101 protein-coding genes and 2 pseudogenes (1 of these 103 running past the window's edge) are annotated in these 115,343 nt (G+C 63.2%); 49 read left to right on the top strand and 54 right to left on the bottom strand.

What is annotated here, in order from left to right; all coding sequences use genetic code 11:
• Positions 1-110, top strand: a pseudogene (locus ACH196_RS12545) (transposase); the annotation flags it as partial.
• Between the two features lie 90 nt (positions 111-200).
• On the opposite strand, the gene ACH196_RS12550 reads toward ACH196_RS12545, so the two are convergent.
• The 4 genes from ACH196_RS12550 to ACH196_RS12565 are packed head-to-tail and all read right to left on the bottom strand — an operon-like array spanning position 201 to position 5,211.
• Positions 201-2,315, bottom strand: a complete 2,115-nt coding sequence (locus ACH196_RS12550; RefSeq protein WP_396647237.1) for an acetate--CoA ligase family protein — start codon at positions 2,313-2,315, stop codon at positions 201-203.
• Between the two features lie 10 nt (positions 2,316-2,325).
• On the bottom strand, positions 2,326-3,138 hold the full coding sequence (locus tag ACH196_RS12555) for an enoyl-CoA hydratase/isomerase family protein (protein WP_396647238.1): 813 nt from the start codon (positions 3,136-3,138) through the stop codon (positions 2,326-2,328).
• Between the two features lie 29 nt (positions 3,139-3,167).
• Positions 3,168-4,094: a pseudouridine-5'-phosphate glycosidase gene (locus ACH196_RS12560; RefSeq protein ID WP_396647239.1), complete on the bottom strand. Its 927-nt coding sequence runs from the start codon at positions 4,092-4,094 to the stop codon at positions 3,168-3,170.
• A gap of 7 nt (positions 4,095-4,101) precedes the next feature.
• Positions 4,102-5,211, bottom strand: coding sequence for a carbohydrate kinase (locus ACH196_RS12565; RefSeq protein WP_396647240.1), 1,110 nt, complete (start codon positions 5,209-5,211; stop codon positions 4,102-4,104).
• A gap of 280 nt (positions 5,212-5,491) precedes the next feature.
• On the opposite strand from ACH196_RS12565, the gene ACH196_RS12570 reads away from it, so the two are divergent.
• The 5 genes from ACH196_RS12570 (at position 5,492) to ACH196_RS12590 (ending at position 10,375) form a co-directional block, all read left to right on the top strand.
• Positions 5,492-6,460, top strand: a complete 969-nt coding sequence (locus ACH196_RS12570; protein WP_396647241.1) for an isopenicillin N synthase family dioxygenase — start codon at positions 5,492-5,494, stop codon at positions 6,458-6,460.
• 57 nt (positions 6,461-6,517) lie between these two features.
• Positions 6,518-7,558, top strand: coding sequence for a PotD/PotF family extracellular solute-binding protein (locus tag ACH196_RS12575; protein WP_396647242.1), 1,041 nt, complete (start codon positions 6,518-6,520; stop codon positions 7,556-7,558).
• 113 nt (positions 7,559-7,671) lie between these two features.
• Positions 7,672-8,730 (top strand): ABC transporter ATP-binding protein, encoded by a 1,059-nt coding sequence (locus tag ACH196_RS12580; RefSeq protein WP_396647243.1) that lies wholly within the window; start codon positions 7,672-7,674, stop codon positions 8,728-8,730.
• The gene (locus ACH196_RS12585) at positions 8,727-9,596 is read left to right on the top strand and encodes an ABC transporter permease (RefSeq protein WP_396647244.1); all 870 of its coding nucleotides are present in this window, start codon (positions 8,727-8,729) and stop codon (positions 9,594-9,596) included. The genes ACH196_RS12580 and ACH196_RS12585 overlap by 4 nt, the downstream gene beginning before the upstream one ends.
• Positions 9,593-10,375 (top strand): ABC transporter permease, encoded by a 783-nt coding sequence (locus tag ACH196_RS12590; protein ID WP_396647245.1) that lies wholly within the window; start codon positions 9,593-9,595, stop codon positions 10,373-10,375. The genes ACH196_RS12585 and ACH196_RS12590 overlap by 4 nt, the downstream gene beginning before the upstream one ends.
• Positions 10,376-10,439: 64 nt before the next feature.
• Here ACH196_RS12590 and ACH196_RS12595 read toward each other — a convergent pair whose 3' ends face one another.
• Both ACH196_RS12595 and ACH196_RS12600 read right to left on the bottom strand, forming a co-directional pair.
• Positions 10,440-11,435, bottom strand: coding sequence for an MDR family oxidoreductase (locus ACH196_RS12595; protein ID WP_396647246.1), 996 nt, complete (start codon positions 11,433-11,435; stop codon positions 10,440-10,442).
• Positions 11,436-11,464: 29 nt separating this feature from the next.
• Positions 11,465-12,223: a FadR/GntR family transcriptional regulator gene (locus tag ACH196_RS12600; RefSeq protein WP_396647247.1), complete on the bottom strand. Its 759-nt coding sequence runs from the start codon at positions 12,221-12,223 to the stop codon at positions 11,465-11,467.
• Positions 12,224-12,343: 120 nt separating this feature from the next.
• Between ACH196_RS12600 and ACH196_RS12605 the strand changes: the two genes are divergently transcribed.
• From ACH196_RS12605 to ACH196_RS12615, 3 genes are read left to right on the top strand one after another with little or no spacing between them, the layout of a single operon-like run.
• The gene (locus tag ACH196_RS12605) at positions 12,344-13,795 is read left to right on the top strand and encodes an FAD-binding oxidoreductase (RefSeq protein ID WP_396647248.1); all 1,452 of its coding nucleotides are present in this window, start codon (positions 12,344-12,346) and stop codon (positions 13,793-13,795) included.
• Positions 13,792-17,220, top strand: coding sequence for an indolepyruvate ferredoxin oxidoreductase family protein (locus ACH196_RS12610; RefSeq protein WP_396647249.1), 3,429 nt, complete (start codon positions 13,792-13,794; stop codon positions 17,218-17,220). Before ACH196_RS12605 ends, ACH196_RS12610 begins: the two co-directional genes overlap by 4 nt.
• Before the next feature lie 11 nt (positions 17,221-17,231).
• Positions 17,232-18,167, top strand: a complete 936-nt coding sequence (locus ACH196_RS12615; protein ID WP_396647250.1) for a nucleoside hydrolase — start codon at positions 17,232-17,234, stop codon at positions 18,165-18,167.
• Positions 18,168-19,386: 1,219 nt separating this feature from the next.
• On the opposite strand, the gene ACH196_RS12620 is transcribed toward ACH196_RS12615, so the two are convergent.
• The 6 genes from ACH196_RS12620 to ACH196_RS12645 form a co-directional block, all read right to left on the bottom strand.
• Positions 19,387-19,578: a hypothetical protein gene (locus ACH196_RS12620; RefSeq protein WP_396647251.1), complete on the bottom strand. Its 192-nt coding sequence runs from the start codon at positions 19,576-19,578 to the stop codon at positions 19,387-19,389.
• Positions 19,579-19,998: 420 nt separating this feature from the next.
• Entirely contained in the window at positions 19,999-20,562 is a 564-nt protein-coding gene (locus ACH196_RS12625; protein WP_396647252.1) for an SIS domain-containing protein, read from the bottom strand.
• 88 nt (positions 20,563-20,650) lie between these two features.
• A complete protein-coding gene (locus tag ACH196_RS12630; protein WP_396647253.1) occupies positions 20,651-21,688 on the bottom strand; it encodes a Gfo/Idh/MocA family protein in 1,038 nt (345 codons plus the stop codon).
• 120 nt (positions 21,689-21,808) lie between these two features.
• Positions 21,809-23,143, bottom strand: a complete 1,335-nt coding sequence (locus ACH196_RS12635) for a hypothetical protein (protein WP_396647254.1) — start codon at positions 23,141-23,143, stop codon at positions 21,809-21,811.
• Between the two features lie 154 nt (positions 23,144-23,297).
• Positions 23,298-23,921, bottom strand: a complete 624-nt coding sequence (locus ACH196_RS12640) for a cytidylyltransferase domain-containing protein (RefSeq protein WP_396647255.1) — start codon at positions 23,919-23,921, stop codon at positions 23,298-23,300.
• The gene (locus ACH196_RS12645; protein ID WP_396647256.1) at positions 23,851-24,816 is read right to left on the bottom strand and encodes an inositol monophosphatase family protein; all 966 of its coding nucleotides are present in this window, start codon (positions 24,814-24,816) and stop codon (positions 23,851-23,853) included. The genes ACH196_RS12640 and ACH196_RS12645 overlap by 71 nt, the downstream gene beginning before the upstream one ends.
• Positions 24,817-25,883: 1,067 nt before the next feature.
• On the opposite strand from ACH196_RS12645, the gene ACH196_RS12650 reads away from it, so the two are divergent.
• Both ACH196_RS12650 and ACH196_RS12655 read left to right on the top strand, forming a co-directional pair.
• Positions 25,884-27,422: a hypothetical protein gene (locus ACH196_RS12650; RefSeq protein WP_396647257.1), complete on the top strand. Its 1,539-nt coding sequence runs from the start codon at positions 25,884-25,886 to the stop codon at positions 27,420-27,422.
• Positions 27,423-27,469: 47 nt separating this feature from the next.
• Positions 27,470-28,237: a hypothetical protein gene (locus ACH196_RS12655; protein ID WP_396647258.1), complete on the top strand. Its 768-nt coding sequence runs from the start codon at positions 27,470-27,472 to the stop codon at positions 28,235-28,237.
• 51 nt (positions 28,238-28,288) lie between these two features.
• Here the strand turns inward: ACH196_RS12655 and ACH196_RS12660 are convergent, their stop codons facing one another.
• On the bottom strand, positions 28,289-29,497 hold the full coding sequence (locus ACH196_RS12660; protein ID WP_396647259.1) for a hypothetical protein: 1,209 nt from the start codon (positions 29,495-29,497) through the stop codon (positions 28,289-28,291).
• Between the two features lie 3 nt (positions 29,498-29,500).
• Positions 29,501-30,853: a hypothetical protein gene (locus tag ACH196_RS12665; protein WP_396647260.1), complete on the bottom strand. Its 1,353-nt coding sequence runs from the start codon at positions 30,851-30,853 to the stop codon at positions 29,501-29,503.
• A 322-nt stretch (positions 30,854-31,175) separates the two neighbouring features.
• Here ACH196_RS12665 and ACH196_RS12670 point away from each other — a divergent pair, with 322 nt between their 5' ends.
• The 8 genes from ACH196_RS12670 (at position 31,176) to ACH196_RS12705 (ending at position 45,628) form a co-directional block, all read left to right on the top strand.
• Positions 31,176-33,344, top strand: coding sequence for a calcium-binding protein (locus ACH196_RS12670; protein WP_396647261.1), 2,169 nt, complete (start codon positions 31,176-31,178; stop codon positions 33,342-33,344).
• 115 nt (positions 33,345-33,459) lie between these two features.
• Positions 33,460-35,247 (top strand): calcium-binding protein, encoded by a 1,788-nt coding sequence (locus tag ACH196_RS12675; RefSeq protein WP_396647262.1) that lies wholly within the window; start codon positions 33,460-33,462, stop codon positions 35,245-35,247.
• 209 nt (positions 35,248-35,456) lie between these two features.
• Complete coding sequence (locus ACH196_RS12680; RefSeq protein ID WP_396647263.1) at positions 35,457-35,657, top strand: hypothetical protein; 201 nt, start codon at positions 35,457-35,459, stop codon at positions 35,655-35,657.
• A gap of 372 nt (positions 35,658-36,029) precedes the next feature.
• The gene (locus ACH196_RS12685; RefSeq protein WP_396647264.1) at positions 36,030-37,388 is read left to right on the top strand and encodes a hypothetical protein; all 1,359 of its coding nucleotides are present in this window, start codon (positions 36,030-36,032) and stop codon (positions 37,386-37,388) included.
• Positions 37,389-37,773: 385 nt separating this feature from the next.
• On the top strand, positions 37,774-42,165 hold the full coding sequence (locus tag ACH196_RS12690) for a hypothetical protein (RefSeq protein WP_396647265.1): 4,392 nt from the start codon (positions 37,774-37,776) through the stop codon (positions 42,163-42,165).
• Positions 42,166-42,192: 27 nt separating this feature from the next.
• Positions 42,193-44,271 carry a methyltransferase domain-containing protein gene (locus ACH196_RS12695; protein ID WP_396647266.1) on the top strand — a complete coding sequence of 693 codons (2,079 nt, stop codon included), beginning with the start codon at positions 42,193-42,195 and terminating at the stop codon, positions 44,269-44,271.
• 244 nt (positions 44,272-44,515) lie between these two features.
• Positions 44,516-45,145, top strand: coding sequence for a 3'-5' exoribonuclease domain-containing protein (locus tag ACH196_RS12700; RefSeq protein ID WP_396647267.1), 630 nt, complete (start codon positions 44,516-44,518; stop codon positions 45,143-45,145).
• A gap of 270 nt (positions 45,146-45,415) precedes the next feature.
• Positions 45,416-45,628, top strand: a complete 213-nt coding sequence (locus tag ACH196_RS12705; RefSeq protein ID WP_396647268.1) for a hypothetical protein — start codon at positions 45,416-45,418, stop codon at positions 45,626-45,628.
• A 145-nt stretch (positions 45,629-45,773) separates the two neighbouring features.
• On the opposite strand, the gene ACH196_RS12710 is transcribed toward ACH196_RS12705, so the two are convergent.
• On the bottom strand, positions 45,774-46,685 hold the full coding sequence (locus tag ACH196_RS12710; RefSeq protein WP_396647269.1) for an FkbM family methyltransferase: 912 nt from the start codon (positions 46,683-46,685) through the stop codon (positions 45,774-45,776).
• A 159-nt stretch (positions 46,686-46,844) separates the two neighbouring features.
• Here ACH196_RS12710 and ACH196_RS12715 point away from each other — a divergent pair.
• The 6 genes and pseudogenes from ACH196_RS12715 to ACH196_RS12740 all read left to right on the top strand — a co-directional run.
• Positions 46,845-46,940: pseudogene (locus ACH196_RS12715) on the top strand (IS5/IS1182 family transposase); the annotation flags it as partial.
• Between the two features lie 265 nt (positions 46,941-47,205).
• Positions 47,206-48,195 (top strand): GlxA family transcriptional regulator, encoded by a 990-nt coding sequence (locus tag ACH196_RS12720; RefSeq protein WP_396647270.1) that lies wholly within the window; start codon positions 47,206-47,208, stop codon positions 48,193-48,195.
• Between the two features lie 99 nt (positions 48,196-48,294).
• Positions 48,295-49,599, top strand: a complete 1,305-nt coding sequence (locus ACH196_RS12725) for a M24 family metallopeptidase (RefSeq protein WP_396647271.1) — start codon at positions 48,295-48,297, stop codon at positions 49,597-49,599.
• The gene (locus ACH196_RS12730) at positions 49,600-50,283 is read left to right on the top strand and encodes an isochorismatase family protein (protein WP_396647272.1); all 684 of its coding nucleotides are present in this window, start codon (positions 49,600-49,602) and stop codon (positions 50,281-50,283) included.
• A 38-nt stretch (positions 50,284-50,321) separates the two neighbouring features.
• Positions 50,322-51,260, top strand: coding sequence for an alpha/beta hydrolase (locus ACH196_RS12735; protein ID WP_396647273.1), 939 nt, complete (start codon positions 50,322-50,324; stop codon positions 51,258-51,260).
• 145 nt (positions 51,261-51,405) lie between these two features.
• The gene (locus ACH196_RS12740) at positions 51,406-53,049 is read left to right on the top strand and encodes an ABC transporter substrate-binding protein (protein ID WP_396647274.1); all 1,644 of its coding nucleotides are present in this window, start codon (positions 51,406-51,408) and stop codon (positions 53,047-53,049) included.
• 86 nt (positions 53,050-53,135) lie between these two features.
• Here ACH196_RS12740 and dhaK read toward each other — a convergent pair whose 3' ends face one another.
• The 12 genes from dhaK to ACH196_RS12800 all read right to left on the bottom strand — a co-directional run bounded on the left by dhaK (position 53,136) and on the right by ACH196_RS12800 (position 63,399).
• Positions 53,136-54,122: a dihydroxyacetone kinase subunit DhaK gene (dhaK, locus tag ACH196_RS12745; protein WP_396647275.1), complete on the bottom strand. Its 987-nt coding sequence runs from the start codon at positions 54,120-54,122 to the stop codon at positions 53,136-53,138.
• 49 nt (positions 54,123-54,171) lie between these two features.
• Positions 54,172-54,600, bottom strand: coding sequence for a hypothetical protein (locus ACH196_RS12750; protein ID WP_396647276.1), 429 nt, complete (start codon positions 54,598-54,600; stop codon positions 54,172-54,174).
• A 2-nt stretch (positions 54,601-54,602) separates the two neighbouring features.
• Complete coding sequence (gene ptsP / locus ACH196_RS12755; RefSeq protein ID WP_396647277.1) at positions 54,603-56,195, bottom strand: phosphoenolpyruvate--protein phosphotransferase; 1,593 nt, start codon at positions 56,193-56,195, stop codon at positions 54,603-54,605.
• Positions 56,179-56,481, bottom strand: coding sequence for an HPr family phosphocarrier protein (locus ACH196_RS12760; RefSeq protein ID WP_396647278.1), 303 nt, complete (start codon positions 56,479-56,481; stop codon positions 56,179-56,181). The genes ptsP and ACH196_RS12760 overlap by 17 nt, the downstream gene beginning before the upstream one ends.
• A gap of 17 nt (positions 56,482-56,498) precedes the next feature.
• Complete coding sequence (gene dhaM, locus ACH196_RS12765; RefSeq protein ID WP_396647279.1) at positions 56,499-56,888, bottom strand: dihydroxyacetone kinase phosphoryl donor subunit DhaM; 390 nt, start codon at positions 56,886-56,888, stop codon at positions 56,499-56,501.
• Entirely contained in the window at positions 56,885-57,505 is a 621-nt protein-coding gene (gene dhaL / locus ACH196_RS12770; RefSeq protein WP_396647280.1) for a dihydroxyacetone kinase subunit DhaL, read from the bottom strand. Before dhaL ends, dhaM begins: the two co-directional genes overlap by 4 nt.
• Positions 57,502-58,515 carry an ABC transporter ATP-binding protein gene (locus tag ACH196_RS12775; protein ID WP_396647281.1) on the bottom strand — a complete coding sequence of 338 codons (1,014 nt, stop codon included), beginning with the start codon at positions 58,513-58,515 and terminating at the stop codon, positions 57,502-57,504. Before ACH196_RS12775 ends, dhaL begins: the two co-directional genes overlap by 4 nt.
• Entirely contained in the window at positions 58,508-59,605 is a 1,098-nt protein-coding gene (locus ACH196_RS12780; protein ID WP_396647282.1) for an ABC transporter ATP-binding protein, read from the bottom strand. Before ACH196_RS12780 ends, ACH196_RS12775 begins: the two co-directional genes overlap by 8 nt.
• 4 nt (positions 59,606-59,609) lie before the next feature.
• On the bottom strand, positions 59,610-59,813 hold the full coding sequence (locus ACH196_RS12785; RefSeq protein WP_396647283.1) for a hypothetical protein: 204 nt from the start codon (positions 59,811-59,813) through the stop codon (positions 59,610-59,612).
• Between the two features lie 247 nt (positions 59,814-60,060).
• Entirely contained in the window at positions 60,061-61,008 is a 948-nt protein-coding gene (locus ACH196_RS12790) for a carbohydrate ABC transporter permease (RefSeq protein WP_396647284.1), read from the bottom strand.
• Positions 61,005-61,937, bottom strand: coding sequence for a carbohydrate ABC transporter permease (locus ACH196_RS12795; protein ID WP_396647360.1), 933 nt, complete (start codon positions 61,935-61,937; stop codon positions 61,005-61,007). Before ACH196_RS12795 ends, ACH196_RS12790 begins: the two co-directional genes overlap by 4 nt.
• A gap of 130 nt (positions 61,938-62,067) precedes the next feature.
• The gene (locus tag ACH196_RS12800; RefSeq protein ID WP_396647285.1) at positions 62,068-63,399 is read right to left on the bottom strand and encodes an ABC transporter substrate-binding protein; all 1,332 of its coding nucleotides are present in this window, start codon (positions 63,397-63,399) and stop codon (positions 62,068-62,070) included.
• A 295-nt stretch (positions 63,400-63,694) separates the two neighbouring features.
• Between ACH196_RS12800 and ACH196_RS12805 the strand changes: the two genes are divergently transcribed.
• From ACH196_RS12805 to ACH196_RS12845, 9 genes are all read left to right on the top strand, one after another.
• Positions 63,695-64,519 carry a helix-turn-helix domain-containing protein gene (locus ACH196_RS12805; protein ID WP_396647286.1) on the top strand — a complete coding sequence of 275 codons (825 nt, stop codon included), beginning with the start codon at positions 63,695-63,697 and terminating at the stop codon, positions 64,517-64,519.
• 101 nt (positions 64,520-64,620) lie between these two features.
• Positions 64,621-65,076, top strand: coding sequence for an SRPBCC family protein (locus tag ACH196_RS12810; RefSeq protein ID WP_396647287.1), 456 nt, complete (start codon positions 64,621-64,623; stop codon positions 65,074-65,076).
• 28 nt (positions 65,077-65,104) lie between these two features.
• Positions 65,105-65,902 carry an FAD binding domain-containing protein gene (locus ACH196_RS12815; protein ID WP_396647288.1) on the top strand — a complete coding sequence of 266 codons (798 nt, stop codon included), beginning with the start codon at positions 65,105-65,107 and terminating at the stop codon, positions 65,900-65,902.
• Positions 65,903-66,090: 188 nt separating this feature from the next.
• A complete protein-coding gene (locus ACH196_RS12820; protein ID WP_396647289.1) occupies positions 66,091-66,573 on the top strand; it encodes a (2Fe-2S)-binding protein in 483 nt (160 codons plus the stop codon).
• A 13-nt stretch (positions 66,574-66,586) separates the two neighbouring features.
• A complete protein-coding gene (locus tag ACH196_RS12825; RefSeq protein WP_396647290.1) occupies positions 66,587-67,954 on the top strand; it encodes a xanthine dehydrogenase family protein molybdopterin-binding subunit in 1,368 nt (455 codons plus the stop codon).
• A 1-nt stretch (position 67,955) separates the two neighbouring features.
• On the top strand, positions 67,956-68,960 hold the full coding sequence (locus tag ACH196_RS12830) for a xanthine dehydrogenase family protein molybdopterin-binding subunit (RefSeq protein ID WP_396647291.1): 1,005 nt from the start codon (positions 67,956-67,958) through the stop codon (positions 68,958-68,960).
• Between the two features lie 16 nt (positions 68,961-68,976).
• Positions 68,977-69,855, top strand: coding sequence for an AAA family ATPase (locus ACH196_RS12835; protein WP_396647292.1), 879 nt, complete (start codon positions 68,977-68,979; stop codon positions 69,853-69,855).
• The gene (locus tag ACH196_RS12840; RefSeq protein WP_396647293.1) at positions 69,852-71,036 is read left to right on the top strand and encodes a VWA domain-containing protein; all 1,185 of its coding nucleotides are present in this window, start codon (positions 69,852-69,854) and stop codon (positions 71,034-71,036) included. The genes ACH196_RS12835 and ACH196_RS12840 overlap by 4 nt, the downstream gene beginning before the upstream one ends.
• Positions 71,036-71,923: an amidohydrolase family protein gene (locus ACH196_RS12845; protein ID WP_396647361.1), complete on the top strand. Its 888-nt coding sequence runs from the start codon at positions 71,036-71,038 to the stop codon at positions 71,921-71,923. Before ACH196_RS12840 ends, ACH196_RS12845 begins: the two co-directional genes overlap by 1 nt.
• Before the next feature lie 30 nt (positions 71,924-71,953).
• On the opposite strand, the gene ACH196_RS12850 is transcribed toward ACH196_RS12845, so the two are convergent.
• From ACH196_RS12850 to pcaD, 11 genes are all read right to left on the bottom strand, one after another.
• Complete coding sequence (locus ACH196_RS12850; protein WP_396647294.1) at positions 71,954-72,670, bottom strand: ABC transporter ATP-binding protein; 717 nt, start codon at positions 72,668-72,670, stop codon at positions 71,954-71,956.
• Positions 72,651-73,415, bottom strand: coding sequence for an ABC transporter ATP-binding protein (locus ACH196_RS12855; protein WP_396647295.1), 765 nt, complete (start codon positions 73,413-73,415; stop codon positions 72,651-72,653). The genes ACH196_RS12850 and ACH196_RS12855 overlap by 20 nt, the downstream gene beginning before the upstream one ends.
• Positions 73,412-74,419 carry a branched-chain amino acid ABC transporter permease gene (locus ACH196_RS12860; protein WP_396647296.1) on the bottom strand — a complete coding sequence of 336 codons (1,008 nt, stop codon included), beginning with the start codon at positions 74,417-74,419 and terminating at the stop codon, positions 73,412-73,414. Before ACH196_RS12860 ends, ACH196_RS12855 begins: the two co-directional genes overlap by 4 nt.
• Positions 74,420-75,283 (bottom strand): branched-chain amino acid ABC transporter permease, encoded by an 864-nt coding sequence (locus ACH196_RS12865; RefSeq protein WP_396647297.1) that lies wholly within the window; start codon positions 75,281-75,283, stop codon positions 74,420-74,422.
• A gap of 144 nt (positions 75,284-75,427) precedes the next feature.
• A complete protein-coding gene (locus tag ACH196_RS12870; protein WP_396647298.1) occupies positions 75,428-76,600 on the bottom strand; it encodes an ABC transporter substrate-binding protein in 1,173 nt (390 codons plus the stop codon).
• 171 nt (positions 76,601-76,771) lie between these two features.
• Positions 76,772-77,944: a 4-hydroxybenzoate 3-monooxygenase gene (gene pobA, locus ACH196_RS12875; protein WP_396647362.1), complete on the bottom strand. Its 1,173-nt coding sequence runs from the start codon at positions 77,942-77,944 to the stop codon at positions 76,772-76,774.
• Positions 77,945-77,966: 22 nt separating this feature from the next.
• Positions 77,967-79,040 carry a 3-carboxy-cis,cis-muconate cycloisomerase gene (locus ACH196_RS12880; protein WP_396647299.1) on the bottom strand — a complete coding sequence of 358 codons (1,074 nt, stop codon included), beginning with the start codon at positions 79,038-79,040 and terminating at the stop codon, positions 77,967-77,969.
• Between the two features lie 6 nt (positions 79,041-79,046).
• Positions 79,047-79,652: a protocatechuate 3,4-dioxygenase subunit alpha gene (gene pcaG, locus ACH196_RS12885; protein WP_396647300.1), complete on the bottom strand. Its 606-nt coding sequence runs from the start codon at positions 79,650-79,652 to the stop codon at positions 79,047-79,049.
• Positions 79,652-80,407, bottom strand: coding sequence for a protocatechuate 3,4-dioxygenase subunit beta (gene pcaH, locus ACH196_RS12890; protein WP_396647301.1), 756 nt, complete (start codon positions 80,405-80,407; stop codon positions 79,652-79,654). Before pcaH ends, pcaG begins: the two co-directional genes overlap by 1 nt.
• Complete coding sequence (pcaC, locus tag ACH196_RS12895; RefSeq protein ID WP_396647302.1) at positions 80,397-80,810, bottom strand: 4-carboxymuconolactone decarboxylase; 414 nt, start codon at positions 80,808-80,810, stop codon at positions 80,397-80,399. Before pcaC ends, pcaH begins: the two co-directional genes overlap by 11 nt.
• Before the next feature lies 1 nt (position 80,811).
• A complete protein-coding gene (gene pcaD, locus ACH196_RS12900; RefSeq protein WP_396647303.1) occupies positions 80,812-81,603 on the bottom strand; it encodes a 3-oxoadipate enol-lactonase in 792 nt (263 codons plus the stop codon).
• 109 nt (positions 81,604-81,712) lie between these two features.
• Here pcaD and pcaQ point away from each other — a divergent pair, with 109 nt between their 5' ends.
• Entirely contained in the window at positions 81,713-82,630 is a 918-nt protein-coding gene (gene pcaQ / locus ACH196_RS12905; protein ID WP_396647304.1) for a pca operon transcription factor PcaQ, read from the top strand.
• 44 nt (positions 82,631-82,674) lie between these two features.
• On the opposite strand, the gene ACH196_RS12910 is transcribed toward pcaQ, so the two are convergent.
• From ACH196_RS12910 to ACH196_RS12930, 5 genes are all read right to left on the bottom strand, one after another.
• On the bottom strand, positions 82,675-82,839 hold the full coding sequence (locus ACH196_RS12910) for a hypothetical protein (protein ID WP_396647305.1): 165 nt from the start codon (positions 82,837-82,839) through the stop codon (positions 82,675-82,677).
• Entirely contained in the window at positions 82,836-83,891 is a 1,056-nt protein-coding gene (locus ACH196_RS12915; protein ID WP_396647306.1) for an ABC transporter ATP-binding protein, read from the bottom strand. The genes ACH196_RS12910 and ACH196_RS12915 overlap by 4 nt, the downstream gene beginning before the upstream one ends.
• Positions 83,892-83,897: 6 nt before the next feature.
• On the bottom strand, positions 83,898-84,728 hold the full coding sequence (locus ACH196_RS12920; RefSeq protein ID WP_396647307.1) for a carbohydrate ABC transporter permease: 831 nt from the start codon (positions 84,726-84,728) through the stop codon (positions 83,898-83,900).
• On the bottom strand, positions 84,728-85,666 hold the full coding sequence (locus ACH196_RS12925) for a carbohydrate ABC transporter permease (protein ID WP_396647308.1): 939 nt from the start codon (positions 85,664-85,666) through the stop codon (positions 84,728-84,730). The genes ACH196_RS12920 and ACH196_RS12925 overlap by 1 nt, the downstream gene beginning before the upstream one ends.
• 78 nt (positions 85,667-85,744) lie before the next feature.
• On the bottom strand, positions 85,745-87,115 hold the full coding sequence (locus ACH196_RS12930) for an ABC transporter substrate-binding protein (protein ID WP_396647309.1): 1,371 nt from the start codon (positions 87,113-87,115) through the stop codon (positions 85,745-85,747).
• A 164-nt stretch (positions 87,116-87,279) separates the two neighbouring features.
• Here ACH196_RS12930 and ACH196_RS12935 point away from each other — a divergent pair, with 164 nt between their 5' ends.
• From ACH196_RS12935 to ACH196_RS12950, 4 genes are read left to right on the top strand one after another with little or no spacing between them, the layout of a single operon-like run.
• Entirely contained in the window at positions 87,280-87,960 is a 681-nt protein-coding gene (locus ACH196_RS12935) for a 4-hydroxythreonine-4-phosphate dehydrogenase (RefSeq protein WP_396647310.1), read from the top strand.
• A 2-nt stretch (positions 87,961-87,962) separates the two neighbouring features.
• Positions 87,963-89,426 carry an FGGY-family carbohydrate kinase gene (locus ACH196_RS12940; protein ID WP_396647311.1) on the top strand — a complete coding sequence of 488 codons (1,464 nt, stop codon included), beginning with the start codon at positions 87,963-87,965 and terminating at the stop codon, positions 89,424-89,426.
• Positions 89,423-89,629 (top strand): hypothetical protein, encoded by a 207-nt coding sequence (locus ACH196_RS12945; RefSeq protein ID WP_396647312.1) that lies wholly within the window; start codon positions 89,423-89,425, stop codon positions 89,627-89,629. The genes ACH196_RS12940 and ACH196_RS12945 overlap by 4 nt, the downstream gene beginning before the upstream one ends.
• Positions 89,611-90,393 (top strand): DeoR/GlpR family DNA-binding transcription regulator, encoded by a 783-nt coding sequence (locus tag ACH196_RS12950; protein ID WP_396647313.1) that lies wholly within the window; start codon positions 89,611-89,613, stop codon positions 90,391-90,393. The genes ACH196_RS12945 and ACH196_RS12950 overlap by 19 nt, the downstream gene beginning before the upstream one ends.
• Positions 90,394-90,682: 289 nt before the next feature.
• Here ACH196_RS12950 and ACH196_RS12955 read toward each other — a convergent pair whose 3' ends face one another.
• The 7 genes from ACH196_RS12955 to ACH196_RS12985 all read right to left on the bottom strand — a co-directional run bounded on the left by ACH196_RS12955 (position 90,683) and on the right by ACH196_RS12985 (position 99,342).
• A complete protein-coding gene (locus ACH196_RS12955; RefSeq protein ID WP_396647314.1) occupies positions 90,683-91,555 on the bottom strand; it encodes a hypothetical protein in 873 nt (290 codons plus the stop codon).
• Positions 91,556-92,084: 529 nt separating this feature from the next.
• Entirely contained in the window at positions 92,085-93,194 is a 1,110-nt protein-coding gene (locus tag ACH196_RS12960) for an ABC transporter ATP-binding protein (protein ID WP_396647315.1), read from the bottom strand.
• On the bottom strand, positions 93,191-94,210 hold the full coding sequence (locus ACH196_RS12965) for an ABC transporter ATP-binding protein (RefSeq protein ID WP_396647316.1): 1,020 nt from the start codon (positions 94,208-94,210) through the stop codon (positions 93,191-93,193). Before ACH196_RS12965 ends, ACH196_RS12960 begins: the two co-directional genes overlap by 4 nt.
• Positions 94,210-95,349 (bottom strand): ABC transporter permease, encoded by a 1,140-nt coding sequence (locus ACH196_RS12970; protein ID WP_396647317.1) that lies wholly within the window; start codon positions 95,347-95,349, stop codon positions 94,210-94,212. The genes ACH196_RS12965 and ACH196_RS12970 overlap by 1 nt, the downstream gene beginning before the upstream one ends.
• A 5-nt stretch (positions 95,350-95,354) precedes the next feature.
• Positions 95,355-96,338 carry an ABC transporter permease gene (locus ACH196_RS12975; RefSeq protein WP_396647318.1) on the bottom strand — a complete coding sequence of 328 codons (984 nt, stop codon included), beginning with the start codon at positions 96,336-96,338 and terminating at the stop codon, positions 95,355-95,357.
• A 75-nt stretch (positions 96,339-96,413) separates the two neighbouring features.
• Complete coding sequence (locus ACH196_RS12980) at positions 96,414-98,411, bottom strand: ABC transporter substrate-binding protein (protein WP_396647319.1); 1,998 nt, start codon at positions 98,409-98,411, stop codon at positions 96,414-96,416.
• A 157-nt stretch (positions 98,412-98,568) separates the two neighbouring features.
• Positions 98,569-99,342: a DeoR/GlpR family DNA-binding transcription regulator gene (locus ACH196_RS12985; RefSeq protein ID WP_396647320.1), complete on the bottom strand. Its 774-nt coding sequence runs from the start codon at positions 99,340-99,342 to the stop codon at positions 98,569-98,571.
• A gap of 77 nt (positions 99,343-99,419) precedes the next feature.
• Here ACH196_RS12985 and ACH196_RS12990 point away from each other — a divergent pair, with 77 nt between their 5' ends.
• From ACH196_RS12990 to ACH196_RS13035, 10 genes are all read left to right on the top strand, one after another.
• The gene (locus ACH196_RS12990) at positions 99,420-100,853 is read left to right on the top strand and encodes an NAD(P)/FAD-dependent oxidoreductase (RefSeq protein WP_396647321.1); all 1,434 of its coding nucleotides are present in this window, start codon (positions 99,420-99,422) and stop codon (positions 100,851-100,853) included.
• A complete protein-coding gene (locus tag ACH196_RS12995) occupies positions 100,850-102,091 on the top strand; it encodes an FAD-dependent oxidoreductase (RefSeq protein WP_396647322.1) in 1,242 nt (413 codons plus the stop codon). The genes ACH196_RS12990 and ACH196_RS12995 overlap by 4 nt, the downstream gene beginning before the upstream one ends.
• Positions 102,088-103,533, top strand: a complete 1,446-nt coding sequence (locus ACH196_RS13000) for an FGGY family carbohydrate kinase (RefSeq protein ID WP_396647323.1) — start codon at positions 102,088-102,090, stop codon at positions 103,531-103,533. The genes ACH196_RS12995 and ACH196_RS13000 overlap by 4 nt, the downstream gene beginning before the upstream one ends.
• 247 nt (positions 103,534-103,780) lie before the next feature.
• Positions 103,781-104,452 carry a class II aldolase/adducin family protein gene (locus tag ACH196_RS13005; RefSeq protein WP_396647324.1) on the top strand — a complete coding sequence of 224 codons (672 nt, stop codon included), beginning with the start codon at positions 103,781-103,783 and terminating at the stop codon, positions 104,450-104,452.
• A 15-nt stretch (positions 104,453-104,467) separates the two neighbouring features.
• Positions 104,468-105,769 carry an iron-containing alcohol dehydrogenase gene (locus tag ACH196_RS13010; protein WP_396647325.1) on the top strand — a complete coding sequence of 434 codons (1,302 nt, stop codon included), beginning with the start codon at positions 104,468-104,470 and terminating at the stop codon, positions 105,767-105,769.
• Between the two features lie 107 nt (positions 105,770-105,876).
• Positions 105,877-107,427 (top strand): alkaline phosphatase family protein, encoded by a 1,551-nt coding sequence (locus ACH196_RS13015; RefSeq protein WP_396647326.1) that lies wholly within the window; start codon positions 105,877-105,879, stop codon positions 107,425-107,427.
• A 326-nt stretch (positions 107,428-107,753) separates the two neighbouring features.
• Positions 107,754-108,791: an ABC transporter ATP-binding protein gene (locus ACH196_RS13020; RefSeq protein ID WP_396647327.1), complete on the top strand. Its 1,038-nt coding sequence runs from the start codon at positions 107,754-107,756 to the stop codon at positions 108,789-108,791.
• A gap of 5 nt (positions 108,792-108,796) precedes the next feature.
• A complete protein-coding gene (locus ACH196_RS13025) occupies positions 108,797-109,645 on the top strand; it encodes an ABC transporter permease (RefSeq protein ID WP_396647363.1) in 849 nt (282 codons plus the stop codon).
• Complete coding sequence (locus ACH196_RS13030; protein ID WP_396647328.1) at positions 109,642-110,505, top strand: ABC transporter permease; 864 nt, start codon at positions 109,642-109,644, stop codon at positions 110,503-110,505. Before ACH196_RS13025 ends, ACH196_RS13030 begins: the two co-directional genes overlap by 4 nt.
• A gap of 47 nt (positions 110,506-110,552) precedes the next feature.
• Positions 110,553-111,698 (top strand): extracellular solute-binding protein, encoded by a 1,146-nt coding sequence (locus ACH196_RS13035; RefSeq protein ID WP_396647329.1) that lies wholly within the window; start codon positions 110,553-110,555, stop codon positions 111,696-111,698.
• A 356-nt stretch (positions 111,699-112,054) separates the two neighbouring features.
• On the opposite strand, the gene ACH196_RS13040 is transcribed toward ACH196_RS13035, so the two are convergent.
• From ACH196_RS13040 to ACH196_RS13055, 4 genes are all read right to left on the bottom strand, one after another.
• The gene (locus ACH196_RS13040; protein WP_396647330.1) at positions 112,055-112,936 is read right to left on the bottom strand and encodes an SMP-30/gluconolactonase/LRE family protein; all 882 of its coding nucleotides are present in this window, start codon (positions 112,934-112,936) and stop codon (positions 112,055-112,057) included.
• An 11-nt stretch (positions 112,937-112,947) separates the two neighbouring features.
• Positions 112,948-113,922 carry an ABC transporter permease gene (locus ACH196_RS13045; RefSeq protein WP_396647331.1) on the bottom strand — a complete coding sequence of 325 codons (975 nt, stop codon included), beginning with the start codon at positions 113,920-113,922 and terminating at the stop codon, positions 112,948-112,950.
• Positions 113,919-114,929 carry an ABC transporter permease gene (locus ACH196_RS13050; protein ID WP_396647332.1) on the bottom strand — a complete coding sequence of 337 codons (1,011 nt, stop codon included), beginning with the start codon at positions 114,927-114,929 and terminating at the stop codon, positions 113,919-113,921. Before ACH196_RS13050 ends, ACH196_RS13045 begins: the two co-directional genes overlap by 4 nt.
• Before the next feature lie 385 nt (positions 114,930-115,314).
• A protein-coding gene (locus tag ACH196_RS13055; RefSeq protein ID WP_396647333.1) for a sugar ABC transporter ATP-binding protein crosses the window boundary here: on the bottom strand, positions 115,315-115,343 show its 3' portion. Its footprint extends 1,471 nt past the window's final position; only the last 29 of its 1,500 coding nucleotides appear in the window; the start codon falls outside the window, past its right edge — the gene reads right to left on this strand; its stop codon occupies positions 115,315-115,317.

The following is a 115,343-nucleotide window of genomic DNA, read 5'->3' on the forward strand; positions in this document are numbered from 1 at the left end:
TCTTCTGCAAGCTCAAGGAGTTCAAGCGCATCGCCATGCGCGCTGACAAAACCGACATCTCCTTCGCCGCAATCATCCATCTCGCCGCCGCAGTCTTAAACTCGCGATGAATCTCAACAGGCCTTAGTGGGTCTTTCATCACAAGGATGGATATCCGGTGAATTTCTGCGACTAAGAACAGGATTGATGGTCGGCCGGTTTCAGGCGCGCGGGATGACGAGAGCGTCGAGGATGCGCACGCCCTTGCCCAAAGGCAGCACGGCGACAGGATTCAGGTCGATCGCCTCTATCCGGTCGCCATAGGCGGACGCGAGATCGGACAGCGCCACCATCGTCGCGGCAAGCGCTTCGACGTCGGCGGGCGGAGCGCCGCGAAAGCCTGAGAGCAGCGGCCCGAGCTTCGTGCGGGCGATCATGTCCAGCGCCAGCGCCCGGTCGATCGGGAGCAGCTCGAAAGCGGCGTCGGCGACAAGTTCCACCAGCACGCCGCCGACCCCGACGACCATGCCGAGGCCGAACGGCTCGTGCCGGGCAAGACCGAGCAGCGCTTCCACGCCGCCGCTCACCATCTCCTGCACCACCACGCCGTGAAGCCTAGCTTCCGGCGCGAAGGCCCGCGCGTTGCGCATGATTTCCTCGAAGGCCGCGCGGGCGCCCTCCTCCGAGCCGATGCCGAGGCGGACGCCGCCGGCCTCTGTCTTGTGCGGCAGGTCGGGCGATTCGATTTTCATCACCACGGGAAAGCCGATGGAGCGCGCCGCTTCGGCAGCGGCCTCGGCCGAGGTCGCCAGCGCTTCGCGCGTCACCGCCATGCCGTTTGCCGCCAAAAATGCCTTGGCGTCGCGCTCGGTCAGCCCCTGGCCGCCGCCCAGCATCGTTGTCCAGCGCGGATCCGCGGCGTGGCTGCGGGCCTGTCGCAGGCCGCAGCGCGCCGGCGGTTCGAGCAGTGCGCGGACGGCGCTGAGGCTGGCGCAGGTTCCGTTGAGCACGACGGCGCCTTCGGCCGCCGCCCGCACCGCCGGATGATGGCCGGCGGAAAGATTGCTCATCAGCACGGTCGGCAGGCTGGTGGTGCCGGCAAACCCCGCGACCGCGCCGGCGATGCCGACATATTCAGCCGCCGTTACCTCATCGAGGCCGGGCGGAGCGTCCTGCGCCGCGACGATCACGCCGACCGACGGGTCGGCCGCCACCGTTTCGAGCACGCGGCGGTAGATCGAGGCGTCGGCGAAGACCACGCCGGTCGTATCCAGCGGGTTCTGCGGCGAGGCGAAGGGCGGCAGCAGCGTCTTCAGCGTCGCCACGGTTTCCGGCGCAAAGGTTGGGAGTTCGATGCCCGCCTCGTCGGCCATGTCGGCGACATGCGCCACCCCACCGCCGCTGACGCCGATCACCGCCACGCCCTTGCGCGACGGGCGCGCCTTGACGCCGCAGAACAGCGTTGCCGTCTCGACGAACCCGTCCATGACGTCCACCTCGACCACGCCTGTGCGCCGGAAGAAGGATGCGTACGCCTCGTTGCTGCCCGCGAGCGCGCCCGTATGCGCGGCGGTGGCGCGCTGGCCTCCGGCCGAGCGCCCGGCCCGCAGCGCGATCACCGTCTTGCCTGCTGCATGCACTGCCTCCATCGCGACCGTGAACGGCTGTGGATCGCGGATGGCCTCGACGACGATGCCGATCACCTTGGTGGCGTCGTCCTGGGCCAGCCAGCCGATGTAGTCGGGCAGGTCGGTCGCCGCGCTGTTACCGGAGGAGACGATGTGGGAAAGGCCGATGCGGCCGGTATTGCCGAGCGCGATGGCGCTGGCGCCCGAATGCGAGACCAGCGCGAGAGGACCCCGTTTCATGGTCCTGGGCAGGGTCGAGGAATAGAGCGCCGCGCCGCGGTGAAGATTGAACAGGCCAAGGCAGTTCGGGCCGCAGACGGCCATTCCGTATTGCGTGGCTGTCGCAACACGATTGGCTTGCCGCTGGCGGCCTTCTTCGTCGAGTTCGGCAAAGCCGGAGGCAAGCACGACGGCGGCCTTGACGCCCGCCTCGGCGGCTTCCCGCAGCGCCGCGTTGACGCGGTCGGCGGCAATGCCGATCACGGCGACATCGGGAACCTCTCCGAGGAAGGCCAGCGAGGTTGCCGCAGGATAGCCGAAGACCGTGCCGCCTTTTGGATTGACCGGCAGGATGCTGCCTGCAAAACCCTGCGCCATCAGGTTGCGCATGACGAAGCTGGACGACGCGTCGGCGCGTTCGGTGGCGCCGACGATGGCCACCGAGCGCGGCGCCATCAGCGCCGTCATGGCGGCAAGCGAGGCGGCCATCGCCGCCGCCCTAGATGTCGAGCCCCTTGAACGGGCTGTCGCGAAAATCGAGATATTCCTTGAGGCCCATCTTGGCGAGATTGGCCATCCATTCGCGCCCCTGCCTGGTCACGTGCAGGGCAGCAATCGCCTCGATGTTGTACTGGAACGACGGCAGCAGGCCGGCGACCACCTGCTGATTGTTGATCGACGCCTTCGTGTATTTCAGCGCCGGCACTGGCATGCGCGCGAGCTTGCGGGCGAGCTTGTCGGTCGCGCCCTTCAACTCGGCGGCGGGCACCACCTTGTTGATCAGGTGCATGCGCAGGGCCTCCTGCGCGTCGACGAGATCGCCGGTGTACATCAGCCAGCGTGCGTCGCGCGTGGCCAGAAGCCACGGCATCATCAGCGCCGGCGGGCCGGAATTGTGCCGCACTTCCGGCTCGCCGAACTTCGCCGTGTCAGCGGAGATGGCGAGGTCGCAGCACATCATGAGTTCCAGCGCGCCGGCCAGCGCGTAGCCGTTCACCGAGGCGATGACAGGGATCGGCGCCTTCCAGATGTTGAGCAGCGCCGTCGCGTTCTCGCCCATATCCTCGCGCCAGAAGTCGATGTCGACGTCGAAATCGCCGCCCTGCAGATCGTAACCCGAGGAGAAGGCGCGGCCAGCACCGGTGATCACCAGCGCGTTGACGTCGGGATCGGCGACCGCGGCCGCGAGCGCCGCGTCGATCTCGCGGATCACCGTCTTGTTCATCGCGTTGAGCTTGTCCGGACGGTTGATCGTGATCGTCGCGAATTTGTCCTGCCCGTCCTTCCCGTAGAGGATGGTCTCGTAGCTCATGCGATACTCCTAGGTCCGGGGCTGGTGTGTCAGACGGATTTCTTCAGCCGCGCATGCGCGACGGCCGTTTTTGCCGCCAGCGCGGCATTGTTCTTCACCAGCGCGATGTTGGCCGTCAGGCTCCTGCCGCCGGAAAGCTCGTTGATGCGGGCGAGCAGGAATGGCGTCACCGCCTTGCGCTGGATGCCGAGGCGTTCGGCTTCGGCGACCGCATCCGCGATGGTTCCGTCGATGAAATCCGGCGAAAGCGCATCCGCCTCGGGGATCGGGTTGGCGATCAGGATGCCGGTGCCCGAGCCCAGCGCCTCATGCGCGATCATCGCCGCGGCAATCTCTTCCGGCGTGTCGAGGCGATGGTCGGCCTTCTCGCCGCTCCGCCGCGTGAAGAAGGCGGGAAAATCGTCGCTGCCATAGGCGATGATCGGCACGCGCTGGGTTTCGAGGAATTCCAGCGTCTTCGGGATGTCGAGGATCGACTTCACGCCGGCGCAGACGACGGTCGTTCCCGTAGCACCGAGCTCGGTGAGATCGGCCGAGATGTCGAAACTCTGTTCAGCGCCGCGATGCACGCCGCCGACGCCGCCCGTGGCGAAGATCTTTATGCCGGCCAGTTCGGCGATGCGCATGGTGGCAGACACGGTCGTGCCGGCCGAACCCTTGCGCACCATCACGGCAGCGAGGTCGCGGCCCGATGCCTTGACGACGTCCTTCGCCCGCGCGAGCGCCTCGAGTTGCGCGTCCGTCAGGCCGACATGGATCACGCCGTCGATCACGGTGATGGTCGCGGGCGTCGCGCCATTGTCGCGCACCACCTGCTCGACCGCCCGCGCGGTCTCCAGATTGGCCGGATAGGGCATGCCATGCGTGATGATGGTCGATTCCAGCGCGACGACGGCATCGCCGGCTGCAAGTGCTACTGCGACCTCATCGGCAAGTTTCAGATCGGGTTTTGTCATCGGAACCTCAGGCGGGAATGCGGACCATGCCGGCGGACAGGAAGCGCGGCGACAGATCGGGATGGACGCTGGCTTCGCTTTCGGTGGTGAGCGTCGCAAGCAGGGCGCCGGTCTGCGTGGCCTGAACGGTGTCGGCGCCCTCGAGCACACGGTACATCGTCCCGGCGATCATGGCGTCGCCGGCGCCGGTGATGTCGACCGGATGGGCGGGAACCGAACGCATTGTCGCGACGCCCTTGTCGTTGGCGACGGCATAGCCGCTGGAACCCATCGTCACGACGACCTCCGCCGCCCCCCGCGCCCGCAGCGCCTCGGCGGCCTCCTTCGGCCGCAGACGCTTCTCGGCGCTCATGATGCCGAGCATAGCGTTCGCCTCGTCATGATTGGTGAACAGCAGGTCGATGCCCGACAGGTCCTTCGGCAGGCGCATGGCCTTCGGCGACGACACTGTATCGATCGCCAGCTTGAAGCGTGCGCCCGCCTTGCGCGAGATCAGCGCCTCGATCACCCCCGCCGGCATGTTGCAATCGCAGAACACCCAGGTGGCTGAGGCGAGATGCGGCCAGAACCGGTCGAGATAGGACGGCTGGAAAAGATCGAATATCTCCATGTCGGCGATGCCGAGCACGAGGTCGTTCTGCGGCCCGAGGATGGCCGCGTATTCGGCGGTCGGACGTTCGGTGGTGGTGATCACCTGGCTCACATCCGCGCCGAGGTCGCGCAGGTGCCTGGTCAGCGAACGGCCGACCTCGTCGTCGCCGACGATCGAAACGAAGCTGACATCCACGCCCAGCCGGACCAGGTTTTCCGCAACATTGCGGGCGACGCCGCCAAAACTGCGGTGCCCGTTGACCGGGTTGGAGGTCTCGAAGATCAGCTCCCTTTTGGCGTGGTACTTGCGGTCGAGCACCGCGCCGCCGATGCAGATCATGCGCTGCTTGGCCGGCAGGACATAGCCACGGCCGAGGATGTAGCCCTTGTTGACCAGTTGCACGACATGCGCGGCGACGGTCGACCGGGCGAGCCCGAGCGCCGTGGCGATGTCCTGCTGCCCGGCGAACGGATTGGCGGTGATCAGGTCGAGTACTGCCTGTTCCTGCGCTCCGAGGTCGTCCATGGAACCCCCAGCATGGTGCGAATGCGCGCACCTTCTGCAATCGATATGGGCAACAACAGATGCTCTTGTCAACATCTGTTTGTCAGCCTATCGTGAGGTCATCGCGGCGCCTCCAGGGACGCCGCTTCGGCGACCATGCCGATCGTGACGGTGGCAGGAAAGCGATGCAGACAGGCATGCGTACCCAGCAGTCCCCGCTCCCCGCCGGCAGGCGCCTGCCGGCTTCGGCTGCTCACCCGTTCTCCCATCTTCCATTCCAGTCAGCGGAGTGAGTTCGCCCATGCCGGCCGCCACCCAGGAACGCGAAACCGAACAGCTAATCCCCGTGATCGATGTCGGACCGTTCATCAGAGGTGAAGCCGGCGCACAGCAGGTTGTACGGGCGATTGAGACGGCGGCACGGGATACCGGCTTCTTCCTGGTCACCGGCCATGGCGTTTCGCCCGAAGTGACCGCCAGGCTGTACGGGACCGCCCGCGCCTATTTCGACCTGCCGGAGGCCTACAAGCGCGCCCATGGCCGGGGCACAGGGCTCATGGGCGGCGTTGCCTTCTCGCCGATCGCCGACGAGGCGCTGGCAGCCACCAAGGGGATTCAGACACCCGGCGACTACAAGGAGAGCCTGAATTTCGGCATGCGGTTGCCCGGCGACGTGTGGCCCGACACGCCGGCAGGACTGGAGCAGGCGTTCCACGACTATTTCGCCGAGATGGAGACGCTGGCCCGCCACCTGCGCCGCATCTTCGCCTCGGCGATCGGCCTCGAGCCGGATTATTTCGAGCCATTCTTCGAGAAGCATCTGTCGGCGCTCAGGGTCATCAACTACCCAGAGCAGGAGGAATCCCCACTGCCGGGCCAGATGCGTGCCGGCGTCCACACCGACTACGGTTTCATGACGATCCTGCGTTCTGAGGCGTCGTCCGGCGGGCTTCAGGTGCAGAGCCGCGACGGACGCTGGATCGACGCGCCCTCGATCGACGGCGCCTATGTCATCAACATAGCCGACGCTTTCATGCGCTGGACCAATGACGAGTGGGTCTCGACGCCGCACCGCGTCGCCAATCCGCCGCGCGAGAAGAAGGGATCGTCCCGCCGCCAGTCGATCCCCTTCTTCGTCAATCCGGGCAAGGACACCGTGATCTCCTGCCTGGAGCCGTTCTGCTCGGACGGCACGCGGGCGAAATACGAGCCGATCACCTACGGAGACTACATCGACCTCAAGACCAGCCAGGCTTTCGGCAGGAAGTAGCGGCAGCGGACCGGCTGTCGGGACGACGCAACAGACAACGCAAAAAGGGGAAAAGCAGTGCTCAATCTCAACAGACGACAGGCTCTCGCCGGCTTCGCCGGTCTCGGCGCGGCATCCATCTTCGGCCTCCAGGGCGTGCGTGCCCAGGGCAAGACGCTGATCGTTCCGACGCTCGGCGGCGTGTGGGAGCAGTTCTGGCGTTCCACCATCGCTCCGGCCTTCGAGAAGGCAAGCGGCGCCACGGTGACGCTCGACGTCGGCAACGGCCGCGTCTTCGGCGCCAATCTGCGCGCCGCCGGCATCGACAATCCGCCCTACTCGGTGATCATGACCAACGAGGTCTTTGCATCGAGCTTGCGCAAGGAGGGCTATTTCGAGAAACTCGACATGTCGAAGGTGCCGAACTATGCCGATCTCTACCCGATCGCCAAGGTCGCCGACGGCTCCGCCGCCACCGGCGCCTTGTCGCCGATCGGCATCGGCTACCGCACCGACCTCGTGAAGACCCCGCCAAAATCCTGGAAGGATCTCTGGGACAATCCCGAATTCCAGGGAAAGATCGGGCTCTACAACTACGCCAACAGCGCCGGCAAGATGGAACTGCTGCTGGCGTCAAAACTGTTCGGCAAGGACCAGTATGACGCCGATGCCGGCTTCGCCGCGCTGGCCAAGCTCGGCCGCGTCATCCAGGTCGACTTCAATCTGTCGACGGCGCTGTCGGCCGGCGAGATCGTCGTGGCCCCGTTCGATTTCGGCGAGATCACCCGCCTGCGCAAGCAGGGCCTGCCGGTCGACTGTGTGATCCCGGAGGAAGGCATGATGATGTTCGACCAGAACCTCGTCATCCTGGCCCACGGTCCCGAGAAGGAACTCGGCTACCAGTACCTGAACTTCATGATCTCGCCGGAGATCCAGGACCTGATGATGCGCCAGTTCTACACCTCGCCGACCAACTCCAAGGTCGTCGTGCCCGACGATCTCAAGGCGGACGTGCCAGTATCGGGCGAGGCGATGAAGAATATCCTCACTTGGGACTGGAACTTCGTCAACGAGAAGCAGGGTGAGTTCGCCGACCGCTGGGCAAAGACCATCCAGTAGGTCCTTCACAATGCGGGCGCGTCCCGGCGACGGGGCGCGCTTTCTTTTGTCGCGGAAAACAACGAGCCGGAACCGGCCGCGCACGCTTGGCGCCAAGCAGGGAACAGAAGATCATGACCGAAGTGAGCATTGAACGGCTGACGAAGGTGTTCGGCTCCTCGCGCGCGGTCGACGGCATCTCGCTGCGGATCGCCGACGGCGAATTCATCTCGCTGCTTGGGCCTTCGGGTTGCGGCAAGACCACCACGCTCAAGATGATCGCCGGCTTCGAGGCAGTCAGCGACGGCGCCATCCGTTTCGACGGCTCGGACGTCGTCCATGTCCCGGCGGAGAAGCGCGACATCGGCATGGTGTTCCAGAACTACGCGCTGTTCCCGCACATGACCGTGGCGCAGAACCTGGCTTTCGGGCTGGAGATGCGCAAGGTCGCCAAGCCGGAGATGAGGGCGCGCATCGCCGCCGTGCTCGACATGGTGCAACTCGGCAGCTACGCCGGGCGCTATCCCAACCAGCTCTCCGGGGGCCAGCAGCAGCGCGTCGCGCTCGCCCGCGCCCTGGTGATCGAACCCAAGATTCTGCTGCTCGACGAGCCGCTCGCCAATCTCGACGCGAAGCTGCGCGAGGAGATGCGGGTCTTCATCCGCGACCTGCAGCGCCGCGTCGGCATCACCACAGTCTACGTCACCCACGACCAGGCCGAGGCGATGACCATGTCCGACCGCGTTGTGGTGATGTTCGGCGGGCGCATCGCGCAATTCGGCGCGCCGGCTGATATCTACCAGAAGCCCGAGACGCTGGAAGTCGCGCAGTTCGTCGGACAGGTCAACCTTATCCAGGGGCAAGTGACCGGCGTCGAGGCCGGAACGGCGACCATCTCTACCGTGTTTGGCGCTGTCAGGGTGCCCGACCGCGGCATCGCCAGGCCGGGCCTGGACGCCAGGCTTGCGCTGCGCCCCGAGGCGCTCGATTTCGCCGGCGCGGGAGAGCCCGGCGCTCCCGGCCGCATCACGGCGCGCTATTATTCGGGAAGCCTCGTCGACTATCGCGTCACGCTTTCCTCCGGCGAAGTGCTGCATGTGCAGACCTTCCCCAATGTGCGCCATGCCGAGGGCGACGACGTCACCGTCCGGGCGCCTGCCGATGCGTTCTGGCTGATCGGGGCGGCGCAATGAGCTCCGGTCGCCGCTCGAGCTTCGCGCAGCCCTGGCTGCTGCTGCTCCCCGCCGCCCTGCTGCTCGGGGTTTTCCTCGTCATCCCCTATCTCAACATCGTCCTGATGAGTTTTCGCACGCCGGGAGAGGGCACGCCCTACGGAGCGGGCTTCACGATCGCCAACTATGTCCGTTTCTTCTCCGACGGCTTCTACCTGTTCCAGGTGTTCAACACGCTGTGGATCGGCCTGCTTACCACCGCGCTCTGCCTCGTCATCGGCTTCCCCGTCGCCTGGCAGCTCACGCGGGCCGACATACGCTTTCGCGGCCTCGCCTACGGCCTCGTGCTGTCGCCGCTGCTCGTCGGCATCGTCATCCGCTCCTACGGCTGGACCATCCTTCTCGGCAATGCCGGCCTGATCAACCGCACGCTGCAGGCACTCGGCATCATCGACGCTCCGCTGCCGCTGATGTACAACGCGCTTGGCATCACCATCGCGCTGGTCCACGTCTTCCTGCCCTTCATGATCCTGCCGATCATGGCGGCGATCCAGGGCGTCGACCCGTCGCTGGAATCGGCGGCGCGGTCGCTCGGCGCGTCGCGTTTCACCGCCTTCCGGCGCATCATCCTGCCGCTGTCTATGCCCGGCATCCAGGCCGGCTGCATCCTCGTTTTCGTGCTGTCGCTGTCGGCCTATGTCACGCCGTCGCTGATCGGCGGCATGCGCGTCAAGACGATGGCGGTGACGGTCGTCGATGCGTTGATCGATACCTTCCAATGGCCGTGGGGTTCCGCGCTGGCGCTGATGCTCTCCGTGACCGGCGCGATCTGCGTCGTTATCTTCGCCCGGCTGACCCGCATGAAATGGAAGGTGGCACAGTCATGAAGCGCCCGGTCCTCACGCTCTACTGCCTGCTGGTCTATGCCTTCCTGCTGGCGCCGATCCTGGTCGTCGTCGGTGCCTCGTTCAACGCCGGCAACTTCCTGACCTTCCCGCCGCAGGGCCTGTCGCTGCGCTGGTACGTCACCTTCTTCAACAACGAAGTCTTCATGCGCGCCATCCGCACCTCGCTCGGGCTGGCCGCCGTAGCGACGGTCATCTCCACGATCATCGGCACGATGGCCGCGATCTACTACGTCCAGCATGCCGGCCGCTGGAAGGAAGCGATGCGCATCGCCATGCTGTCGCCGCTGCTGCTGCCCGAGGTGCTGACGGCGATCTCGCTGCTGTTCTTCGTCTACACGATCGGCATCGGCACCAGGACCATGTTCGGCCTGGTCGTCGGACATGTGCTGATCACGCTTCCCTTCGTCTTCATCAACGTGTCGGCGTCGCTCGAGAGCTTCGACACGTCATGGGACATGGCGGCGCGCAGCCTCGGCGCAGGCCGCTGGACCCGCTTCCGCCGCATCATGCTGCCGCTCATCAAGCCCGGCGTCATCGGCGGCGCGCTGTTCGCTTTCATCATCTCGTTCGACGTCTTCACCATCTCCTTCATGCTGAAGGGCATCGGCATGTCGACGCTGCCGATCCAGTTGTTCGATTATCTCCGCACCAACTTCACGCCGGAGGCGGCGGCCGTGTCGACCCTGTCGATCACGCTGACGCTCGGCGTCGTCATCGTCTCGGAGAAGGTGCTCGGCCTGCGCATCCACCGCTTCTGACCGGGCAGGCGGGCAACAAAAAAGGCCGCAGCCGAGCTGAGGCCCTTTTCCGGAAGAGCAATCTTCAGGCGTTGACGTCGATTACCACACGGCCACGGATGCGGCCCGCCACGATGTCTTCCGCGAGACCGGGCAGCGCCGACATCGGTTCGACACGGGCGATGGAACGGATGTGATCCCTGTCGAGATGCGCCGCCAGCGTCCGCCAGGCCCGTTCTCGCTTGGCCCGCGGCGCCATGACCGAATCGATGCCGATTAGCGTCACGCCGCGCAGGATATGGGGCGCCACGCTTGCCGGCAGGTCCATGCCGCCCGCGAGTCCGCAGGCCGCCACCGCGCCGCCATAGAAAGTCTGCGCCAAAACGTTGGCGAGCGTCGTCGAGCCGACCGAATCCACGGCGCCGGCCCAGCGTTCCTTCTGCAGCGGCCCGCCCTTCTCGGAGAGGCTGGCGCGGTCGACGAAGCGTCCCGCGCCGAGGCCGGCGAGATAGTCGTGCGTGTCCGGCCGGCCGGTCGAGGCGGTGACCGCATAGCCCTTGCCGGCGAGCAGGCTGATCGCGGTCGAGCCGACACCCCCGGCCGCGCCAGTGACCAGCACTTCCTTGCCGCCTGGCGCGATCGAACCCCAGTCCTCCAGCGCGTCGACGCAAAGCGCCGCCGTGTAGCCGGCCGTGCCGATCGCCATCGCCTCCTGCAGCGAGAACGCATCGGGCAGCCGCACCAGCCATTCGGGCTTCACGCGCTGGTATTTCGTGTATCCGCCCCATTCGGTCTCGGACATGCCCCAGCCATTGGCGACGACCTTGTCGCCGGGCTTCCAGTCGGACGAGCGCGATTCCACAACAGTGCCGGCAAGGTCGATTCCGGCCACCATCGGCAGGCGGCGGGCGATGCGGCCCTTGCCCGCCACTGCCAGGCCGTCCTTGTAGTTCAGGGTGGAGAAGGCGACTTCCACCAGGACGTCATGGTCGGGCAGTTCGGCAAGCGTCAGTTCGCGGAATTCCGCCTTCGGTTTGCCGTCCCGGTCGACGATCATCATCGCCTTGAAAGCTTCGCTCACCACACTCTCCTTGCTTTTTGAACAGGAATTCAGGTCGCGGGATTGCCGATGTCGCTTTTCTCGGCGCGCCGTTCGAGCGCCTGCACAAGCACCACGCGCATGCCGGTCAAGTGGTCGCGCAGCCGCTCGACCGCGCGGTCTGCATCCTGTTCGCGGATGGCGGCGAGGATGGATTCGTGCGAGTCCGCCGCGCCGCGGCGTTCGTACAGGCCATAGGTCAGCATGTTGGTGATCGGGATGAAACTCTCGATCACCGTGTACATCATCAGCCGCAGCGGCCCGTTCTGCGTCGCGTCGACCAGTGCCCGGTGGAAACGCACGTCGGACGCGCAGAATTCCTCGCCGCTCATCGACCGCCTGCGCTGCAGCTCGATTTCGGCCGCCATTGCGGCAACATCTGCTTCGGTCCGGTTGCCGGCGGCTAGCCTGGCGCAGACGCTCTCTGTTTCCATGCGCGCCGTCACCAGTTCCTCGACGTCGAAGGCGCCAACGCCCACCAGAAGCGTGGCTGCACCGGTGATTGCATTGGAAAGACCTTCCGGATCGGGCTTCGACACGAAATTGCCGCCGCTCGGCCCGCGCCGCGAACGGATCAGGTTCTGCGCGGCCAGCCGCTTCAGCGCCTCTCGCACTGTCGGGCGCGAGATGCCGAAGCGCTTGGCCAGTTCCTCCTCGCTAGGCAGGCGTTCCTCGATCTTGAGACGCCCGTCGAGAATGGCGGCGCGAATCTCGTCCGCCACCTGCTTGGCGAGACCGGTCCGCACCACATCGTCATAGTTCAGCGACATGCCTCTTTCCTCGCAGCGCCATGACGGTTTGTCCAGCGTTGCGTGGAAAAATATATAGGTTTGACAAATAGCACAATTCGGATAGCGTCAACTATCGGTCTGCGGCCAGGGAACCGCCGAATGACGTTCGACATTGCTCCGCGTTTCGTCGCCAGCGACGCATCGGTTTCGGTCGCGCCGGCGCTGGAACGTCTCATGCGGCAACTGCCCGGTGACTGCTTGCTGGCCGGAGACGGGATCGACGCGCGTTTCCGCGAGACGCTCAGCGACTTTCCCGCTGCCATGCCGGCCTTCGTCATGCGGCCGCGCAACGCCGCCGAGGTATCGTTATGCCTTGCCGCCTGCGACGCCGTCGGCCAACCCGTCGCCATCCAGGGCGGACGCACCGGCTTTCATGGCAGCGAGCGCGCCTGTGCGGGCGAGGCCGTGCTATCGCTGGAGCGCATGACCGGCCTGTCGGCCGTGGACTCTATGGGCGGCGCCATCGTCGCCGAAGCCGGCGTTCCGCTGCAATCCGTGCAGGAGGCGGCCGATCGCGCCGGCATGTTGTTCGGTGTCGACATCGGATCGCGCGGCAGCGCCACCATCGGCGGCAATGTCGCCAGCAATGCCGGCGGCATCCGTGTCCTGCGCTACGGCATGTTCCGCGCCCAGGTGCTCGGCCTTGAGGCGGTGCTCGCCGACGGGACGATCCTCACCTCGCTGAAAGGCCTGGCAAAGGACAATTCCGGCCTTGACCTCAATCAACTTTTCATCGGCAGCGAGGGCACGCTCGGCGTGGTCACGCGCGCCTGCCTGAAACTGCATCCGAAGCCGGCAGCCGAAGCCGCTGCCTTCTGCGCCGTCCCCTCGCTTGCGGCGGCGATTGCGCTGCTCGCCCGCCTGCGCGCCGCGCTCGGGCCGCTGCTGTCGGCCTGCGAACTCATCTTTCCCGATGCGCTCGAAGGCGCGCTCGCGCTGACCGGCGCGCCGCGTCCCGTGGCGCCGGCGGCCTTCTACGTGCTCGCCGAACTGCATGCCATTCACCCGGGACAGGATACAGAGGGTTTCGCGGCGGCGCTCATGGCCGCGCATGGGGACGGCATGGTCGGCGACGTGACCGTGTCGCAATCGCCGCGCGAGTTCCGCGCATTGTGGGAGTTGCGCGAGGCCTGCTCCAGCTACATCTTCACGCTGGAACGCATCATCGGATGCGATGTCGCCGTTCCGCCGGCGAAGATCGAAAGCTTCGTCATGGAGGCTGCGCGCGTCGTACGGGCGCTCGATCCGGCAGCGCGTTTCCCCGTCTTTGGCCATCTGGGTGACGGCAATCTTCACTACATCGTCGAGACGGACCGCAGGGAAAGCGTCGTCGAGGCGGTATACCGCTGCGTGCGGGAGTTCGGCGGCTCGATCTCGGCCGAACACGGGATCGGTATCGACAAGAAACCGTATCTGCACTTCAGCCGCAGCGATGCGGAGATCGCCGCTATGCGCCGGCTGAAGCGCGCATTCGACCCCCAAAATATCCTCAATCCCGGCCGCATCTTCGATCCACTGCCGGCAACTTCAACGCAAGGAGCCGCCGCATGAACGCGAACGCGCTCGATGCCCGCTACACCGTCACCCGCGGCCGCATCCTCGTTTCCGGAACGCAGGCGCTGGTGCGCCTGCCGATGATGCAGCGCCAGCGCGACCTTGCCGCTGGCCTGAACACCGCGGGCTACGTTTCCGGCTATCGCGGTTCGCCGCTCGCATCCTTCGACCGCGAGATGGGCGTGGCGCGCAGGCATCTGGAAGCCAATCACATCGTCTTCCATCCCGGCCTGAACGAGGACATGGCGGCGACCGCCGTCTGGGGCACACAGCAGAACGGCATGTTTCCCGGCGCACGCTACGACGGCATCTTTTCCATGTGGTACGGCAAGGGTCCCGGCGTCGACCGCAGCATGGACGTCATCAAACATGCCAACGCCGTCGGCACGGGCAGGCATGGCGGCGTGCTCCTGCTGGCCGGCGACGATCATGGCGCGGTGTCGTCGACTCTGCCGCACCAGAGCGAGCACAACCTCATCTCGGCAATGGTGCCCATGCTTTCGCCGGGCGGGCTTAGCGAATACATCGACTACGGCCTGCTCGGCTGGGCGATGAGCCGCTATTCCGGCGCCTGGGTCGGTTTCAAGGCGCAGACCGAGATCGTCGAGTGCTCGGCGACCGTCGATGTCAATCCCGACGCGCTGGCGATCGCGACACCGGAGTTCGACCTGCCCGGCGACGGCCTGTCGATGCGCTGGCCCGACGGGCCGCATGCGATGGAACTGCGGCTGCAGCGCAAGATGGATGCCGTGCACGCCTTCGCGGCCGCCAACCGGATCGACCGTGCCTGGTATCGCGACAGCAAGCCGCGCATCGGCATCGTGTCCACCGGCAAGTCGTGGCTCGACCTTCAGGGCGCGCTTGGCGCGCTCGGCATCGACGAGGCACGGGCCGGCGAGCTGGGGATCGCCCTCTACAAGGTCGGGCTGTCCTGGCCGATCGAGCCGTCGGGCCTGATCGCCTTCGCCCGCGACCTCGAAGAGGTCTTCGTGGTTGAGGAGATGCGCCCGATTCTGGAGGACCAGATCAAGTCCCTGCTGTTCAATCTGCCCGACGGACGCCGGCCGCGCGTGGTCGGCAAGGCCGACCAGACGGGCCGCCCGCTATTGCCGTCGCATGGCGAGATCGACACGATTTCGGTTGCGCTGGCGCTGGCGAAGCGGCTGCCGGCAGACGCCTCGATCGCCCGCCATGTCGCCCGGCTGGAAGAGATCGCCCGTGCAGCGCCTTCCGAGGCGGCGGCGCTGAAGCGGGACGCCTATTTCTGCTCCGGCTGCCCGCACTCCGTGTCGACCCGCCTGCCGGAAGGCAGCCGCGCCACGACGGGCATCGGCTGCCACATGATGGTGATCGGCGTCGAGGACCGCAACACCTCGACCTTCACTCAGATGGGCGGCGAGGGCGGCGCCTGGATCGGGCTGTCGCCCTTCACCGACGAGAAGCATATCTTCGTCAACATGGGCGACGGCACCTATTTCCACTCCGGCCTGCTCGCCATCCGCGCGGCGATCGCCGCCAAGGTAAACGCCACCTACAAGATCCTCTACAACGACGCGGTCGCCATGACCGGCGGGCAGCGCCATGACGGCGATAACACCGTGCCGTCGATCGTCGCGCAACTGCTCGCCGAAGGCGCCAGCCGCGTCGTCGTCGTCGCCGAGCAGCCGGAGCGCTTGCAGGGCGTCCTGCCGCGCGGCGTCGCCATCCATCCGCGCGACGAGCTCGATGCCGTGCAACGCGCGCTGCGAGAGGTACCCGGCGTCACGGCCATCGTCTACGACCAGGTCTGCGCCGCCGAGAAGCGCCGCCGCCGCAAGCGCGGCGCCCATCCGGTCTCACAGAGGCGCGCCTTCATCAATGAGCTCGTCTGCGAGGGCTGCGGCGACTGTTCGGCCGTCTCGAACTGCATCTCGGTCGAACCCGCCGAGACCGAGTTCGGTCGCAAGCGCCGCATCAACCAGTCGAGCTGCAACACCGACCTCTCCTGCCTCAAGGGTTTTTGCCCGAGCTTCGTCACCGTCGAAGGCGGCCGCCTGCGCAAGCCACAGGCGGCGGCGGGCCGGTTCGACCCGGCGACCTTGCCCGAGCCCGCGCTGCCACGGGTGGACGGGGCCTACAACATGCTGCTCGCAGGCATCGGCGGCACCGGAGTCATCACTGTCAGCGCTATCCTCTCAATGGCCGCGCATCTCGACGGCCTGTCGATCCTGACGCTCGATCAAACCGGCCTTGCCCAGAAGAACGGCGCGGTGGTCAGCCATGTGCGCGTGGCCAGCCGGCCGCAGGCGCTCGACGCGGCACGGATCGGCCCCGGCGAAGCCGACCTCGTGCTCGGCTTCGATGTCGTCGTGTCCGCCTCGCCGAAAGCGCTAAAAACCTTCGCCAGGGGGCGTACCCGCGCAGTCCTCGACGATCATTTCGCCCCGACCGCCTCCTTCGTGCAGAATACGGCGATCGACTTCCGCCAGGAGGCGACGCTGAAGTCGTTGCGGAACGCCGCCGGCGACGACGCCGTCCACATGGTCGCCGCGACCCGGCTTGGAACCGCGCTTATGGGCGATGCCATCGCCGCGAACATGTTCCTGCTCGGCGCGGCATGGCAGCGCGGCCTGGTTCCAATCTCGCTCGCCTCCATCGATCGCGCGATGGAACTCAACGGCGCCGGCCTGTCGATGAACCGTGCCGCCTTCGCCTGGGGCCGGCGTTCGGTGGTCGAGCCACAGGCCGTCAGCGCCGCCGGCGGGCTGGCGCCAGGCGCGCCGCTCATTGAGACGCTCGACGCGCTGGTGGAGCGGCGCGCCGAATTCCTGAGCGCCTACCAGGATGCCGCCTACGCCGCCCGCTACCGCGATCTCGTTGCGAAAGCCCGCGCGGCCGAAGGCGCTTCCGGCGAGGCTTTCTCCATGGCCGTGGCGAAGAACGCCTTCAAGCTGATGGCCTACAAGGACGAATACGAGGTGGCGCGGCTCCACACCGACCGGTCGTTCGAGAAGAGGCTGGCCGAGCAGTTCGAGGGCAGGTTCACGGTCCGCCACCTGCTCGCCCCGCTGGGAATCGCCCGCACCGATCCGCGCACCGGCCATCCGGGGAAGATCAGCTTCGGTCCCTGGATACGGCCCTTCTTCTCTCTCCTAAAACACGGCAAGGCGCTGCGGGGTACGCGCTTCGATCCCTTCGGCCAGACGCAAGAGCGGCGTACCGAACGACAATTGGTCGCCGACTATTTCAGCCAAGTCGAACAGCTCTGTACCGGACTTTCGCCGGCGACCCGGAAGATCGCGACCGAACTCGCCGGCCTGCCCGACATGATCCGTGGCTTCGGCCACGTCAAGGCGGCCAGCATCGAGCGCTACCAGACCCGCCGGACGCAGCTCGCGCAGAAGCTTGCCGACACCGGACACACCTTCAAGACGGCGGCCTGACCGGATAGTCCATGACACGCAAGATCATTATCGACACCGATCCCGGCCAGGACGACGCGCTCGCCATCCTGCTGGCGCTGGCCAGTCCCGAGCTGGATATCCTCGGTATCGTCGCTGTCGCCGGCAACACACCGCTCAGCCTGACGCAGGTGAACATCCGCAAGATCTGCGAAGTGGCTGGAAGGCCGGACGTGAAGGTCTTCGCCGGATGCTCCAGGCCGATGATGCGCAAGCTGGTCACCGCCGAACACGTTCACGGGGCGACGGGCCTCGACGGCTACGACCTGCCCGAGCCGGTCATGCCGCTGCAGGAGGGCGACGGCGTCGACTTCATCGTCGAGACGCTGCGCCGGGAGGAGCCCGGCACCGTCACGCTGTGCGCACTGGGGCCGCTCACCAACATCGGCACGGCCCTGTCGCGGGCGCCCGACATCGCGTCGCGCATACAGGAGATCGTGCTGATGGGCGGCGGCTATTTCGAGGGCGGCAACATCACGCCTTCCGCTGAATTCAACATCCATGTCGATCCGGATGCCGCGGAGATCGCCTTCACGGCAGGCATGAAGACAACCGTGCTGCCGCTCGATGTCACCCATCAGACACTGACGACCCGCAAGCGAGTCGCGGCAATACGCGCGCTGGGAACCCGTCCGGCCGAGGTCGCTGTAGGCTGGCTCGAATTCTTCAAGCGCTTCGACGAGGCGAAATACGGCATCGAGGGCGGCCCGCTCCACGATCCGAACGTCATTGCCTACCTTCTCAAGCCGGAACTCTATTCCGGCCGCCTCTGCAACATCGAGATCGAGACCTCGTCCGAACTGACGCTCGGCGAAACGGTGGTCGACTGGTGGGGCGTGACGCAGCGGCCGAAGAACGCGACCTTCCTCCGCCACGTCGACGCCGACGGGTTCTTTTCCCTGCTGACCGAGCGGCTTGCCCTCCTCTGAAGGCGGATTCCAGCCGGCTTTGCCTGGAGCAGTTTGCATTCGGGCGGGGTGGTTTCAGCCTGCCTGGCGGCCGGGATTTCCGGCCGGTCATAAGGCGACACCATCGATGCCAAAAAGATGCGTGCGAGACGTGTCGATGAGAAGTCCGACATTCACCGAAGCGGCCGTCGCGAAGGTTCCGTTGCAAAGTTTCATAAGCCATCGGGCCGGCCATCCGCTTGGCGGAATTCATACCATCTCCGCCTGATCACTTCCTGATTGCTGGCTAATGCTTGGTTCGGGGCCACCAGTGAAAGAGTGTATTCGCGGCGATCATGTACTGCTACTTGGGGAGGGCGACACAGCGCTCGCCAACGGCGTGGTCGAGGGCCTTGACGCAAATTCACATTCCATCCATGCGCAGCGGCACCGAGAATGGAGACTGCCCGTTCCGCATGCCTGAGCAAGGACACCGAATGGACGTCTCAGCACGTGGGTGTTACTCTGGTTACCTCCAGGGGAGGAGCATATTATGAAAAATTCGGAGTTGCTGCGCAAGGCAGACAGCCAGGTCACGGAATCCCACAACGAGATTCAAGCGCTCGAAAGCGACCCGGAACGCGCTTGGCGCGAGACCGGATCGAAACTGGTGGGACGGCAACAGAACTTCAGCGTTCCGGCATGTCCACATTGCGGCCAATCATGGCCCGAGCCGGGGAAGCAGACGGTTACGTGCGCCGGTACCTCAAACGACGCGAAGGCGGCTCCTGTCTGTGAAGTGTGTCTGCAACCCTTCGGAGGCTGAATCTCCGCTGAAAGCTTCGCGCGCTAAAATTGGGCATTTTGGGATCCAGCATGACAGAGGTTGGAAGCGACGATACGCGCGCGACAACCAGCATGACGTTTTGCGAGCAGCGAAACAGATTCTCAACTCATATGACGCAACGCCGCCAGCCGCGTGCCATCAAGCAGGTCCAAGCAGGTCTGGCCGGCTTCGCCAACGGATGCGTAGCGGCACTCCCGGACAGCACCTATCGCCGCCGCGCCGCGGAAAATCCGCGCTGGCCATTGATCCTTCGGTTATCGCGTCCGGGCCAGCCGTGCGTCATGACGTGTCAGGCATTTCCAGCGCGTACACGGCCAGCGCATGGCCGTGCGCCAGAATTTCGTCGACGTCGCGGATATTGCGCCGACGCGGAGCGTCCGGATCGTAGCGGGTAGCCGGCCGCCGGGCGGACGCCTAAGCCGCAGCGGCGAGACGCGTCGGAACGGGATCGCGCTGGGCGCCATGCTTGCCTTGCGCCATCGCGGTGGTGCGGGCTTGCCTGTCCCGCGCAAGTGCCGCGTCATTGCGCGCCTTCCAGCAGGCGAAGCGTTTTGCCAGGCTGGGCAGATCGTCGAGTGCGCGGCTGAGCGCCTCCAGCCGCACCATCAGCCGCGCCGCGCTACCAGATCGCCGGGCGACGGAGGCAGCGGGCGAAACGGCGAGTCGAAACCCAGCGACATGATACGTGGAGCGTCGTGGGCGGGCACATAGCGGCGGCCGCGCCAAACGAGAAACAGAAATGAACCCGATTAGGGCGACACGCCCTGATCAACTGCCAAGTGACAGCAGGGCGGGCCGCCTCACCGGCGGAGGAGGACATAAAATCTTATCCTTCTGTGGTGGCAATATCCACAAAATAGGGCAGATGTTGGACGTGACTCTGAAAATAATACGCTTATCAAAAAAATAATCGAGAAAAATGTTTAGTATATGTCTCGTATATCGGATATACTTTCTGTGAAAGTGACTTTGAAAGCCGCTTCCACAGAAAGATTTATTGCATTTTCCTGGCGGTTTGCGAAACAGTCAGGTTACCGAATATTCTGCCTTGCCTACTACCATGTCCACGACAGTACACATCCATATCATGTGGACGCATTCGACCACGTTGTAGGCGGAACTATCTATCCAGAAATTGATGTCGCCCAAGGCCTTCAGGGGATTGTCGAACGACTTTCCGGTAAAGGTGACGACCGTCAATCCCCGGGACTTGGCATATTCGGCCGCCTTGACGCAATTCGGCGATGTCCCGCTTACCGAGATAAGAACCAAGACGTCCCCATCGTCGGCGAACATCTCCGCGGCGCGCGCAAAGACGTCCGCGTATCCATAGTCGTTTGAAAGTGCGGTGATCAGGTTGGCTTCATTGAAGTCGAGAGCCCGTACCTTGCCTTGCTTTGAGAAATCGACCCGCCCATGCGACGCGATCGACGCACTCGCCCCGTTGCCGGCGAATATCAGCTTCTTCCCCCGCTCCCGCGTTTCCAGCGCCAGATCGCGGAACTCGATGAGCGGCGCGTAAATCGACGGCTGGAATGCGGCGGAAGTATATAGCTTGAAGTAGTCATCCAGCCAGGTGTTCATCATCATGATCAGCTCCAACATTGAAAACAGGATTCATCCGGCGGCCACAGGTGGGCCTGCCAATCGGTTCGCCTCACGGATCGAGACGGAAGGCCTACACGGATTCAACGGTCTCGTAGAGAACGGGCGCCTCATGCCGGTCATGGGCATAGATGCGGTCGATGAGATCCATCACGGCGAGTGCATTTTCCGAGGTACCGTATCGAACGCGCTGGCCGGTTCGGATCGCCTCGAAGAAATGGTTCGCCTCGAACGACCAGGAAGGGTCGATATTGTAGCGAAACCGTTGCTCATTGTCCCACTTCGCGGCCGGGGCGACCGAATGGTTTCGGGCGACCACCAGCTCTTCCTCGCCATAGGAGCCGGAGCCGGTCTTGATGCCGTTCAGAACGATGTATCCGCGCTTGAGGAAGATCTCGAACGAGAACAGATGGCGCCATTGCGTCATGGTCGAGTGCAGGGAAGCAGTAAGGCCCGTATCCCTGCATCGCATCGTTGCGAACACGTTGTCCTCGATGCCTTCCATCTTCCAGTAGAGACTGGAAACGAACGCATGCACCTCGTCAAACGGTCTTCCGGCGACGTGAAGAAACAGATCCAGCATGTGGATGCCCTGGTCGATAAGGATGCCACCACCGGCCAGTTCCTTTTTTGCACGCCATCCCTTGAGGTAGTCGGCATCGACACCCTTTCCATAGCGGCCGCGCATCCACAGCACTTCCCCGAATTCTCCCGAGTCGATCAGGGACTTGAGTTTTATCACCGCAAGGTGCTGGCGGTGATTGAATCCGTACATCAGGATGCGGCCGGCGTGGCTCTCGACTTTCTGAATTTCGACAACTTCGGCGGCATTCAGCGCCGGCGGCTTTTCGCAGAAGACATGCTTGCCAGTCTTCAGCGCGCTGATCGTCAGCGGCTGGTTCAGATAATTCGGCGTACATATGAAGACGGCGTCGATCTCGGGATCGGCGATTATGTCCTCTGCGCTTGGAGCGACCTTATACTTGGTCTCGCCAACGCCGTATTGGTCGAAGACCTTGACAACCTTTACGTCAGGGATTGCTTCGGCGGCCTGCGCCCGGATTCTGCCCATCTTGCCGAAGCCGATTATTCCTACGCGTATGAAAGACATGTCCAGTCCTCTCGAAAGAATAAGCTGTAGTTTCCCTGCTCACGTACGTTTCCCCGTCTTTTCTGTTTTCTTGCCGCTTGCGACTGTTTGTCATGGCCTTGAACGATCTCGCCAATCCGGTCAGGCCGCGACAGACTTGGTTGACAGCACTTCGCCCCGCGACACCCGCAGCGTGTCCTGGATGGTCTGCTGAGGGTGTCGTCCCATGGCGTAGGCAATGAGTTGGGCAAATTCCCTTGGGCCGCGGGTATAGAATTTGTTCTCCAGGAACCCGAAGTCGAACAGATAGGCTCTCTCGAGCTGGGCGGCGTGTCGAGCCAATTGGGCAGATCGACTTGATCCAAGTGGATCCTGCAGCGCGATCAGAATTTTTTCCTGAAGCACCTCGCGGTTTTCGACATCATAGGTGATGCCCTTGCCGACGATCTGGTTCTTGCCAAGCATAATGACCGGCTTTCCCCGCAATGCCGCCGTATAGCAAGTCTGAGATGCAATCGTCATGAAGACATCGCATCGGTCTATGCAGACGTTCGTATCGGTCGATGCAAGAATTAGAGTGTTGCTGAATTCGTCGGCGCGAAGAAACGAATATTTATCCCGGTCGAGCGGATGCGGCTTGAAAACAACGACCCAATCGTTCAGTTGCGCGAGCCGGTCCAGATCATACAGCGGTTCCAACGAACTGGCGTACAAGGGAGAGTGGATCAACCGGCGTTCTCCATCGGGCTGAATTCCGGCGTGCCAGTCGTTCTGACCGGCATAGAAGATCATTTTCTTACCGCCGAGGCCGGCGGCCTCTATTGCTTCGGCTACCAGTATCTTTTCGACCTGCTTATGCCGGCTGAGGCTCTTGTCGGTAACCATGCGAAGGAAGTCGCTGGCGGCAGCCAACTGGGCGTCGGTGATCGGAATCTCATTGAGTTCGTCGTGGCGGATCGACACCCAGCTTCCGCCCATTTCCCCGTCGAAGTCGAGCGCTATGGATCCGGGCAGAACGCCGTCGTGAAAGAAGCCTACGTTGATGCCCCTGTCGCGCAGGTAGGCTTCCGCCACGTTGTGGAACGCATTGAACTGGTTCCAGAGGTAACAATATCCGGGGCGGTACTTTTCGACAGCCTCTACAAACCGTTCGACCCGGCGCAGAAAGCCCATTATGTGGCGATCCGCGTTGCCTCCCAGAGCTGCGAGCTCGGATATTGCGTGTTCGTACAAGGCCCCGGCGCGGTTGCCGAGCAGGCTGAGGAGGCGAAGACGCAGACGGTCGCGGGCATTGGTGAAGGGTTTGGGCTTTTCGTCGTAACCCATGATGACCTGGAAACTCGCGGTAGCCTGACCCGAAAGGTTGAAGGCAATGAGCTTGACGCCAGGCGGCAGGTTCGCATGCACTTTCTCGAGAAAGGCGATGCGCTCGGGATTCTTTAATTGATCGAAATGGGCTGACAGCAAAATGTTCACGAGCCGGCCTCCAGGTATTTGAGGGCGCCAGGATTTCCGCGACACACGCCAAGGAATTCACACGGCCATGGGGCGCAAATCGATCCGGAACGGTTGCGTTCCATCGTGTCGGCAGGTCGTGCAGGCGCGATCGGGGTCATTTTGCCTGGCCCTGTCAAGCACCGAAGCCGGCTTCGGCCAGGGCCTTGACGATCTTGTAGTCCTCCTCGGTTTTGACGACCATTCCGGACGATCGGGCCAGCGGAAAGAAGCCGACCCGGCCATGAAATGTTGCGCATTCTCCAGCTTCGTATGCATCCATGTAACTACGCGCCTTCCATCCGGTCATGGTCCACGAGATCCGCTGAAGGGGCTCCAACTCCTGCGTTGCATTCATCGAGGCAAAGGAAAAGTTGAGCGGCTCGTCGCGGATCATGCACTGAATTTGCTCGTTTACCCCGGATAGAAGCGTGTCGAAGCGATGCTCCAGCAATGTATCGACGAAATGCTCGATCTCCGCTCTGGTCAACAGTGGTGCGATCGAGTGCACCTGAACAAGATAGTCGCAGGGGTGACTCGTCAGAAACTCGTATACAAACTGCTCGCTGGTCGAATTGTTGTCACCGAGATGTTCCGGCCGCTTGTGAAAGGGCACGCCCTCCCGCCTCGCGAGGTCGCCAAACACCTCGCTTTCCGAATTTGTCCAGACCTCATCAAAGCACGGCAGGCTAGACACTTTCCGCATCGCGCGGACGAACATCGGCGTTCCGTCGATCTCGAGGAGGTTCTTTTGTTTCAATCGTTGAGATCCCAATCGGGCTGGGATCATCGCGATAACTTTTGTCATGTGGCGCTGTTCCTGAGAATTGTTGGATATGTGACGCTACTTCAGCAACCATCCTCGGCTCCCCAGCGATACTGAATATGTTATTTCCTTGCGCGGCATCGCCGCCCGCCTTCAACGGGAACAGACTTTCGCGTGTCGCGAGCGTGTAGGCCGCACCGGCTTCCCGGCAGATCAGCCAGCCGGCGGCGTCGTCCCAAAGCTTGGCCTCGCGGTTTATGACGAGGCGCAAACGACCCTCCGCCGCGTAACAGAGCTGCAGCGCCTGGCTCCCCAGGATCCGCAAACGCGGACTGGCGCGGCGAAGGCGAGCAAGCAGCCCAAGCCCAGGGGTCTGGGCGTCCAGCAAAACGGTTCCGCTCGATACCGAGATCAGGGCACTCTGGGCGCGGCGAGGATCGAACGTAATCGCGACGCCATCCCGGGCGGCTCCACGACCTGCTTCCGCGTCCCACACGGTAGCCATCGTGAGGTCGACAACCATCGCCAGAAGCGGAACACCATCTGCCAACAGCGCAATGGAGCAGGCGCAGAAAGGCAGCCCCGATACAAAATTTACCGTGCCGTCCAGAGGGTCGGCGATCCACATCAGACCATTGCTCGGGTCGGCAATATCCGCGAACTCTTCTTCGCCAACGAACCGCGCGGAAGGCAGCAGGGACGTCAGCGCCGTCTTCAGATAGGTCTGGATGGAAAGATCGATATCGGTAACGAAATCGTGGCCAATGAGGCCATCCTTGGACGTTACCTTTGCGGGTGCGGTGCGCGCCAGTAGCAATACTTCGCGCGAGACATTGTTGCGCAACTCCTCTCTCAGGCCTTTCAGACTTGTCGATGCCGAGGATGCCATCGGACTACGCCTCATCAAAATTCCCCGCACACCATCAACACGCCGGTGCCATCACCACACACACTCGCACACCTACTAGAGGCTTCGCCCGCGGTTCGTCCTAGCGAAGCTCTCCCTTCGCCGATTGTTGCAGTGCAATATGCGTGCCAAACCGATTTCGCCGACGGTCCTCGCGTTTTGCGGCTGGGAGGAGCGTGGGTGTTTGGACGATCGGTCACTTTGTGTGCATTTGCTGCCTAAAAAGAGATCGCACATCAAAACGGGCGGATGGGATGGCGCCGAATGTACGGTTCAGGGGCAGGGCACAGGACTGGGACGCTTATGGCGCAGACCCAGGAGCCTTGACGAGCCATCCAGAAAATGGAGAAGTGACGCATTCTTGCTATTGGTGACCATGCCGCGCGGCGATCAACTCAGAATGCAATTTCATCCGATCCAAGATCAATTAAGACAAGGAGATAATGAGTATTTTCAGGGTAGCAATGTCGAGTGGGAAGGCAACATTCGTAAGCAGGAATGTTGGTGGAGTTACTCGACTTATACTTGAGAGCGGCCTTCGGCAGTTTACTGCAACCGCCACGGCCGCGAGACTGCGAACGGCCACTCTGTCGGCCGTTTTTCTGGATCGCCTTGCGGCTGCCGGCGCACTGGATATCGCGGATAGGTTGCATCTGGGAAGTATTTGGCGATTGGCCGTCGCCAGGCTTTTGGCTCGTTTCGGTCGGGTAATCGAAGCGTGGTCTCTATGTGACGAAGTGAGAGCGACAAATGGACGAACGGTTGCCGCCACGCTTGCGGAAGCAAAGGTCTTTGTGGCGGCTGGAGAGCTTGCCGCGGCCCTCGTATGCATAAGATCAGCGCCTCGACCAACCAACCGGGCTCTTCAGCGTGCTGAGCGGATGATATCGAACAGACTATACCGGAAACCCCGTGCGCGCCTTGAGGGCATGGCAATACCCTCGCTGGGCAGCAGCAGCGCAGTCACAGTAAGGCCCTCGACGTGGCACGACCTGAATCCGGGCCAGGCTATCAGGAATTTGCCGCCTCTGAGGAACAGCCGGGCGCGATTGAACCTGATGCTGCGGGCGCTTTTCCGGCGCCGCCGCCTCAACTCGATTCTGTGGTGGTCAAGAAGAGCCGTAAGTAGAAATATTCTCCAGGAGGGCGAATGCCTGGTTGCCCTCGGGAGGTTCGATGAAGCCGAAGAGCTGGTCTCGACCGTCGAAGTCGGGAGACGATCGACGCTGCATCTTCGAATCCTGAGTGAGGTGTATATCCGGCGCGCCGATTTCGATGCTTTCCACCTGCTTCTCCTGGAAGCCGTTCGCCATCCGCCCGAGCGAATGAACGGAGTTTCGCCTTTTGGCTGGATGGCGGAATTCTATGGCAATCATCCGGACCCGGCGGCTTTGCTCCCAAAAGGCTCTGTCGGCAGCCTCATGACGCTTGTCAGCCGCTTCGAAAGCATCCGGGTTCAGAAGCGCCTCGCTATTCTTTTTCTCTCGCGATTTGGTCAGCGGCTGATTGAGATCTCTGTCTGTGACGATCCTTTGCAGCTTGCCCGAATTCCTCGCTTCCATCTTCTGGAAACGTGGGCACTGTCGGGCAATTCGGGGCATGCATCGAGCCTCACGAGCTACGCTTCGGCGGTGGCACGGTCGAAGTCGCTGGACGCAAAATCGTGGCAACATGTCTCGCTGCTGGTCGATTCACTGCTTGAAAGCGGCGAGGTCGAAACGGCGGAAGAACTGGCGCGCGTTCATATAGAAAACCGGCTTACTGGCAGGTTCGTACCGGTTCCTTTTACCGAGATGCGGGCATTGGCGTCCCGTTTCCCGATGTCGGTCGCCATGACGCAGCGCTTCGTGGATCTTGCGGAAAGGAACGGTCGCCCGCTTGTCGCCCAACACGGACGCGACTGGATCGAGAGGCTCCGTGCAGGGGACTGGTCGCACCTGATCGGCAGCGCGCAAGGCCGGCGTTGCTTCATCGTGGGAAGCGGACCGTCGCTCAACCTCCTGCCGCTCGACCGGATCCGCGGAACCGATATCATCTGTGTCAATCGCGGGCACGAGGCGATTGCCCAGGGACTTCCTCCTCCCCGATTTCTGGTGGTCTCGGATCACCACGTCTATGGAACGCACAAGATTTCGATCGATGCCGCGCCTGTGGAGCGTCTTTTCCTCCATGGTGGGTGTGTCTGGAGCCGGCCGGCATCGCTCCCAGCCAACGTTGTACCATTCGGAACGTCTTCCCACCGCTTCTCGCGCGGCCCCCAATCATTCGCCCCCTGGGTTTTTCATCGAGGCGAGACGGTTGTCGTCATCGCCGCGCAGGTGGCGGCGGTTCTGGGATATGATGAGATCGTTCTGATCGGTGTCGACCTGAACTTCGGTGGCGCAACCACGCATTTCTACGGCGGCGGCATCAGAGATAGGGAGCGGCTCGACAGTTTTCGCACGGGCGGGATCGGGCCTGCCGTCGCAAACGCCGCGTTCCGAAATCTGGCTGTCACGCTTGCGGCTCAGGGAAAGCGAATTGTCAATGCAACCCCCGGGGGTAATCTGGAAAGTATCTCCCGTGCAAACTTCGAAGAATTAGTCTGAAAACAATCCGAAAAACGTACCCTGCCGGGATGCGGCGAAAGTGAAGCTTGGAACAGATCATGTCAATCCTGCCGAACAAAGTCATCGATTGGTTGTCTCGCGCAATACTGCGACAGAAGCGGATTTTGCTTTCGGTGATTCGTGTTATCTCCAGGGATGAGCGGTATCTTGATGAGCTGATGACCAGAAATTCGATTGTAGCCAACCTGGGGAAGAACACGGCTTTCATTCGAAAGCTGTTGAAGGCGCCGGATTCTTTCGAGTTCATTGTAAAATTCATTGCGACGAATTCGGAGGCGTTGCGTAAGGTTCTGACGCACCCCGAGATCCACCATCGAATCGGAGGCCAGGCGGAATTTCTCGACCGTCTTGCAACAAGCAAGGCTGCGACGCGACGGATCGTCTCCAGCGACAGTTTCTTTGACACTTTGTCTCAACTAGGCGAGGACAGACAAATCGCTCCGATCGCATCCTTGCTGAGAGAGCCGCGGGTCTTCGAAGCTGTCATCGAGTTCATGGTTTCCAAGCCGGATGCGGTACATCAATTCCTGCTCAGGACCTGCAAGTCCAACGCCTTGAAGGCGCAAGGCGAGTTCCTTGAAATGCTTTCGTCAGATCCCGACCTGATGAGCCGATTGCTCTCGACCGAAGCCGCGGCAGATACTTTTTCTCGCGAGTCCGAGGGAGGGCCGGATCCGCTGGCGGCCCTGCTCCGTCATCCCGCCGTCCATGAACGCGCGAAGCGCCTCGTCGGCGATGCTCAAGGCGAGCCGGTCAACTCGAACGATCGGGAGATGGCGGGATTGCGGTCCTGAACCGACAGGTTGCAGCGGGCGGATGGTCGATCCGGTTCGACGTCAGAGTCTTCAACGATCGCCCGACAAACGATCCGGACGCGGATAGGCCAATTCCGTTCCGTCCGGCGCCCGTGAATTTCCGAGCACAATGTTTTCCAGGTCGTCATCGCGCACCATCGCAGCGGGATCCAACCCGACAAACCGATTGTCCAGAACCTGATTTTCGCGAGCCTCGTCGCGCTCAGACTGTGCCGCCGTACCGGTTGCGAGACTGCTGCCCAGATTGAACCCGTCGTCGAGAATGCATTGCTCGTGCCGTTCCGAGCGTTTCAAATTGCGTGACCCTATCCAGATCGTCGGCCTTTTCGGCATTCGAGATCCGCTGTTGGCGAAAATGTTGTTCCGGATGACATTGTGCATAGGGGCTTGAACGCGAACACGGCCCCGCTCTCCGCAGTTGCGGTATATGAAGACGCCGCCCATCTCCACATTGGTGAAGACATTGTTTTCGATGGTCACTTGGGCGGCTCCGTCGATTGCGACCTGCTCCCGGCGCTTCGCAATGGCGAGGAAGCGGCTGCCGCGGATTTGAATCCGCGCAGCTTCGTCGCTCAAATAAACGGACACTCCGACCGCATCGCCCTCGAAGATTGCGTCGCTGATTGTCACGTCGGTCACGCCGACGCCGACAATCAGCTTGAAAAGCTTCGCGCTTCCCACGAAGCGGGTGTTGCTGACGAGAATATTCCGGGGTGCCGCCGACTGCGCGCGCTCGGTGTGCCCGCTTTGAAGTGACGACAGGCGCGCCGGCTCCCCCGCCATGCCCTCGATCCGCATCGTGCCTTCAATACGGCAACCGGAAACGAGGATGTCCCGGGGAGGGCGCCACGTCCCGTCCTTGTCGTCATGGCGCGTCCGGATGACCAAGCGGTGCGTACCGCGGGCACGGCTTGCCCTGCCAACATTGCCGAGTGTCGCGTTGTTGCATTTGAACTCGACCTGACTGGCCTCTTCGCCCTCCAGGTACACTTCCTTCTCGATCACATCTCCGGCGGACAGACTTACGCTGCAATCGACAATGACTTGCCATTGGTCCGCCGTGGCCGGGCTGCGCAGTTCGTCGAGCTTTTCGGGCGAACAAAGCGGCTTCCTCGGCACGCCGACCCGCGCGTCGTCGGCCAAAGATACATTTGCGCCAAGCAGCGTATGGAACACGGTCAGAAGGCAGACAGAAAGAACATGGACGCCCGCACGGCCAATTTTTTCCGATAGATGCAATCTCTAATACGCCATCAGGGAATTCAGGACCGCGGGCACGTCGGGACGAGGATCCGTCAGGCCCATGGTGCAGATATCGTAGAATTTTCGATCGATCCGGGTAAGCTTGCGGACCCCCTCCGTCGCCATTATCGCTTCGACGAGCGGGTCATCGATATCGCCCGTGCGAGGGAAATCCTCGCCGGCATCGAGAGAGACGTCGAGCGCATCCGCAACCGAAGCCAAAAAAAGTTCCTCGGTATCTTCGGTGCCGATAAGATCAAAGCGTCCAACGATCGAAAGCGCCGTCGAGAAATCGACAGGCGTAATGGAGCGTCCCAAGGGCGCGGCGGTAATGTGGTGGATCATCGGGTTTCTGAGATACTGAAGGGTTGCGGGAGACAGATAGGTTTCCCACGTCGCTAAAGTATCTTCGTCTTCGAAATCTATGTCAGACAACTGCTCGCCAATAGTGTATAAATTTTCGTGCTGCTCTTTCTGAATGTCATCCTGGGATAATTCAAAATATTCCAATATCCGCACGATATGCCGTGCAAGAAACCTCTCCGGACGAACTAGGAAAATGATCGGGACAAATTCTGAGCGTCTTATGAAAGTTTCGTACCGTTCCCAATCGATCTCCCCAGTAATTGCAATCGAGTTGGCATTGCTAGTGTTGAGTATATTTATTATTGTTTCCCGGGATTGTCCTTCAAGCTGATTGTACGGAAGGACGTGCTGCTCGACAAGCGCCTCAAGATAAGGATGCAGAATGTCGATCGGCGACTGATACACAAATGCCTTGGATTGAATGTACTTCATCTCGGCATGCTGCCGATGCAGCAGTATGCCACTATTTACCTCGTAGATTTCACAGCCGTCCGCTTGCGTGATTCTCTCCATAAGGCTTTTCGGGAAGGTGAATCCACAATTGCCAGTGCTGTGCAGACCGGAATCCCTGACTGTCGAGTTATGACGATCGCAGCGGACGTCCACGGAATCCGATTCTGAAAACACCACCCGCAGCGTGGCTGTTTGATCTCTGTCGTCGTGGAGAAAAAATCCCCTGTAGGCGCCACCTGTGCTGCTGAACGCCCACCGCATAGCCTGCTCCAGAATAAACCAATTAGCTGTGTCGGACTCCGTGCGCAGCATCCGACAGCGCTTGTCGAGGCAAAGGCTCACGCTTCTCGCCGCCCATGTCAAGGCGCGGGCAACCCCTGCCTCCATCGCCGGCGGGTTCGACGGTCGAACGGCTGCTTGCCGGGCCAAGCGTGGTGAAGAAGATAGAGCGTCGCGGTCTCTGCGTTGCGCAGCGTGTCGCTGCCGCCAGACAATGCGTCCGACCGGTTCTTTCATCCGGGCAGTCGTTTCCATCAAACCCCCGGTGGCACGTCGGATAGGCCCGTTCCCGTGATCGTATCCGACCCCATGAGGGCGATGCCGAATATGCCAACTGTGACGTTGGCGTGCGCGCAGGAGGCTCGTGGTGTCGTCGGGCAGTAGTGCGACCCGTCGTTTGACATGTCGTAAAGTGTAAGATACCACTTTTGGGTAGAATCCCAAGTAAGATCGAAATATCGCCAAGTCCGGTAAGCGCAATGTTTGCGCAACTGCTCATTTTGTAGGTTGTCTGCTCATTTTATATGCAAATGGACTGCGTCGATTTGATGCATCTACGCCGAGGAGCGTGACGCCAATGCCTGCTTACACGATCGACGGCAAAGACGACATTATCGTCGGGACGCCCGATGACGACATCGTGACGGGATCAACCGGAGGCACCGATCAGATCGATACGGGCAGCGGAAGCGATACCGTCACGATAACCCGCGAGGCCCTTGTGTACGAGATAGAATACGTTGATGAGGACGGTAACGTATACATGGACTATGGCTACGACGGCATGGCGGCGCCGTTCTCAGGCTCTCTGGAAGGCGGGGCCGGTTCGGACATCCTGGTCGTCAGCGTGCACAACCCCTACCCGCAATATCCCGTACCGGAGGCCCCGTTCACCTTCGAGCAAGCGACCGTTTCCGGCTTCGAAATACTCGAGGCGTGGGACCGTACCATCGTTTCCATCGCCCAACTGAATGGATTCGGGTTCGTGCGCGGCCAAGGCTCGGACGTTCTGGATCTGGTACTGTTCGGCGCCGGAGGCAGTCTTGATTTGAGCGCCAGAAGCGACAAGGCCAGCGAGACGGGAATAGATGCGCGCAGCTTGACATCGGGATTGCGGCTTGAGGGCTCGGCCCGCAGCGATGTGGTCTACGACTCCGCATTCGACGATCACATCAAGGGCGGCCTCGGCGATGACGGGATATACTGGTCGGCCGGTGTCGACTATCTTTCCGGCGGCGAGGGCGTCGATACTCTCCACATCGACTGGGCCGAACCGGCGTCGCTTCTGTTCAAGCCTGTCGGCGTTCAGGGCGTGCTTCCGAACGGAACCCAGTTTGTAGGCTTCGAACAATATGTCGTAAGCGGCGGGAAGCTGGCGGATGAAATAACCGGAGCCGCCAACGATGACATTCTGCGCGGTGGTATCGGCGACGACATCCTCTACGGTCTGGGCGGCAATGACGAGCTGTTTGGCGGAGTTACCTCCAATGAAGTCGGCCTGACTGGTCGCGACGAACTTCATGGCGGCGACGGCGACGACAATCTTTATGCCAACGGCGATAGCCTCGGATACGGCGGTACCGGGCGAGATACGCTTTATGGCAGGAACGGAGACAATGTCCTCCACGGCGAAGCCGGCAATGACACGCTTTACGGCCAGGATGGACGCAATGTCCTTTACGGCGGAGTCGGCTATGACTCGCTTTCGACCAACGGCGGAGATCACCTGTTCGGCGACGCTGGCGACGACCAGCTCGTCGCCAGAGGCAATGGTTCGATGCTCCACGGTGGTGCCGGGAACGACCGATTTTATGTCGATTCGTCGCCCTCTGACGAGACCGAACTCTATGGAGACGACGGCGACGACTTCATGAATGCCAGTGGGCGCGGGATACAGAGGCTGGATGGCGGACGCGGCGCGGATGAGATGCGGGGAAGCCGCGACGACGACACCTATGTCGTTGATCAGCATGGGGACGTCATCATCGAACTCGTGAACCAAGGGACCGACACGGTCGAAATTCGCTACAGCTACATCCTCGGCGCCAACCTCGAAAACCTTTTGCTCACCGGCACGGCCGACGCCAACGGCTGGGGCAACGAATTGTCGAACACGTTGACCGGCAACGATGGCGGCAACCGGCTGAACGGCCTCGGCGGCGCCGACATCATGAAGGGCGGCCTCGGCAACGACATCTATGTCGTCAACCTTGCCGGCGACCAGGTCGTCGAAGGCGGCGTGCAGGGCTCCGACACGGTGCTTTCGTCGATCGACTATTCCCTCGGCGCTGCCGTCGAGCATCTGACGCTGCTCGGATCGGCGGACCGTACGGCCACCGGAAATACGGGCGCCAATCGCCTTACCGGGAATGCCGGCGACAACATCCTTGTCGGCAATGGCGGCGCGGACGCGCTGAAAGGCAATCTCGGCGCCGACATTTTTCGCTATCTCGCGCTGTCGGACAGTTCGGTGTCCAGCATCGACCGGATCGACGATTTCGGCCTGTCGCAAGGGGACGTCGTCGACATTTCGGCGATCGACGCGAACGCGCGTGCGGGCGGCGACCAGGCGTTCAATGCGGAGATCGGGGCCGGTGCCACGTTTTCCGCCGCCGGCCAGTACCGCTTCTCGGCCATCAGCGGCGGCTTCCTCGCGGAATTCAACGTGGACGCCGATGCCGACGCCGAATTCGCCATTCGCTTCCTGGGCGCGGCAGCGCCACAGGCTGGCTGGTTTCTGCTGTAGGTAGCTGGCCGGCGGAATTGCCGCGGCGTTCGTCCGACTTGCCGCAGCGTCGAGGCTAATCTGTCAACAGGCGACGGCTGTGTTGGAGCCCGGCGTCGCCCGAGGAGAGCAAACAATGCCAAGCTACGATATCACCTATCACGATGGGCCGCTGACCGGAACGCAAGACGCCGACACTGTCACCGGCATCGCCAATTCGTTGGGCGGTGGCGCCGACAACACCAAGGAAATCAAGATGCTCGGCGGCGATGATATCGTCAGCATCGACCGCGACACCGAAGTGGACACCAGCCTGGGCGTTATCATCGTCACGCCCTGGGTACCCTATGACGGCACCATCGACGGCGGCGCCGGCATGGATACACTCAGCCTCGGTGTCTATGCGTCTCTCGGCGGCGATCCCTACGACCATAAACGCGACATCGCCTTCACGCTGAAATACGCGACGGTCACCGGGTTCGAAGTCCTCGAAACGCGGTGGCAGACCGAGATTTCCCTGGCGCAGCTTACCCAGTTCCAGACGATCCGCGGCGGGGTGGCAAGCACATTCGATACCGATCACCTCTGGCTCACGCTTTTCGGCGCCGGCGGGAAGCTGGATATGGCGGCGCTGAGCGACACGGCGCCGGTACACGATATCGATGCGCGGCAGCTCACCTCCGGTTTCACATATGTCGGGACGGATCGGCAGGACAACGTGCTCGACACCGCCCATGCCGACGACCTGCGGGGATACGAGGGCGACGACAGGATCTCCCACTCCGCCGGAGCCGACTTTCTGTCCGGGGGCATCGGCACGGATACGCTGGAGGTGGTGTGGGGCGAGACGGGGCCGCTCGTCTTCAATCCGCTCGCTGGGCAATCCGTCCTCTCGAACAGCGCGCGGTTTTCGAGTTTCGAGCGTTTCGAGGTGACGGGTGGATCGGGCAACGACGAGCTTCGCGGCCGCGCGCTCGACGACCTGCTCGTCGGCGGGCTCGGCAACGACATGCTTTATGGAATGGACGGCAACGACAAGCTCTATAGCTTGCGCGAGAGCCAGCCGTCTGGTGCGTCGGAATTCGACCGGCTCTACGGCGGCGATGGGAACGACCACCTCGCGATGTCGGGCGGTGGCGAAGCTTATGGCGAAGCCGGGAACGATTACATCGTCGGTCTCGGAACAGGGGCCAGACTCTACGGCGGGGCTGGCGACGACACAATCTCGGTCAGCAACCTGGCTCCCGCCGGGAGTTACAACGAACTCTATGGCGGTGATGGAGCCGACATACTGGATGGCGGTCGCCGGAACGAGCGGCTGGACGGCGGGCGCGGGGCGGATCAGATGAAAGGAGGCAGCGGTGATGACACCTATGTCGTCGACCGGCACGGGGACGTCGTCGTAGAGCTTCTCGACCAGGGCGCCGATACGGTCGAGATCCGATACAGCTACATCCTCGGCGCAAATCTGGAAAACCTCCTGTTCACCGATTCGGCCGACGCCAACGGCTGGGGCAACAACTTGTCAAACACGTTGACCGGCAACGCCGGCAACAATCTCATCACCGGTCGCGGCGGGGCGGATCTGCTGACGGGTGGCGGCGGCGGCGACACGTTCCGCTACGTATCGCTGGTCGACAGCAACGTCTCGGGCGGCATCGACCGCATCGAAGATTTCGACTTTGGCGAGGGTGACCGGGTCGACGTCTCGGCGATCGACGCGAATTTCGGCACGACGGGCAACCAGGCCTTTACGACGGAGATTGCGGCGGGTGTCGCCTTCTCGGCGGCGGGCCAATACCGGTTCTCGCAGGACGGCATCTCCTCCCTGGCCGAATTCAATGTTGATGGCGATGGGGATGCCGAACTGGCAATCCGATTCCAAGGCGCGGACCTGCCGGATGGAAGCTGGTTCCTGCTGTGATACCTGTTTTGCGGTGCCCATGAACTACGGGCCGCGATGGCAAGCATCTTGGCCGTCGCCGGGCCCAAAGGCGGATGCCTGCAACAGCACCCGCGACCCGGTCGCGGCAAGGTGGCTGGGTTTCTTTTTTCGGATCGGCGCCGTTGACTGCACAGGGGCGCGTGCGCCATGATTTGTATACCTGGGGAGGGCAACTCAGGACGCGAAGCATGCCGGCGGCAAACAGGATCATTCCACCGCAATATTCTGTCGATCACCCGCTTTATCAGGCAACCTGCCGCTTTGCGCTGGAGCCATCGGTGACCGGCCTGTTGGACATGGCGACCGCAGCAGGGTGGGATGAAGAGCAGATTGCACTTGCGGTCATCACGCTCGTCTCGATGCACATCGATCCCATACAACACAATTGATCGCCTTGAACGGTCCGGCGCATCGCCTCCGGATCGTGAGGGTGGTCGAGATTTCGGCAACCGGTTCGACTTTCTATCCTTGCATGTGCGCCAGTCAGCCACGCTGAGCATCTCCCCACGAATTCGGCTACTGCGAGATGAGGATTGTCCGGTGGGATTAGCGGTGCGATCAACGTCAACCAGCCCAGGAGCGCCAATGTGCCTCGCCTTTGACTCTTGCTTTTTGAGAGGAGAAAAAAGCTCTTTTCGCAGTGCAGCAAACATGCAAGGATAAGAATCCGATTTCCGCTAGGAGCAGCCTTCCGTGGGCGCTGATGCTGGCATGCGATTGAGATCGCGGAGACCGCTTCCCTTTTCGATGAGGGCGACCGGATGAGCGCAAGCGACGCTGCGTCCAGGCAGGATTTTCATCGTATCACCAGCCACTGCGCGCACGCTCGCGCGTTCTACAAAGAGATTTCCGACGGTATCTATCGCAATCCCAGCCGGTTTTCCCTGTCTGATACCGACACGCCGAATGATGGCGCGATCAGGCTGGTTGCAGCGCCTCCACCCAAAGTGCGGCAAGGCAGCCTGATGCCTTGGACTGTGGGCGCCATCTGTCTTTTGTTGACCGCGTTGGCCCTGCTTTTCCAAGGCTTTAGTTCGTTCAACCGGCATTCCGCGCTTGTGCATTTGAGGTTTTCATCTGATTTTGTGGACTTGGACAATCTGCCTTCGGCAGTGAGCCTGAGAATTCGCGAACTCGGTTACTTTGCGGCGTCCGAAGCAGCCGTTCTCAGCGATTACATTGTCAGCGAGGCAATGGTCGAGGCTGTCAAATCGGACGTTGCTCTCGCGGGAATTCTCGACGGACCAAGCCAGACTGCGGTGCTTGGCAACAACGCATGCATCGACTTCAAAGATTTGGTTGATTGCTGGAAAAGTATTGTTCTTGTGTCGCCGGACCAGTTGTCGAGAAGCCTGACAATCGATGTTTCTACCTACGACATGGCAGGGTCCAGATCGATAGCACAAGCGATAGTTTCACATTTGCAATTGAATGCGGATCGAATCGTTCGACTGGGGAGTACCGATCTTGTGGGCCGCGTTCAAAGTCACATGTCGGCGAAACTGCATGATTTGGATGACGTAGACGCAGGAATAAATCAGATAACCGAAGCATTGGAGGCTATGGTTCGTCAGCACGGCGGCACTCCTCTGTCTCAACTGGTTAGGCTCTTTCTTAAAAAATTCGAGCTCGAGGTTCGGTTGATACAAGCCAGAGAAGAGGCGGAACTCACCAGTATCGATGCGTCCTACAATAAGCAGTTTGCGGTGGAAAGAGAGATATCAGACGTCGCCGATGGGATTCGAAAGGCGATTGGAGACATTCTGGATAGCACGTCACGTTCTACATATGGTCCCGCAGTTCAGAATCTGCTGACCCAAGAGCGCAAATTTGATAGCTTGGTCGAAAGAAAGGCTTCTTTTTCTAAAAATGTTCGTGTCGTTCGACAGAGCGTGTTGGAGCTGGAGCAGTTTTTCTCCAAGCAAAACGACGTGCGATTTGAGTCTGAAATCGTCGATGGGCCGACTTACCCTGCGGACAAATCTGTATGGATGACCTCGATGCTTCTGGTCGCCGCAATGTTGTTGGCAGCGTTTTCGGTGCTGGTGGTCCAGATTGGGAAACGTCTGCATTCGCACGTTGACAGCCGGCGTGGAAAATTGGTGCTGACCCACGTTTGATCGGGGTTAAGTGTGTCGACAAGAATTGCGATTGGAGAGCAGCGTCCCTTCGCTTCTGGTCTTCGGGGTTGGCACCGCTGGCCACGGGCTTTGCCAGGCGACGAGGATGCTCGTCGATAACGGCTCGCTGTCACGCGGCGCGCGGCGCTGAGCCCCAGCCTGACGATTTTGATGACCGTCGTTCGAGCAATTCGCAACGGTGATCGTTGCGGTGATCGGCAGACTGCGCCGCCCGAACAGAGAGTCGCACAGACTCGAAAAATGCGGGGCGTCCCGGAAAGTGGCCCGGATATTGCTTCGATTTCGAGGCGAACTGCGTTCCGGGTCTTGTTCCCTCTAGAGGTGCGAAAAGATTGTGCATTTTGCCCCGTACGAGCCACGACTGATGCCAGGGGACTTTGGGTCCGATTCCTGGATATTCGACCCGCTGATCGGGCAGGTCGATGCGCGCGGAGAACACGCGGACTTTCGCGGCGCCTACAAAGTCTGGCCCGAAAACGTTGCAGCGAAAGACGATTGTTTCCGCATAATGGTGATCGGAAACGAGGCAACCTCCTGGCCAGATCAGGCATGGAGCTATGCCTTGGCGCGCTCGCTCCGCAACAAAAGTCGAGATTTGCCGATCGTGTACAATGGTTCGGGGCGCCGTAGTGGTTCACCCCAGGAACTGTTGCGTATTCTGCGGGATGCGCGCGGCATTCGCCCGAACATAATCATCGCGCTTTCAGGCGCCCCGGATGCCGCATGGGGCTACACGAAGCGGCCCTATCCGTTTCACCTGGGAAAGCCCACGGCCGTTGACGCGCTGGTAATGCAGTCTGGGTTGGCCAATGCGGTCAACCTGGGTTATCCGGATGATGAAACTCCCGCGATGGTTTGGTGCCGCAATCAGCGCCTGGCTGCTTTGGCGGCACGGGAATTGGGCGCTCATCTTCTTACTATTCTTCAGCCGGTCGCGGGGCTTGGTGCTCGAAGCCTGACCGAGGACCAACGAAAACTATTCACCGAATCTGGAATACGCGGTGAGCGAGAGCAGGATATTGCCCATCGGAACATGGCATATTTCTACGAATACGTCAGGTTCATGATCGGTTCTGCGCCTGAAAAAATTGGGCATGTGGTCGATGCATCTGAATTATTTTTGGATCGACCTGAGACCTTCACCGGTATTTGGACGGTGGACGCGGCGGGACTATCGGCGCTCGGCAAAAAGATCGGCACTGTCGTGGCGAGCCGGTGGGATGAATTCTCTACCCGCCCCGAGCCAGCCTGGCTGCCGCCGGAGGTCAAGCCGCGGCTTCCTGCTGTCGTGGAGTCGCGGGTGCCGCTTCGTACGGCACGGGTAATGCTGTGCCGCACTTCCGGCGCCCAGGCCCTTTCCGGCATAGCCGAGTCCATTGCGGGCGATCCGCGAATTGTGACGCGGAGCGAATATACACTTTGCCCATCCAGCGTCGTCGCCATGACGCAGAAGCTGGACGAGGCTGACTTTGCGAGCTGCGACGTCTGTGTCATCGAGTGCAGTGCAAAAGAGGAAGTTGCCCTGCATGCGGGGCGTCTGTCGATTCACACCGTGCTAAACCCGCTGCTCCAGATTTCCGACCACGCCGGTCGAGCGGGTTGCCGCGTTGTTGTCGTGGTTCTTCCCTCCAGGAATCGTTTTCGCGTTGGCAAACCACTCTGCGAACTGCTCACGACAGAGCTGAGGCCCTTGGGGATTCCAGTTCTCGATCTTTACGCATTGCTTGACCAGGTCGCAGCTTCCCAGAGCGTCGAAGTGGGGTCCTTCTTCGACAACCCCTTGCAACTCTCCAAAGCTGTGGAACGTAGCATCGGTCACTTTTTCGTGGAGCAACTCATCGAGATCGCGCAGTCGTCTCCGGCCAAGCCGGCGGGCGCCTCGCACCTACGCTACTACCCCAGCCGTTTCGTCGGCATCGACGAGATACAGGCAACACGTGTGGTGGGCACGATCCAGGCGGATCAGCGCCGCGGTACGCCTGCCGCTGTCCGGCTCGGCGATGGAACTCGGCTGAGCATCTCCGCACCAATCGTCGGGCGGTTGGAGGGAATAGTGATTGCCCCACATTTCAGCGACGGGCGTCTGTTGGTTGGAGGAGAAGAGATCTGGCGAAGTGCGGCACCGGCGAGCCCGATCGAGACGCGAAGATACCATGTTCGCGCGGAACCCATAGCTTCGCGGCCCTCGATCAACTCCGAATTCGACCAACTGGTCGTCGAAGCTTCAAGAGGCTCGTCGAAGCTTGGCGAGGTGACTCTCGCAGGCTTCCTTGTCAGCCTATCCGAACAGGCATGCCACCCGGTCGTCGTGGCCGGCGAGGCGCGACATCTCGTTGTTGAAAGTGCCGCCGACGCTGAAGTTCTTCGCGGCATTGCTTCCTCCATCGATGAGGCATTGCCCAGGCGTTCTCCCCCTGGCGGTTTCGGGCCGGCAGGTGATCCTCCTTTGTCAGGCTTACGAGAAGCGAGCGATCCGGAAAGACATGGCATCTGGCGTGGAGCTTGGGACGCTGTCGCAAATATTATTGGTGGCGACTCAGCCTTCCCCGGAAAGGGGAAGCGCAATTTTGACCGACAAACTGCAATTGGAGATCAGGAATTGTCCGAAGTCGAGACTCAATCGATTGGCGTATTCGACCCGTTGCTCGGTCAGGTGAATGCGCGTGCGGCTCATCCACATTACAAAGGCGGATACAAAATATGGCCCGGCGTAACGGATGCCGCGCAGGCCAAGTTCAAGATCATGACGATTGGAAACTCGACGAGCCTCTGGCCAAGCTATCCCTGGAGCCTGTTTCTCGGACAAAACCTGGCGGACAAAGGCTATTCGGTGGCCATCTACAATGGCGCTGGAAAAGGACATTCCTCGTCGCAGGAGGTCATCCGCGTCGTTCGTGATGCTCCGGCGATCAAACCCGATCTCATCGTGGCTCTCTCAGGCATTTGCGACATTGGCTACCTGGTCAATGCCAAGGGTTATCCGTTCCTTCACAAGTACAGCCGCGATCTCACCGATCTGGTGAAAGCGACGGGTTTCGCCGCGACGACCAATCCGGGATATCCGGACCCGGCCACACCGGCCGAGGTCTGGTGCCGAAATCAGCGATTGGCCGGGGTCCTCGCCGCGGAACTGGGCATCAACTACCTCACGATCCTCCAGCCCGTGATGGGCTACGGGAAGTACACGCGCTCGTCCGGAGAGGACGCGATGTTTCGTCAGAAGGCGGCGGTCGTGCTCAAATCATATGATCGACCGTACGGAGAGGCCGTAAGTGCATTCTATGACGAAGTTTTCGAACGGATGGCTGCGGAGCCAACGCGTTACGCCCATGTCGTCAGCATGGTCGACGTTTTCGACGGACAGAAGGAGGTCTACAAGGATCACCGCCATCTGACTGAACTAGGTTGCCGGAACCTCGCCAACGCAATCGAGAAAGTAGTGGTTTCGCGGTTTGGGGTGCCGCTTGCCCGGGCGAGCTTCAAGACGGCGACAGGATCGCATCTTCCGGCAATCGCCAAGCAGCCGGATATGCGGGTCGAGTCTGCCCCACCCAGGAAGGTCGCGAAGGCCAAGAACGAAGACAGTGCCAAAGGCGCAACGCCGAAGAATTCCCAGAACGCGGTCGAGGTCGCGCAAGGCGGCCCAAAAGGCAGAAGCGCCCCCCAGAGTCCGCTGAAGATAGCTCTGACGGGAACATCGAATTCGCTTCTGACGCAAGGCTTCGCCAGTGCGATATCCAGCGATCCGCGGGTCGCGGAGTTCGGCAATTATTCGCTGGGCGCCTCCGGTACAGTCGCCGTCGGGTATCATCTGCCTGCGATCGATTTTTCGAAATATAACGTTTGCATAGTGGATTATTGTGTGAACGAGGAGGTGTTTCTCCTGATGGGGGAAACATCGATTCAAGAAACCATCAATAACATGCTTAACCTGATCGATACGGCGGCCAAAGCGGGCTGTCGTTGTGTCTTTGTCATATTTCCAAGCCAGAATAGATTTGACCGGAAACTCCCATTTCAGCAATGGCTGATGGTGACGCTTGCAATTCGCGGTATACCCGTCATCGATTGTTACAAAATTCTGAAGGCTGTGGTCGATGGTGGGACTGTGGAAACCTCGCAGCTCTTTCTCGACAACGTCCATCTCAAACGTGGCGTTGCCCGCGTCCTGGGCAAGCACGTTGTAGGCTTGGCCGAAGGCATCCTGAAATCACCTGTCGCGGCCCGCATCGAGGACGACACGCTGACGCATCAGCAGGTTGTTTATGTGCCTGCGGCATCGCTTAAAGTCTCGCGTCACGCCCGGCTGAGGGAGCGTTCAAGCCGCCTTCTCTCGGTTCAGGTCGTGGAAGCGAAGGCAGGCTCCACCTTCGGGTATTCCAACGGTACGGCGGGGCAGATCTGCGGTCTGGTCTTCGATGTCGCCGACAGTCAGGGCCGGATCGTCCTGCCCGCCACCGGTGAGGTCATCTATGAGACCAAGAAGCAGGCCGACCCGGAGAGACAGGGTAAGCTGACGTTGGTCGCGCATCCCTTGCCGAGGCCCGTGCCCTATAATTCCGATGGCTTTGATTTGCTGGTCGAGAACAGGGCGAACCCCGCGGACAGATTCAACATTGCGGGGTTTGTGATCAAGCCGTCGGCGGCATCCTCCAAGTCGAGCTTCATCCCGGTGTCTCAGGCGGTGATGGAAGCGGTCGGCATGGCGCCGCCCGCGCTGACGGCCGAGATTTCGAAGGCAGCCCTGTCGGAGTAGTCGCTGGTTACAGGTGAGAAGATGTATGTGACTGGGTTGGATGTCGAGATAGGCCGCGAATACAAGTCGATCCTGCAGCATGCCATGAACAGGAATGCCGGGAAGAAGTTTTTGCGGATATCAGAACGTTATGCCGAAGGCGCTTGGAAGAGTGCGGTGGAGAAGATCGACGCGTTTGTCGATACCCTCGCTGGAAGCGTTGTTTTGGACTGCGGCAGCAAGTTTGGTCACCTTACGCCATTACTTCTGAAACAAGGGGCAAGCAAGGTATATAGCGTGGACGTAGGGCGCGATCACACCAAAGAGGGCGCCGCGTTCATCGGCGCCGCTTATGGGTCGGAATATCCCAGATTCGACGAGGGCTATCTGGAGGTGCCATCGGAGTCTGTCGACAAAGTCCTGGTCAACGATGTTCTGAGCAGCTTGAACACGGAGTATGAGCAGGCATTTCTGGCGGAAATTGCGCGTGTATTGAAGCCGGATGGCGAAGTCGTCGTGTATGAAAACTATAATCTGAATCACGGCAAAACGATCTCTGGGCTTATCGATAGCTATACCGTTATTGAACTGTTCGGCGCGGACGGCCGGAATAACGAAACCAATACCGAGACCAGGGCGGGTTTTATCGCCAGAGCATTTCCGGTGTTGTCATCCGATAAGGTCCGGTACGTCGCTGAGAATACAAGTGGATTGTGGGGTGACCGCCTGAAAGCCGTGGTCAGGCGGTTCCTGGAGAATGGAAATCTTATCGAGAGGCCGTACAGCCCAGGCATGTATCCGATACATCCCGTGTCCGGGTCGCCAATGAAGCGCGGCTTCTTCCCGGCTCAACTGGAGCTTTCGCTGTGGGCGTATGGAATAGATGCTGTCCAGATCGTGGAAGGTCTGCCGATAGCGTCAGAGCAGGATCGGGGAAGGAAGAAGAACATCATCGTCAGGGGCAGGAAGGCGAGGGTGGATCAATTGAGCAAACGGAGATTTAAGCCGCTCGAAAAGAAGGCGGCGGCGTCTGTTGTCAAGAGGGAAGAAGCGCACGGAGGGAGTGAGAATCCAGAGCTAGCCACAAAGGATGGAATTGGTATGGAAAAGCGTGAAATTGAGATGATCGGCGCGGCCAGGTTTGCGGCGAAGCTCGGCGGCAAAAGCAAGGCAACATCGTCGCTTCTGAGTGAGATAACACTTGCAGCAAACACGGCAAAAGCGTCGGGGCGGGTCGATGATTTCATCGAACTCACATACGCCGCCCTGTCTGTCGATCGAGACAATCCTGGTGCGAAGAAGCTCGCGTCAGCCGTCCTGGCGCTTGCCGTTAGTGCGGGCAAGGAGGCGGATCGGGCTGGAGATGCCAATGAAATCTTCAATCGCTGGCTCTATGTTCTTCATATCTCGCCAGGCGACGGTTTTGCGACAAGACGGGTGCTCAAGGCCGCTACTGATCTGACGGCCGACGGCGGAGCGGATGCGGAATTCGAGATATACCAGCAGATAATCTCGGTAGCACCTCGAAGCGCGGTTGGCGTACGAAAGCTTATCAGTTCGGCGCTGCGGGCGCGCAGTTTTCAACCGGCACTCGATATCCTAGTGCTGTACGACGCGGGAGATGTGGCCCCGGATATGTTTATGAAGTTGAAGGCGGCGGCCTTCACCGCGGCCCGGCTCGAATACCGGGAAGGCAAGCTGGTTGAGTCGGCCAGGATATTGGCGAGTTTGCAGAGTGCGAAATTTGTCGACGACAAATTTAAGCCGATCTCGGACGCGGTCAGAAAGCGGGTCGCCAGTGCCCTGAGGGCTGCTCTTTCCGCGGATTCGAGGGAAGACGCCGCGAAGCTCGCTGAGCCACTGTCCCTCTTCGACCCGTTGACCGTTGACGAAAACCAGGTCCTTGCACGCTATCTTGGAAAATATGGCGATGCCAAAGACGCCTTGCCGTACCTTCTAAAGCTAAAGGATCTCGAGCCCGAGAGTGCTCGCAGGTGGTTTGACCTGGCGCGTGGCCAGCGTCGTGCCGGCGAAAAAAATGCTGCGCAGAAGTCGATTCGCATGGCGCAGGAGATCGATCCCAAGGACAAGAAGATCCTCGAATTCGCTCAGAAGCTTCAGATGTAGCGGTGTCGTCGGAAAAGCGTGCGTATGGGCAGAAGGTGTTAGACGGACACCTTCGCGTCCACGTTGCCGCGGTTTGGATCTGCTTCGCCTCAGCCCAGTGCATCGGGTTCGAGCGGGAAGAATAACAATGCAGCGATCAGAGGTCGCTTTTGTTTGACTGTGGTGCTCCCTCGATCACGCAAGTCTGTTGGGTTGAAAACCCCGTTTCAGCCAAATGCCAAAGGCTGCCCAAGCGACGAGGACTATGTACAAAATGAGTCATAGTTACCGGTCGCCCTTGCGGGACCCGACCAGTTTCATCGTGACCGATGTTGAGGTTGATGGCCCAGACCCCGGCGTCCATTCGATGCTGAGCCTGGCATCGGTAGCTGTTGACCATGATGGGTGCGAACTGGCGGAGTTTGTCGTAAATCTAAAGCCTTTGGAGGACGCTCGGCAAGACTCCGGAACGATGGCGTGGTGGGAATCTCAACCTGCCGCATGGCAGGAGGCGACAAGCAGCCCGAAGGATCCGGCAACAGCCATTCGCGCCTGGACGAAATGGATCGCCGATAGACCCGGCAAGGCGATCTTCGTCGCCCATCCTATTTCGTTCGATGGGGCGTGGGTCGATTGGTACCTCAAGAGATTCGTCGGGGCTCGGCTTTTCGATCGCCCTCGCGAGCCAGGCGTGTGCGGCGGGGCGGGACTTGATATCCCCTCGCTGGTTGTGGCGAGCATGGGATGGGACTACCGGCGCTGCAGCCGCGAAAACTATCCGGCCGTGTGGCTGGGCGGCCATAGTCATAGTCACCGCGCAATCGACGATGCCAAAGGTTATGCCCACCTGTTCTCGCTTTTGCTGACGAAAAGACTTCCAGAACGGCTGGACTGATGTCGAATAGTAGTCACTTGCAAAAATGGGCCTGTTTCATTCTAAGCTATCAAAAATCGGGTGCTCGCTATGAATTCCGCGATTGCCGAAGACAAGCAGAACGTAATTGTTGCAATGGATGAAGCGAAAAATGCGATTCCACTCCAAAGCCGAATTAAAAGCTCAAAGCCTTACAGAAAAATTGATTGTAGTTGTCCAATTTTGTGTCCTTAAGAGCCTTTATGGCTTTGATATCTAGCTTAGATTTAAGTCTTAACGTGGAGACAATAGATGGATGAATTCAGCGATACAATATCGTGGCTTAAAAACAGGAAGGAAATCGCGCAAGGGGACCTAAAAGAACTGAATTCTGGCAAACGGTATTTCATAAACGGAAACGACATCACTGCAACAATGCGACAACGGACCGAAATGGATGTATCGAAACTTGACGACCTGATAGCCGCTTTCGAGTCTTACAGATATAACGATGCTCAGGCATGAGTTGGTGTCCTCGCCGAGGCGCCTGCGGTCCGGCAAACGCTGCCGGCGAAGCGGTCTCTGGAATCTATGCGCCTTTCTTGCTTGCGAGAGTTGGCCATGTCCATCTGACAGCGCGTCTGAAAACAGGCGCAGGCTGAAACCAGCTTTAGGCGGCCGGTCGCGCTGCATTCCGTGTTGCGAAGACGCTAAGCGAATAAGGGTGGCTGGCGCGGGTAAGCGGGCGTTCAGCGTGGGCGCGTTCGGACCAAGGGGAACGGCCGACGTGGACATAAAAGCCGGCCTGTTCCAGTACAGCCAGCGTGCGTGTCAGAAGGCTCGGAGTTTCGCCATGCACGGGGTGTACCTCGCAGAAGATGTTCTCGACCACGGCAAGTCGACCGCTTGCCTCCTCGAGGACATCGGCTTCGGCACCTTCGATGTCCAGCTTCAGAAGGGCAATCGGCTGATCGAGATAGGTGGATAGGCGACGGACGGCCGTTGGCTCGCATCGGATGTTATCTTTTGCGTTCCTGGGTGAAAGCGACCCTGCAAGCGGCCGGTCGCTGGAGAAGTAGAAATCTGCCTCACCATCCGTCTCGCCAAGCGCGGCGTTGTGGATCTCTACGCCGGTGAAACGATTGGCGGCAACGTTTCTCACCAGGCGTTGATAGCATTCAGGGTTGGGCTCGAAGCAGATCACGCGAGATGTCAGCCCCATTCGCTTTACATAGTATGTAGCCATCCCAAAATTCGCGCCAGCGTCGATAACCAGTGCGTCCCTCTGGTTGGTTCGAAAATAATACTCCTTACGAAGTATTATCTCGTCCACTACGGTGTGAAGTGCTGTCAAGTCGCCATATTCCCAAGGACCGGACCACAACCAGATCTTCCCCTCTTCTACTAAAGGTGCAACTGCCTCGGCGACCGGACTGAACGACGTTTGCAACTTCAGAGTCGCATGCGCAGCTTGACGGTAGGCGTCGAGATGGCTCGGCGGTACGTGAGGGGCAAAGGCAGCGGCGAGTCTTCGAAAGGTGGCGCGGGATGCATCCAGGTCTTGGCTTCCCAGCTTCGCCATGTCGGACAACCACACTTTTCGATCGGATCCTGTCTGCATCGCTCCATCACTTTTCGAACGTCTGAACGCTTAAGAGCCTGCCCCGAAAAGAATCGGGCGATTTCAGTTGGATGTGATTCAGTTCGGTTGCCAGACTGAACGGAGCCACCTATGCCCTAGACGAAAACCACTCGTCGCGAGTATGCGCGGACGTCAACGCGGTACGCAAGCGATCTCAACGACCGGGAACAGGGTCTCGTCGGTTCGTTCCTTCCGGTTGTCCATTCGGACAGGATAAAGGAGACGGTAGTGGGTCAGTTTGACCAAACTGACCCACTACCGTCTGAATTCTTTCGGAAGGCGCGCCCCAGCAGGTGGGATTTTGCCTCAGGGCCTTTTAGGGCCGTAGATTGGGCGAGGAAGCGCTTGCCTGATGTGGCAAGCCCCTCGTCATGACGGCTGGTGGCGCGCGGGATCGGACTGCATTGATCTGCCGGGTTCGGGGTAGAACTATTGTCGGCGAAAACCATCGAGTGTCGGAATGCCGCAAGCCTTGACCAGCCGGATGCGCAACGAGCCGACGGCGAGCGCCGCGCCGATCAGCTTCGCAGTGCTGATCTTTCCGGGCTTTCCGATGATGGCGTTCAGTTCGGTCATCGAGCCGCTGCGCGCCGCCAATGTTTTGGCGCGGCGGCAGTGCTATCAGTGGATCACGGTCGGCGCGGCGCGCGGAAGGATCGAGGCGTCCAACGGCGTTGTCATCGAACCCGGCTTTTCCGTTGAAGACGCGCCAGAGGTCGATCGCATCGTCGTATGCTCGGGGGGCGATGCCGATCATGTCGTGGCCGACAATGCGGTCAACTGGATTCGAAAAGGCCTTCGGCGCGGCGCCCGTATCGGTGCGGTTGCCGATGCGGCATTCTTCCTCGCCAGGGCCGGCCTGCTTGACGGCCATGCCTGCACCTTGCACTGGACCAGCCAGGCGGCGTTCAAGGAAGCCTTTCCGGAGATCGAGCTCAGGCGCGATCTCTATGTCATCGACCGCCGGCGCTTCACCTCCGCCGGCGGGGTTGGCAGCCTCGACATGATGCTGGAGATCATCGCCAGCGACTGCGGCGCGGAAATCGCCGCCGGCGTCGCCGAATGGTTCGTGCACAGCCCCTTGCGATCCAGCGTCGACCGCAAGCTGATGCCGCTCAGGCTGCGCACCGGCGTCCGCAACGAACTGGTCCTGTCGGCGATTGCCATCATGGAGGATGCGGTCGAGGAGCGGCTGGCGATGTCCGACCTTGCCGGAAGGCTCGGGGTCTCCCCCGACCGCCTCGAACGCAGCTTTGGCGCCGAACTCGGCATCTCGCCCAACGGATATTACCGCCGGCTGAGGCTCAAGCGTGCCGCCGACCTGCTTGCCCATTCGACGCTGCCGGTGCGCGACGTGGCGACGGCATGCGGCTTCGCCAGCATGTCGAGTTTTGCCAGGGCGTTCCGCGAGGAGCACGGCCATCAGCCGTCTCAGGCGCGCAGGCGGTAGGAGAATCGGCGACTTGCGGAAATCCGCGCTCCACATGCGGATTTGTGCACAGCACTGTGTCGCATAAGACGGCATGTTCCCCGCGACAAGGAGCATCCAATGAGCATTGTCGTTTTCGATCCGGATCGCATCGACGAGGTCGATTTCGCCGATCGCATGCGCCACCCCGCTGCCAGCGATCCCGGCGGCGGCATGTGGCTGTCGGACACCGAGCCCTCCTATGTCGACGCCGACGCGCTGCGGCACGGCCGGTTGAACAAGCTGCGCGCATGGATGACGCGAGCAGGCTACGGCGCGGTCGTGCTGTTCGATCCGTACAACCAGCGCTATGCCACCGGCTCGCGCAATATGTTCGGCTATTTCCTGCGCAATTCGACGCGCTATTTCTTCATCCCGGCCGAGGGGCCGATCGTGCTCTTCGAATACCCGCAGAGCTACCATGTCTCGATGGTGCTCGACACGGTCGACGAGGCGAGGCCCTCGAAGCTCGTCTGGTCGTCGGTGTCGGGCCGCGATGACGAGACCGCCGGCCCCTTCGCCGACGAGATCGCCGACCTGCTGAAGACATATGGCGGCGGCTCCATGAAAATCGGCCTCGACCGCTGCAACCATCTGCATGCGCTGGCGCTGCAGAAGCGCGGCTGCGAGGTGAAGGATTGCCAGGGCGAGATTCTTGGCGTGCGCGCCGTCAAGACACCCGAGGAAGTCAAATGCCTCCAGGTCTCGATGGCCGGCGCGGAAGCCGCCGTCGCGGCGGTGCGCGAGGCGATCCGGCCGGGCGTCTCGGAAAACGACCTCTTCGCCATCATGTATCACGAGGTGATCCGCCAGGGCGGCGAGTTCATCGAGACGCGGCTGCTCACCTCCGGCCAGCGCACCAACCCGTGGTTCAACGAGGCGAGCGGCAGGAAGATCAGGCCGGGGGAACTGCTAGCGCTGGATACCGATACGATCGGCTGCTACGGCTACTACTCCGACTTCTCGCGCACCTTCCGCTGTGGTCCGGGCAAACCCACCGCCTATCAGAAGATGCTTTACCGCATGGCCCATGACCAGGTCCGTCACAACATCGGCATCGTCAAGCCGGGCATGGCGTTCCGGGAGATTGCCGAGAAGGCGTGGAAGATTCCCGAGCGCTTCGTCGACCAGCGCTACACCTCGGTTATGCACGGCGTCGGCATGCATGGCGAGACGCCCTTCATCGCCCATGCGATGGACTACGACACCTATGGCCGCGACGGCCACCTGGTTCCCGGCATGGTCGTCAGCGTCGAAAGTTATATCGGCGAGAAGGGCGGGCGCGAGGGCGTCAAGCTGGAGGACGAGATCCTGATCACCGAGACCGGCACGGAGATCCTGTCACGTTTCCCCTATGAGGACGAATTCCTGGACGGCGAGATCTGAATGCGCAAGCACCTGTCCATCGATCGCCGCAAGGCGGCGGCGTTGTTCGTCGACCTGCAGGAAGAGCACCGCAAGGACAGCCGCTACCTGGTCGAGGGGTTCGAGGCGATCGTCGCGAATGTGCAGCGCCTGCAGCAGGCGGCACGCGCCGCGGCCATTCCGCTGATCCATTCCGCCTATATCGTCGACCTTGGAATGGAAGGGGCAAAACCCTTCCATCCGGTAATGGAAGACGGCGCCTCCGCCTTCAGCAATGCCGGCGATCCGCTCACCGCGATCTGTGCCGAGATTGGTCCGATCGACGGCGAGCCGTTGCTGGTCAAGTCGGACGCGAGCAGCTTTGCCAGCGGCGAAATGGCGCCGCTGCTCGCCGGACAAGAGATCGAATGGCTGTTCGTTTCAGGCGTGTGGACCGAGGCCTGCATCGCGGCGACGGTGAAGGACGCGGTCGAACTCGGTTTCCGCGTCATCCTCGTCAAGGATGCCTGCGGCAGCGGCAGCCAGGCAATGCACGAGACAGCGATCCTCAATCTCGCCAACAGGCTGTACGGCGGTGCGGTGACGGACACGGCCGGCGCCTGCCGGCTAATGGCCGGCGAAACGGTCGATGTGTGGATGGTCGAAGGCTCGGTGCCGCTGCGCTTCAGCTACGCCAACGCCGCGGACCTTTACCGGGACCTCTGACCGATGGCGTTCCGGCATCGGGTGCGGAGAGCCATGAGATGATGCCCGGCAAGTACGAGACGCTGCTCGACCCGGAAACCCACGCCTATGTCGATCAGGTCAACCGGCTGTTCCCATCCGCAGCCGCCGACCTGCCGATTTCGGAGCAGCGCGTCATCTATGATGCGATGTGTGGCGCATTCCATTGCGGCTACCCGGCTGGAGTTGTCGCCAGCGACGCCTTGATAGACCGCTCGATCCCAATCAGGAGGTATCGCGCCGAAGGTCGGGCGCCGATCGCGACGGTCGTCTATTATCATGGCGGCGGCTTCGTCTTCGGCGGTCTCAACAGCCATGACGACATCTGTGCCGAGCTGTGTGCCGGCTCGGGCTGCGACATCGTCTCGGTCGACTACCGGCTCGCACCGGAGCACGTTCACCCCGCCGCCTTCGATGATGCCCGCGCGGCGTTCGCATGGGCATCGGCGACGGCCGACCTGCCGCTGCTCCTGTGTGGCGAGAGCGCCGGCGGCAACCTCGCGGCAGCCGTTGCGCATGCCGTGCGCGGGGAACCGCACCGGTTGATCGGCCAGGTTCTGATCTATCCCGGCCTGGGCGGCGACACGGCCGCGCGGTCCTATGTCGAGCACGCCGAGGCACCGCTGCTCGGCGTGCGCGACATCGAATTCTATCGCTACATCCGCACGGGCGGCGCGGCCGCTTCCGAAGATCCGACGCTTGAGCCATTGCGCGACCGGGATTTCAGCAACCTTCCGCCGACCGTGATCTTCACGGCCGAGTGCGATCCGCTTTCCTCGGACGGCAAGAGTTACCGCGACCGCATCCTTGCCGTGGCAGGGCGGGCGTTTTGGTTCGAAGAGCCTCGCCTGACACATAGCTATCTGCGCGCGCGAAGCACTGATCCGCGAGCCCGCGCAGCCTTCGGACGCATCGTCGATGCCGTGGCCGCGCTTGCCAGAGGCTATTGGCCTTACTGACAGGCTGCGGAGCGCTGCACGGAATCTGCGGAATCGCGAACAGCTTGGACTTTTCCGCAGCCCTATCATTTTTCAGCGAGACCGGCGCGATCACATCCGCATCTGGCAACGGACGAGCCGGGCGTCCGACAAAAGGAGGGGTCCAATGACCAGACTGATGCTGACCGACAGACCGCTGCATCCCAAGGCCGAGCCCGTGGCAGGGGATTTTCGCAAAGGTCTTATCGGCCGGCGCGAGTTTCTGGCCACCATGGCGGCGCTCGGCGTCAGCGCCGGCGGCGCGTTCGCCCTCGGTGGCATCTTGCCAGGTCCGGCCGCTGCCCAGGAGGCGAAGCGCGGCGGCACCCTGCGGGTGGCGATGACGGTAAAGCCCTGGCGCGACCCGCGCACCTTCGACGGTGTCGAGATGTCGAACATTGCCCGCCAGTGCAACGAATATCTTGTCCGCTGGAACCGCGACTTCTCCTTCGAGCCCTGGCTGCTGGAAAGCTGGGAGACCAGCGACGACGCGCGGAAGCTTACCCTCCATGTCCGCAAGGGCATCACCTGGTCGAACGGCGACATCTTCAACGCCGACGACGTCATCCACAACCTGACGCGCTGGTGCGATGCTAGCGCGCCGGGCAATTCGGTGGCCACGCGCATGTCCGTGCTCATCGATCCAGGCACCAAGAAGGCGATCGACGGCGCAATCAAGCGTGTCGACGACTACACGGTCGAGCTCAACCTGCCGAAGCCCGACATCTCCCTGATTGCCGGCATGGCCGACTATCCCGGGCTCATCATGCACCGCAGCTACCAGGGCGGCGACGATCCGCTCGACGCGCTGAAGATCACCACCGGCCCCTGCGAACTCGTGCGCTGGGACACGGGTTCCGGCGCCGAGGTCCGCCGCAAGCAGGCGCCGTGGTGGAAGGGTGATTTCCTTCTCGACGCGATCACCTGGGTAGACTATGGCGGCGATGCCACCCCGATGTTCGCCGCCTTCGAATCGGGCGAGATCGACACCAACCATGAGACGGCAGCCGACGCCATTTCGCTGGTCGAAGGCATGGGGCTTCAGAATTCGGAAATAGCGACTGGCTCCACGATCGTCGCGCGCTTCAGTGTCGCCGCCAAACCCTATGACGACGCCAGGGTAAGGCGGGCCGCCCAACTGGCCGTCGACAATGGTGCGGTGCTGACGCTCGGCCTGAGCGATCACGGCAAGCCGGCCGAAAACCATCATGTCGGGCCGATGCATGCGGAATATGCCGACATCGGAGCGCATGTCCGCAAGGTCGATGAAGCCAAAACCCTGCTTGCCGAGGCCGGCATGGCGGACCACGAGTTCGACCTGATCTCTGTTGAGGTCGACTGGCAGAAGGCGACCGCCGACGCCATCGCCGGCCAGATGCGGGAGGCCGGGCTGAAGGTCAAGCGCACCGTGCTGCCGTCCGCGACGTTCTGGAACGACTGGAACAAATATCCCTTCTCCTGCACGGAATGGCTGGGACGGCCGCTGGGCGTCCAGGTGCTGGCGCTGGCCTACAGGTCGGGCGTGGCATGGAACGAGAGCGGCTACTCTGATCCCGAATTCGACGCGCTTCTCGATGAGGCGCTGGCCACACCCGATGCCGACGCGCGCCGCAAGATCATGGCGAAGATCGAGCTGAACCTGCGCAACTCCGGGATCATCATCCAGCCCTACTGGCGTTCGGTCTACCGGACCTACCGTAAGGGGGTAAACGGATGCGAGCAGCATCAGTCGCTCGAACAGCATTTCGAGACGGTTTGGCTCGACGCGTGACCTGAACCACTTGGCCAGATGGACGCGAGACGGCCTCACCGTATCCGCGCAGGCGTAGAGGTCGGAGCGCGGGAACCTTGTCGCCGCTACATCCCCCAGCGCAGGGCCGCAGTATGGACTGGCGCGTCCCATAGGCGCGCCGCCTCGTCGTCCAGCATCGACAGCGTGATCGAGCAGCCAGCCATGTCGAGCGAGGTCACGTAGGAACCCACAAGCGAACGTGCGATCGTGATGCCGCGCTTCTCGAATTGCAGGCGGGCGCTGTTGTACATGAGATAGAGTTCCATCGAAGGCGTGCCGCCAAAACCATTGACGAACAGCAGCGCATTGCCCTTGGCGGCCGCACCGAGATCGCCGGCGATAGCTTCGCAGATTTCCTCGGCGATGGCGTCGGCGGAAGCGAGTTTCGCGCGGCGGCGGCCGGGTTCGCCATGGATGCCGACGCCGAACTCCATCTCGTCGTCGCCGATCTCGAAGTTGGGCTTGCCGGCGGCAGGCACGGTGCAGGAGGTGAGCGCCACGCCCATGGAGCGCGTCGCGCGGTTGACGCGATCGCCAAGCGCCTTCAAGTCCTTGATTGCGCGGCCTTCCTCGGCGGCCGCGCCGACGATCTTTTCGACCACAAGCGTGCCGGCGACGCCGCGACGGCCGGTCGTGTAAAGCGAATCCTCGACCGCCACGTCGTCATTGGTGACGACCTGCATGACGCCTTCCGACATTTCCGCCGCCATGTCGAAGTTCATGACGTCGCCTTCATAGTTTTTGACGATGAACAGGCAGCCGGTGCCGGTGTTCACCTCGCCCGCCGCCGCCATCATCTGGTCGGGGGTTGGCGAAGTAAAAACCTGGCCGGGGCAGGCGGCGTCCAACATGCCGAACCCGACCAGCCCGCCATGCAGCGGCTCGTGGCCCGAGCCGCCGCCGGAGATCAGCGCAACCTTGCCGGGTTTCAGCGCCTTGCGGCGGATAAACTTGTGGCCGCCGCCGAGCGCGAGGATGTCGGCGTGCGCGGCGGCGAAACCGTCGAGGCTTTCGCTGAGCACCGTATCGACCGTATTGATGAATTTTTTCATTTGTTCCTCCTCCGGTTGCTTGGCCTGCCACGGTCTGGTTTCGGCTGCGCTAACCGCCTTTACCGGCGATGCTGGTGATCCTGTGGATGAACTCGTTGATGGCGCGGTCGAGCGCGGCGTTCTGCTTGTCGTCGCCGAGATCCGGCACCACCAGCGAGATATGGCGGGTACGCCTGAGTCCCGCTTCCTGCGCCGCCTTGCCCGGATGGGCGATGCGGTAGTCCGCGAGAAAGGCGTCGCGCTCCTGTCCGCTGAAATGGCAGACGGAAAAGATCGCCTGCAGATGTTTCGACGGGATCGGCGTCGAATAGGTTGGGCTGGTGATCTGGGTGACAAAACTGCGGTGTTTTCCCAACGCGTCGGCAAGGCGCTGGCGCGTGCCGGACGGCCGCTGGTCGATCACGGTGGACAGGATGGTCTTGTAGGCGCGGATCGCCGCCTCGGCGTCCTTCGGCTCGGGCTGCGGCTGCTTCGCCATCGTCAGAGGGTAACGCCTGCGATAGCCGCCTTGGCGAGCGCCAGTTGCGCGGGCACCACGGAGAGGTCGCGCAGGCCGGCCTCCAGCAGGGCGGGGATCGCGGCCGGATCGCCGCCGGCGTCGCCGCACAGGCTGACCGGAATGCCGTTCGCCTGCCCGAAGGCCGCCACCGATGCGATCAGCCGCAGCACGGCCGGGTTGTGCACGGAATTGAGCGCCGCCACCGCCGTGTTGTCGCGCGCCGCCGCCATCACGTACTGGGTGAGGTCGTTGGAGCCGATGGAGAAGAAGGCCACATCGGCGAAAAGCTCAGGTGCGATTGCCGTTGACGGCACCTCGACCATGATGCCGAGCGGCGGTATGGCGTATTCGCCACCGGCATTCGCGAGAGTTTCCGCCTCCTCCGCGAAAAGCGCGGCGGCAATGGCAAATTCCTCCGGCACAGCGACCATCGGAAACATGATTTTCAGGTTGCCGTGGACGGCGGAGCGCAACAGCGCGCGGATCTGCACGCGAAAAATCTCCGGCCGCGCCAGCGACAGGCGGATGCCGCGCAGGCCGAGGAACGGATTGCCTTCCTCCACCGTGTAACCCGGCACCGGCTTGTCGCCGCCGGCGTCGACGGTGCGGATCGTGACCGGCTTGCCGGCCGCCCATTCCAGAACTTTTCGGTAGGCGCGGTACTGCGTCTCCTCGTCCGGCAATCCACCCGCCTTGCCGAACAGGAATTCCGTGCGCATCAGCCCGACGCCGTCGCAGGTGGCGATGTCGATGCGCTCGACGTCGGACGGGTCGGCGACGTTGATCAGCACGCGCACCGGCGTGCCGTCGGCGGTCGCGGCAGGGTTTGCGGAATTTTCCTCCGCCGCGCGGCGGCGTACCGCGAAAGCCTCCGCTGCCCTGTGGAAAAGTTCTTCAGCCTCGCCGCCTGGGCCGAGCAGGACGTGCCCATGCTCCGCGTCGAGAAAGACGGGAAGATCGAAATTGCTTGGCACCGGTCCGAGGCCAACCACCATGGGCACGCCGCGCGCCCGCGCCAGCATAGCGACATGGCTGGCCGAACTGCCCTTCGCCAGCGCGATGCCGCCACCCTGCGACCAGTCGACCGCGAGAAAACGCGTCGGCGCAATGTCGTCGCCGACCAGAATGGCGCCGGATGGCACCGCCAAACTGCCGGCCGGGGCCAGCGCCTCGAGCACCTGCTGACGGATGTCCTTGAGGTCCGCGGAGCGGGCGCGAAAGTATTCGTCTTCGGAAGCTTCGTAGCTGTCGATCTGCTCGTCCAGGGCATATGACCATGCCCCATCGGCCGATGCGCCCTGGTCGATCAGTGCGAAGGCGGGCGCGGACAAGGATTCGTCGGCGAGCATCGCAAGCTGGAATTCCAGCATGTCGGCTGCTTCGCCTACTGTCTTTGCGGCAAGCGCCGCCAGTTGTTCGGAAGCGCTTTCGATCGCCAGCGTGAGTGCGCGGGCTTCCTCTTCCGGATGGCCGGTGCTGACATGGGCCTGCGAACCGGTGTCGAGGTCAAACACCGGACCTTTCGCATAGCCATGCGAAGCGGGGATGCCGGTGAGCCTATGCGGTCCGGACATTGGCTTCGGCCTCGTCGAAATCGCGCTCGACCAGCGCGACCAGCGCGTCCAGGGCAAGTTCCGCCTCCTCGCCGCTGGCGCGCAGGTGGAGCACGGTGCCCTTGGGCGCCTTGGCCGCCATCACCTTGACGATGCTCTTGGCGTCGAACCACGGACCGTCCGCCGCCAGCGCCATCTCGATCGAGGCGGGGAACGACTTCGCCAGTTTCGTGAACTTCACCGATGGCCGGGCGTGCAGGCCGACCTCGTGCTTGATTTCAACCGCCTTTTGTGTAAGCGCCGTCATCAAAAATTCCGATCCATTCAAGCCGGCGCCAATTCGTGCGCCGTCGCCACGACTTCTTTGAGCGACGCTCCTCCCGAAGCCTCCGTCGCAGCCATCACCGCGCCCTCGACGATCGGCGCGTTGCAGACAACGATCCGATTCGCCCTTGGTTCGCCAATCATTTCGATCGCCATCTCGCTGTTGGTCTCGGCGCCGCCGAGATCGACCAGGATGGCGACGCCGGCCTCCGACCAGGCGCGGTCGATCGCCTGCATGATCGCTTCCACGCTGGTTCCCAGCCCGCCTTCCGGGTTACCGCCGCACCAGGCGAGCGGCACCTCGTCGCCCACCATCTGGCGCACCATGTCGGCGGTGCCTTCGGCGACCTTGGCCGAATGCGAGACGATGACGATGCCGACATTTTTCATGCGTCCCGTTCCAGGGTTTTTGTGACGGCGCGCACGATCAGCGCGGAGGAACGCGCGCCGGGATCGATGTGGCCGATCGAGCGGTCGCCGAGGAAGGAGGCACGGCCGCGTATCGCCTTCAACGGCTTGGTGGCTTCCGCTGCCGCGTCCGCCGCGTCGGCGATCTCGGCGCCGGTCTTGCCGGCGGCAAGGGCTGCCTGCACGGGATAGAGCACGTCGAGCATGGTCTTCTGCCCCGCCTGCGATTTTCCGCGCGCCGCCACCGCGTCTACCGCCTTGCCGAAGGCGGATGCCAGTTCGGGCCCGCCGGGTTCGGCGGGCAGTTCCTTGCCGAGGGTGAGAAAAAGCGTGCCGAACAACGGGCCGGACGCGCCGCCGACCGTCATGACCAGTTTGGTGCCGATCGCCTTCAGAGCGTCGGGCAGGGGCTTTTCGGCAAGGGTAGCGCTCTCGGCGCGCACCGCCTCGAAGCCGCGCTTCATGTTGAGCCCGTGGTCGCCGTCGCCGATTGCCTGGTCGAGCGCGGTCAGTTCGTCGGCATGGGCCGACACGGTGTCCGCGACGGCGGCGATCAGGGCTGGCAGGTCGATCCTGTGCATCGTCGTATCCGAACTCATCCCGCGATCCTGTTGCCCGCGCCGTCGAAATAAAGTGGCGCCCGGAACCGCACGGTCACGCGGTCGCCCTTCTGGAAGGAGGTGTCGGGGTCCGTCAAGGTCACAAGTCTGCGGTCGCCGACGGTCAGGTGCAGGTGGTTCTGGTCGCCGAGATGCTCGATCCAGTCGACCGTGCCGTCGGCATGGCCGGTCGCCGCCTTCTCGATCTTCAGGTGCTCGGTACGCGCGCCGACCGTCTTGGTTCCCGCTGGCGCGGCGTCCGGCAGAAGACCGGCCGGCAGCAGGTTGATCGCCGGCTGCCCGAGCCGCGCCGCGACATGCAGGTTGGCGGGTTGCGTATAGATTTCGCGCGGCGTGCCGATCTGCACCAGCCGGCCTTCGGCGAGGATGCCGATGCGGTCGGCCATGGTCATCGCCTCGATCTGGTCGTGGGTGACATAGAGCAAGGTGGAGCCCAGCTCCGTCTGGATGCGTTTCAGCTCCAGCCGCAACTCGGCGCGCAGTTTCGCGTCGAGCGACGACAGCGGCTCGTCCATCAGGTAGATCGCCGGCCTGCGCACCAGAGCCCGGCCGATGGCGACACGTTGCATCTCGCCGCCGGAAAGCCGCGTCGACTTGTTCTCCAGCTTGTGGTCGATGCGCACCAGCTTGGCGATCTCGGCGACGCGGGCATTGATCTCGTCCTCGGAGCGTTTGCGCGTCGGCGAGCGCAGCGGGAAGGCGAGGTTTTCGTAGACCGTGAGATGCGGATAGAGTGAATATTGCTGGAAGACGAAAGCCACGTCGCGCGCCGCCGGCTCCAGTTTCGTAACGTCGCGCCCGGCGATCACGATGGAGCCTCGTTCGGGCCGCTCAAGCCCGGCGATCAGCCGCAGCGTCGTCGTCTTGCCGGCGCCGGTCGGCCCGAGCAGCACGACGAACTCGCCATTGGCGATGTGGAGGTTCAGTTCCGAAACGGCCTCGGTCTCGCCGAAACGTTTGGTGACGCCGCGCAGCGATATGTCAGCCATGCGCCGCCCCCTCATGCAGTCCGGTGCGGATGGCGCGGCCGGATTGCCGCTCGAACAGCGATACGCGGGCGGCGTTGAAAGCCAACCCCACAGGCTCGCCGGTCCGTAACTGGACTTCCGCCGGCACGCGCGCCTTGACCATTCCGCCGGCCGTCTCGACCGCCACGATCTGCGTCGTGCCGAGATATTCCGTGCCGTAGATCGCGCCGCGCAGTTTCGAGCCGTCGTCGAAGCGGATGTGCTCGGGCCGCACACCGAGCGCGAATTCGGCCGGCGAAAAATCCTCGCGGACTTCAGGCACGGCGACGGTCGCGCCCTGCACGACGATCTCCTTCGTCCCGCGTCGCAGCCCGCCGTCGAATTTGAGGAAGTTCATCGGCGGCGAACCGATGAAATCGGCGACGAACATCGAGGCGGGCCGGTCGTAGATTTCCTTCGGCGTGCCAAATTGCTCGATGACGCCGTGGTTCATGACCGCGATTTTGTCGGCCATCGACATGGCTTCCAGCTGGTCGTGGGTGACATAGACGGTGGTTGCGCGGATGCGGTTGTGCAATTCGCGCAGTTCGTGGACCATCACGTCGCGGAATTCCGTGTCGAGTGTGCCGAGCGGTTCGTCCATCAAAAAACACTTCGGCCGCCGCACGATGGCACGGCCGAGTGCCACCCGCTGGCGGTCGCCGCCTGCAAGTCCCGACACCGGCCGGTCGAGCAGATGGTCGATGCGCAGCAGTTTTGCCGTCTCCTCGACGCGCTGGCGGATCTCGGCCCGTGCCATGCCCTGGGCGAGCAGCGGGAAGCCGATGTTCTTGCGCACGTTCATGTGCGGATAGAGTGCGAAGAGCTGAAACACGAAGGCGATGTCGCGCTCGCGGGCGCGCAGCATGGTGACGTCTTCGCCACCGAGCAGAATCTGCCCGCCGGTGGGCAGTTCGAGCCCGGCGATCATGCGCAGCGTCGTCGTCTTGCCGCAGCCCGAGGGTCCCAGCATGACGAAGAACTCGCCGTCCTGAACCACGAAGTTGGAATTCTGGACCGCGATGAACGATCCGAATTCTTTCTTGAGATTTTGCACGCGGATTTCGGCCATCGTCCTATTCCGGGAATTTCGAGACGATGATGAACATGACAGTGCCGGCAAGCATGGTGACGAACGACCAGGTGTAGAGCATCAGCGTAAATGGTTGAAAAAGCATCAGGAATCCGATCCCGATCACCACGGTGGCGATGTTTTCGAGGTAGCTGCGGCGGAGAGCGCGGGGCCAGGCGGAGCGTTTGACGGCTGGGGGGCGGGTCATGCCCGGCCTCCCGCAATTTCTGGTGAGCCGCGCCAAGCTGGAACACCCCTCATCCGCCTCGCTTCGCTCGGCACCTTCTCCCACAAGGGGAGAAGGGGGAGCCTTGCTTTTCCGCTTCGGCAAATCTCGAACGTCGGCGATTGGCAGAGGCGCAGATGCAGTGCTCCCCCTTCTCCCCTTATGGGAGAAGATGTCGAGCCCGAAGGGCGAGACGGATGAGGGGTGCTGCGAGGAGTGCTACGCGTGCTCATTTCCGCACCGCCCCAAACGTAATCCCGCGCAGCAACTGCTTCCGCAAAAGGATGGTGAACACCAGGATCGGCACGAGGAAGATCGTCGTGCCGGCGGCCACGGCCGGCCAGTCCTGCCCACCCTCGCCGATGATAGTCGGGATGAAGGGCGGCGCGGTTTGGGCGGTGCCCGAGGTCAGAAGTGCAGCGAACGCATATTCGTTCCAGGCGAAGATCAGGCAGAAGATGGCGGTGGCGGCAATGCCGGTGGTTGCCTGCGGCAGGACCACGCGCCAGAAGGCCTGCAGCCGCGTATAGCCGTCGATCATCGCCGCTTCCTCATATTCGCGCGGGATCTCGTCGATGAAGCCTTTCAGCAGCCAGACCGCGAGCGAAACATTGACGGCGGTGTAGAGCAGGATCATGCCGAGCGCCGTGTCTGAGAGGCCGAGTTCGCGGTACATCAGATAAATCGGGATCGCCACGGCGATCGGCGGCATGAAGCGCGTCGACAGGATGAAGAACAGGAGATCGTCGGCAAGCGGCACCTTGAAGCGCGAGAAGCCGTAGGCGGCCAGCGTGCCGAGGAACACGGCCAGGAACGTCGAGCCGAAGGCGATGACAATCGAGTTCAGGAAGCGTGGCAGGAAGTTCGACGGGCCGGCGATCACCATGTTGCGCTTGCGCGTGGTCTCGTCGCAGAAGCTCGTCGCCGGCGGCAGCGAATTTATATACTCCGGCGTCTGCCGCGTGCGCGTCGTGAACAGGTTGCAATAACCCTCGATCGACGGCGTGAAAACGACCTTCGGCGGGTAGGCGATCGAATCCGGCGGCGTCTTGAAGCTGGTCGCGAAGATCCAGAATAGCGGGATCATCGACACGACTGCGTAGACGATCACCAGCGCAGCGGCGACGCGCTTCGAGGTCGTGCTCGGCTCGACGACGGAATGGGCGGCGGCGCTCATCGGCTCTTCACCCGATTCAGAACTTTCACGTAGATATTGGCGAGCCCGAAGACGGCGACGAACAGGATGATGGCGAAGGCCGAGGAGAAGCCCGTGCGCCATTTCTCGAAGGCTTCGCGCTTCAACGTGATCGAGGCGACCTCGGTGGTCGAGCCAGGCCCGCCGCCGGTGAGCAGGTTCACCATGTCGAACATCTTGAAGTTCTCGATGCCGCGGAACAGCACCGCGAGCATGATGAAGGGCAGGGCCATCGGCAGGGTGATCGACCAGAACTGCCGCCAGTTCGATGCGCGGTCGACCTCGGCCGCCTCATAGATGTAGTCGGGGATGGAGCGCAGTCCCGCGAGGCAGATCAGCATGACGTATGGCGTCCACATCCAGGTGTCGACGATGATGATCGCCCAGGGCGCCAGCTTCACATTGGACAGCATCAGGATTTCAGTCGTCGGGATGCCGGTGAAGAACGACACGATGTAGGTGAAGAGGCCGATCTGCGGCTCGTAGAGGAAGCGCCAGAAATTGCCGACGACCGCCGGCGACAGCATCATCGGGACGAGGATGATGGTCGTCCAGAAGGCGTGGCCGCGAAACTTGCGGTCGATCAGGTAGGCCAGCGAAAAACCGATCAGCGTCTGCAGCAGGATCGTCCAGAACACGAAATGCGCCGTCGTCTGCATCGCGATCCAGGTGTCCTGGTCGGTCAGGATGCGCTCGTAGTTCTGCAGGCCGATGTTCTTGACCGCCTCGTTGGGCCGGTTGGCGCGGTAATTGGTGAAGGAGAGCTGGATCGCCCAGATCAGCGGAAAGATATTGATGGCGAGCAGCAGCAGGATGGTCGGCGCGATGAACAGCCAGGCGACCATCCGATCGGACAGCCCGCGCACCGTCTTGGCCAGCGGCTCCGGCGTTGCCCGGGCGGCGGCCTCCATGGTCCGATCCAAAAGGGAAGGGTGGGTGTCGGTCACGACGGGCTTTCCGGCGGGCAGGTCTTGCATGATGAACGGTCTCCGTCCCGCGCCAGATTAACACGGCGCGGGACGGAGTTGGGAGGACGCGGGCTTACATCTTGCCGTCGTCTTCGAACACTTCGGTCCAGTCCTTGACTAGGCCGTCGAGCGCTTCCTTGGCCGTGCCCTGGCCGGCAACGACGTAGTCATGGAAGCGCTTCTGCGAGGCTTGCAGCAGCGAGGCGTAGCTCGGCTCGGCCCAGAAATCCTTCACGATCGCCATGGAGTCTAGGAAAGTCTGCGCATAGGGCTGGCTGGCCGCGAAGCCAGGGTCTTCCACGACGGCCTTCAAACAGGAGAAGCCGCCGAGCGACCACCACTTTTTCTGCACGTCGGCAGTTGCGAACCACTTGATGTACTGCAGCGCGGCGTCCTGCTTGTCTGAGTAGGAAACGACCGAGATGCCCTGGCCGCCGAGCTGGGCGAGCTTTTCGCCATCCGGACCCGCCGGGTTGGCGAAGAAGCCTACTTTCTCGCCGCCTACCATTTCGTCCTTCTGCAGGCCCGGCCATGTGAAGGCGAAGTTCATGTGCAACGCCACCTGGCCGGATTTGAAGGCGTCGATGCCTTCGCCCATGTAGCTGTTGGAGGCGCCGGGCGGCGTGCAGCAATCGTAGAGCGCCTTGTAGAATTCGAGGCCCTTCACCGATTTCTCGGAATTGACAAAACCTTCCATCTCGTAGGGCTTGTCCGGGTTCTCATACTTGAAGCCGAAGGAATACAGCACATCCATGACGCCCATGGTGACGCCCTCGGAGCCGCGCTCTGTGTATATCGAGGCGCCATACACCTTCTTGCCGTCCACCTCGCGGCCCTGGAAGAATTCCGCAATGTCCTTCAACTCGGCAAAAGTGGCGGGCACGGCCAGATCACGGCCATATTTTTCCTTGAACGCGGCCTGAAGTTCCGGCTTGGCGAACCAATCCTTGCGATAGGTCCAACCGACCACATCGCCAAAGGCCGGCAGCGACCAGTAGTTCGGCGTGTTCTTCGGCCACTGCGAATAGCCGACGACGGTGGCGTCGACGAAGTCGCTCATCTTGATCCCTTCCTTGTCGAAGAAATCGTTGAGCTTGACGTAATGGCCGTTCTCGGCGGAGCCGCCGATCCACTGGCTGTCGCCGATGATCAGGTCGCAGAGCTTGCCCTTCGAGTTCAACTCGTTGAGGAAGCGGTCGGCATAGTTGGTCCACGGCACGAACTCGAACTTCATGCCGATGCCGGTCTGCGCGGTGAAGTCCTTGCTGAGCTCAACCAGAGCGTTCGCCGGGTCCCAGGCGGCCCAGCAGAGCGTCAGGTCCTCGGCCTGCGAAACGCCCGTCATGGCGGTCGAGGCGGCAAGCCCCGCAGCCAGGCCGAGCGACACTTTCAATGTCGATTTCATGCCTACCTCCCATTTGCGAAACCGTCCGGATGACGGCTTCAAAAAAGACCAGTCCGCCCCTCCCGAGGGCGCCCACACGCATCGCGGCGTGTTGAGTAATTTTGTTTAGTTGAAACAGAATTTACTAAACACGCAAGAGGGAAAATGTGCTGCGCTGCACAATCAATTTTCCACGCCTCCGACGATCTGCTCGCCGCGTGTCGAACCTTCGCCGTATTGACATACGCCGTCCCGGCCCCACTATTTCCACAACAGGGTCACGCATCCACGCGAAACGAAACCCTGGGAGGAAATCATGACCACCTCGATCAAGCTCTTCCGGGGCGCGTTCGGGCATGTCTCCGTTCTCAACGTCGCCAGCAATTTCGTCACGCACGCCCATGCCGAGGCGCACATGATCATCTGGCTGGACGGCACAGCGGGAGAGATGACCATCGGCGGGCAGACGGTGCGGCTCGGGCCGGGCATGGCCGCCTGCATCAATGCGTTCCAGCCGCACAGCCATGCGCTGTCCAGCGATGGTGCGCCCGGCCAGTTCCTGGCCTTCTACATCGATCCCGAATGGGCGCGCCGCCGGCTTGGCCTCGCGCCCAAGGTACCGCTGTTTTCGGTGGCGTCGCTGCCGCTCGACAACTGGCTCTACCGGGCGGCCGTCGGCCTCTACGATGAGTTGAACGACGGGGCAGGGGATGAGCTTGCCGGATACGAGACCGAGCGGCTGATCGACAGCCTGATCGATGCCGCCGACATGGCGCGCCCGCGGAAGGCGCGGATCGCCGGCCACGGCGCCATGCAGGACTATCGCGTGCGCAAGGCGATCGAACTGATGAAGCTAAACGTCGGCGAGCGCATCTGCTTCGACGACGTGGCGCGGTGCGTCGGCCTGTCACGGCCGCATTTCTTCGCGCTGTTCAAGGAGCAGACCAACCTGACGCCCAATGTCTATTGGAACACGCTGCGCATGGAGGAGGCGTTGAAACAGCTCCAGTCGGAGGACTCGCTGACTTCCGTCGCCTGCAATCTCGGCTTCACCTCGCAGGGTAATTTCACCCGTTTCTTCCGCGACCATGCCGGCGTGCCGCCGACACTTTACCGAGAAGCGGCGCGGGCGACGGCGTGACTTTTTCAGACGCTTCGATAAGCTTCCAAGACTGATTGATAAGCGGCGACTGGCTAGCCGGGATAGATTTCTCCCAACGTGCAATCTGGGAGGAGCGCCGCATGGCTAGTGTTAGGATTTCCAGCGTCATCGACGCGCCGGTGGAAAAGGTCTGGGCGCGCATCCGCGACTTCAACGGTCTGCCGAACTGGCATCCGCGCATGGTCGAGAGTCATATCGAGGATGGCAAGGCCGCGACAGACATCGGCGCCGTGCGCAACTTCAAGGTCGCATCGGGCGCGACGATCCGTGAAAAGCTCGTCGCCTTCTCGGACGACGATTTTTTGACCACCTATTCAATCATCGGGCATCCGGCGCCGATCTCGAGCCATACGTCGACGCTGAGGCTTGAGCGCGTCACCGACGGCGACCGCACCTATGCGGTGTGGACGGCGGAGTTCGATGCGCCGGCGGAGAAGGCCGACGAGATCGCCAAGGGCATGGGCGAGAACGTTTTTCAGGGCGGATTCAACGCGCTGAAGAACCATTTCGGCGGCAGCTTCGTCGGAAACGGCTGAAATTCGCGGCCGGCTCGGGGAGGAAACGATGCCGCTTGCACTCAAGACATTTGCCAATGTTAACGACGCGGGCGCGGCGCTCAAAGCCGACGGCGCGCGTTATCTCGGCGGTGGCACGCTCGTGGTGCGCGCCGCCAACGAGGGCGACGTCTCGCTGTCCACCTTCGTGCGCTCGACCGATCCGGCGCTATTGGCGCTCTCGGTCGAAGGTAGCCGTGTCACCATCGGCGCGTCGGTGACCATGGCGGCCATGGCGCGTCACCCGGCTCTGGCGCCGATCGCGTCGGCGGCGCGTGCCGTCGGCGGGCCAGCGATCCGCAACATGGCGACCGTCGGTGGCAATCTGTTCGCGCCGGCGCCCTATGGCGATTTCGCCGTGGCGCTGCTCGCGCTGGACGCTGAGGTGCTGGAGGGCAGCCAGGCGACGCCGATCGAGGCGTTCTTGAAGGCCCGGGACCCCGCGGCTGGCCGCATCGTCAGCGCGGTGCGTTTCGACGTGCCGGAACCGAAAAAATTCCGCTTCGTCAAGGTGGCGCGCGTCAAGCCGAAGGGGGTTTCGGTGCTGAGCATCGCGGTCCTGCTTGATGAGGCGGCTGACGGGACGATCCGCACCGCGCGCATCGCGCTGGGCTGCATGGCCGATCGGCCGATGCGGGCGAAGGCCGCCGAGCAGGCGCTGGTCGGCCGCAAGCGCACCGCCGAAGGCATTACGCCGGCGTTGGCGGTCGCTGCCGAGGGCACGGCGCCGATCACTGACGCAATTGCCAGCGCCTGGTATCGCGCCGAGGTCCTGCCGGTCCATCTGGGTAGGCTGCTGCTCGGCTAGGGTTGTTACGATCATGTCGGAGACACTTGCGCAGCCCCTCATCCCTCTGCCGGGACCTTCTCCCCGTAATGACGGGGAGAAGGTGATTGGCCGCAAAGTGGACGTTACCCTCTCCCCGTTCTTCACGGGGAGAGGGCAAGGGTGAGGGGCGGCGCTAGCGCTGCTGGATGATCGCACAGGGAGGAAGCATGGCGAAGGTACCTATCCAGTTCGTGCTCAATGGCGACGAAAAAGCCGAGTTCGTCGAGAGCGGCTCGACGCTTCTGAAAGTCCTGCGCGAAAAACTCGGCGACACTTCGCCCAAGGGCGGCTGCCATCAAGGCACATGCGGCACCTGTTCGGTGATCGTCGACGGCGAACTTCGGCTGTCCTGCCTCACGCTGGCCGAGACTTGCGAGGGCGCGACGGTCACCACCACGGCCGGATTGGCGGAGGGTGGCGTGCTGCATCCGCTCCAGCGCGCCTTCCAGGAGGGGTTCGCGACCCAATGCGGTTTTTGCACGCCGGGCATGATCATGGCGGCCAAGGCGCTGCTCGACCGCGTGCCGAACCCGACGCGCGAGGAGGTGGTCGACGCCATATCGGGCAATATCTGCCGCTGCACCGGTTACGAACCGATCATCCGCGCGATTCTTTCGGCGGCGCGTTCCAACTCGCACCATGCGGCTTGAGGAGTTTTCCGCAATGGAACTGCGCAAAAACTACTTCGCCGACGAGCGCAAGGACGATTTGCACGAGATCGGCCAGAGCCGCCCGCGTTCCGACGCACCGGGCCACGTTACCGGCAAGACCGCCTATTTCGCCGACCGCACCTTTCCGGGGCTGCTGCACCTCAAAATGGTCCGCAGCCCGTATCACCATGCGCGCATCAAAGGGATCGACACGTCAGCAGCGGAAAAGCATCCGGGCGTGGTCAGGGTGCTGACGGCCAAGGACATCCCGCACAATCTCTATACCATCCTGATCCTCATCCAGGTCGGGCCGGAAGACGAGCATGTGCTGGCCGAGGACAAGGTGCGCTGGAAGGGCGAGGCGGTGGCGGCCGTCGTCGCCGAGACCGAGCGCGCCGCGCAGGAGGCGGTCGACAAGGTCAAGGTCGACTATGAGGTTTTGCCGGCCGTCTTTGACATGGAGGAGGCGCTGAAGCCTGGCGCGCCGCTGGTCAACGAATATCATCCCGGCAATTTTTACCTCTACGACAGCAGCGACCACCGCAAGGTGCGGTTCGGCGACATCGACAAGGGTTTTGCCGAGGCCGACTATATTCTGGAGCAGACTTATTACTCGTCGCCGATTGAGCAGGCGCCGACCGAGACCACCGGCTGCGTCGTGGTGCCGGAAGGCAACGACCGTTTCACCTGCCACACCAACACGCAGGCGATGTTTTTCACGCTGGACAACACCTCGATCATCCTGCAGATGCCGGGCCACAAGCTGCATATGGTCGGCGGCACGGTGGGCGGCGGTTTTGGCGGCAAGGTCGATGTCATCGTCGAGCCGATCGCCATCCTCGCGGCGCGGCTGACCGGCCGGCCGGTCTCCTTCATCTATGGGCGCTACGAGGAGATGCAGATTTCCTCGCCGCGCGCCGCGGAAAAGATCACCATCAAGGACGGGGTGATGAAGGACGGGCGCATCGTCGCTCGCAAGGTGACGGGCTACACCGATGCCGGCGCCTATTCGCGGCATTCGCCCTATGGTGCGCAGAAGGGTGCCGCGCACTATCCCGGCCCCTACACGGTGCCGAATGTGTGGATCGACACCTACTGCGTCTACACCAACCGCACGCCGTCCTCCGCCATGCGCGGCTTCGGAGTCACCATCGCCGACTTCGCGCTGGAGGTGCAGATGGACAAGCTGGCGCGGCTGATCGGCATGGACCCGCTCGAATTCCGCTTCATCAACGCTTACCGCGACGGCGACATGAAGGCGCATCGCCAGCCGACGACCGGCGCGGCGCTGATCGAGTGCATGCAGGAGGCGTCGCGCGCCGCCAACTGGCCGGTCTCCGAAAAATATCTAAAAATGTCGTCCTACAAGCAGGAGGCCTGACATGGCGATCCGGCGTGGCCGCGGCGTGGCGGCGATCAACTACCCGACCGGCATGAACCTCGGTGGCGACCCCAGCCAGGCGCTGGTGCATTCGACGCCGACCGGTAATTTCATGGTGACGCTGTCTTCCGTCGATTTGGGGCAGGGGCTGAAGCAGGTGATGGCGCAGATCTGCGCCGAGACGATCGGTGTGCCGACGGAACAGGTGATCATCGATACCGCCGACACCGACACCGGGCCGCATTGCATGGGCACCTTCGCCTCGCGCGGCACGCACCGTATCGGCAATGCCGTGGTGCAAGCGGCGCGGGAGGCGCGGCAGGTCATGCTGGAAGTCGCGGCCGAGGCGCTGGAGGTGAATGCAGACGATCTCGATACCGACGGCACCGGCAACATCCACGTGAAGGGCGCGCCGCAAAAATCCATCTCGATCTTCGACACCGCGCTGACCGCGCATTTTAAGCTCGGCCGCTCGATTTCGGGACGCGGCATGTTCCTGGTGCCGCGCTCCTATCCGGAGGTCGAGACCGGGGCGATGAAGCCGTCGACCTGCTACGCCCATGCCTGCACGGTCGCCGAGGTCGACGTCGACGACGAGACCGGCGAGGTGACGGTCGTGTCGGTGAAAAACGTCTTCGAGATCGGCCGCGCTCTGAACCCGAAGATGGTGGAACAGCAGCTTGTCGGTGGCTCGTGGATGGGGATTTCGCATGCGCTCTACGAGACCACTGAGCCGTATTACCCCAGCCGCGACCATGGCGGCACGGACTTCAACGAATATCTGATGCCGGGCCCAGGGGACCTCGCTGACACCGAGATCATCGTGCTGGAACGGCCGGCGGCGGATGGGCCGTACGGCGCCAAGGGTCCGGGCGAGATGTGCGCCAACCCGCAGATCCCGGCGGTGGCCAATGCCGTCTTCGACGCGGTCGGCGTGCGCATCGACATGCTGCCGATCACGCCCGAACGGATTCTGAGAGCGCTGACGGAACAGCGGGCGGCGTAGCCCGAAGCAAGGTCCGATGAGCGTATCCGCCGAACAGATCGCAGCCTCGCCGGAAGTTATCGCGGCGGCGCTGGAAACCGCTCGCTATATCGCCGACGAAGGCCTTGCCACGGCGGTGTTCCTGGCGATCCGGCTGGGAAAGCCGTTGCTGCTGGAAGGGGCGCCCGGCGTCGGCAAGACCGAGGCCGCCAAGGCGATCGCCGGCGTGCTCGGGCGCGATCTCGTGCGGCTGCAATGCTACGAGGGCATCGACGCCGCGCATGCGCTCTACGAGTGGAACTATCAGCGGCAATTGCTCGCCATCCGTCACGCCGGCGATCATGAGATCGACATCTATGACGACCGTTTCCTGATCGACCGGCCACTGCTGCAGGTGCTGCGCGCGCCGGAGCGGCGGGTGCTGCTGGTCGACGAGATCGACCGATCGGACCACGAGTTCGAGGCGCTGCTGCTGGAGTTTCTTTCGGACTTCCAGATCAGCATTCCCGAGCGCGGTACGCTGACCGCCGCCAGCCAGCCGGTCGTGGTGCTGACCTCCAACCGCACGCGCGAGCTTGCGGAAGCGCTGCGACGCCGCTGCGTCTACCATTGGATCGCCTATCCCGACGCGGAGCGTGAGGCCGCCATCATCATGCTGCGCGCCGGCGATGTCGCCGAGGCGACGGCGCGCGCGGTGGCAAAGGCGGTCGGCGGCATCCGGGCGAGGCCGCTGGCGAAACCGCCCGGCATTGCCGAGGCGGTTGAATGGGCGAATGCCGCGACCATGCTGGAAAAGGCCGGGTCGTCCTGGCCGCTCGCCTTCCGTCGCGCCATCGGCGTGCTGATCAAGGACGAGGAGGATCTTTCCTATATCGCGCCGGAGCTGGATCGGATCGTCGAGGAGGCATTGGGGTGAGCGGTATTGAAAACCCTTTCTCCCTGTTTACCGGGAGAAGGTCCCGGCAGGGGGATGAGCGACTGCCGCCCGCCGCCGTGCCTTTCCTCACCTTCGCCCGCCACCTGCGAAAATTCGGCTTTCCGGCCTCGCCAGAACAAGTGACAAGTTTCATGCAGGCAGTGACGCTTCTCGGACCGCGTTCGATGCAGGACATCCGCGAGGCAGCCTATGCGACCTTGGCCCCGCCGCCGGATCGCCGCAGCGAGTTCGACGCGCATTTTCGCGCCTTTTTCCACGGCGAGATCGAGACTTTTGTCGAGGCGGATGGTGAGGAGGAGACAGGCGTCAAGGACGATGGCGGCGAGCAACGGCAAGAAGTCGAAATCCGCCGGGACGACGAAAGCGGCGAAACCGCTTCGGTCGTCGAGCGACTCGGCGTTCGCGGTTTCGGGCGCGGAAAGGACACGCTCGCCGCGTTCCGTCATGCGCTGCCGGGGGCACTGCCGGTCCGCCGATCGTTCCGCACCGTGCGGGCGCATACACGGGGCACGCTCGACCTCAGGCGTTCGCTCCGAGATATCGTGCAGGCGGACGGTGACGTTCCGTCGCCGCTGCTACGCAAGCGGCAGCTTGTCCCGCGCAAGCTGCTGATCCTTATCGATATTTCCGGCTCGATGAAACTTCATACCGACGACTATCTGCGGCTGGCGCATGCGGTCGTGCAGGCGGCGCCAGGCGCCGAAATCCTTACATTCGGCACGCGGCTGACACGGATCACATTTCCGTTGCGCCTGCACGACCGAAAACAGGCGCTGGCGCGAGCCTCGGCGCTGGTCGAGGACTGGGATGGCGGCACGCGCATCGGCCCGGCCTTGCTCTCCTTCCTGTCGGTTCCGCGTCTTTCCGCCTTTGCGCGCGGGGCTGCGATCGTGGTCTTGTCGGATGGTTTGGAGCGGGGAGACCATGCCGAGATGGAGACGGCAATGAAGCGGCTCTCGGCACGAGCCTGGCGGCTGTCGCTGGCGACACCACTGGCGGGCGACGTAAGGTTTCGGCCGCAAACCGCTGCCCTAAAAGCGATTTTGCCGGTCCTTGACGATCTGGTGGACGGCTCGTCCTTGGCCGCTCTGACAAAATTCATCCTCTCACTCGCCCGGCCCGCGCCGGTGGCCGAGACCGTCTGGAAAAGGGTTTCGTGATGCAGAAGGCCATCGATTCTCACTTCCACATCTGGCGGCAACAGGACCAGCCGTGGCTGGTCGGGCCGATGGTTCCGCGCATTTTCGGTCCCTACGAGCCGATCCGGCGAGACTATCCGATCGAGGAGTTCCTGGCCGACCAGCAAGGCGCCGGTGTCGAGAAGGCGGTGTATGTCCAGACCAACTGGGCCAAGGAGGATTTCGAGAAGGAGGTCGCCTTCCTGAGCGAGACGGCGCAGCGCAGCGGATGGCCGCATGCCATTGTCGGATATACGGATTTTACCGTCGACGACATCCGCCCGCAGATCGACTGGCTGACAAAATATCCGCTGCTGCGCGGGGTGCGTATGCAGCTTCACTGGCACGAAACGCCCGCTTTTCGCTTTGCCAGGTCGGCCGACCAGGTCATCGATCCCACGGTCAGGAAAAACGTGGCGCGGCTGAAGGAGTATAGGCTTTCATTCGACCTCCAGCTCTTTCCGGCGCAGATGAAAGACGGGCTGCAACTCGTTGGAGAGAATCCGGAAATCAATTTCATCCTGACCCATGCCGGCATGCTGACGGCCAGTGACGACAAGACGGTCGAGGAGTGGAAATCCGGGTTGCGCACGCTGGCCGAGGCGCCGAACCTTTATGCAAAACTGTCCGGTCTGGGCACGTTCGAGCATCGCAACGACCCGGGTCTGATCGCGCTGATCTATGATGCAGCGGTCGAGATTCTGGGCAGCGACCGGCTGATGTTCGGCTCCAATTTCCCGATCGAAAAACTGTGGACCACACATGCCGAACTGATCGCCGCGCACCGCGCCGCGGCGGAGCGCAAGAGCTTGAAAGATCAGGAGAACATTTTTTGGAATACGGCGGAGAAGGTTTATCGACCGGTTTGAAAGCCTGACAGGCGGCGATGTGCCGGAGGGTCAATGCAGCGCGCCGACGCCGAGCAGCCGTTCGACCGTCTCGGGCTCTGCGGAAAGATCTGCCGGCGTGCCCGCCCAGGCGACCCGGCCACGCTCCAGAATGATGACACGGTCGGCGAAGGCGAGCGCGCTTTCGATGCGCTGCTCGACCAGCAGGATGGTCATCTCGCCGGTCGAGGCGAGGCGAGTGAAGGCCACCATCAGTTCTTCGCAGATGACGGGCGCCAGTCCTTCCAGCGGTTCGTCGAGCAGCAGCACCGTCGGCCGGCCCAAAATGGTACGGGCGGTGGACAGCATCTGCTGCTCGCCGCCGGAAAGCTGGTTGCCCATGTTGCGCCGGCGCTCCTTGAGGCGCGGGAACATTGCGTAGGCTTCCGCGATCGCCGAGCGCTCGCGGCCCTTCAGCCCGACGACGAGGTTCTCTTCGACCGTCAGCGACGGGAAAACGCAGCGCGCTTGCGGCACGTAGCCGAGGCCGAGCCGGGCGCGGGCGGAACTTTCAAGGTGGGCAATCGCCGTATCGCCGAGACGGATGTCGCCGCCATGCCGGCGCGTTTGGCCGGCGATGGTGGCGAGCAGCGTGGTCTTGCCCATGCCGTTGCGGCCGAGCACGGCGAGCCGGGTGCCAGCGGGAACCGAGAAGGTCACCTCCTCGATGACGCGGGTCGGCCCGTAGCCGGCGCTGAGGCCGGAAACGTCAAGCGGTGCGGCGGGCATCGGCATAGCTCCCGAGATAGGCTTCGCGCACGCGCTGGTCCGCCGTCACAGCCTGCGGGGAGCCGTCGAAGATGACGGCCCCGCCCGCCAGAACGATGACGCGCTTGGCGAAGCGGAAGATCAGGTCCATGTCGTGGTCGATCATCAGCACCGCCAGGTCCGGCGGCAGGCCGGCAAGGGCGGCCTCGATGCGCGGCGTGTCGCTTTGCGGCACCCCGGCCGCCGGTTCGTCGAGCAGCAGCACTTTCGGCTGCAGCGCCAGCGCCAGCGCGATCTCCAGCAGCCGCTGCTGGCCATAGGCGATCTCGCTGACACGGTGGCCCGCCACGCCGTCAATACCGAGGGTCGCAAGCAGCCGGTGCGCCTCGGCGGTCACGTCGGGCATGGACTGGAAATGGCCGAACAGCCTTCCCGACCGGCCCTGCCGCTGCAGGATGGCGAGTCCCACATGCTCCTGCGGCGTCATCTCGGAGAACAGCCGCGTCACCTGGAAGGAGCGCACCAGGCCCTTCTTCACACGCGCGGTCTGACCGAGCTCACTGACGTCCTCGCCGGCGAGGAAAACCTTGCCGGAATCCGGCCTGACCAGCCCGGTGACCAGATTGACGAAGGTGGTCTTGCCGGCGCCGTTAGGCCCGATCAGCGCGACGCGGTCGCCGGGTTGCATTGCGATCGAGACATCCTGCGTGACCGCCAGGCCGCCAAAGAATTTTTTGAGGTGCTCGACCTGGAAGACGGCGCTCATGACCGGCGCTCCCGGAACCGTTCGGCGATGAGGGCGGCCGCGCCGAACAGCCCCTTCGGCGCGAACAGGACGACGGCGATCAGCAGTGCGCCGACGATGGTCAGCCAGTGGAAGGGATTCGCGGCCGAGACGAAATCCTCGAACAGCATGAAGGCGACGGTGCCGATCAGCGCGCCGTAGAGCGACCCCGTGCCGCCCAAAACCAGCATGACCAGCGCCTCGGCCGAGGTGGTGAAGCTCAGACTGTCGAGCCCGACGACCTGCGTCGAGATCGCAGCGAGCGCGCCGCCGGCGCCGGCCACCGCACCGGAGATGGCGTACATCTTGAGCAGCGTGAGCCGTACCGAGATCCCCATGGCGGCGACGCGGATTGGGTCTTGGCTGATGCCGCGGCAGAGCATGCCGAATGGCGAGCGCACCAGTTGCCTGAGCAGCAGGAAGACGATGGCGATCAGCGCGACGCCGAAGACATAGGCGGTGCGGCCCCAGAGGTCGAACTGGAAGAGCCCCAGCACCGGATCGGGCGAGATGCCGGACAGGCCGTCCGAGCCGCCGGTCCAGGCAGAAGCCTTGTTGGCCGCCTCGTGAAAAAGGTGGATGACGGCAATCGACAGCACCAGTTGCGACAGGCCGTGGCCGCGCAGGATGACGAAGCCGGAAACAAGGCCGGCGAGCGCACCGCCGATGATGCCGACCAACACCATGGCGAAGGGATCGCTGATGCCGAAATGCGCGGCGCCGATGCCGGCTGCATAGGCGCCGGCGCCGAACAGTGCGGCATGGCCGAGCGTGGCGACGCCCGAATAGCCGGTGACGAGGTCGAGCGACAGGACGAGCAGCATCAGCGCCAGGATTCTGGTCAGCAGCGCGAGGTTATTCGGGAACAACACGTAGCCAAGCGCTGCCGCCGCGAGGAGGATGCCGAGGCCGGCGAGATCGCGCACCAGCCAGCTATGGCGGGCGGATGGCCGTGCTGCGCCGGTATCGTGGCTGATCGCCGCCATCTACCGCGACCGCCCCAGGAGACCATTCGGAAACACCGAAACGATGGCGATGACGGCGAGATAGAAGAAGAACTCGCCATATTCGGGCAGCAGGTAACGGCCCGTCGTATCGATCGCGCCGAGCAGCAGGCAGGCGACCAGCGCGCCGGGGATGGAGCCCGCGCCGCCGACTGACACCACGACCAGGAAGGTCACCATGTAGCGTAGCGCGTAATAGGGCTCGATCGGCAGCAGTTCCGCGCCGACGATGCCGCCGAACGCCGCCAGCCCGACGGCAACGGCGAAGCTCACGGCGTAGACGACGCTGGTGCGCACCCCAAGCGAGGCGGCCATGGCGGCATTGTCGACGGATGCGCGCAGTTTCACGCCAAAAGCGGTCTTCTCGATCAGGAACCAGAGCGCCGCCGCGACCGCGACGCCGCAGAAGACGGCGAAGAGTTTTTGGGCGGCGATGGCGCGGAAGCCGATATCGACGGGACCTCGCAGGGGGTCGGGGAGCGGAATGGTCTTCAGCGTCGGCCCGAACACGTAGTTGGCGATACCGATGACGCAGAAGGTGATGCCGATGGTCATCAGCACCTGGGTCAGTTCCGGCTGGCCGTAGATACGGCGGTAGAGGAAACGTTCGACGGGGATGGCGATGATGATCGTGCCGGTGACGGCCAGAAGCACGGCCACGCCATAGGCCAGACCGAGATCTTTTGCGGCATAAGAGGCGATGTATCCACCGATCATAGCAAAGGCGCCATGCGCGAGGTTGACGACGCGCATCAGCCCCATCGTCACCGACAGGCCGATCGAGATGACGAACAGCACCATGCCGTAGGCAATGGCGTCCGCCGCTATGCTGAGGACGGTGTTCATGGATGGGTTCCGGCGTTTGCTCGCTGGATTATATTACAGTTGCCGGTTGCTCTTTGCGATCTCAGTGCGAAGGGACGCCGAGATCGCCAAAACAAACGCACCTTGAAACCAAGAACGCGTCCGCACGATCGGTCGTCGCGAGCGCTACTTCACCGCCGCCAGCCCCGGGTCGCCCATCTTCTCGAACGTCTGAATCTCCTTGTTGTAATAGGTCCCGTCTTCTGCCTTGGCGACCTCGCGCAGATAGATGTTCTGGGTGATGTGGCGGCTGTCGGCGTCGATCGCCACCGGCCCGCGCGGGCTTTCCCAAGCGAGGCCCTTGACGGCGTCGACCGCCTTCTGTGCGTTCTGCTCGCCGCCGGTGGCCTCGATCATCTTGTAGATGACATGCATGCCGTCATAGGCGCCGACGGATGGGAAGGAGAGTTCGGCAGGATTGCCGATCGCCTTGCGCGCCGCCTCGACGAATGTCTTGTTCTCGGGGCTGTCATGGGCGATGGAGTAGTGGAAGGTGGTGAGGATGCCGAGCGCGCTGTCGCCCAGCGCCGGCAGGTCGGATTCCTGCGTCAGGTCGCCGGGGGCGAGGAAGGTGACGCCGGCCTCCTTCACGCCGTTTTCGTTGTAGGCTTTCACGAAACCCAGCGTCGTCGGGCCGGATGGCAGGAAGGCGAAAACGGCATCCGCGCCGGAATCCTTTACGCGTTGCATAATCGGGCTGAAATCGTTGGTCGACAGCGGCATGCGGATGGATTCCACCACCTCGCCGCCATCGGCCTTGAACGTTGTGGTGAAGGCTGTCTCGGCGTCGACGCCAGGGCCATAGTCGCTGACCACGGTGATGACCTTTTTCACGCCGCGCCCCTTGGCGACCTTCGCCATCGGCACGGAGGTCTGCCACAGCGTGAAGGAGGTGCGCACGACCAGCGGGCTTTTGGTGACGATCGCCGAGGTCGCGGCGTTCATGATGACCAGGGGCACGTTGGCCTGTTCGAGGATCGGCGTCACCGCCATGGCGTCCGGCGTGAAATAGAAGCCGGCGAGATACTGCACGCCTTCCTTTACCACCAGTTCCTGCGCCAGCGCCTTGGCCTGGGCGGGGTCGGCGGTAGGGATGTCGCGGTAGACGATCTCGATATCGTCGTCGCCGACCTTGGCGCCGTTGAGCGCCATCCAGGCGTCGATGCCGGCTTTGAAATTCTTGCCCTGGATGGCGAACGGGCCGGAGAACGGGCCGACCACGCCGACCTTGATCGTGTCGGCACTGGCCGGGCCGACAAGCGCGATGGCCGCGACCGCGGCCAGCAACAGATTTCGCATGGGACCTCCACTCGCAGACGATCGGCAGAGCCTCCCCAGGCACGCGTTTCCGATCGTGGTTTCGATTTTTCCCATGTCGATCAGGTGATGTAAAATGAAAAGAACACGGGAATTCATAACTCACGGGTTGTTATCGCGGAAGGCCTGACGGCACCTGGCGTCGTAAACGCGTCACACCGGCAGGCCGACATAATTTTCCGCCAGCGCCGCCGAAGCCGCCCGGGAATGGACGAGATAATCGAGCTCGGCTTCCTGGATGCGCTGGCCGAAATCGTCGGTGTCGGGGAAGCGGTGGAGCATCGTGGTCATCCACCATGAGAAGCGCACCGCCTTCCAGACGCGCGACAGGGCGCGTTGCGAATAGGCGTCGAGGCCGGCTGAAGACCCCTCGGCATAGTGATCGCGAAAAGCCTCGAAGAGGTAACGCACGTCGCTGGCGGCGAGGTTCAGGCCCTTGGCACCGGTGGGCGGCACGATATGCGCGGCGTCGCCGGCCAGGAACAGTTTTCCGAAGCGCATCGGCTCGGCGACGAAGGAGCGCAGCGGCGCGATGGATTTTTCAAAGGAGGGGCCTGTGGTGACAGCGTCTGTGACGGTTTCGGGCAGGCGGCGGCGCAATTCGTCCCAGAAGCGCTGGTCGCTCCAGTCTTCGACCCGGTCGTCGATCGGGCACTGGACATAGTAGCGGCTGCGGGTTGGCGAGCGCATGGAGCAGAGCGCAAAACCGCGCGCATGGTTGGCGTAGACCAGTTCGGCGTCGGCGGGCGGAACTTCGGCGAGAACGCCCAGCCAGCCGAACGGATAGCGCCGCTCGTAGGTTTTCAGCGCCCCGGCCGGCGCGGCCTGGCGGCTGACGCCATGAAAACCGTCGCAGCCGGCGATGTAGTCGCAGTCGATGCGGTGGCTTGCGCCGCCGTGGTCGAAACTCACGAAAGGCGAGGAGCCGTCGAACCCTGCCGGAGCGACGTTGGTCACCTCGAAACAGGTCGCAAGTCCGCCGGCTTCGCGCGCCTCCATCAGGTCGCGCGTCACTTCCGTCTGGCCGTAGACGGTGACGTGTTTTCCGTCGGTCAGGGCAGAAAGATCGAGCCGGTGCAGGCGGTTGTCGAAGGCGAGCGAGATGCCGTGGTGCGGCAGGCCCTCGGCACGTAGGCGGCGGGCGACACCGGCCTGTTCGAGCAGGTCGACCGTGCCTTGCTCCAGCACGCCGGCGCGGACGCGGGCGAGCACGTGGTCGCGGGTCGAGCGCTCGAGGATGATGGTGTCGACGCCGATGCCTGCGAGCAACTGGCCGAGCAGCAGGCCCGCCGGTCCGGAGCCGATGATGACCACCTGGGTGCGCAATCTTTGACCGGCGGGGCTCATATCAGGCTTTTCCAGCGAGAGAGGTTTCGCCGAATTTTTCGATGCCGGTGGCGAGGTCGATGGCAGTGCGCAGCGCGGCGGCAGTGGCCACCGCCATCTGCGGCAAAAGCAGCCATTCGAGCGTCCAGGCGGAGCCCGAGCGCTCAAGCTCATGGACCAGCGACTGGTGCATGCCGGAAAGCTGCACGGCGTTGAAGCGGGCGAGCGTCACCAGCGTCTCCGCCTGCACCGGGTTCTGCTTGTGCGGCATGGCCGACGATCCGCCGCCGCCGGCAAGTTTTATCGTGCGTCCGTCGAGTGCCATCAGGGTGACGTCCTGACCAAATTTTCCGAGACTGCCGGTGACCAATGACAGCCAGCCGGTGAAGTCGGCGAGGGTGTCGCGCTGGCTGTGCCATTGCGGCTTGTCACCGAGGCCGAGTCTTTCGGCCAGCGATTTGCGCACTGGCAAGGCCTTGTCGCCGAGAGCTTCAAGTGTGCCGACCGCACCGCCGAACTGCACGGTGAACAGGTCTTCGGACAGGTGGGTGAGGCGGTCGCGATGCCGCCGGAGAGGCGCTTGCCAGACGGCGATGCGGTCGGCAGCGCGGATCGGCAGCGCCGGTTGCATGCGGGTGACCCCCATCAGCGTATTGCCGCCGAATTTTTCGCCAAGCGCCCCGAACTGACGGTCTAGCTTCGCTAGCCGAGCATCGAGACCGGCAACGAGGCTCTTTAGCCGCAGGACCAGCGACGTGTCGATGACGTCCTGGCTGGTCGCGCCGAAATGGACTTTTTCGCCGTGCGGATCGCCGACGGCTTTCCGCAACTGGCGTACCAGTTCGGGCACGAGCATGCCGTCGCGCGCGGTGGCCTCGCGCAGTCTTGCGATGTCGGGCTGGAAGCCGGCGATGGCGGCGATGATTGCTTTCGCCGTGTCCCTGCCGATGACACCATTCTCGGCTTGTGCTTCCGCCAATGCGCTTTCGAAAGCCAGCATCGCGGCGAGTTCGGCCTCGAAGGAAAAATGCTTCGCCGCCGTCTCATCGCCGAGCAAGCCGGACTGGATCGGATGGTCGAAGGGCGAGACGGTCATGGGCGGTTAGCTGTCAAAGAACACCGTCTCATCTTCGCCCTGCAACCTTATGTCGAAGGCGTAGCCATCGGCGGTGCGCTCCGCGAGCAGCGTTTTCGCGCGCGAAAAATGTTCGATGCGGGAAAGGATAGGGTCCTCGGCATTGGCGGCGGCCTCGTCGGCAAAATAGAGGCGTGTGTGCAGGCCGATATTGATACCGCGCGCCACGATCCAGAGCGTAATGTGCGGCGCCATCAGGCCGTTGCCGTGCGGCACGCGGCCGGGCTTGATCGTGAGGAAGCGGCATTCGCCGGTCTGCATGTCGGTTGCCTGCCGGCCCCAACCGGAAAAGTTCGGATCGGCTTTTCCGCGCGTGTCGGAGGGCGAGTTATAGAAACCCTGCGCGTCGGCCTGCCAGATCTCGACCAGCGCGTCGCGCAGCGGCGTATCCGCGCCGTCAAGCACGCGGATGGTCAGTGCGATGCGTTCACCGACAGTCTTGTCGTTGACCATACCGGCGCCGAGGTCCGTGGGATAGACGCCGCCGATGCCGCAGAATTCCGGCGTCAATCCGATATGCACATAGGGACCGGCTGTCTGTGAAGGCGTCTCCTTGAGCGGGTGATCGACCATCAGTTGCCCTCCGGCCGGTTCTCGAACGGCGTGGAGCGGCGCCCGCGCAGCACGATGTCGAAGCGGTAGGCGAGGGCGTCCATGGGGATCGCCGCCTGCATGTCGAGCATGGCGATCAGCATCTCGACCGCCGCCTTGTCGGGGATCGTTCGCACGATCGGGCAGCGCCAGATCAGCGGGTCGCCCTCGAAATACATCTGCGTGATCAGCCGTTGCGCGAAACCGTGGCCGAACACGGAGAAGTGGATGTGCGCCGGCCGCCAGTCGTTGGGGCCGTTCGGCCAGGGATAGGGCCCGGGGCGGATGGTGCGGAACGCGTAGCCGCCGTCCTCGTCCGTAATGGTGCGCCCACAGCCGCCGAAATTCGGGTCGAGCGCGGTGAGGTAGCCATCCTTGACATGCCGGTAACGGCCGCCGGCATTGGCCTGCCAGAATTCGAGCAGCGCGCCGGCCACGCCCTTGCCGCGCTCGTCGACGACGCGGCCATGGACGATGATGCGTTCGCCGATGGCGCTTTCACCCGGCCGGGCGAAATTGTGGATCAGGTCATTGTCGAACTCGCCGAGCATGTCGTGGCCGAAGACCGGGCCGGCGATTTCGGACAGCGTGTTGTCGAAGGAGAGTAGCGCACGCTGCGGCGAGCGCAGCACCGAACTCTTGTAGCCCGGCGCCAGGGCCGGCGGATGCCAGGTCCGGTCGCGCGGATAGAAGCCGCCGGTCTCCTGGCCCCCGTTGGAACCGGGCCTAGCGGCCATGGCCGTCCGCCTCGCGGTCCATCTCTGCAAAAGCTTCCTTGGCGATCTTGAAGGCGCGATTGGCCGCCGGTACGCCGGCATAGATCGCGACGTGCAGAAACGCCTCGCAAAGGTCGTCGCGCGAGGCGCCGGTGTTGGCGGTGGCGCGAACATGCATGGCGAGTTCGTCGTCATGGCCGAGCGCGGCGAGCAGGGCGAGCGTGACGATCGAGCGCTCGCGCTTCGACCAGCCCGGCCGCGCCCACACCGTGCCCCAGGCCGCCTCGGTGATCAGTTGCTGGAAAGGGCGGTCAAATTCGGTGGTGTTGGTCTCGGCGCGGTCGACATGCGAATCGCCGAGCACCGACCGGCGCACGGCAAGGCCGGTCCTGTAGCGGTCGGGGTTGGCCGGGATCTCGTTCATGTCATGCTCCGGAGGCGACAAAGCCGCGGATCAGAGCGGCAAGCGCGTCCGGCTGCTCGACGCAAGGAATGTGGCCGGCGTCTCGGATAATATCGAAGCGCGAGCCCGGGATCAGATTTGCCAGCGAACGTACGAGGTCCGGCGGGGTCGAGCCGTCCTGGTCGCCGACGACGCAGAGGGTGCGGACGGCGATGTCAGCGGTCGCGTCGGTATAGTCGGCGTCGCGGATTGCCGCGCAAGTGCCCGCATACCCCGCGACCGGCTGGCGGATGAGCATGTTGCGATAGCCTGCCAGTTCCGCCGCCCGGTTCGCGTGAAAATGCGGTGTGAACCACTTTTCCATGACACCATCGGCGATGGCGGCCATGCCTTGCGCTTCGACCGTGGCGATGCGCGTGTTCCACATCTCGGCGGTACCGATCCTGTGTGCGGTGTCGCAGAGGATCAGCGACGCCACCAGCTCTGGCCGCCTCTGATAGAGCCGCTGGGCGATCAGCCCGCCGACCGACAGGCCGCAGATGATTGCACGGCCGATGACGAGACGCTCGAGGAGCCAGAGCAGATCGTCGACATGATCGTCGATGGAGCGGATGCCGTCGCCAAGGTCGGACAGGCCATGGCCGCGCTTGTCGTAGACGAGTGTCGGAGCCTCGTCCGCGAGATCGGCTGCAACGGTATCCCATATGCGGAAGTCGGTGCCGAGCGAATTGATGAAGACGATCGGCTCCGCGTCCGCGCTCGACGGCGTGAAACGATAATGCAGCGAGACGCCGCCGATCTTGGCAAACGACACGGCTTGTTCCTCCAGAGCGCATCTCAACAGGCCTCCACACACGTTGCACCACCTGTTTGGTTCAGTAAAATGATATTTTTGGGCCTTTCGCTAACTCCAGGGTTATAACATGGTCGATACCCGCGTGCGGTTCCGGCATCTCCAGACCTTTCTGGAGGTAGCCCGGCAGAAGAGCGTGGCGCGGGCAGCCGACCTCCTGCATGTCAGCCAGCCGGCGGTGACAAAGACCTTGCGGGAGCTGGAGGACATCCTCGGCGTGGCGGTGGTCGAGCGCGAGGGCCGAGGTATCCGCGTCACCCGCATGGGCGAGATTTTTCTGCGCCACGCCGGCATGTCGATCAGCGCGCTGAAGCAGGGTGTGGATTCGGTGCGGCAGGGCGGCTCGGGCGACCGCAACCCGATCCGCATCGGCGCGTTGCCGACGGTGTCGGTGCGCGTCATGCCTGTGGCGATCGACCTGTTCCTGAAGGAAAAGACCGGCGCGGCGATCAAGATCGTGACGGGCGAGAATTCGGTGCTGCTGGAGCAGTTGCGGCTGTCGGCGCTCGACATCGTCGTCGGCCGACTGGCAGCGCCGGAAAAGATGACCGGCTTCTTCTTCGAGCACCTCTATTCCGAGCCGGTCAAGTTTGTCGTCAGGGCCGGCCATCCGTTGCTGGAACCCGGCGAGAATGTTTTTGCGCGGCTGGCGCAGTTTCCGGTGCTGATGCCGACGCGCGAGTCGGTGATCCGGCCGTTTGTCGACCGGCTTTTCATCGCCAACGGGCTGGCGGCGCTTCCGACCGAAATCGAGACGGTTTCGGATTCATTCGGCCGCGCCTTCCTGCGCGGCAGCGATGCAGTGTGGATCATCTCGGCGGGCGTGGTCGCCGACGAATTGCAGCGCGGCGTATTCGCAGCGCTGCCGGTCAACACGGATGACACACGCGGCCCCGTCGGCCTCACGATGCGCACGGACACGCCACTATCGCCGGCGTTTTCGGTGCTGTTGCAGACGCTGAGGGAGGCGGCGAAGAGAGGGCAGTAGGCAGTAGGCAGTAGGCAGTAGGCAGTAGGGGCTACCGTCGCGGCTCAAAACCAGATCAGCCAGATGAGCTGCAGGACGATCAGCACGATGATATCCCAGAAGATCATTTCTCCGATCGTGAACCAGCGGCGCTTGCTGTTGAACCGATAGAACAGCCAGGCGAAGAGCGCCGTGATCGGGAAGGGGATGAAGACGATCAGGGCGCTCACGGCAAGCGCATTCCGGTCTTTGCATCGAAGGCGTGCAGGGCGCCCGCCGGGAAACGCAGGTGCAGCAGTGCGCCATGTTCGGGACCGCGCCTGCCGTTGGGTGCGCGCACGATCAGGCTGCTGGCGCCGCGCCGTGCGAAGATCAGCATGTCCGGTTCGACATGCTCGACCACGTCCACCTCAAAAACTACGGAATCCGCCGCCGAGGCGTCGACCAGCTCGATCTGTTCGGGACGAATGCCGAGCGTGATCGGTCCGTTCGGCAGGTCCGGCACCCGCCATTCGAAACCCGCCGCCCGGAAGACGCCGCCGTTCACGGTGCCGTCAAACGTGTTCATCGCCGGCCGGCCCATGAATTCGGCGACGAAGCGGCTGGCCGGCTTGCGGTAAACGGTCTGCGGCGTATCGAACTGCACGAGCTCGCCGTCGCGCAGCACGGCGACGCGGGTGGCGAGCGTCATCGCCTCTTCCTGGTCGTGGGTAACGAACACGAAGGTCTTTCGCAGTTCGCGGTGCAGGCGCTTCAGCTCGGTGCGCATGTGCAGCCGGAGCAAGGCGTCGAGATTGGAGAGCGGCTCGTCCATCAGGCAGATGTCGGGCTGCCAGACCAGCGCGCGGGCGACCGCGACGCGCTGCGCCTGGCCGCCCGAGAGCTGGCCGGGCTTGCGGTGGAGGTAACGGCCGATCTGCAGGAGGTCGGCCATGGCCTTGACACTGCGCTCGATCTCGGCGCGCGGGATTTTCCGAACGCGCAGCGGATAGGCGATGTTCTCGAAAACCGTCTTGTGGCTGTAGAGCGCATAGTTCTGGAACACCATGCCGATGCCGCGCAGGCGCGGGGGCAGGGCGGTGATGTCGCGCCCTCCGACCAGGATGCGGCCGCCGGTCGGGTTCTCCAGCCCGGCGAGCACCCGGCAGGCAGTGGTCTTGCCGGAGCCGGACGGCCCGAGCAGCACGATGAACTCGCCCATCTCGAAGGCGAGGTCGAGCCCGTGCAGGGCCGCCGTGCCGTCCGGAAAGATCTTTGAGACGCCCTCGAAAACGATGCCCATGCACGATCAGCCCTTGACGGCGCCAAATGTCAGTCCGCGGACCAGTTGCCGCTGGACGATGAAGGTGAAGACGACGATCGGCAGCGTGGCGACGATCGCCACCGCCGCCACCTGCCCCCACAAAGTGCCGTGCGGCGTCACAAGACCAGGAATGCCCACCGTCAGGGGCCGGCCCTCGAAGGCGACGAGGATGAAGGCGTAGAGGAATTCGTTCCACGACAGGATGAAGCAGAGCACCGCGGTCGCGGCGAGGCCGGGCGCGGCGAGCGGCACCACGATGAACAGGAAGGCGCCGAGCCGCGAGCGCCCGTCCATGACCGCCGCCTCATCGATCTCCCTCGGAATGTCGGCGAAGAAGCCGCGCATCATCCAGACCACCAGCGACAGGTTGAAGGAGGTGTGGGCGATCACCACGGCGTAGATCGTGTCGATCAGCCCGAGCGCGGTGAAGAACAGGAACAGCGGCACGGCGATCGAGATCGGCGGCGCCATGCGGGTCGTCAGGAAAAAGAAGAACAGGTCTTCTTTGCCCGGGAAATCCATGCGGGCGAAGACGTAGGCAGCCGGCGCACCGATGGCGATGCAGAGCGCGGTCGATGAGGTGGATATGACCAGCGAATTGATGGCGAGCGGCCAGTAGTCCTTGCCGATGAAGACGGCGGGATAGTTGGCGAGCGTCGGCGTGAACGTCCATTTGGGGATGGAGGCGAACAGGTCGACGCGATTCTTGAACGACGCCAGCACGATCCATAGATAGGGCGTGAGCGCGATTACCACCGCGACGGCCAGCACGGCCCATGCGAATACGATCCACGGACGGCTTGCTGGGCGATCCATCAGGAATGCCCTCCGAGCGGCGTTGGCCGGTTGGCCGACCAGTAGATCGCCTTGTAGAAGATCGAGCACAGGATCAGCACGACGAGGTAGACCATGAAGGCGACCGCCGCGCCGTAGCCGAGGTCCCAGTTCCGAAAATTGACGCGGTAGGCATAGATGGAGACGAGTTCGGTCAGCGTGCCCGGCCCGCCGCCGGTCATGATGAACACCTTGTCGAATTCCTTGAAGGCGTCGATGCCGCGCAGGAGCAGCACCAGGGCGATGATCGGCCGAAGCAGCGGCAGCATCACGTCGAGGAAGATGCGCAGCGGGCCTGCGCCGTCCATCATCGCCGCCTCGATCGGCGAGCGCGGCAGGCTCATCAGCCCGGCCAGCATGACCAGCGTCACGAATGGCGTCCACTGCCAGACGTCGATGGCGACGATGGCCGGAAAGACGAGATCCGGCGACGACAGCACGGCGGCGTTCTGCGACAGCAGGCCGACCTTGCGCATGTAGTAGGTCACCATGCCGAAATCGCCCTGCAGCAGCAGGCGCCAGATCAGCCCAACGGCGACGGGAGCGATCATCATCGGGATGAGCAGCAGCGTGGTCAGCAGGCGCTGGCGGGCAACAAATCTGAAGATCAGGAAGGCGAGCGCGAAGCCCAGCACGAATTCGACCGAGACGGCCAGCGCCACGAACCGCAGTGTCAGCAGGAACGAGTCCCAGAACAGCGGGTCGTCCCGCATGAGTTTGCGGAAATTGTCGAGGCCGATGAAATTGCCGTTGCGGCTGGCGTCGGCAAAGCTCAGGTCCGTCGTCGCGGTGTACATCATGTAGTAGAACGGGCCGACGAGGAACACGACGACGAGTAGCGTCGCCGGCAGGACCAGCAGTGGTCCGACGCCGCGGTCGAGCAGGAGCGTTCCACGGGTGCTGGCGGCTCTTGTGGTCACGGGTAAACCGGCCTCGAACGATGATGATAAAAAGGGGACGGCCGCCCAAAAGGGCGGCCGTCGCGCGGCGTCACGAGCCTACAGTGCCGGATGGCTCATGGGCGCGCAGGAGCCGAGAAGTTCCGAGATTTCCTTGGCGGCCGTGTCGAGCGCGGTCTTCGAACTCTTTTCGCCGGTGAGCGAGGAGGAGAGCTCGCGCACGAGGATGTCGGTCATCTCGGAGGATTGCGGCAGCGTCGCCTTCGGCCTGCCGGCTTCGTGAGCGGCCATCGAGGCGTTGGAATAGGGCAGTTTTTGCACCTCGGCCGCGGCATAGACATCGGGCCGGCCGGTGGCGCCGCCATGCAGGTGCTGGTCCAACTGGCGGTCGTAGCCCATCATCCACTGGATGAAGAGAAAGGCGGCCTGCTGGTTCTTGGAATAGGTTGGCACAAGGTAGGTCCAGCCTTCGATCTGGCCGACCTTGCCGCCTTCGCCCTGCGGGGTGATGTCGAAGCCGACCTTGCCGACCACCGTCGAGGCGGTTTCGTCGACGGCGACGGCGTAGGTGGCGTCGTTCCACATGATCAGCTCGGCGACCTTGCCCTGCTGCATGAGGGCCATCACGTCGTCCCAGAAATAGTTCAGGCTATCCGGCGGTGAAAAGGCGAGCAGGCTCTTGTAGTAGTCGAGCGCCGCTATGGCCTGCGGGCTGTTGACGACGACCGGGCCGCATTCCGAGCCGCTCTTCACGTCGAGCACGTCGCCGCCGAAGGAGTAGAGGAAGTTCAGCCATTCATACCACAGCGCCTCGTGGCGCTTGGCCTGCAAGGCGGTGCCGTAGAGGCCCCGGTCGGGTCGATAAAACCATTCGGCGATATCGCGATACTGGTCCCAGTTCTGGGCGGGGGCGAGGTCGTAGCCGTATTTTGCCTTGAAACCTTCCATCTCCTTGGGATCGGAGAGCAGGTCGGTGCGATACCACATGAACAGGTTCAGCACGGTGAACGGAAAGCCGTATTCCTTGCCGTCGTACCAGGAGATCTCCTTCCACGGCTTCTGATAAAGTTGCTCTTCCGGCTTGAACGTCGGGTCGCGGAGCGCCGGATCATTCATGAAGCCGCTGAGTTCCAGAAGATGGCCGTTGGTGGCGAATTTGCCGAGCTCGCGATGCGGCTGGATGATGACGTCGTAGCGGCCGCGCTTCGAGTTGAGGTCGAGCTGCACCTTGTTGACCGCTTCCGAATGCTCGTACATCTCGACTTCGACGTCGATGCCGGTGGCCTGCTCGAATTGCGGTGCGAGTTTTGCCAGCGCTTCCAGCGGCGGCAGTGCCTCGCCGACCACGCGGATGGTTGCGCCGCTGTAAGGCTTCGCGGCTTCTTCCAGTGTCCATGCCCCAGCCTGTGCGACATGCAACAGGACTGAGGCGATGCCTCCCATGATGAGGCGGCCTGCCAGGCTCTTCATGACGATCTCCCGAATGTTCCCTTTTCGCAACGCTTTGTGGCATAGAATGTGCCATGTCGCAAACAAAAATGTGGCAAGTTGCAAAGTTCTGTGACACGATGCTGGGACCATTTTGTGCGGGCCGGGATCGACGCGCGGCCAAAAAGAATGCAAGGTGCCACATCGTGATGGATTTCATTTTCATGCTGACGCGCGACGACCGCACGGTCGAGGACAGCCTTGACCTGATGAGACTGATCGAGCCCGTCGGTTTGAAACATCTGGGCTTCAAGGATATCGGCGTGCCGCCCGCGGTGCTGAAAACGTTGGTTGCAGACATCCACGGGGCCGGCGCGGTCTCCTACATGGAAGTGGTCTCGACCACGTCGGAGGCCTGCCTGCAATCGGCGCGAATTGCTAGGGATCTCGGTGTGCAGCGGCTGCTCGGCGGCACGCAGGTTGACGAGATCCTCGAGGTTCTGGATGGCAGCGAAACTACCTATTTTCCCTTCCCCGGCAGGCCGGTCGGACATCCGACAAAACTCGGCGGCACTGCGGCGGATGTGGAGGCCGATTGCCGGGGATTTGTCGGCAAGGGCTGCGCCGGATGCGATATCCTCGCCTATCGCGCGACGGAGGCCGACCCGATTGATCTGGTTCGCGCCGCGCGAAAAGGGCTGGGACCGGACAAATATCTGATCGTCGCCGGTGCGGTGACGTCCGTTGAGCGGATCAGGGCGGTCAAGGCAGCGGGCGCGGACGCCTTCACCATCGGTACGGCGGTGTTCAACGGCTCCTATTCGCCGTCGAAGGGTTCGATCCTCTCGCAGCTTCGCGACGTTCTCGCCGACTGCGAGAGCGCCTGAGCGTGGCGGTTATTGGCGTCGACCTCGGCACGCAAAGTCTGAAGGCGATTGTCGTCGACGACCGCTTCAGGCTGCGCGGCGAGGCGGGCGTGCCATATCAGCCAAGTTTCCCGCAGCCGGGATGGGCGGAGCAGGACCCGGCGCTGTGGCTCGCCGCGCTGCGGCCTGCAATCCGCAAGGCGCTGGAAGCAAGCAAGCTGAAGCCGCGCGACATCAAGGGCATCGCCGTCAGCGGCCAGCTCGACGGCTGCGTGCCGGTGGATGCGAACGGCAGCGTGCTTTCGCCGTGCATCATCTGGATGGACCGCCGGGCCGAGGCGGAGGTGGCGGGGCTTGATGGCGGGCACATGCGCGAGCGCACCGGACTGGTGCTCGACGCCTCGCATATGGCGGCAAAAATCCGCTGGATGACACGCAACCTGTCTGAGACTGCGGCCTGCCGCACCTGGCACCAGCCGGTATCGTTTGTAGTCGAAAGATTGTGCGGCGAGGCGGTCATGGACCATGCGCTCGCCTCGACGACCATGCTCTACGGCCTCGAGGAACGTGACTATGCCGACGACCTTCTCGACCTGTTCGAGGTCGAGCCCGAAAAGCTGCCGGCGATCGGCGAGGCGTCTTCCGCGGCCGGAACGCTGTCGCGGGCGGGGGCCGAACTCACTGGGCTGCCGGCCGGTATAACAGTCGCGGTCGGCACCGGCGACGATTTCACCAACGCCATCGGCGCCGGCGTGGTCGAGCCGGGCACGGTATCGGTGAGCCTCGGCACCGGGGAAGTCATCGGTGCGGTGTCGGACGATCTCAAGCTCGATGGTGAAGGTCTGTTGCAGACCCACGGTTATGTCGGCGGCCGCTATTATCTCGGCAATCCCGGCTGGCTGGCCGGCGGTTCGGTCACCTGGTTCCTGTCGACCTTCAGCGTTGGCACGCCAGCCGAGCTTTCGGCGCTGGCCGCGAGTGCTGCGCCTGGAAGCAGCGACCTGCTGTTCCTGCCGGCACTGAATGGCGCGATGGCGCCGCGCTGGATCGCCGGTGCCCGCGGCGCTTTCTACGGGCTGACGCCTGCCCATGGCCGGGCGGCCTGCGCCCGCGCCCTGCTGGAAGGCTGCGCCTTCGCCATGCGCGACGTGGTCGACCGGCTGGAGGCGATGGGCGTTGGCGCCGGCCGCATCCGCCTGTGCGGTGGCGGCGCGAAGAGCCGCATCTGGGCGCAGATCCGCGCCGATGTCAGCCGCCGGCCGGTCGAGGTGCTGAACGCCGCTGATACGTCGCCGATCGGCGCCGCCATCCTTGCCGCCGTTGCCGTAGGCAATGCCGCGAGCGTCGCCGAGGCTGCGGCGGCGGTGCCGCGCATACTGGAAACGATCGAGCCCGACGCGACGCGCGCCGACCTCTACGACCGCTGCTATCGCCGCTACCGGATGCTGTTCGAGGCGCTGGCGCCCCTCTATAGCGAGGGCGCGTGACCATGGTTGGCGACAGTCCCAACGATTCCCTCATGTTCGGCTTCTTCCCCAACGGCGTCGGTGTGGCTAATGTGCTTGATTTCAGGGATGATTTGCCCGCGCCGCCGGCCTATGTGGCTAAACATCGAGGCGCGGACGGATTCGCCGAACTCGCGGACATGCTGATCGCGGCAAAGGGGCAGGAATGGACAACGGCAGGCTGACCAAGAAGGAGAGGCACGAACTGATCCTTTCCGAGATAAGAACCTCGGCCGCCATCCGCATCTCGAAACTCGCCAAGCGTATCGGCGTCGCCGGCGAGACCATCCGCCGCGACCTGATCGAACTCGGCGACGCCGGCCTGATCAACCGAACCTATGGCGGCGCCACCATCTCGCTGGTGACCAGCGAACCGGCGATCTCCGAGCGCGGCCTGACCCTGGTCGAGGAACGCGCCCGCATCGGCCGCGGCACGGTCGGGCTGGTCGAGAAGGGCCAGATCGTGATGATCGACGGCGGCTCGACCACCTACGAGGTGGCGCGCAACCTGGCGCAGTTCAGCCGCGACCTGACGATCATCACCAATTCGACCGGCATAGCCTCGGTTTCCGGCGGCAATCCGACTTTTCGCGTGATCCTCTGCCCCGGCACTTATGACAATCGGGAAGGCAGCGTGCTCGGCGAGGACACGGTCGAATATGTCAGCCGCTACAATGCCGACATCGCCATCATCGGCGCCTCCGGCATAACGGTGGATGGTCCGAACGACATGATTTCGGGTGCTGTTGCCGTGAAGCGGGCGATGATCGGCCAGGCCATGTCGACGGTGCTGGTCGTCACCCACGACAAATTCGGCCGCGCCAGCTTGCAGCGCGTCTGCAAGCTCGGCGACATTTCCGATGTCGTCACCGACGCCGAGCCGCCTGCCGGGTTCCGCGAGGCGATGCAGCAGGTCGGGTCGGAACTGCATGTATTCGAGGGGCGCTGACGGCCTCTTGGTGCTGCAAACAGCCGGCGTGACGCCGTCCCTCATCTCGTCGTCGCCACCTCGTGCCTGTGTGGATTTGCACATATGAAAGCGTAGCTTCAGCGGCTGTCTCATCGTGGGCGTTCATGGTCTGCTTCAGCCAGTCGCTAATGTTGGCAACCAAGCAAGTCTGGCTAGCTTCGCCAACGGATGAGCAACGGTCCTCGCGGACAACACCTATCGCCGCCACGCCGCGGAAAAATCCGCGCCGGCCGGTAATCCTTCGCTTTTCACATCCGGTTTGCCGCCGTCAGGACGTATCGGGGCGCGCCTGCTCCAGCGCGTCCAGGGCCAGCGCATGGGCGTGCGCCAGGATCTCGTCGATCTCGCGGATGTTCTTCCGGTGCCGGGGATCCGGGTCGTAGGGCGACAGCTGGCCGCCGGGCGGCCGGCCAAGCCACAGCGGCCGTGTCCGCTGGAACCGGATGGTGCCGCGCTTCGTCCTGCCGCGCACCACCACGGCGCTGCCAAGCTGCCTCATTTCCGCGACCGCCGCGTCGCAGCGCGCCTTCCAGTGTGCAAAGCGCCTTGCCTGTTTTGGCAGGTCGTCGAGGGCGGCGCCCAGCGCTGCCAGCCGCAGGCCGAGCCGTGCCGCATCGATCGGATCGTCCGGCGACGGAGGCTTTGGCTGCGGCGGCAGCGGAGCCCGTTCGCTGAAGCCGGGAACCGAGATGCGCGGTACGCCGCGCGCCGGCCCATGGCCGCGTCGGACGCGGAACGGATACTTTTGGGGATCGAACAGCGGCAGGCTCATGGTTCGGGGCCTGGCGTTGCGCCGTTCGGCGGCTTTCCGCTCGGCTTCGTAACGGGCAAAGTCCCGCTTCGACAGGGTGACGGCGAGGCCGAGGCGGCGCATGGCGGCCACCGTGTCGGAAATTTTTGGTTTCGGCTTTCGCGGACGTAGCGGCGGGAGCGTCACGACGATGTCTTGCGCCGCCGCGATGACGAGGCGCCGCGCGGCGGATTCGGCCGGACGCAGCAGCCGCAGGATTACGCGGTAGAGATGGCGGGGGAGGGTTGACGCGCCGCCGGCCATCTCGGCCATTCCGACGAGCATGGCGAGGATGCGCTTGAGTGCCTCCCGGTTAGTCTCGATTGCCGCATTCCCTTCCACCAAGTCCACCGCCAGCTCCTTTCCAGCACAAGCGGACGGATTATCGCACCGATCGGGAGGGCGGGGATGAACTCTCGAAAAATTCTTGGCGCGCGGCAGCAGGCGGTCGGCCAAGGCATTGAAAAGACAAGAGAGAGATTCCGGAAAATAAAAAAATTCACAACGGAATAGCTTCTTCCTTCCCCGTTTCGGAGGCTGCTTAAGCTTTCATCCTCCGTCAAGCGGCGGGAAAGTGCTGGTGCTGCGGTCGCCATTTGTGCTGATGATCAGTGTCCTTGACTGTCGGCGCCGTCCCCACCCGCCTACCGGGCGTCTCTTTCCTCAAGCGGCTCTGCGAAAAGCATCCCTGGGTTCGCAGACACGGACGTCGCACTCCGTCCAGCACCCCTCATCCGTCTCGGCTCCGCCTCGACACCTTCTCCCCTTGTGGGAGGTCCGCAGGACGGCCGAGCGAAGCGAGGTCGGATGAGGGGTGTTGGACGGAGCGCGGCGCCGCCCATCTGCGATTGCCTTGCCGTTGCGGTTGCAGATGTGCCGATCAAACGCGAGCATCGGTCGCTTCCTGCCGTTCCGAACCCGCGAAATCCAGCGCTCCCCTGAGTTTGAGCCGGTCCGCATGGTGGCAGGCGACCATGTGGCCGTCGGCCGTCTCTCGCAATTCCGGCACGCGCTCCGCGCATGCAGCGGTGGCGTAGCCGCAGCGGGTGCGGAAGCGGCAGCCGGAGGGCGGGTTGGCGGCGTCGGGGCGCTCGCCGGTGAGCAGGATCGGCCGGCGCGGGGCGTCCGGATCGGGCTCCGGCACCGCCGACATCAGCGCCTCGGTGTAGGGATGCCTTGGCGTGTAATAGACCTGCTTTGTGGTACCGACCTCGACGATTTTTCCGAGATACATGACCGCGACCCGGTTGCAGACATAGGCGACGGCGGTGAGGTCGTGGGCGATGAACAGGTAGGTCAGCCCGAGGCTTTCCTGCAGGGCGGCGAGCAGGTTGAGGATCTGCGCTTGGATCGACACGTCGAGCGAGGAGATCGGCTCGTCGCAGACCACCAGGGCCGGATTGAGCACCAGCGCGCGGGCAATCGCGATGCGCTGGCGCTGGCCGCCGGAAAAGGCATGCGGGAAACGCTTCAACTGGTCCTTCGACAGGCCGCATTTCACCGCGATGTTGAGCACGCGATCGTCGATCTCCTTGCGCGACAGTTTTCCCCAGTCGCCGGCGCCGGCGATCAGCGGTTCGGAGATGATGTCGCGCACCGTCATGCGTGGGTTCAGCGACGCATAGGGGTCCTGAAAGATCATCTGCATGTGGTGGCGCGAGCGGCGTAGCGCCTGCTTGTCGAGGCTGGTGACGTTCAGTGTGCCGCCGCCCGCCGAAAGCTCGACCGTGCCGGCGGTCGGCTCGACGCCGCGCAGCACCGCCAGGCCGAGCGTCGTCTTGCCCGAGCCGCTTTCGCCAACCAGCCCGAGCGTCTCGCCGCGCGCGATCTCGAACGACACGTCTTCGACGGCGCTGACATAGCCGGCCGGCTTCGCGAAAAAACCCTTGGTGCGAGTGGGGAAACGTACCGACAGGTTTTTGACCCTGAGAAGAGGCGATGCGGCCGAAATTTCGGGCGAGACCGGATTGGGCGCTGTTTCGGTCGTCATGCCAAAACCTTCTCACCGTGGACGCATTCGACCTCGTGGCGGCCGGCGGCGTGGCGTGGCGGCTGCAACTCGGCGCAGCGCGGCAGCACCGCGACCGGGCAGCGCGGATGGAAGCGGCAGCCGGGGGGAACGTCAAAAATGTTGGGCACCGAGCCGGCGATGGGGCGGATGCGGCGGCCGCGATCGATGTCGCCGAGGCGCGGAACCGCGTCGAGCAGCGCCCGCGTATAGGGATGCGCGGGCTTGCGAAAGATGTCGCGCACCGGGGCGCTCTCGATGATGCGGCCGGAATACATGACGGCCACCCGGTCTGCCATCTGGGCGACGATGCCGAGATCGTGGGTGATGAACAGGATCGCCATGCCGAGGTCGCGCTGCAGGCTGCGCAGCAGTTCGAGAATCTGGCCCTGGATGGTGACGTCGAGCGCGGTGGTCGGCTCGTCGGCGATGAGCAGGCTCGGCCCGCAGATGAGCGCCCTGGCGATCATGGCGCGCTGGCGCATGCCGCCGGAGAACTCCGACGGATACCGGTCGAGCGCGCCGACGGGATCGGGGATGCCGACCTTGGCGAGAAGTTCGGCAGCCCGCGCCCGCGCCGCCTTGCGGCCAACGTCTTCGTGCACGGTCACCACTTCGGCGATCTGCTGGCCGATCGTGTGAATGGGCGAAAAGGAGCTCATCGGCTCCTGGAAGATCATGCCCATGCGGGCGCCGCGGATCGCCTCGATGCCTTTGCCGTGCGTGCCGAGTTTCGCCACGTCGGCGCGGAATCCGTCGTTTGTCTGCAAGGCGATCTCGCCGCGTGCGACCTTCAGGTTGGCGCCGAGCAGTTGCATCAGCGCCAACGCCGTAACGCTCTTGCCCGAGCCGCTTTCGCCAACAAGCGCCAGCACCTCGCCGCGCGCGATGTCGAAGGAGACGTCCTGGGTGATCGGCACGGAACTGCCGTCGCGGGTGTCCAGCGCGATCGACAGGCCGCGCACGGAGAGGATTGGAGCTTCTATGGGTGTGATCATCATAACTTTGAATAGGGGTCGGCGGCATCGCGCAGGCCGTCGCCGACGAAGTTGAAGGCGAGCACGGCGATGATGACGAAGACGCCGGGGATCATCAGCCACGGCGCCTGGTCGATGGCGCGGATGCTTTGCGCGGCGAAAAGCAGTACGCCCCAGCTTTCGACGGGCTCGCGCAGGCCGAGGCCAAGGAAGGACAGCGAGGTTTCTGCCAGCAGGATTTCCGGGAAGGCGATCGAGGCGTCGACGATCAGGTAGCTCAGGAAGGACGGCAGAAGGTGGCGGCGGATGATGCTCGCGTCCGAGCAGCCGGACAGCCGCGCAGCGAGCACGAAATCCTCGTGCCGGGTGGCGAGCAGCTTGCTGCGCACGGTGCGCGCCAGCCACGTCCAGCCGAGCAGCGCCAGGATTGTGGTGATGGCGAGATAGGTGGCGAGCGGTCCCCAGTCGCGCGGCATCAGCGCCGCCAGCGCCAGCCACAGCGGCAGCGTGGGGATAGAGCGGATGAACTCGATCAGCCGCATGATGAAATTGTCGATGCGCCCGCCGAAATAGCCGGCTATGCCGCCGATCGCGGCGCCGAGCACGAACGAGACGGTGACGCCGACAAACGCGACCGCGAGCGAGGCGCGCGTCGCGTGGACGGAGCGAGAGAACAGGTCGAGCCCGGTGAAATCCGTACCGAAGAGATGGATGAAACCCTCGTCCGTTCCGAACAGATGGATGTCGGTCCGGATGACGCCGAGCAGCCGGTAGGGCGCGCCTCGCACGAAGAAGCGGATCGGCCATTTCTTCGACGTGTCGACCTGGTGCGTCATACGCAGCGTGACCATGTCGCGCACGGCCTTGCTGCCGTAGACGAAGGGCCGCATGTGAATGGCGCCGGTCTCGTCGACGAAACGCGGCAGCATCGGCGCGCCGGCGACATACTGCGGATTGCGCTGGCCAGGCGGATAGGGGCTGATCGTCTCGGCAAACAGCGTCATCGCCAGGAACATGCCGAGCAGCGCCATGCCGACCATGGCCATCTTGTGGCGGCGGAATTTCCACCACATCAGCTGCCACTGGCTGGCGAGATCCGGCCGGTAGGGTTTGCGGCGGAAGAGGAAACGGGAGGGCGCAAGGCCTTCAAGCAGAGACATCGCCGTCACTCCAGCCGGATGCGCGGATCGAGCAGCACGAGCAGGAGGTCGGAAACGAAGGTGCCGATGATCGTGAGCAGGCAATAGAGGAAGATCAGCGCGCCGGCGAGGTACATGTCCTGATTGAGCAGCGCGTTGAGGAAAAGCGGGCCGGTGTCGGGCAGCGCCAGCACGTAACCGACGATCGGCGCGCCGGAGATGACGTAGGTGAGCCGCCAGCCGAGCGTCGCGGCGATCGGATTGAGCGCCATGCGCACGGGATAGCGGATCAGCAACTGCATCGGCGACAGGCCGCTGGCCTTGGCGGCGAGCACATACATCTTGTCGAGTTCGTCGAGCACGGCGGCGCGCATCGAGCGGATCAGATAGGCGGTGCCGGCAGTGCCCAGCACCAGCACCGGAATGACCAGATGCGAGAGGAAATCTTTGACCCGCGCCCAGCTCCAGGGGGCGTTGGCGAACTCCGGCGAAAACAGGCCGCCGACGCTCTGCCCGAAATATTTCTGGCCGAGATACATCAGCACCAGCGCCAACAGGAAATTCGGAATGGCGAGGCCGAGATAGCCGACCAGCGAGGATGCGTGATCGCCGAAGGAATAACGGTGCACGGCCGAATAGATGCCGATCGGGATCGACACGGCATACATGAAGAGAAGCGTGGAGAAGGCGATGGCCAGCGTCAGCGGCATGCGCTCGCCGATTGCTTCGCCGACCGGCCGCCGCCACTGCCAGCTATAGCCGAAGTCGCCCTGCAGCGCTCCGGAAAGCCAGCGCCAGTATTGCTCGTGCCAGGGCTTGTCCAGCCCGAGTTCGACGCGCACCGCCTGCACGTCCGCCGCGCTGATGATGGCGCCCGTCGCCGCCCGCTGGGCCGCGACGATCTCGGCATAGTCGCCGGGCGCCGCCTGGATGATGACGAAAGAAACGAACGACACCAGCAACAGGGTGAAGGCGGTGTAGGCAAGCCTGCGTGACAGAAACGAGATCATCGCGCTCCCTGCCTTGGATGGATGCCAGGTCGGTTCAACGGTGCCCGGCGCTCCGGCAGCCCGGCCTTGGTCAAGCTATTCCTTGAACCAGGTGTCCGGCTGGTACGGATAAAGATAACCGAAATTGTAGTGCACCGTCTTCATGTCCGTCTTGACGTTTTTCAGGTGGTTGCCGACCACGACCGGCTTCGGCAGTTCGCCGATCGTGCCGATGATCGTCATGTTCTCGAGGTTGAGCTTGATCAGTTCCTTGCCGAGCTCGGTATAACGTTCGGTGCCGGGCAATACCGTCTTCCACTCGCGTGCGATCTCGTACATGCGCTTGGCCCAGGCCGGCGGTTCCTCGCCCTGCTTGCCGCCGGTCATGTCCCATTCCCGCCACTGCACGCCGAACAGCGGCGACAGGTCGGAATAGTAGGGGACATAGAGGCCGATATTGGCGATCAGCGTCGGCTCGTAGGGAACGTCCCACTCCATGTTGATGTCTGAGCGGCTGGTGCGGGCGTTGTCGCGCGTCGCCTCGCTGGTCAGTTCCTTCGGATTGACGTTCAGGCCGACCGCCTTGAAGTAGTCGGTCATCAGCTTGACGAATTCGGCATTGGCGAACTGGCTCGAATATTCCCACAGGATGGTGAAGGGCAAGCCGTCCGGGAAGGTGCGGAAACCGTCGCCGCCGCGCTTCATGCCCATCTCGTCGAGCAGGGCGTTCGCCTTGGCGACGTCGTAGTCGATCATGTAGTTGGCGTCGGCCTCGGTGGCGAAGGGCAGTTGCGCCGGCAGCGCCTGGCTGGGTTTGCCCAGGCCGAAATACAGGACCTGGTTCATTTCCTCGCGGTTGATCGCGTGGCTGATCGCCTGACGGAACCGCAGGTCGCCATAGACGGCCCTGAGCTTCGGATCGACATGGGTGATGTTGAAGGCCAGCGCATTGCCGATCGAGCCGGGCGGCAGAAGCACCGTGAAGCCGCCCTTCGCCTCGTTCTCCTTGAAGGTCGGATAGGAGCTGAGCTCGTTGCCCTGCGCCTTGAAGTCGACCTCGCCGTTGAGGACCGCCAGCACCTGCAGGTCCGCGTTGAGGAAACGCTCGCGCACCCGGTCAATATAGGGGAGCTGCTGCCCCGAACTGTCGACCTTGAAATAATAGGGATTGGCCTTCAGCACGCGCTGCTGGGTGTCGGGCGCGATCTCGATGACGTGGGCTTCCAGCGTCGGCACCTCGAGGGCGGCGGGCGATACGGTCGCGTCGTCATGGTATTTGTTGTAGTAATTGACGAACCACTTCTTCCAATCCTCGAAGCCGGCGGCCTTGGCGTCCTCGTTCGCCTTCGGATTGTATTTCGGCAGGAATTTCTTGAAGAAATGCGCCGGCGCGAAGGTGCTGAAATAGGAGCCGTTGGTAGCCATGTAGGTCAGGAAGCCGGGGAAGGGCTCGTCGAACGACACCTCGACATGCTGGTCGTCGATCTTCCTGGCATGCACGTTGACGCCCCATTCGGTCGTCGTCTCCGCGCTCAGGTCCTTGTTCTGGATGATGTCCTCGAAGAAGAAGACCACGTCGTCGGCGCCGAAGGGCGTACCGTCGGACCATTTGTGGCCCTTGCGCAACTCGAAGGTGATCGACTTGTGGTCGTCTGACCATTTCCAGGAGCGGGCGACATTCGGCACGATGGTCTGCAGATCGTCCGAGATGCGCACCAGCACGGCCTGCCGCCAGCTCAGAATGTCGGAAGTTCCGGAGGTCGGCGCGCGCGAGGTGCCCTCGATCGTGCCGCCATACTTGCCGCATTCGACATAGGGCAGGACCACCAGCGGCTGTTCGGGCAGGCGCTCGCCCACCGGCTTGAGCTTGCCTGATTTCACGTCGTCGGCAAACAGCGGGTTTTCGGTGAAGGCGAGTTTTGCGCCGGCCGCGGTCGCTTCGTCGATCTCGACCTGATGCGGGAAGGCGCCCTTGAGATTTTGCGGATCGGCAACGGTCGGGCAGGCGGCCGCGAAGGCTGCCGCGGAATTCAGCAAGGCGAGAGTAAGGACGGAGATGCCGAGCGCGGCTCTTCGCTGGTTAAAAAGCGTCATGCTTCCACTCCCCGGTTTCGGCGTCGAAGGCCTCGATTGCGAGAATGAAGGAATAGAATGACTAAACGGTCATCATGTCAATCGCAAGATTGACTGATCGGGCGTATATTTGTTGAACCCAGCACATCATATGTCGTGACTCTGTCACGGATTGGCGCTATGCGCGCGGCTCCCCAATGACAATCTCCACACCCGCGGCTCGCAGAGCGTTCTCAACCGCATCATCCGGTGCGCGATCGGTCACCAGCCGGTGCACCCGGTCGGCCTTGCAGACTTGGAACAGGGCATGCCGGCCGAGCTTACTGCCGTCGGCCAGCACGGTGACATGGCGCGCGCTGGCGATCATGGCGCGCGCGATGAAGGCTTCCTCGGCGTTGAAGTCCATGAAGGTGCCGCCCTGGTCGACCGCGCCAATGGTCAGCACCGCGTGGTCGGCATGCAGCCGCTGGATCTGGTCGACGACGAGTGGGCCGAGCACCTCGTGCCCGTCGCCGAAATAGCGGCCGCCGAGCAGGTATACCTCGCTTGGCGAGGGCGCCGACCACATCTCCGAGGCCACCACCGTGGAGTTGGTGATGACCGTGAAACTGCCGGCATTCTTGAGGGATTCGGCGAAATAGGCAGTGGTCGAGCCGGCGTCGACCAGCAGGCTGTCGCCTTGCCGGAACAGCGCTGCCGCCGCGCGGCCGATAGCGATTTTCTCGCCGCGGGCCGTCGCCCGGCGGTCGCCGAGCGGGCTCTCGAGGGCAGTCTGCATGAACACCGCACCGCCATGGACCTTTCGCAGCAACCCCTGTTCGGAAAGCAGCGTCAGGTCGCGCCGCACCGTTTCGCGCGAGGTGTCCAGCAGCGTCGCGAGTTCGTCGACACTGATCTTGGTGGCCTCCTTCACCAGGAGGGCCATCCGCTCGCGACGTTCTTCAGGTTTCATAGTGCAAAACCGCCATTGCCTGTTCGGTCACAATGTGACATTAAAATGACCATTCGGTCAAACGTAGCGTACATTCCATGGCTTCGCCTGCCGCCCTCCAACAGCCTGCTCCCCGTCCACCCTCGAATGCGGCGGCTTACGACGTCGCCATCATCGGCGCCGGCGTGGTCGGCTGTGCCATAGCGCGTTCTCTAGCGATTCGCGGCTGGAAGGCGATCGTTCTGGAGAAGGGCGGCGACATTCTGGAGGGCGCCAGCAAGGGCAACAGCGCGCTGCTGCACACCGGTTTCGACGAGCCGGCCGGCGGCATGGAGCTGAAACTGATCAAGGCGGGCTGCGCGACCTATCGCCGGATCCACGGACGCATGAACCTGCCGTTGGTCGAGACGGGTGCGCTGGTGGTCGCATGGGATGAGGAGCAACTGGGCAAACTGGCTGGCATCGCGGCCCACGCGCAAGCCAACGGCGTTGCCGTTTCGGTGCTCGACCGCGCCGCGCTGCGCCGCCGTGAGTCGATGCTGTCGGAACGGGCGCTGGGCGCGGTTGACGTGCCGGAAGAAGCGATCATCGATCCGTGGAGCGCACCGCTTGGCTACATCAGGCAGGCGATGATGCATGGCGCCGAACTTTTGACCGGCGCAGAAGTGGCCGGCCTTTCGCGCAGGCAGGGCGCATGGCGTATCGAAACAGGAAAGGGCGAAGTCGCGGCCCGGCTGGTGGTCAACGCCGCCGGGCTGTTCGGCGACCGGATCGAGACGCTGGCTGGCCGCCAGCCGGGCTTCACCATCCGGCCGCGAAAGGGCCAGTTCGTGGTCTACGACAAGCCGGCGCATGATCTTGCCAAGGCGATCATCCTGCGCGTGCCGACAGAGCGCACCAAGGGCGTGCTGATCACCCGCACCGTCTTCGGCAATCTGCTGCTCGGGCCAACCGCCGAGGACCAGGAGGACCGCATCCATGCTGCCTGCGAGGAAGCGGTTCTGAGGCGCATCATGGCCGAGGGAGAAGCGATGCTGCCCGCGCTGGCCGGCCAGACGGTCACGGCGACCTTCGCCGCCTTGCGGCCTGCGACGGAGCATCGCGATTACGTGCTGAAGGCCGACGCCGAAAATGGCTGGCTGACGGTGGGCGGCATCCGCTCCACCGGCCTGTCGGCCTCGCTCGGCATCGGCGAATGGGCCGCCGAGCAGGGCTCGATCATCCTTGGCGAGGTGCGTCCCGCACCACCCGACGACGATCTCGACTGGCCGCGCATGCCACCGATCTCGGAAGCGCTTCCCCGGCCGTACCGGCAGGCCGGGCGCTCGCCCATCGTCTGCCATTGCGAATGGGTGACCGAAAACGAGGTCAGCGCGGCCCTTTCCGGTCCCGCGCCGGCCGGTACTTTGGGCGGGCTGAAGCGCCGCACCCGCATCGCCATGGGCCGCTGCCAGGGTTTTGGCTGCACCGGCGCGCTGGCGCGGCTGGCGCCGCATCTCGTCGAAGCTGGCAAGACCGACGCCGCGGCATGAACCGGGAGCCGGATGTGCTGATCGTCGGCGGCGGGCCGGCGGGGCTGGCGGCCGCCCGCGCGCTGGACCGGCGAGGGGTGCGGAATGTCGTGGTGGTCGACCGCGAACCGGAAGCGGGCGGCATTCCGCGCTTCTGCCCGCATCCGACCTTCGGGCTGACCGATTTTTTCCGGCTGATGTCAGGCCCCACCTACGCGGCGCGGTGGCGTTCGCTGGTCGATCCGGGCACGATATTTTCTTCGACGACCGTCACGTCGATCGGTCCGGAACTGGAAACGATGCTGTCTGGCGATAAGGGCGAAGTGCTGGTCAGGCCAAAACGGCTGCTGCTCGCCACGGGCATCCGCGAGACGCCGCGCGCCGCCCGTCTGGTGTCCGGCGACCGGCCGCGCAACATCTTGACCACCGGCGCACTGCAGCGCGTCCTGTCCGAGGGCAAATGCCTGCCGTTCCGCCGGCCGTTGATCGTCGGCACCGAGCTTGTCTCGTTCTCCGCGCTGCTCAGCCTGCGCGACGCCGGCGTCAGGGCGGTCGCCATGGTCGAGCCGGGCGAGCGCATCGTCGCGCGCCGCCCCGCAGACCTGTTCGCGCGGGCCGTGCTCGGCACGCCGATCCGCTACCGTTCGCGTGTCGTCCGCGTCAACGCGGCGCCCAACGATGCAGGGCGGATGGCGTCGGTCACGCTGGAGGACGCGACCGCCCGGAACGAGGATGTCGCCTGCGACGCGGTGATTTTCACCGGATGCTTTACGCCCGAAGCCTCTCTGCTCGGCCGCCGCCCGGACCTTTGCGACGTGGGCACGCGCGGGCCGGCCGTCGATCAGTTCTGGCGTCTGGCCGAGCGCGGGCTCTATGCCGCCGGCAACGTGCTGCGTCCCATCGAGACCGCCGCCTGGTCGGCGCGCGAGGGGGCGCTGGCGGGCGAGGCCATCGCCAACGATCATCTTGGCGGCGCGCCGCTCGGCGAACGCCGCTTGCCGATCCGTGCCGAGGGTTTGGTCGCTTTCTCGACGCCGTCCTGCCTGACCGTGCCGGGGGTTGCGCTCGGACCGTTGCGGTTGGCGGTGCGGGTGAAAATGGCGGCGCGCGGACGCTTCACGCTTTCCGCCGATGGTGCGCGCGCGTGGAATTCGGGCCTGATGACAGTCATGCCGGAACGCAGGATTTTGCTCGATCCCAAATTTCCGAATCTGGAAAGGGTCGGCGAGCTCCGCATCGGCTTCGAGGCTCGGGCATGAAAGTCGCCTCCATTGACCAGGGTACGACATCGACTAAGGGCCTGCTCGTTGGCGATGCCGGCGAGGAGGAGACCGTCGGCGCGGTCAGGCATCGGCAGATCCTGCCCCGGTCGGGCTGGGTAGAGCATGACGCAACTGAACTGCTGGAGAACGTCCGCGCCTTGATCAACGAAGGCGCGGCGAGCGGAGCGAAGGGCGTTGCCCTCGCCAACCAGGGCGAAACGGTCGTCGCCTGGGACCGCGACAGTGGCGCGCCGCTCGCCAATGCCATCGTCTGGCAGGATCAGCGCACGGAGGCGGAGGTCGCAGCACTCGCCGAAGCCGGGAAAGGCGAAACGGTGCGGGCGCTGAGCGGCGTGCCGCTCGATCCGTATTTTTCGGCAAGCAAGCTGCGCTGGATGCTCGATCATGTCGAGGGCGCCGCCGAACTGGCGCGCCGCGGCCGGCTGGGACTTGGCACGTCCGACAGCTTTTTCATCGAGCGGCTGACGGGGCGCTACGTCACCGACGTCACCACCGCCTCGCGGACGTCGCTGATGAATTTGGATCGATACGCCTGGGACCCGGCGCTTTGCGATGTGTTCGGCGTTCCCATGGAACTGCTGCCGGAGATCGTTGCCGGGGACGAGCCGGTCGGCATGGTGACGACGCCATCCGGACCGCTGCCGCTGCTGGCCTCGGTGGTCGATCAGGTCGCGGCACTTTACGGTCACGGATGCCGTTCTCCCGGTGAGGGCAAGGTCACCGTCGGAACGGGGGCCTTCGCGCTGATGCTGACCGGCTTCGAGCGGCCGGTCGGGCTTGGCGATGGCATCGTGCCAACTGCGGCGTGGCCGACCGCGAAGGGCCGCGCCTATGCTGCGGATGGCGGCGTCTATACGGCGGCGGCGGCCGTCGAATGGCTGATGCGGATTGGCCTGCTGGCTAGCCTTGACGAGATCGGCGCGCTGTCCGGACCGAGCGCCGCGAGCCGCGACCTCTTCTTCGTGCCGGCGCTGGCCGGCCTTGCCTGCCCGCACTGGGATCGCAGCGCGGCGGGCCTGTTCATCGGCATGGACACGGCCACCAGCCGCGAGGATCTGGTCAAGGCGGTGCTCGAAGGCGTGGCCTTCCGCATCGCCGAAGTCGTCGAGACGCTAGGCTTCGCCAGGGACGCGGCGATCTCGGTCGATGGCGGGCTGACCCGCTCGGCCTATTTCATGCGGTTCCTGTCCGGCATATCAGGGCGTCCCCTGATCGGGCGCGGTGAAGCGGAGGTGACGGCGCTGGGCGCGGCGCATCTCGCTCAGGCGATTGCCGGCGGCCGTGACCTGTCCGAACCTGCGGCTGGGTCCATCTTGCCGCTGGCGGCTATCCGACCGGAGTTCGAGGGCCGCGCTGCCGCTGCCCTGCGCGGCCGGTTCGCCGAGGCGCTTTCCCGGTCGAAAGGCTGGCGGCGATGAAGGTTGAGAAGCGGCTGCGATGATCGATCCTGGATGCGGCGGCAACTATCGCCGCGTCCCTGGCCTACGAAGGTTTGAGAGTTTGAAATTGTTCGAAAATGTCAAACCTGCGCACAATAGAATGTTGTAACTTCAACATAGTGTGTGGTAGTAACCACTGTATCAATTCTGGCGTCGCCGGTCGCATGGCGGCCGCCTCGATCTACCCGACCCTTTGCCCAAAACGGCCCCTGGAGACAGCCTGACAATGAGACATCTGGAAATTCGCCAGGAGATGATCGCGGTCTGCAATTTCATGGTCGATCGCGGCATCAACCAGGGTACGGCGGGCAATATCAGCGTGCGCGTGGAAGAAGGGTTTCTCATCACCCCGTCTGGCGTTCCCTATCCCGAAATGGTGCCGGAAGACATCGTCACCATGCATATCGACGCCTCGCATGTCGGCCTACGAAAACCTTCGACCGAATGGCGTTTCCACCGCGACATCATGGAGAAGAAGCCGGAGGTCGGCGCTGTCATCCACCTGCATTCGCGTTTCTGCACCTCGCTGTCGATGCTGCGGCGGGAGATTCCGGCGGTGCATTACATGATGGCGGTAGCCGGTGGGCCGACCGTGCCCTGCGTGCCTTATGTCACCTGGGGCACACAGGAGCTTGCCGATCTGATCCTCGGCGCCTTGCAGGACCGGTTTGCCTGCCTTCTCGCCAATCACGGAATGGTGGCCATCGGTCCGAACCTCAAGCGGGCCGCCTGGCTGGCGGTCGAGATCGAGGCGCTCGCTTCGCAATACTGGCATGCGCTGCAGGTCGGCGTGCCCTACGTGCTGCCGGATGAAGAAATCGCGCGGGTGGCGGAGCGGTTCAAGAGTTATGGGCAGGGCGACGACGGGACGCGCCGCATCATGCCAAGCTGCTGCTGAGGGGCGGGGACAATCATGGACGGGGCAAAGAAGATCGAGCGGCTGCTTGAGGGAGCGTATGTCGATCCCGACACCGGAAAGACGGTTGGCGTCGCGACGAAGTCGCTGGTGATCAAACCGTCGCTGGCCGGTGTGGAAGCCGACCTCGTCGCGGGGCTTGGCTTCGGCAAAAGGGTCGCGGTGGTCAGCGACCGCACGACACACGCGGTGCTCGGCGGCAGGGTCGAGGCGGCACTGGAAGGCCGGCACACCGTGCAGGGCGTCGTGTTTCGAGAGCCGCCATATCCTGATGATGTGACAGCCGAAAAGATCCGGCACGAGACAGCCGGCGCCGATGCGATCGTCGCGGTCGGTGCAGGAACGATCAACGACCTCTGCAAATATGCGAGCGCGCTGGACGGCAAGCCCTACGCGATCTTCGCCACTGCCCCCTCGATGAACGGCTACACCTCCCTCAACGCGGCAATCACCAAGCACGGCCACAAGATGTCGCTCCCGGCGCAGGCGGCGGCGGGCGTGTTCTTCGATCTTTCCGTGCTCTCGGCCGCGCCGGCGCGGCTCATCCGCGCCGGGCTGGGCGACAGCCTCTGCCGCACCACGGCGCAAGCGGACTGGCTGCTGGCGCACCTGCTGCATGGCCTGCCGTTCCGCGAGCTTCCCTACGAACTTCTGGAGGACGACGAGGGTCCGCTGTTCGACAATGCGGCGGCGCTCATGGCGGGCGACTTGCAGGTCATGGAGCGGCTGGTGAACACGCTGGTGCTTGCGGGCTTCGGCACGGCGATCGTCGGCAACAGCCAGCCGGCCTCGCAAGGCGAGCACCTGATCAGCCACTACATCGACATGTTCGCCGACGGAAATCGGCCGCTGATCTACCATGGCGAGCAGGTGGGCGTGACGACGCTGTCGATGGTGCGCCTGCAAGAGCGCATGCTGGAGGAGACGCCTGTGATCTGGCCGGACACCGAGACCGAGGCGGGCTTCAAGGCGCGCTATGGCGACGAGCTCGGGGCCTCGTGCTGGGCGGAATTCCAGGGAAAACGCATCGACAGCCGCAAGGCGGAAGCGCTGAACGCGCGGCTCGCCGAGCGCTGGCACGACATGCGCGAGCGTATCGCAGGCGTGCTCTTGAAATCGTCCTACCTGACCGGCGTGCTGAAGGCGGCGGGCGCGGACCTGACGCCGGAAGCGATCCATCTTCCGCGCAAATTCTATGACGGCGCATTGCTGAGGTGCCGCGAAATCCGCAACCGCTATACGTTCCTCGACCTCGCCGCGAATGCCGGCAGGCTGGAAGGCGCGATCGGCGCAATTTGATTGTGGACATCGGGCCGTTGCATCATGCCTGACATGAGGGCAGGGCATCCTTGCGCGGCGCGGTCCGGGCTATGGTGCGGCGGCAGCCGGGAGGAACAAGGGGCGACATGAGCGAAAAGCCGAACATTCTTCTGATCTGCGCCGACCAATGGCGGGCCGATTGCATCTCCTCGCTCGGACATCCCAACGTGAAGACGCCAAACCTCGACGCGCTGGCGCGCGAGGGCGTGTTGTTCCGCAACCATTTCGGCCAGTGCACCCCCTGCGGCCCGTCGCGCACCAGCCTCTTGACCGGCCTCTATCTGATGAACCACCGCTCGGGCAAGAACGGCACGCCGCTGGACGCCCGCCACACCAACATCGCGCTGGAGGCGCGCAAGGCGGGATACGACCCGTCGTTGTTCGGCTACACCGACAACTCGGTCGATCCGCGCGGAAAACACCCGAACGATCCGGCGCTGACCGCCTATGACGAGGGTGTGCTGCCTGGTTTTCGCGCGCCCCTCCATTTGCCGGAGGACATGGGCGACTGGGTCGCCGAACTCATCCGGAAGGGCTACGATTTCCCCAATGGCCGCGACGACGTGTTTCGTCCGAAGAAGGATTTTGAAAAGCCGGCGGACAGGGGTTTTCGCTATATTCCGACAGAGTTTCCGGCGGAGGAAAGCGAGACCGCCTATCTCACTGACGAGTTCCTGAAATGGCTGCTGGTGCGCGAGCAGAAACCGTGGTTCGCACATTTCGTGTTCTTCCGGCCGCATCCGCCGCTGATCGCGCCAGAGCCCTACAACGCGGCGGTACACCCCGCCGACGTCGCGTTTCCGCATCGCGCCGCGACGCACGAGGCCGAGGCGGCGCAGCATCCGATGCTGGCCTACGAGATCAGCCGGCTGAACCGCGTCGGCGCCTATGACGAGCACACCCCGCTCAACATCGTGACCACCGACGAGCTGGAAATCCGCCAGATGCGGGCGACCTATTACGGACTGGTCAACGAGGTCGATTTCCATCTCGGCCGCATCGTCGAGCATCTGAAGACGACCGGCCAATATGACCGCACACTGATCATCGTCACCAGCGACCACGCCGAGATGCTGGGCGAGCATTTTGTCTGGGGCAAGGAGATCTATTTCGACCAGTCGTTCCATCTGCCTCTGGTCGTCCGCGATCCGCGCCCCGAGGCGAATGCCACGCGCGGCACCCAGGTCGAGGCGCTGACGCAGGCGATCGACATCATGCCGACCGTGCTCGAGTGGATCGGCCTGAAAGTGCCGCGCACCTGCGACGGCGCATCACTGATGCCGTTCCTGCGCGGCGAACAGCCGGCTGACTGGCGCGACGCCGTCTATTTCGAGCAGGATTTTCGCGATGTGCGGCTGCAGCGGCCGGAAACCATGCTCGGCATCACGTCCGATCAGTGTTGCTACGCGGTCGTCCGCGACAAGCGGTTCAAATACATACATTTCGCGGCCTTGCCGCCGCTGCTGTTCGACCTGGAGGCCGATCCGCACGAGACGACCAACCTGGCCACCGATCCCGCCTACGCATCCGTCATGCTGAAATATGCGCAAAAGATGCTGGACTGGCGGCTGACCTCGGCGGAGCGGACGATGACCAACATGCATCTGGGTGAGGGCGGTCTGTTCTCGCGGGAGTGACGCGCGTTCGAGAGCCGCCATGGGTTGCCTCCGAGCCTCTAGCGTCCTTTCCGCGCGCTGGGCTTTGAAGCGCCAAGACTGAAACTTGGTTTCCTTGAGGCATCTGCTTCATCGAAGCGCAAAAATTTGAACTACTATGTGTCGATTCTGTCATAAATGTTGTAGAGTCAACAATGTATGCGATACGCCCGAACGACGGGTTCGAAGCGATGGTCTTCTGAGGATTTCCGCATGCCGCATGATGGAGTGGAAGTAACCGAGGTCGTAGCAGGACCGGTATCCGCTCCTGCTTTCACGCGCGCGCCGGCAAGGCCGGTTTTCCAGCCGTGAGCGGCTTGCGCCTCCGCAACGTCGTTCGTCACTATGGCGGGTTCACCGCCGTGGACGGCGTCGACCTCGACATAGCCAAGGGCGAGCTGGTGACGCTGCTCGGGCCTTCCGGCTGCGGCAAGACGACGACGCTGCGCATGGTTGCCGGCTTCATGGCGCCGGACAGCGGCGACATACTGTTCGGCGAGCGGCGCATGAACGACGTGCCGCCGCATCGGCGCAACACCGCCATGGTGTTCCAGAGTTACGCGCTGTTCCCGCACATGACGGTCGCCGAGAACATCGCCTTCGGCTTGAAGATGCGAAAGATCCCGGCGGTCGAGCAGACCCGCCGCATCGGCGAGGCGATCGAAACGGTCAGCCTGCGCGGCCTTGAGGCGCGCCGTCCCGGACAGCTTTCCGGCGGCCAGCAGCAGCGGGTGGCGCTTGCGCGCGCCATCGTCACCCAGCCGGACATTTTGCTGTTCGACGAGCCGCTATCGAACTTGGATGCAAAACTGCGCGAAAAAGTGCGTCTGGAAATCCGCGAATTGCAGAAACGGCTTGGCGTCACCACGCTCTATGTCACCCACGACCAGGTCGAGGCGCTGGCGATCTCCGACCGCATCGTGGTGATGAACAAGGGTCGGATCGAGCAGGTGGGGGCGCCGGAGGCGCTCTACCGGTCGCCGCTCACCAGCTTCGTCGCCGACTTTCTCGGCGCTGCCAACATCGTCTTGGGCACGGCCGCTGGCGACCACCTCGTCACCACGCCAATTGGCCGGTTTTCGGTTGGGCCGGAGCGGAAACTCGCCGGTGGACCGGTCAAGATAAGCTGGCGGCCGGAGGACATGCGGGTCGCTGTCCCCGGCGCGGAGGCCAACATCGTCGGTGCCAGGGTGCGCGGCGTAGTCTTCTGCGGCAGTTTCATCGAACTTGTGCTCGACGCGGCCGGCCAGCAGTTGCGCGCCCAGGTCGATACAGGCTTCAGGGGACGCGAGGGCGACATGCTCGATTTCGCGGTGCCCTCGGACCGCGTGCGGGTGGTCGAGTGAGCGCCATGCGGACCGACCGGCTCACGCTTTTGCTGCTGATCCTGCCGGGCGCCGGCTTCATCTTCCTGTTTCTCGCCGCGGCGATCGCCATGACCGTGCTGCAAAGCGTCGGGCTCTATTCGCTGGTCGGCGAGTCAAAACTGACTTTTGAGCATTGGCTTTCGCTCGCCGATCGCACCTTCATCGATTCCTTCCTGTTCTCGCTGAAGGTTGGTGTCGGCAGCGCCTTCGGAACTCTGATCTTCTCCTATCCGCTGGCGCTGTTTCTGCGCCGCCGCCGCTTCGGCACGCAGTTAATCGGCTCGATCATCAAAATCCCGCTGTTCGTGCCGGCGCTGGTTGCGGCGTTCCTCATCCTCAACGTTCTGGCCTTCCACGGTATTCTCAACAGCACCCTGCTCGGCCTCGGCATCATCGACCGTCCGCTGCGCATGCTGAACGACAAGTTCGGCTGGAACGTTCTCATCATCCAGATATGGAAGAACCTGCCGTTCCAGTTGCTGATCCTGTCGGCGACGCTGGAATCGATCCAGACCGACATCGAGGACGCGGCGCGCAATCTCGGCGCCAGCCCCTGGCGGGTGATCCGGCACGTCATCCTGCCGCTGTCGGCGCCGGGCATCCTGATCGCGGTCGTGCTGGTGTTCATCCTGACCTTCGGCGACTACGCGATCACTAAGGTGGCCGGCCCTGTCTATCCCTCGTCGCTGTCGGTGCTGATGTACACGGAAGCCTTCACGCTGCAGCAATGGGGCGCGGCCGCCTGTATCGGCGTGGTCATCACCTTCGCCTCGCTGCTGTTCGTCGCCATCTATGCGCGTGCAGCCCGCGCCGTGGCAGAGATCGGCCGATGACCGACATGGCTCTCACCATTCCGCCGCCTTACAGGCGTCGCCGGATCGGCCTGAAAGGCTTCCTCGTCGGCCTGATCGTGGCGCTGCTGCTGGTCTGGACGGCGGTGCCGCTGTTTATGGCCGTCATGTGGTCGCTGGTGAACCCGGACGACCCGTGGTCGCCGCCGGCCGTGCTGCCCCCGAGCTTTTCGCTGGCGCAGTGGGAATACGTCTTCACCTTCTCCGAGATCGGCAAGGCGATGGCGACCAGCTTTATCCTGGCGCCGGTGGTGACGCTGCTCTCCTTCATCCTGTCGCTGCCCACCGCCTATGCCATCGGCCGGCTGTCCTTTCCCGGCAAGGAGGCGCTGCGGCTGCTGATCCTGCTGCCGATTGTGCTGCCGGCGATGGTGATCGCCATGTTCCTGAGCCGCACTTTCCAGACCTTCGGGCTGGCGCAGACCTTTCTCGGCCTCGTGCTTGGCCACACGCTGCTCTCGATGCCCTATATGCTGCGGATTTTGGCAACTGCCTTCGAGGCGATCCCGCAGGATGTCATCGACGCCGCACGCAACCTCGGTGCCGGCCGGCTGGAACTGGTGCGCCACATACTGGTGCCGATGGTGCTGCCAGGCCTGATGGCGGGGTCGGTGTTCACCTTCATCACCAGCCTGGAAGAATTCAACCTCACCTTCGTGATCGGCACGCCGACCTTCCAGACCATACCGACTGTGCTGTTCGATTATCTCGGCTACCATTTTGTGCGCACCAACGCCGCCGTGGTGTCCATCGTGCTGATGGTGCCCAGCATCGCGCTTCTTCTCATCGCCGAACGCTACCTGAAGACGGAGTATCTCTCGTCGGCTTTCGGAAAACTTTGACATCGGGACGCGCCGAGGCGCCGACCGCAACCAGGGAGACGAATGTCATGACGACCAGACGTGTATTCCTATCGGCGATCATGGGGCTCGCCGGCCTCTTGAGCACTTTCCACCCGGCTTCCGCTGCGGATGATCTGTTGAAGACGCCATGGGACAAGGTTGTCGAGGCGGCCAAGGCGGAGGGGCAAGCCACCTTCTATGCCTGGTGGGGCGAGGAATTCTGGCGCACCGCCGCCAAGGATTTCGAGGCCAAGTATGGCATCAAGGTCGACGTCGTCACCGGCGACCGTACCGCCACCATCGGCAAGGTGGTGTCGGAGGCCCCTAGCGCGGAGGGAACCATCGACGCGCTGCTGATTGGCGGCGTGGAGCTGAAATCGCTGCTCGACGCCAAGGCGCTCTATGGGCCGCTGGTCGGCGTCATCCCCGGCTCGGACAAGCTCGATCCGAAACTGTCGAAGGAACAGGAGGGCTATGCGACCAACGGCTACCTCGTCCCCGTCTACCGCAACCAGACCGGCTTCGTCTACGACCCGGAGAAGGTGCCGACCCCGCCGCAGACATGGGCCGAGTTCACGACCTGGCTGGACGCCAATCCCGCGCAGTTCGCCTTCAACGACCCATCCAAGGGCGGCTCCGGCCAGGCTTTCGTGCAGGCGGCGATCGTCAATATCTTGGGCGATCAGGACAAATATGCCGGCGACACCGAGATGAAGCAGGAAAAAGTCGCCGACTGGGGCAAGGTCTGGGAGTGGTTCAACGCCAATGAAGAAAAATTCACCATCACGGCGTCGAACAACGATTCCATCGACCGCGTGAACCAGGGCGAGGTGCTGATGGCCGCCGCCTGGGACGACGACACGGCGGTCTCGCTGTCCAAGGGCACGCTGTTCAAGCGCGCGAAACTCTACGTGCCTGAACTCGGCATGCCGGGCGGCGGCGACAGCCTCGGCATCCCCGCCAACGCCAAACACAAGGCGGCGGCGATGCTGTTCATCGCCTACCTGATCGAGCCCGACGTGCAGAAGCAGCTCAACGCCACCATCGGCAGCTACCTCGCGCGCGTCGATGTTTCGGGCGAGAACGCGCTGATCCCGGAGGAGCAGCGGCAGAAGAACGGCCGGCCGTGGCTGCCGGGCGCCTACAAGGGGTATTTCATCCAGCAGTTCGTGGCGGAGGTGCTGCAGAAGTAGGTTTAGCCGACCGAAGCCGGGTCAATCTTGCGGCTCGACTTGGGTGACTCATATATCATGTCAACGGTCATTTCCTCGACCGTCTGCGTCGCCCCTCACTGTCCTGTCGGACATCTCTCCCCGTAAACGGGGAGAGAGACCAAGCTTCGCCGTTTTCGCCAATCTCCAAGGTTGGTGATTGGCGAAACCGATGCGGACGGCGTCTCTCTCCCCGTTTACGGGGAGAGATGTCCGACAGGACAGTGAGGGGCGGCGCAGACGGTCAAGGCGAATCCGCTCGCCTGAACAGGCTGTTTCGCACGATTGCCAGCATCGTCGTCCCGTTTCGATAGCGCGTCCGATCGACGCCGACGACCTCACCCCTTGAACGCCGGCAGCGTCAGCCCCTTCACGCCCACGTCCAGCGCGAACAGGCCGCCAGGGTTCTTCTGGCCGGCGAAATGCTCGGCGGGCCGTTTCAGCACGGCTGTGGTGACGTAGAGCACGTCAAGATCCGTGCCTCCGAACTCGCAGCAGGTCGGCAGGTCGGTGGGCAGCACCACGGTCTGCATCAGTTTTCCGTCGGGATCGTAGCGGCAGACTTTTGACGTGACCGGGATGGTGACCCAGTAGCAGCCCTCGGCGTCGACGGTCGCGCCGTCGGCGACGCCGCCGGTGACCGTCATGTCGATGAAGGTGCGGCGGTTCTCGATGTCGCCCGTGATCGGATCGAAATCGTAGGCATCGACGCGGCCGGAATAGCTGTCGGAGAAATACATGGTCTTGCTGTCGGGGCTGAAGGCGAGGCCATTCGAGCATCCGACGCCCTCGATCATCCTGTGTACCGAAAGGTCGGCATCCATGCGGTAAAGCGAGCCGACGAACTCGACCTTGCGGCCCGGCACCTCGAACATCGAGCCCGACCAGAAGCGGCCCTGCCGGTCCGGCTTGCCGTCGTTGAAGCGGGTGTCCGGCATGTCGGCTTCCGGGTCGGCGATCGCCTCGAACGTGCCTGTGTCGGGGTCGAAGAAGTGAAAGCCGTCGGTCATGGTGAGCACCAGCCCGCCCTTCTCGCGCAGGCCAATGCAGCCCAAATATTCAGGGGTCTCGAAGGTGTCGTTGCGGCCGGTCGCCGGATCGTAGCGGTGGATGTGCCTGCTCCAGATGTCGATCCACCAGAGCACGCCGGCCTTCGGGTCCCACAGCGTGCCTTCGCCGAGTTCGGCTTTCGCATCGACAACGCAGGTGATCTCGACCATTCTTCAGCCCCTCATGTCTTGCGGGTGGATCTGCGCAGCGTGCCGGCGAGGCCGGCGAATGCCTCGCTGCCAAGCGAAACGGTGATCAGGATGACCGCGCCGTAGACGACCAGCAGCGCGCCGCTCGACAGGTTGAGCGCGGGCAGCAGCCCGGTCAGGATGGTCAGCACCATGGCGCCGGCCACCGTGCCGAGATAGTGGCCACTGCCGCCGAGGATGGATGCGCCGCCGATCGCCACCGCGGCGATGGAGGTGAACAGATAGGCATCGCCCATGCCGAGATAGGCGACGCCCGAATAGCCGGTGAGCAGCATGCCGGCGAGTGCCGCCGTGGTGCCGGAAATGACGTAGGTGAGCACGGTCGTGCGCGCCGTCGCAACGCCGGAGAATTCCGCGACCGTGGCGCTGGTGCCGAGCGCGTAGAGGTGACGGCCGAACGCCGCCTTGGAGAGCAGCAGCGTGGCGATCAGCGTTAGCGCCAGCCAGATCACGGCGATGACCGGGATCGGCCCAAGCCTGCCGACCGACAGGAATTTGATCACAGCAGGTGCCGCCGGGCTGGGCGAGCCGCCGGTGACGACCAGGATCAGGCCCTGCAGGATGACGTTGGTGGCGAGCGTCATGATGATCGGCGGCACGCCGAACTGCGCGACGCCGAGGCCGTTGATCAGGCCGATCATGGCGCCGGCAGCGAGCACCAGCGGCGCGACCCAGACCAGCGGCAAATCCTGGCCGGCGCAGAGCAGCGCCATGATGATCGCCGCCGAATTCAGCACCCAGGGCACCGACAGGTCGATGCCGCCGCCGATAATGACAAAAGTCTGGCCGAGCGCGACGATGCCGACGAAGGCTGCCAGCACGATGGTCGAGCGCATGTTGGAGGCCGAGAGGAAACCAGGCGAGAACAGCGCGGTGACGACGAGCAGCAGCACCATGCCGGCATAGGCAAGCAGGATCAGCCGGTTGCGGGCGAGGAAGGAACTCATGCCGACCTCCCGCGCGCCGCCTTTTCGGCAAGCGAGCTGGCCAGCACCGAAAGCAGCAGGATGACGCCCGAGGCGACCGGCTGCCAGTAGCTGGAGATTTTGAGCACGAACACCAGATTGCCGATCAGGGTGAGGATGAAGGCACCAACCAGCGTGCCCGCCAGATGCCCCCGCCCGCCGAAAAGGCTGACGCCGCCGATCACCGCCGCCGCGACGGACGGCAGGATATAGTCCTTGCCGATGGTGGGCGAGCCGGCGCCGGTCTGGGTGGTGAGGTAGAGCGCCGCGCCCGCAGCGAACAGGCCGGACAGCCCATAGGTGAGGATGTTGATGCGGGTGATCGACACGCCGGACAGGAAGGCGGATTTCTCGTTCGAGCCGGTCGCCTGGATGGTGATGCCGAGCCGCGTCCAGCGGAACCACCACCAGAACAGGAGCAGCAAAAGCAGCATCCACACCGGGCTGGAGAGGCCGAACAGCGTCAAATAGCCGAAGCCCAGCCACCAGCCCGGCACGCTGCCGCCATCGGTGGGCAGGATGATCATCGCCGTGCCGTTGAGGATCGACCAGGTCGCCAGCGTGACCAGAAAGGGCTGGAGCTTGAGCACCGAGATCAACAGGCCGTTGAGCGCGCCGATGGCCGCTCCCAGCGCCAGCACGAAGAGCGACCAGAACAGCACGGTCGCCGGATCGTCGGTGAAACGCGTCGCCGCGATCACGGTGCCCAGGCTGATCATGCCGCCGATGGAGAGGTCGATGCCGCCGCGCAGCAGCACAATGGTTTGGCCGGTGGCGGCCAGCATCAACGTCATGGCCGCCGACGTGTCGAGGTTGAGTTCGTCGAGGGTGAACACGCCGGTCTGGTAGGAGCCATAGACGCCGACGATGACCAGAAGCATCAGGCAGGCGACGAGGAACGGCGCGCGGTCGAGCGCCCAGCCGCGCCAGTCTCGCGTAGAGCTTTCAGTGGTGGCCTGCGGGAGCGCTTTTTCGGCGAGTAGGGTCATGGCGCCTCGCTGCCGGACGTCTGAGTGTACGAGGCTCTTGTCTCATGCGTCCCTATCGGGGCAGGGTAGTCACATCGAGGGACGGTCGCACTCCGTCCAGCACCCCTCATCCGACCTCGCTTCGCTCGGCCACCTTCTCCCACAAGGGGAGAAGGGGGAGTTTCGCACCGGCCTCGCCGCCAATCGTCAACGCTGGGGATTTGCCGTGGCGGAAAGGCAACGCTCCCCCTTCTCCCCTTGTGGGAGAAGGTGGCCGAGCGAAGCGAGGTCGGATGAGGGGTGTTGGACGGAGTGCGGTTCGGGCCAAATTCCACGCAATTGATTGACGGCAATTCCGCAGATATGCCAGACCGAATACATATCCTTCGACGACGACCCGACTCCATCACGCCGCCTCGCTCTCGAGCATGGCGG

The sequence above is a fragment of the Mesorhizobium sp. IMUNJ 23232 genome (assembly GCF_044326205.1).
Classification (GTDB): domain Bacteria; phylum Pseudomonadota; class Alphaproteobacteria; order Rhizobiales; family Rhizobiaceae; genus Kumtagia.

Bases quoted from the DNA above. Each gene is read 5' to 3' on its own strand.
- ACH196_RS12585 (WP_396647244.1), top strand. From the start codon at position 8,727: ATGAGCTCCGGTCGCCGCTCGAGCTTCGCGCAGCCCTGGCTGCTGCTG.
- ptsP (WP_396647277.1), bottom strand. From the start codon at position 56,195: ATGTCCGGACCGCATAGGCTCACCGGCATCCCCGCTTCGCATGGCTAT.
- ACH196_RS12600 (WP_396647247.1), bottom strand. From the start codon at position 12,223: ATGTCGCTGAACTATGACGATGTGGTGCGGACCGGTCTCGCCAAGCAG.
- ACH196_RS12560 (WP_396647239.1), bottom strand. From the start codon at position 4,094: ATGACAAAACCCGATCTGAAACTTGCCGATGAGGTCGCAGTAGCACTT.
- ACH196_RS12855 (WP_396647295.1), bottom strand. From the start codon at position 73,415: ATGAGCGCCGTCTTCCAGGTCGAGCACCTCAAAAAATTCTTTGGCGGC.
- ACH196_RS12700 (WP_396647267.1), top strand. From the start codon at position 44,516: ATGTACAAAATGAGTCATAGTTACCGGTCGCCCTTGCGGGACCCGACC.
- ACH196_RS12685 (WP_396647264.1), top strand. From the start codon at position 36,030: ATGAGCGCAAGCGACGCTGCGTCCAGGCAGGATTTTCATCGTATCACC.
- ACH196_RS12920 (WP_396647307.1), bottom strand. From the start codon at position 84,728: ATGGATCGCCCAGCAAGCCGTCCGTGGATCGTATTCGCATGGGCCGTG.
- ACH196_RS12990 (WP_396647321.1), top strand. From the start codon at position 99,420: ATGGCTTCGCCTGCCGCCCTCCAACAGCCTGCTCCCCGTCCACCCTCG.
- ACH196_RS12720 (WP_396647270.1), top strand. From the start codon at position 47,206: ATGCCGCAAGCCTTGACCAGCCGGATGCGCAACGAGCCGACGGCGAGC.
- ACH196_RS12845 (WP_396647361.1), top strand. From the start codon at position 71,036: ATGCAGAAGGCCATCGATTCTCACTTCCACATCTGGCGGCAACAGGAC.
- ACH196_RS12665 (WP_396647260.1), bottom strand. From the start codon at position 30,853: ATGGAAACGACTGCCCGGATGAAAGAACCGGTCGGACGCATTGTCTGG.
- ACH196_RS12780 (WP_396647282.1), bottom strand. From the start codon at position 59,605: ATGGCCGAAATCCGCGTGCAAAATCTCAAGAAAGAATTCGGATCGTTC.
- ACH196_RS12805 (WP_396647286.1), top strand. From the start codon at position 63,695: ATGACCACCTCGATCAAGCTCTTCCGGGGCGCGTTCGGGCATGTCTCC.
- ACH196_RS12550 (WP_396647237.1), bottom strand. From the start codon at position 2,315: ATGGCCGCCTCGCTTGCCGCCATGACGGCGCTGATGGCGCCGCGCTCG.
- ACH196_RS13050 (WP_396647332.1), bottom strand. From the start codon at position 114,929: ATGACCCTACTCGCCGAAAAAGCGCTCCCGCAGGCCACCACTGAAAGC.
- ACH196_RS13035 (WP_396647329.1), top strand. From the start codon at position 110,553: ATGACGACCAGACGTGTATTCCTATCGGCGATCATGGGGCTCGCCGGC.
- ACH196_RS13045 (WP_396647331.1), bottom strand. From the start codon at position 113,922: ATGAGTTCCTTCCTCGCCCGCAACCGGCTGATCCTGCTTGCCTATGCC.
- ACH196_RS12820 (WP_396647289.1), top strand. From the start codon at position 66,091: ATGGCGAAGGTACCTATCCAGTTCGTGCTCAATGGCGACGAAAAAGCC.
- ACH196_RS13010 (WP_396647325.1), top strand. From the start codon at position 104,468: ATGGACGGGGCAAAGAAGATCGAGCGGCTGCTTGAGGGAGCGTATGTC.
- ACH196_RS13000 (WP_396647323.1), top strand. From the start codon at position 102,088: ATGAAAGTCGCCTCCATTGACCAGGGTACGACATCGACTAAGGGCCTG.
- ACH196_RS13030 (WP_396647328.1), top strand. From the start codon at position 109,642: ATGACCGACATGGCTCTCACCATTCCGCCGCCTTACAGGCGTCGCCGG.
- ACH196_RS12680 (WP_396647263.1), top strand. From the start codon at position 35,457: ATGCCGGCGGCAAACAGGATCATTCCACCGCAATATTCTGTCGATCAC.
- ACH196_RS12985 (WP_396647320.1), bottom strand. From the start codon at position 99,342: ATGAAACCTGAAGAACGTCGCGAGCGGATGGCCCTCCTGGTGAAGGAG.
- pcaG (WP_396647300.1), bottom strand. From the start codon at position 79,652: ATGGTCGATCACCCGCTCAAGGAGACGCCTTCACAGACAGCCGGTCCC.
- ACH196_RS12930 (WP_396647309.1), bottom strand. From the start codon at position 87,115: ATGAAGAGCCTGGCAGGCCGCCTCATCATGGGAGGCATCGCCTCAGTC.
- ACH196_RS12645 (WP_396647256.1), bottom strand. From the start codon at position 24,816: ATGGCATCCTCGGCATCGACAAGTCTGAAAGGCCTGAGAGAGGAGTTG.
- ACH196_RS12570 (WP_396647241.1), top strand. From the start codon at position 5,492: ATGCCGGCCGCCACCCAGGAACGCGAAACCGAACAGCTAATCCCCGTG.
- ACH196_RS12675 (WP_396647262.1), top strand. From the start codon at position 33,460: ATGCCAAGCTACGATATCACCTATCACGATGGGCCGCTGACCGGAACG.
- ACH196_RS12825 (WP_396647290.1), top strand. From the start codon at position 66,587: ATGGAACTGCGCAAAAACTACTTCGCCGACGAGCGCAAGGACGATTTG.
- ACH196_RS12950 (WP_396647313.1), top strand. From the start codon at position 89,611: ATGGACAACGGCAGGCTGACCAAGAAGGAGAGGCACGAACTGATCCTT.
- ACH196_RS12565 (WP_396647240.1), bottom strand. From the start codon at position 5,211: ATGGACGACCTCGGAGCGCAGGAACAGGCAGTACTCGACCTGATCACC.
- pcaQ (WP_396647304.1), top strand. From the start codon at position 81,713: ATGGTCGATACCCGCGTGCGGTTCCGGCATCTCCAGACCTTTCTGGAG.
- ACH196_RS12810 (WP_396647287.1), top strand. From the start codon at position 64,621: ATGGCTAGTGTTAGGATTTCCAGCGTCATCGACGCGCCGGTGGAAAAG.
- dhaL (WP_396647280.1), bottom strand. From the start codon at position 57,505: ATGAGTTCGGATACGACGATGCACAGGATCGACCTGCCAGCCCTGATC.
- ACH196_RS12870 (WP_396647298.1), bottom strand. From the start codon at position 76,600: ATGCGAAATCTGTTGCTGGCCGCGGTCGCGGCCATCGCGCTTGTCGGC.
- ACH196_RS12735 (WP_396647273.1), top strand. From the start codon at position 50,322: ATGATGCCCGGCAAGTACGAGACGCTGCTCGACCCGGAAACCCACGCC.
- ACH196_RS12750 (WP_396647276.1), bottom strand. From the start codon at position 54,600: ATGGCGAAGCAGCCGCAGCCCGAGCCGAAGGACGCCGAGGCGGCGATC.
- ACH196_RS12625 (WP_396647252.1), bottom strand. From the start codon at position 20,562: ATGATGATGAACACCTGGCTGGATGACTACTTCAAGCTATATACTTCC.
- dhaK (WP_396647275.1), bottom strand. From the start codon at position 54,122: ATGAAAAAATTCATCAATACGGTCGATACGGTGCTCAGCGAAAGCCTC.
- ACH196_RS12630 (WP_396647253.1), bottom strand. From the start codon at position 21,688: ATGTCTTTCATACGCGTAGGAATAATCGGCTTCGGCAAGATGGGCAGA.
- ACH196_RS12740 (WP_396647274.1), top strand. From the start codon at position 51,406: ATGACCAGACTGATGCTGACCGACAGACCGCTGCATCCCAAGGCCGAG.
- ACH196_RS12785 (WP_396647283.1), bottom strand. From the start codon at position 59,813: ATGACCCGCCCCCCAGCCGTCAAACGCTCCGCCTGGCCCCGCGCTCTC.
- pcaH (WP_396647301.1), bottom strand. From the start codon at position 80,407: ATGGCCGCTAGGCCCGGTTCCAACGGGGGCCAGGAGACCGGCGGCTTC.
- ACH196_RS12915 (WP_396647306.1), bottom strand. From the start codon at position 83,891: ATGGGCATCGTTTTCGAGGGCGTCTCAAAGATCTTTCCGGACGGCACG.
- ACH196_RS12880 (WP_396647299.1), bottom strand. From the start codon at position 79,040: ATGACCGTCTCGCCCTTCGACCATCCGATCCAGTCCGGCTTGCTCGGC.
- pcaC (WP_396647302.1), bottom strand. From the start codon at position 80,810: ATGAACGAGATCCCGGCCAACCCCGACCGCTACAGGACCGGCCTTGCC.
- ACH196_RS12610 (WP_396647249.1), top strand. From the start codon at position 13,792: ATGAACGCGAACGCGCTCGATGCCCGCTACACCGTCACCCGCGGCCGC.
- ACH196_RS13015 (WP_396647326.1), top strand. From the start codon at position 105,877: ATGAGCGAAAAGCCGAACATTCTTCTGATCTGCGCCGACCAATGGCGG.
- ACH196_RS12705 (WP_396647268.1), top strand. From the start codon at position 45,416: ATGGATGAATTCAGCGATACAATATCGTGGCTTAAAAACAGGAAGGAA.
- ACH196_RS13040 (WP_396647330.1), bottom strand. From the start codon at position 112,936: ATGGTCGAGATCACCTGCGTTGTCGATGCGAAAGCCGAACTCGGCGAA.
- ACH196_RS12615 (WP_396647250.1), top strand. From the start codon at position 17,232: ATGACACGCAAGATCATTATCGACACCGATCCCGGCCAGGACGACGCG.
- ACH196_RS12710 (WP_396647269.1), bottom strand. From the start codon at position 46,685: ATGGCGAAGCTGGGAAGCCAAGACCTGGATGCATCCCGCGCCACCTTT.
- ACH196_RS12725 (WP_396647271.1), top strand. From the start codon at position 48,295: ATGAGCATTGTCGTTTTCGATCCGGATCGCATCGACGAGGTCGATTTC.
- ACH196_RS12590 (WP_396647245.1), top strand. From the start codon at position 9,593: ATGAAGCGCCCGGTCCTCACGCTCTACTGCCTGCTGGTCTATGCCTTC.
- ACH196_RS12815 (WP_396647288.1), top strand. From the start codon at position 65,105: ATGCCGCTTGCACTCAAGACATTTGCCAATGTTAACGACGCGGGCGCG.
- ACH196_RS12835 (WP_396647292.1), top strand. From the start codon at position 68,977: ATGAGCGTATCCGCCGAACAGATCGCAGCCTCGCCGGAAGTTATCGCG.
- ACH196_RS12860 (WP_396647296.1), bottom strand. From the start codon at position 74,419: ATGGCGGCGATCAGCCACGATACCGGCGCAGCACGGCCATCCGCCCGC.
- dhaM (WP_396647279.1), bottom strand. From the start codon at position 56,888: ATGAAAAATGTCGGCATCGTCATCGTCTCGCATTCGGCCAAGGTCGCC.
- ACH196_RS13025 (WP_396647363.1), top strand. From the start codon at position 108,797: ATGCGGACCGACCGGCTCACGCTTTTGCTGCTGATCCTGCCGGGCGCC.
- ACH196_RS12965 (WP_396647316.1), bottom strand. From the start codon at position 94,210: ATGATCACACCCATAGAAGCTCCAATCCTCTCCGTGCGCGGCCTGTCG.
- ACH196_RS12690 (WP_396647265.1), top strand. From the start codon at position 37,774: ATGCCAGGGGACTTTGGGTCCGATTCCTGGATATTCGACCCGCTGATC.
- ACH196_RS12830 (WP_396647291.1), top strand. From the start codon at position 67,956: ATGGCGATCCGGCGTGGCCGCGGCGTGGCGGCGATCAACTACCCGACC.
- ACH196_RS12670 (WP_396647261.1), top strand. From the start codon at position 31,176: ATGCCTGCTTACACGATCGACGGCAAAGACGACATTATCGTCGGGACG.
- ACH196_RS12960 (WP_396647315.1), bottom strand. From the start codon at position 93,194: ATGACGACCGAAACAGCGCCCAATCCGGTCTCGCCCGAAATTTCGGCC.
- ACH196_RS12555 (WP_396647238.1), bottom strand. From the start codon at position 3,138: ATGAGCTACGAGACCATCCTCTACGGGAAGGACGGGCAGGACAAATTC.
- ACH196_RS12800 (WP_396647285.1), bottom strand. From the start codon at position 63,399: ATGAAATCGACATTGAAAGTGTCGCTCGGCCTGGCTGCGGGGCTTGCC.
- ACH196_RS12790 (WP_396647284.1), bottom strand. From the start codon at position 61,008: ATGAGCGCCGCCGCCCATTCCGTCGTCGAGCCGAGCACGACCTCGAAG.
- ACH196_RS12580 (WP_396647243.1), top strand. From the start codon at position 7,672: ATGACCGAAGTGAGCATTGAACGGCTGACGAAGGTGTTCGGCTCCTCG.
- ACH196_RS12975 (WP_396647318.1), bottom strand. From the start codon at position 96,338: ATGATCTCGTTTCTGTCACGCAGGCTTGCCTACACCGCCTTCACCCTG.
- ACH196_RS12620 (WP_396647251.1), bottom strand. From the start codon at position 19,578: ATGGTGCGGCTGGAGGCGCTCAGCCGCGCACTCGACGATCTGCCCAGC.
- ACH196_RS13005 (WP_396647324.1), top strand. From the start codon at position 103,781: ATGAGACATCTGGAAATTCGCCAGGAGATGATCGCGGTCTGCAATTTC.
- ACH196_RS12865 (WP_396647297.1), bottom strand. From the start codon at position 75,283: ATGAACACCGTCCTCAGCATAGCGGCGGACGCCATTGCCTACGGCATG.
- ACH196_RS12850 (WP_396647294.1), bottom strand. From the start codon at position 72,670: ATGCCCGCCGCACCGCTTGACGTTTCCGGCCTCAGCGCCGGCTACGGG.
- ACH196_RS12760 (WP_396647278.1), bottom strand. From the start codon at position 56,481: ATGACGGCGCTTACACAAAAGGCGGTTGAAATCAAGCACGAGGTCGGC.
- ACH196_RS12795 (WP_396647360.1), bottom strand. From the start codon at position 61,937: ATGGAGGCCGCCGCCCGGGCAACGCCGGAGCCGCTGGCCAAGACGGTG.
- ACH196_RS12730 (WP_396647272.1), top strand. From the start codon at position 49,600: ATGCGCAAGCACCTGTCCATCGATCGCCGCAAGGCGGCGGCGTTGTTC.
- ACH196_RS12995 (WP_396647322.1), top strand. From the start codon at position 100,850: ATGAACCGGGAGCCGGATGTGCTGATCGTCGGCGGCGGGCCGGCGGGG.
- ACH196_RS12605 (WP_396647248.1), top strand. From the start codon at position 12,344: ATGACGTTCGACATTGCTCCGCGTTTCGTCGCCAGCGACGCATCGGTT.
- ACH196_RS12970 (WP_396647317.1), bottom strand. From the start codon at position 95,349: ATGTCTCTGCTTGAAGGCCTTGCGCCCTCCCGTTTCCTCTTCCGCCGC.
- ACH196_RS12775 (WP_396647281.1), bottom strand. From the start codon at position 58,515: ATGGCTGACATATCGCTGCGCGGCGTCACCAAACGTTTCGGCGAGACC.
- ACH196_RS12980 (WP_396647319.1), bottom strand. From the start codon at position 98,411: ATGACGCTTTTTAACCAGCGAAGAGCCGCGCTCGGCATCTCCGTCCTT.